The 111,226-nt window shown below is 73.4% G+C and carries 113 protein-coding genes, 13 pseudogenes and 1 riboswitch (2 of these 127 cut by a window edge); of the genes and pseudogenes, 91 read left to right on the top strand and 35 right to left on the bottom strand.

Annotation, left to right across the window (positions count from 1 at the left end; all coding sequences use genetic code 11):
- The 9 genes and pseudogenes from QUE40_RS01425 to QUE40_RS01460 all read left to right on the top strand — a co-directional run.
- Nucleotides 1-638: the 3' portion of a zinc-dependent metalloprotease gene (locus QUE40_RS01425; RefSeq protein WP_433997033.1), read on the top strand. It extends 217 nt beyond the left edge of the window; 638 of the gene's 855 nt are visible here — the last part of the coding sequence; its start codon lies beyond the left edge, outside the window; the stop codon is at nt 636-638.
- A gap of 110 nt (nt 639-748) precedes the next feature.
- Nucleotides 749-1,090: pseudogene (locus QUE40_RS18715) on the top strand (PP-loop family protein); the annotation flags it as partial.
- 41 nt (nt 1,091-1,131) lie between these two features.
- Nucleotides 1,132-1,746, top strand: coding sequence for a TilS substrate-binding domain-containing protein (locus QUE40_RS18720; protein ID WP_350227036.1), 615 nt, complete (start codon nt 1,132-1,134; stop codon nt 1,744-1,746).
- A gap of 2 nt (nt 1,747-1,748) precedes the next feature.
- Entirely contained in the window at nt 1,749-2,300 is a 552-nt protein-coding gene (gene hpt, locus QUE40_RS01435; protein ID WP_142004099.1) for a hypoxanthine phosphoribosyltransferase, read from the top strand.
- A 225-nt stretch (nt 2,301-2,525) separates the two neighbouring features.
- A pseudogene (gene ftsH, locus QUE40_RS01440) lies at nt 2,526-4,552 on the top strand (ATP-dependent zinc metalloprotease FtsH).
- Nucleotides 4,530-5,108, top strand: coding sequence for a GTP cyclohydrolase I FolE (gene folE / locus QUE40_RS01445; RefSeq protein ID WP_289232105.1), 579 nt, complete (start codon nt 4,530-4,532; stop codon nt 5,106-5,108). The pseudogene ftsH and the gene folE overlap by 23 nt, the downstream one beginning before the upstream one ends.
- A gap of 45 nt (nt 5,109-5,153) precedes the next feature.
- On the top strand, nt 5,154-5,963 hold the full coding sequence (gene folP / locus QUE40_RS01450) for a dihydropteroate synthase (protein WP_392426405.1): 810 nt from the start codon (nt 5,154-5,156) through the stop codon (nt 5,961-5,963).
- The gene (gene folK / locus QUE40_RS01455) at nt 5,960-6,847 is read left to right on the top strand and encodes a 2-amino-4-hydroxy-6-hydroxymethyldihydropteridine diphosphokinase (RefSeq protein ID WP_289232106.1); all 888 of its coding nucleotides are present in this window, start codon (nt 5,960-5,962) and stop codon (nt 6,845-6,847) included. Before folP ends, folK begins: the two co-directional genes overlap by 4 nt.
- The gene (locus tag QUE40_RS01460; protein ID WP_289232107.1) at nt 6,844-7,338 is read left to right on the top strand and encodes a DUF3180 domain-containing protein; all 495 of its coding nucleotides are present in this window, start codon (nt 6,844-6,846) and stop codon (nt 7,336-7,338) included. The genes folK and QUE40_RS01460 overlap by 4 nt, the downstream gene beginning before the upstream one ends.
- Before the next feature lie 295 nt (nt 7,339-7,633).
- Here the strand turns inward: QUE40_RS01460 and QUE40_RS01465 are convergent, their stop codons facing one another.
- From QUE40_RS01465 to QUE40_RS01475, 3 genes are all read right to left on the bottom strand, one after another.
- Nucleotides 7,634-8,596, bottom strand: coding sequence for a DUF6801 domain-containing protein (locus QUE40_RS01465; protein ID WP_289232108.1), 963 nt, complete (start codon nt 8,594-8,596; stop codon nt 7,634-7,636).
- Between the two features lie 237 nt (nt 8,597-8,833).
- Complete coding sequence (locus tag QUE40_RS01470) at nt 8,834-10,000, bottom strand: NADH-quinone oxidoreductase subunit D (protein WP_142004105.1); 1,167 nt, start codon at nt 9,998-10,000, stop codon at nt 8,834-8,836.
- A gap of 19 nt (nt 10,001-10,019) precedes the next feature.
- On the bottom strand, nt 10,020-11,030 hold the full coding sequence (locus QUE40_RS01475; protein WP_142004106.1) for an EamA family transporter: 1,011 nt from the start codon (nt 11,028-11,030) through the stop codon (nt 10,020-10,022).
- 41 nt (nt 11,031-11,071) lie between these two features.
- On the opposite strand from QUE40_RS01475, the gene QUE40_RS01480 reads away from it, so the two are divergent.
- From QUE40_RS01480 to QUE40_RS01505, 6 genes are read left to right on the top strand one after another with little or no spacing between them, the layout of a single operon-like run.
- Nucleotides 11,072-11,623, top strand: a complete 552-nt coding sequence (locus QUE40_RS01480; protein ID WP_142004107.1) for a CGNR zinc finger domain-containing protein — start codon at nt 11,072-11,074, stop codon at nt 11,621-11,623.
- Between the two features lie 46 nt (nt 11,624-11,669).
- The gene (locus QUE40_RS01485) at nt 11,670-12,527 is read left to right on the top strand and encodes a DUF8017 domain-containing protein (protein WP_289232109.1); all 858 of its coding nucleotides are present in this window, start codon (nt 11,670-11,672) and stop codon (nt 12,525-12,527) included.
- A gap of 60 nt (nt 12,528-12,587) precedes the next feature.
- Nucleotides 12,588-13,640 (top strand): DUF8017 domain-containing protein, encoded by a 1,053-nt coding sequence (locus tag QUE40_RS01490; RefSeq protein ID WP_289232110.1) that lies wholly within the window; start codon nt 12,588-12,590, stop codon nt 13,638-13,640.
- On the top strand, nt 13,637-14,623 hold the full coding sequence (locus QUE40_RS01495; RefSeq protein WP_289232111.1) for a DUF8017 domain-containing protein: 987 nt from the start codon (nt 13,637-13,639) through the stop codon (nt 14,621-14,623). The genes QUE40_RS01490 and QUE40_RS01495 overlap by 4 nt, the downstream gene beginning before the upstream one ends.
- Before the next feature lie 8 nt (nt 14,624-14,631).
- Nucleotides 14,632-15,609, top strand: coding sequence for a DUF8017 domain-containing protein (locus QUE40_RS01500; RefSeq protein WP_289232112.1), 978 nt, complete (start codon nt 14,632-14,634; stop codon nt 15,607-15,609).
- Nucleotide 15,610: 1 nt separating this feature from the next.
- Nucleotides 15,611-16,795, top strand: coding sequence for a cytochrome P450 (locus QUE40_RS01505; RefSeq protein ID WP_289232113.1), 1,185 nt, complete (start codon nt 15,611-15,613; stop codon nt 16,793-16,795).
- 70 nt (nt 16,796-16,865) lie between these two features.
- Here QUE40_RS01505 and QUE40_RS01510 read toward each other — a convergent pair whose 3' ends face one another.
- The gene (locus QUE40_RS01510; RefSeq protein ID WP_289232114.1) at nt 16,866-17,852 is read right to left on the bottom strand and encodes an SAM-dependent methyltransferase; all 987 of its coding nucleotides are present in this window, start codon (nt 17,850-17,852) and stop codon (nt 16,866-16,868) included.
- Nucleotides 17,849-18,196, bottom strand: a complete 348-nt coding sequence (locus QUE40_RS01515; protein ID WP_142004114.1) for an ArsR/SmtB family transcription factor — start codon at nt 18,194-18,196, stop codon at nt 17,849-17,851. Before QUE40_RS01515 ends, QUE40_RS01510 begins: the two co-directional genes overlap by 4 nt.
- 56 nt (nt 18,197-18,252) lie before the next feature.
- Here QUE40_RS01515 and QUE40_RS01520 point away from each other — a divergent pair, with 56 nt between their 5' ends.
- The 7 genes from QUE40_RS01520 to QUE40_RS01550 all read left to right on the top strand — a co-directional run bounded on the left by QUE40_RS01520 (nt 18,253) and on the right by QUE40_RS01550 (nt 23,329).
- Nucleotides 18,253-19,086 (top strand): MFS transporter, encoded by an 834-nt coding sequence (locus QUE40_RS01520; RefSeq protein WP_289232115.1) that lies wholly within the window; start codon nt 18,253-18,255, stop codon nt 19,084-19,086.
- The gene (locus QUE40_RS01525) at nt 19,080-19,481 is read left to right on the top strand and encodes a hypothetical protein (protein ID WP_289232116.1); all 402 of its coding nucleotides are present in this window, start codon (nt 19,080-19,082) and stop codon (nt 19,479-19,481) included. Before QUE40_RS01520 ends, QUE40_RS01525 begins: the two co-directional genes overlap by 7 nt.
- Before the next feature lies 1 nt (nt 19,482).
- Nucleotides 19,483-20,379, top strand: coding sequence for a Rossmann-like and DUF2520 domain-containing protein (locus tag QUE40_RS01530; RefSeq protein WP_289232117.1), 897 nt, complete (start codon nt 19,483-19,485; stop codon nt 20,377-20,379).
- Nucleotides 20,380-20,449: 70 nt separating this feature from the next.
- A complete protein-coding gene (locus QUE40_RS01535; protein ID WP_289232118.1) occupies nt 20,450-21,994 on the top strand; it encodes an AlkA N-terminal domain-containing protein in 1,545 nt (514 codons plus the stop codon).
- Nucleotides 21,991-22,521: a methylated-DNA--[protein]-cysteine S-methyltransferase gene (locus tag QUE40_RS01540; protein WP_289232119.1), complete on the top strand. Its 531-nt coding sequence runs from the start codon at nt 21,991-21,993 to the stop codon at nt 22,519-22,521. Before QUE40_RS01535 ends, QUE40_RS01540 begins: the two co-directional genes overlap by 4 nt.
- 152 nt (nt 22,522-22,673) lie before the next feature.
- Nucleotides 22,674-22,874 carry a hypothetical protein gene (locus tag QUE40_RS01545; RefSeq protein WP_142004117.1) on the top strand — a complete coding sequence of 67 codons (201 nt, stop codon included), beginning with the start codon at nt 22,674-22,676 and terminating at the stop codon, nt 22,872-22,874.
- A 122-nt stretch (nt 22,875-22,996) separates the two neighbouring features.
- Entirely contained in the window at nt 22,997-23,329 is a 333-nt protein-coding gene (locus tag QUE40_RS01550) for a histone-like nucleoid-structuring protein Lsr2 (RefSeq protein WP_142004118.1), read from the top strand.
- Between the two features lie 39 nt (nt 23,330-23,368).
- Here QUE40_RS01550 and ligD read toward each other — a convergent pair whose 3' ends face one another.
- The 3 genes and pseudogenes from ligD to QUE40_RS18730 all read right to left on the bottom strand — a co-directional run.
- Nucleotides 23,369-24,292 carry a non-homologous end-joining DNA ligase gene (gene ligD, locus QUE40_RS01555; RefSeq protein WP_289232120.1) on the bottom strand — a complete coding sequence of 308 codons (924 nt, stop codon included), beginning with the start codon at nt 24,290-24,292 and terminating at the stop codon, nt 23,369-23,371.
- Complete coding sequence (locus tag QUE40_RS18725; RefSeq protein ID WP_350227120.1) at nt 24,285-24,821, bottom strand: ATP dependent DNA ligase; 537 nt, start codon at nt 24,819-24,821, stop codon at nt 24,285-24,287. The genes ligD and QUE40_RS18725 overlap by 8 nt, the downstream gene beginning before the upstream one ends.
- Nucleotides 24,743-25,249: pseudogene (locus QUE40_RS18730) on the bottom strand (ATP-dependent DNA ligase); the annotation flags it as partial. The pseudogene QUE40_RS18730 and the gene QUE40_RS18725, both read right to left, overlap by 79 nt.
- An 18-nt stretch (nt 25,250-25,267) precedes the next feature.
- Between QUE40_RS18730 and ku the strand changes: the two are divergent.
- Nucleotides 25,268-26,278 carry a non-homologous end joining protein Ku gene (ku, locus tag QUE40_RS01565; RefSeq protein ID WP_289232121.1) on the top strand — a complete coding sequence of 337 codons (1,011 nt, stop codon included), beginning with the start codon at nt 25,268-25,270 and terminating at the stop codon, nt 26,276-26,278.
- Between the two features lie 657 nt (nt 26,279-26,935).
- On the opposite strand, the gene QUE40_RS01570 is transcribed toward ku, so the two are convergent.
- Genes QUE40_RS01570 through QUE40_RS01580 form a run of 3 tightly spaced genes read right to left on the bottom strand, consistent with a single transcriptional unit; the run spans nt 26,936 to nt 29,287 of the window.
- Entirely contained in the window at nt 26,936-27,235 is a 300-nt protein-coding gene (locus QUE40_RS01570) for an SDR family oxidoreductase (protein WP_289232122.1), read from the bottom strand.
- A complete protein-coding gene (locus QUE40_RS01575; RefSeq protein WP_350227121.1) occupies nt 27,232-27,837 on the bottom strand; it encodes an SDR family oxidoreductase in 606 nt (201 codons plus the stop codon). Before QUE40_RS01575 ends, QUE40_RS01570 begins: the two co-directional genes overlap by 4 nt.
- Nucleotides 27,791-29,287 carry a flavin-containing monooxygenase gene (locus QUE40_RS01580; RefSeq protein WP_289232123.1) on the bottom strand — a complete coding sequence of 499 codons (1,497 nt, stop codon included), beginning with the start codon at nt 29,285-29,287 and terminating at the stop codon, nt 27,791-27,793. The genes QUE40_RS01575 and QUE40_RS01580 overlap by 47 nt, the downstream gene beginning before the upstream one ends.
- A 68-nt stretch (nt 29,288-29,355) precedes the next feature.
- Here QUE40_RS01580 and QUE40_RS01585 point away from each other — a divergent pair, with 68 nt between their 5' ends.
- On the top strand, nt 29,356-30,009 hold the full coding sequence (locus QUE40_RS01585) for a TetR/AcrR family transcriptional regulator (protein ID WP_289232124.1): 654 nt from the start codon (nt 29,356-29,358) through the stop codon (nt 30,007-30,009).
- 45 nt (nt 30,010-30,054) lie between these two features.
- Here QUE40_RS01585 and QUE40_RS01590 read toward each other — a convergent pair whose 3' ends face one another.
- Nucleotides 30,055-31,188: a hypothetical protein gene (locus QUE40_RS01590; RefSeq protein WP_289232125.1), complete on the bottom strand. Its 1,134-nt coding sequence runs from the start codon at nt 31,186-31,188 to the stop codon at nt 30,055-30,057.
- Between the two features lie 282 nt (nt 31,189-31,470).
- Between QUE40_RS01590 and QUE40_RS01595 the strand changes: the two are divergent.
- The 14 genes and pseudogenes from QUE40_RS01595 (at nt 31,471) to QUE40_RS18740 (ending at nt 44,439) form a co-directional block, all read left to right on the top strand.
- Nucleotides 31,471-34,009 (top strand): annotated as a pseudogene (locus QUE40_RS01595) (ATP-dependent Clp protease ATP-binding subunit).
- A 95-nt stretch (nt 34,010-34,104) separates the two neighbouring features.
- Entirely contained in the window at nt 34,105-35,271 is a 1,167-nt protein-coding gene (locus QUE40_RS01600) for an LCP family protein (protein WP_170206734.1), read from the top strand.
- Nucleotides 35,258-35,788 carry an amino-acid N-acetyltransferase gene (locus tag QUE40_RS01605; RefSeq protein ID WP_142004127.1) on the top strand — a complete coding sequence of 177 codons (531 nt, stop codon included), beginning with the start codon at nt 35,258-35,260 and terminating at the stop codon, nt 35,786-35,788. The genes QUE40_RS01600 and QUE40_RS01605 overlap by 14 nt, the downstream gene beginning before the upstream one ends.
- 73 nt (nt 35,789-35,861) lie before the next feature.
- Entirely contained in the window at nt 35,862-36,374 is a 513-nt protein-coding gene (locus QUE40_RS01610) for a hypothetical protein (RefSeq protein ID WP_289232126.1), read from the top strand.
- Nucleotides 36,367-37,764 carry a sensor histidine kinase gene (locus QUE40_RS01615; protein WP_289232127.1) on the top strand — a complete coding sequence of 466 codons (1,398 nt, stop codon included), beginning with the start codon at nt 36,367-36,369 and terminating at the stop codon, nt 37,762-37,764. The genes QUE40_RS01610 and QUE40_RS01615 overlap by 8 nt, the downstream gene beginning before the upstream one ends.
- The gene (locus tag QUE40_RS01620) at nt 37,761-37,907 is read left to right on the top strand and encodes a hypothetical protein (protein WP_289232128.1); all 147 of its coding nucleotides are present in this window, start codon (nt 37,761-37,763) and stop codon (nt 37,905-37,907) included. Before QUE40_RS01615 ends, QUE40_RS01620 begins: the two co-directional genes overlap by 4 nt.
- Before the next feature lie 106 nt (nt 37,908-38,013).
- Nucleotides 38,014-38,574 carry a response regulator transcription factor gene (locus tag QUE40_RS01625; protein ID WP_350227122.1) on the top strand — a complete coding sequence of 187 codons (561 nt, stop codon included), beginning with the start codon at nt 38,014-38,016 and terminating at the stop codon, nt 38,572-38,574.
- Complete coding sequence (locus QUE40_RS01630; protein WP_289232129.1) at nt 38,571-39,167, top strand: SLC13 family permease; 597 nt, start codon at nt 38,571-38,573, stop codon at nt 39,165-39,167. The genes QUE40_RS01625 and QUE40_RS01630 overlap by 4 nt, the downstream gene beginning before the upstream one ends.
- Entirely contained in the window at nt 39,155-39,778 is a 624-nt protein-coding gene (locus QUE40_RS01635; protein WP_289232130.1) for an SLC13 family permease, read from the top strand. The genes QUE40_RS01630 and QUE40_RS01635 overlap by 13 nt, the downstream gene beginning before the upstream one ends.
- Nucleotides 39,748-40,074, top strand: coding sequence for a hypothetical protein (locus QUE40_RS01640; RefSeq protein ID WP_289232131.1), 327 nt, complete (start codon nt 39,748-39,750; stop codon nt 40,072-40,074). The genes QUE40_RS01635 and QUE40_RS01640 overlap by 31 nt, the downstream gene beginning before the upstream one ends.
- Before the next feature lie 34 nt (nt 40,075-40,108).
- Nucleotides 40,109-41,317 carry a glycerate kinase gene (locus QUE40_RS01645; protein WP_289232132.1) on the top strand — a complete coding sequence of 403 codons (1,209 nt, stop codon included), beginning with the start codon at nt 40,109-40,111 and terminating at the stop codon, nt 41,315-41,317.
- Between the two features lie 241 nt (nt 41,318-41,558).
- The gene (locus tag QUE40_RS01650; RefSeq protein WP_289232133.1) at nt 41,559-42,683 is read left to right on the top strand and encodes a sensor histidine kinase; all 1,125 of its coding nucleotides are present in this window, start codon (nt 41,559-41,561) and stop codon (nt 42,681-42,683) included.
- The gene (locus tag QUE40_RS18735) at nt 42,680-44,374 is read left to right on the top strand and encodes a helix-turn-helix transcriptional regulator (protein WP_350227038.1); all 1,695 of its coding nucleotides are present in this window, start codon (nt 42,680-42,682) and stop codon (nt 44,372-44,374) included. The genes QUE40_RS01650 and QUE40_RS18735 overlap by 4 nt, the downstream gene beginning before the upstream one ends.
- On the top strand, nt 44,347-44,439 hold the full coding sequence (locus QUE40_RS18740) for a helix-turn-helix domain-containing protein (protein WP_350227039.1): 93 nt from the start codon (nt 44,347-44,349) through the stop codon (nt 44,437-44,439). Before QUE40_RS18735 ends, QUE40_RS18740 begins: the two co-directional genes overlap by 28 nt.
- A gap of 40 nt (nt 44,440-44,479) precedes the next feature.
- Here QUE40_RS18740 and QUE40_RS01660 read toward each other — a convergent pair whose 3' ends face one another.
- From QUE40_RS01660 to QUE40_RS01675, 4 genes and pseudogenes are all read right to left on the bottom strand, one after another.
- Complete coding sequence (locus QUE40_RS01660; protein ID WP_289232134.1) at nt 44,480-44,653, bottom strand: hypothetical protein; 174 nt, start codon at nt 44,651-44,653, stop codon at nt 44,480-44,482.
- Nucleotides 44,654-44,761: 108 nt separating this feature from the next.
- Nucleotides 44,762-45,744, bottom strand: a pseudogene (locus tag QUE40_RS01665) (ABC transporter ATP-binding protein).
- A 131-nt stretch (nt 45,745-45,875) separates the two neighbouring features.
- On the bottom strand, nt 45,876-46,715 hold the full coding sequence (locus QUE40_RS01670; protein ID WP_289232135.1) for an ABC transporter permease: 840 nt from the start codon (nt 46,713-46,715) through the stop codon (nt 45,876-45,878).
- Complete coding sequence (locus QUE40_RS01675) at nt 46,708-47,514, bottom strand: ABC transporter permease (protein ID WP_142004136.1); 807 nt, start codon at nt 47,512-47,514, stop codon at nt 46,708-46,710. Before QUE40_RS01675 ends, QUE40_RS01670 begins: the two co-directional genes overlap by 8 nt.
- 57 nt (nt 47,515-47,571) lie before the next feature.
- On the opposite strand from QUE40_RS01675, the gene QUE40_RS01680 reads away from it, so the two are divergent.
- Entirely contained in the window at nt 47,572-48,096 is a 525-nt protein-coding gene (locus tag QUE40_RS01680) for a gluconokinase (protein WP_142004137.1), read from the top strand.
- On the opposite strand, the pseudogene QUE40_RS01685 reads toward QUE40_RS01680, so the two are convergent.
- The 3 genes and pseudogenes from QUE40_RS01685 to QUE40_RS01695 form a co-directional block, all read right to left on the bottom strand.
- A pseudogene (locus QUE40_RS01685) lies at nt 48,065-48,960 on the bottom strand (HhH-GPD family protein). The gene QUE40_RS01680 and the pseudogene QUE40_RS01685 sit on opposite strands and share 32 nt — an antisense overlap.
- Nucleotides 48,957-50,033 (bottom strand): DNA integrity scanning diadenylate cyclase DisA, encoded by a 1,077-nt coding sequence (gene disA / locus QUE40_RS01690; RefSeq protein ID WP_289232136.1) that lies wholly within the window; start codon nt 50,031-50,033, stop codon nt 48,957-48,959. The pseudogene QUE40_RS01685 and the gene disA overlap by 4 nt, the downstream one beginning before the upstream one ends.
- A 42-nt stretch (nt 50,034-50,075) precedes the next feature.
- Entirely contained in the window at nt 50,076-50,750 is a 675-nt protein-coding gene (locus tag QUE40_RS01695) for a peptidoglycan recognition protein family protein (protein WP_289232137.1), read from the bottom strand.
- 166 nt (nt 50,751-50,916) lie between these two features.
- On the opposite strand from QUE40_RS01695, the gene QUE40_RS01700 reads away from it, so the two are divergent.
- Together QUE40_RS01700 and QUE40_RS01705 are read left to right on the top strand one after the other, a co-directional pair.
- A complete protein-coding gene (locus tag QUE40_RS01700; protein ID WP_289232138.1) occupies nt 50,917-52,371 on the top strand; it encodes a helix-turn-helix domain-containing protein in 1,455 nt (484 codons plus the stop codon).
- Nucleotides 52,368-53,375 (top strand): tetratricopeptide repeat protein, encoded by a 1,008-nt coding sequence (locus QUE40_RS01705; protein WP_289232139.1) that lies wholly within the window; start codon nt 52,368-52,370, stop codon nt 53,373-53,375. Before QUE40_RS01700 ends, QUE40_RS01705 begins: the two co-directional genes overlap by 4 nt.
- Here QUE40_RS01705 and panC read toward each other — a convergent pair.
- The 4 genes and pseudogenes from panC to radA all read right to left on the bottom strand — a co-directional run bounded on the left by panC (nt 53,294) and on the right by radA (nt 57,659).
- A pseudogene (gene panC, locus QUE40_RS01710) lies at nt 53,294-54,141 on the bottom strand (pantoate--beta-alanine ligase). The gene QUE40_RS01705 and the pseudogene panC overlap by 82 nt on opposite strands.
- Before the next feature lie 51 nt (nt 54,142-54,192).
- Nucleotides 54,193-55,257: a peptidoglycan recognition protein family protein gene (locus QUE40_RS01715; protein ID WP_289232140.1), complete on the bottom strand. Its 1,065-nt coding sequence runs from the start codon at nt 55,255-55,257 to the stop codon at nt 54,193-54,195.
- 148 nt (nt 55,258-55,405) lie between these two features.
- A complete protein-coding gene (locus tag QUE40_RS01720) occupies nt 55,406-56,146 on the bottom strand; it encodes a D-Ala-D-Ala carboxypeptidase family metallohydrolase (RefSeq protein WP_142004144.1) in 741 nt (246 codons plus the stop codon).
- A 133-nt stretch (nt 56,147-56,279) separates the two neighbouring features.
- Nucleotides 56,280-57,659 (bottom strand): DNA repair protein RadA, encoded by a 1,380-nt coding sequence (radA, locus tag QUE40_RS01725; protein WP_142004145.1) that lies wholly within the window; start codon nt 57,657-57,659, stop codon nt 56,280-56,282.
- Between the two features lie 101 nt (nt 57,660-57,760).
- Here radA and QUE40_RS01730 point away from each other — a divergent pair, with 101 nt between their 5' ends.
- Nucleotides 57,761-58,381, top strand: coding sequence for a flavin reductase family protein (locus QUE40_RS01730; RefSeq protein ID WP_289232141.1), 621 nt, complete (start codon nt 57,761-57,763; stop codon nt 58,379-58,381).
- A gap of 458 nt (nt 58,382-58,839) precedes the next feature.
- Here the strand turns inward: QUE40_RS01730 and QUE40_RS01735 are convergent, their stop codons facing one another.
- Nucleotides 58,840-59,643 carry a DUF3109 family protein gene (locus QUE40_RS01735; RefSeq protein ID WP_142004147.1) on the bottom strand — a complete coding sequence of 268 codons (804 nt, stop codon included), beginning with the start codon at nt 59,641-59,643 and terminating at the stop codon, nt 58,840-58,842.
- A 38-nt stretch (nt 59,644-59,681) separates the two neighbouring features.
- On the opposite strand from QUE40_RS01735, the pseudogene QUE40_RS01740 reads away from it, so the two are divergent.
- The 16 genes and pseudogenes from QUE40_RS01740 to QUE40_RS01810 all read left to right on the top strand — a co-directional run bounded on the left by QUE40_RS01740 (nt 59,682) and on the right by QUE40_RS01810 (nt 71,724).
- Nucleotides 59,682-60,607 (top strand): annotated as a pseudogene (locus QUE40_RS01740) (Ppx/GppA family phosphatase).
- 211 nt (nt 60,608-60,818) lie between these two features.
- On the top strand, nt 60,819-61,673 hold the full coding sequence (locus tag QUE40_RS01745) for a sugar phosphate isomerase/epimerase family protein (protein ID WP_289232984.1): 855 nt from the start codon (nt 60,819-60,821) through the stop codon (nt 61,671-61,673).
- A gap of 12 nt (nt 61,674-61,685) precedes the next feature.
- Nucleotides 61,686-61,961 carry a hypothetical protein gene (locus QUE40_RS01750; protein ID WP_289232142.1) on the top strand — a complete coding sequence of 92 codons (276 nt, stop codon included), beginning with the start codon at nt 61,686-61,688 and terminating at the stop codon, nt 61,959-61,961.
- A 3-nt stretch (nt 61,962-61,964) separates the two neighbouring features.
- Nucleotides 61,965-62,090, top strand: a complete 126-nt coding sequence (locus tag QUE40_RS01755; protein WP_289232143.1) for a hypothetical protein — start codon at nt 61,965-61,967, stop codon at nt 62,088-62,090.
- A complete protein-coding gene (locus QUE40_RS01760; protein ID WP_289232144.1) occupies nt 62,091-62,264 on the top strand; it encodes a hypothetical protein in 174 nt (57 codons plus the stop codon).
- Nucleotides 62,265-62,548: 284 nt separating this feature from the next.
- Nucleotides 62,549-64,168, top strand: a complete 1,620-nt coding sequence (locus tag QUE40_RS01765; RefSeq protein ID WP_392425299.1) for a circularly permuted type 2 ATP-grasp protein — start codon at nt 62,549-62,551, stop codon at nt 64,166-64,168.
- Nucleotides 64,162-65,103, top strand: coding sequence for an alpha-E domain-containing protein (locus QUE40_RS01770; protein ID WP_142004150.1), 942 nt, complete (start codon nt 64,162-64,164; stop codon nt 65,101-65,103). The genes QUE40_RS01765 and QUE40_RS01770 overlap by 7 nt, the downstream gene beginning before the upstream one ends.
- Entirely contained in the window at nt 65,100-65,945 is an 846-nt protein-coding gene (locus QUE40_RS01775) for a transglutaminase family protein (protein ID WP_142004151.1), read from the top strand. The genes QUE40_RS01770 and QUE40_RS01775 overlap by 4 nt, the downstream gene beginning before the upstream one ends.
- 107 nt (nt 65,946-66,052) lie before the next feature.
- Nucleotides 66,053-66,334 (top strand): hypothetical protein, encoded by a 282-nt coding sequence (locus tag QUE40_RS18745; protein WP_350227040.1) that lies wholly within the window; start codon nt 66,053-66,055, stop codon nt 66,332-66,334.
- The gene (locus tag QUE40_RS01780; protein WP_350227123.1) at nt 66,235-67,002 is read left to right on the top strand and encodes a proline dehydrogenase family protein; all 768 of its coding nucleotides are present in this window, start codon (nt 66,235-66,237) and stop codon (nt 67,000-67,002) included. Before QUE40_RS18745 ends, QUE40_RS01780 begins: the two co-directional genes overlap by 100 nt.
- Nucleotides 67,003-67,044: 42 nt before the next feature.
- Complete coding sequence (gene proC / locus QUE40_RS01785; RefSeq protein ID WP_142004153.1) at nt 67,045-67,887, top strand: pyrroline-5-carboxylate reductase; 843 nt, start codon at nt 67,045-67,047, stop codon at nt 67,885-67,887.
- 86 nt (nt 67,888-67,973) lie between these two features.
- Nucleotides 67,974-68,549: a GNAT family N-acetyltransferase gene (locus QUE40_RS01790; RefSeq protein WP_142004154.1), complete on the top strand. Its 576-nt coding sequence runs from the start codon at nt 67,974-67,976 to the stop codon at nt 68,547-68,549.
- A 170-nt stretch (nt 68,550-68,719) separates the two neighbouring features.
- Nucleotides 68,720-70,168, top strand: a complete 1,449-nt coding sequence (locus QUE40_RS01795) for an acetoin utilization protein AcuC (RefSeq protein WP_350227041.1) — start codon at nt 68,720-68,722, stop codon at nt 70,166-70,168.
- A complete protein-coding gene (locus tag QUE40_RS01800; RefSeq protein WP_142004155.1) occupies nt 70,165-70,365 on the top strand; it encodes a helix-turn-helix domain-containing protein in 201 nt (66 codons plus the stop codon). The genes QUE40_RS01795 and QUE40_RS01800 overlap by 4 nt, the downstream gene beginning before the upstream one ends.
- Before the next feature lie 120 nt (nt 70,366-70,485).
- A complete protein-coding gene (locus tag QUE40_RS01805; protein WP_003792170.1) occupies nt 70,486-70,584 on the top strand; it encodes a 30S ribosomal protein bS22 in 99 nt (32 codons plus the stop codon).
- Between the two features lie 138 nt (nt 70,585-70,722).
- Nucleotides 70,723-71,724: an NAD-dependent epimerase/dehydratase family protein gene (locus QUE40_RS01810; protein ID WP_289232145.1), complete on the top strand. Its 1,002-nt coding sequence runs from the start codon at nt 70,723-70,725 to the stop codon at nt 71,722-71,724.
- Here QUE40_RS01810 and QUE40_RS01815 read toward each other — a convergent pair.
- Nucleotides 71,612-72,265 (bottom strand): hypothetical protein, encoded by a 654-nt coding sequence (locus QUE40_RS01815; RefSeq protein WP_289232146.1) that lies wholly within the window; start codon nt 72,263-72,265, stop codon nt 71,612-71,614. The genes QUE40_RS01810 and QUE40_RS01815 overlap by 113 nt on opposite strands.
- Nucleotides 72,266-72,280: 15 nt before the next feature.
- On the opposite strand from QUE40_RS01815, the gene QUE40_RS01820 reads away from it, so the two are divergent.
- From QUE40_RS01820 to QUE40_RS01905, 19 genes and pseudogenes are all read left to right on the top strand, one after another.
- Nucleotides 72,281-73,171, top strand: a complete 891-nt coding sequence (locus QUE40_RS01820) for a lysophospholipid acyltransferase family protein (protein ID WP_289232147.1) — start codon at nt 72,281-72,283, stop codon at nt 73,169-73,171.
- Complete coding sequence (locus QUE40_RS01825) at nt 73,171-73,455, top strand: glutaredoxin family protein (protein ID WP_142004158.1); 285 nt, start codon at nt 73,171-73,173, stop codon at nt 73,453-73,455. Before QUE40_RS01820 ends, QUE40_RS01825 begins: the two co-directional genes overlap by 1 nt.
- Nucleotides 73,456-73,628: 173 nt before the next feature.
- Entirely contained in the window at nt 73,629-74,339 is a 711-nt protein-coding gene (locus tag QUE40_RS01830) for a redox-sensing transcriptional repressor Rex (RefSeq protein ID WP_289232148.1), read from the top strand.
- Nucleotides 74,336-75,073: pseudogene (gene hemA, locus QUE40_RS01835) on the top strand (glutamyl-tRNA reductase); the annotation flags it as partial. The gene QUE40_RS01830 and the pseudogene hemA, both read left to right, overlap by 4 nt.
- 329 nt (nt 75,074-75,402) lie before the next feature.
- A complete protein-coding gene (locus tag QUE40_RS01840; RefSeq protein WP_289232149.1) occupies nt 75,403-75,732 on the top strand; it encodes a hypothetical protein in 330 nt (109 codons plus the stop codon).
- A pseudogene (hemC, locus tag QUE40_RS01845) lies at nt 75,729-76,726 on the top strand (hydroxymethylbilane synthase). Before QUE40_RS01840 ends, hemC begins: the two are co-directional and overlap by 4 nt.
- On the top strand, nt 76,723-78,354 hold the full coding sequence (locus tag QUE40_RS01850; RefSeq protein WP_289232150.1) for a bifunctional uroporphyrinogen-III C-methyltransferase/uroporphyrinogen-III synthase: 1,632 nt from the start codon (nt 76,723-76,725) through the stop codon (nt 78,352-78,354). The pseudogene hemC and the gene QUE40_RS01850 overlap by 4 nt, the downstream one beginning before the upstream one ends.
- The gene (gene hemB, locus QUE40_RS01855; RefSeq protein ID WP_289232151.1) at nt 78,354-79,343 is read left to right on the top strand and encodes a porphobilinogen synthase; all 990 of its coding nucleotides are present in this window, start codon (nt 78,354-78,356) and stop codon (nt 79,341-79,343) included. Before QUE40_RS01850 ends, hemB begins: the two co-directional genes overlap by 1 nt.
- 98 nt (nt 79,344-79,441) lie before the next feature.
- A complete protein-coding gene (locus QUE40_RS01860; protein ID WP_142004164.1) occupies nt 79,442-80,389 on the top strand; it encodes a M15 family metallopeptidase in 948 nt (315 codons plus the stop codon).
- A 66-nt stretch (nt 80,390-80,455) separates the two neighbouring features.
- On the top strand, nt 80,456-80,944 hold the full coding sequence (locus tag QUE40_RS01865) for a MarR family winged helix-turn-helix transcriptional regulator (protein ID WP_289232152.1): 489 nt from the start codon (nt 80,456-80,458) through the stop codon (nt 80,942-80,944).
- Between the two features lie 65 nt (nt 80,945-81,009).
- Nucleotides 81,010-82,364 (top strand): annotated as a pseudogene (gene hemL, locus QUE40_RS01870) (glutamate-1-semialdehyde 2,1-aminomutase).
- A gap of 3 nt (nt 82,365-82,367) precedes the next feature.
- Nucleotides 82,368-83,045 carry a histidine phosphatase family protein gene (locus tag QUE40_RS01875; RefSeq protein WP_289232153.1) on the top strand — a complete coding sequence of 226 codons (678 nt, stop codon included), beginning with the start codon at nt 82,368-82,370 and terminating at the stop codon, nt 83,043-83,045.
- Nucleotides 83,042-83,638, top strand: coding sequence for a TlpA family protein disulfide reductase (locus QUE40_RS01880; protein WP_142007339.1), 597 nt, complete (start codon nt 83,042-83,044; stop codon nt 83,636-83,638). The genes QUE40_RS01875 and QUE40_RS01880 overlap by 4 nt, the downstream gene beginning before the upstream one ends.
- Complete coding sequence (locus QUE40_RS01885; protein ID WP_350227042.1) at nt 83,635-84,195, top strand: cytochrome c biogenesis CcdA family protein; 561 nt, start codon at nt 83,635-83,637, stop codon at nt 84,193-84,195. Before QUE40_RS01880 ends, QUE40_RS01885 begins: the two co-directional genes overlap by 4 nt.
- Complete coding sequence (locus QUE40_RS18750) at nt 84,174-84,380, top strand: sulfite exporter TauE/SafE family protein (protein WP_350227043.1); 207 nt, start codon at nt 84,174-84,176, stop codon at nt 84,378-84,380. Before QUE40_RS01885 ends, QUE40_RS18750 begins: the two co-directional genes overlap by 22 nt.
- 1 nt (nt 84,381) lies before the next feature.
- Nucleotides 84,382-86,013: a cytochrome c biogenesis protein ResB gene (gene resB / locus QUE40_RS01890; RefSeq protein ID WP_244937439.1), complete on the top strand. Its 1,632-nt coding sequence runs from the start codon at nt 84,382-84,384 to the stop codon at nt 86,011-86,013.
- A gap of 8 nt (nt 86,014-86,021) precedes the next feature.
- A complete protein-coding gene (gene ccsB, locus QUE40_RS01895; RefSeq protein ID WP_142004169.1) occupies nt 86,022-87,101 on the top strand; it encodes a c-type cytochrome biogenesis protein CcsB in 1,080 nt (359 codons plus the stop codon).
- Nucleotides 87,102-87,105: 4 nt separating this feature from the next.
- On the top strand, nt 87,106-87,345 hold the full coding sequence (locus QUE40_RS01900) for a DUF4229 domain-containing protein (RefSeq protein WP_142004170.1): 240 nt from the start codon (nt 87,106-87,108) through the stop codon (nt 87,343-87,345).
- A gap of 244 nt (nt 87,346-87,589) precedes the next feature.
- On the top strand, nt 87,590-88,534 hold the full coding sequence (locus tag QUE40_RS01905) for a hypothetical protein (RefSeq protein WP_289232154.1): 945 nt from the start codon (nt 87,590-87,592) through the stop codon (nt 88,532-88,534).
- A 179-nt stretch (nt 88,535-88,713) separates the two neighbouring features.
- On the opposite strand, the pseudogene QUE40_RS01910 reads toward QUE40_RS01905, so the two are convergent.
- From QUE40_RS01910 to QUE40_RS01930, 4 genes and pseudogenes are all read right to left on the bottom strand, one after another.
- Nucleotides 88,714-89,594: pseudogene (locus QUE40_RS01910) on the bottom strand (1,4-dihydroxy-2-naphthoate polyprenyltransferase).
- 72 nt (nt 89,595-89,666) lie between these two features.
- Nucleotides 89,667-89,966, bottom strand: coding sequence for a PLD nuclease N-terminal domain-containing protein (locus QUE40_RS01915; RefSeq protein ID WP_289232155.1), 300 nt, complete (start codon nt 89,964-89,966; stop codon nt 89,667-89,669).
- Nucleotides 89,948-90,688, bottom strand: a complete 741-nt coding sequence (locus tag QUE40_RS18755; protein WP_350227044.1) for an AMP-binding enzyme — start codon at nt 90,686-90,688, stop codon at nt 89,948-89,950. Before QUE40_RS18755 ends, QUE40_RS01915 begins: the two co-directional genes overlap by 19 nt.
- Before the next feature lie 40 nt (nt 90,689-90,728).
- Nucleotides 90,729-91,133 carry an AMP-binding protein gene (locus tag QUE40_RS01930; RefSeq protein ID WP_289232156.1) on the bottom strand — a complete coding sequence of 135 codons (405 nt, stop codon included), beginning with the start codon at nt 91,131-91,133 and terminating at the stop codon, nt 90,729-90,731.
- On the opposite strand from QUE40_RS01930, the gene QUE40_RS18760 reads away from it, so the two are divergent.
- Entirely contained in the window at nt 91,132-91,449 is a 318-nt protein-coding gene (locus QUE40_RS18760) for an SDR family oxidoreductase (RefSeq protein ID WP_350227045.1), read from the top strand. The genes QUE40_RS01930 and QUE40_RS18760 overlap by 2 nt on opposite strands.
- Nucleotides 91,431-91,877 carry an SDR family NAD(P)-dependent oxidoreductase gene (locus QUE40_RS18765; RefSeq protein WP_350227046.1) on the top strand — a complete coding sequence of 149 codons (447 nt, stop codon included), beginning with the start codon at nt 91,431-91,433 and terminating at the stop codon, nt 91,875-91,877. The genes QUE40_RS18760 and QUE40_RS18765 overlap by 19 nt, the downstream gene beginning before the upstream one ends.
- A gap of 91 nt (nt 91,878-91,968) precedes the next feature.
- Here QUE40_RS18765 and QUE40_RS01940 read toward each other — a convergent pair whose 3' ends face one another.
- Nucleotides 91,969-92,907, bottom strand: coding sequence for a 1,4-dihydroxy-2-naphthoyl-CoA synthase (locus QUE40_RS01940; protein WP_289232986.1), 939 nt, complete (start codon nt 92,905-92,907; stop codon nt 91,969-91,971).
- A gap of 91 nt (nt 92,908-92,998) precedes the next feature.
- A riboswitch (SAM riboswitch) is annotated at nt 92,999-93,117 on the top strand.
- Nucleotides 93,118-93,196: 79 nt separating this feature from the next.
- Between QUE40_RS01940 and metB the strand changes: the two genes are divergently transcribed.
- From metB to QUE40_RS01955, 3 genes and pseudogenes are all read left to right on the top strand, one after another.
- Nucleotides 93,197-94,375, top strand: coding sequence for a cystathionine gamma-synthase (gene metB / locus QUE40_RS01945; protein ID WP_142004175.1), 1,179 nt, complete (start codon nt 93,197-93,199; stop codon nt 94,373-94,375).
- 31 nt (nt 94,376-94,406) lie between these two features.
- Nucleotides 94,407-94,901 (top strand): NUDIX hydrolase, encoded by a 495-nt coding sequence (locus tag QUE40_RS01950; protein WP_289232157.1) that lies wholly within the window; start codon nt 94,407-94,409, stop codon nt 94,899-94,901.
- Nucleotides 94,898-95,898 (top strand): annotated as a pseudogene (locus QUE40_RS01955) (o-succinylbenzoate synthase). The gene QUE40_RS01950 and the pseudogene QUE40_RS01955 overlap by 4 nt, the downstream one beginning before the upstream one ends.
- 109 nt (nt 95,899-96,007) lie before the next feature.
- On the opposite strand, the gene QUE40_RS01960 reads toward QUE40_RS01955, so the two are convergent.
- Entirely contained in the window at nt 96,008-98,038 is a 2,031-nt protein-coding gene (locus tag QUE40_RS01960) for a heavy metal translocating P-type ATPase (RefSeq protein WP_289232158.1), read from the bottom strand.
- 76 nt (nt 98,039-98,114) lie between these two features.
- Between QUE40_RS01960 and QUE40_RS01965 the strand changes: the two genes are divergently transcribed.
- On the top strand, nt 98,115-98,438 hold the full coding sequence (locus QUE40_RS01965; protein ID WP_236022202.1) for an ArsR/SmtB family transcription factor: 324 nt from the start codon (nt 98,115-98,117) through the stop codon (nt 98,436-98,438).
- 57 nt (nt 98,439-98,495) lie between these two features.
- On the opposite strand, the gene QUE40_RS01970 is transcribed toward QUE40_RS01965, so the two are convergent.
- Nucleotides 98,496-99,284, bottom strand: a complete 789-nt coding sequence (locus QUE40_RS01970) for an inositol monophosphatase family protein (protein ID WP_289232159.1) — start codon at nt 99,282-99,284, stop codon at nt 98,496-98,498.
- A gap of 228 nt (nt 99,285-99,512) precedes the next feature.
- Here QUE40_RS01970 and QUE40_RS01975 point away from each other — a divergent pair, with 228 nt between their 5' ends.
- From QUE40_RS01975 to QUE40_RS01985, 3 genes are all read left to right on the top strand, one after another.
- The gene (locus QUE40_RS01975) at nt 99,513-102,245 is read left to right on the top strand and encodes a hypothetical protein (protein ID WP_289232160.1); all 2,733 of its coding nucleotides are present in this window, start codon (nt 99,513-99,515) and stop codon (nt 102,243-102,245) included.
- Nucleotides 102,242-103,099 (top strand): ABC transporter ATP-binding protein, encoded by an 858-nt coding sequence (locus QUE40_RS01980; RefSeq protein WP_289232161.1) that lies wholly within the window; start codon nt 102,242-102,244, stop codon nt 103,097-103,099. Before QUE40_RS01975 ends, QUE40_RS01980 begins: the two co-directional genes overlap by 4 nt.
- A 244-nt stretch (nt 103,100-103,343) precedes the next feature.
- Nucleotides 103,344-103,697, top strand: a complete 354-nt coding sequence (locus QUE40_RS01985; RefSeq protein WP_433997065.1) for an ATP-binding cassette domain-containing protein — start codon at nt 103,344-103,346, stop codon at nt 103,695-103,697.
- A 186-nt stretch (nt 103,698-103,883) separates the two neighbouring features.
- Here the strand turns inward: QUE40_RS01985 and QUE40_RS01990 are convergent, their stop codons facing one another.
- Both QUE40_RS01990 and QUE40_RS01995 read right to left on the bottom strand, forming a co-directional pair.
- Nucleotides 103,884-104,651 carry a ribosomal RNA small subunit methyltransferase A gene (locus QUE40_RS01990; RefSeq protein WP_142004184.1) on the bottom strand — a complete coding sequence of 256 codons (768 nt, stop codon included), beginning with the start codon at nt 104,649-104,651 and terminating at the stop codon, nt 103,884-103,886.
- Between the two features lie 169 nt (nt 104,652-104,820).
- Nucleotides 104,821-105,273, bottom strand: coding sequence for a MarR family winged helix-turn-helix transcriptional regulator (locus tag QUE40_RS01995; RefSeq protein ID WP_289232162.1), 453 nt, complete (start codon nt 105,271-105,273; stop codon nt 104,821-104,823).
- Between the two features lie 190 nt (nt 105,274-105,463).
- Between QUE40_RS01995 and QUE40_RS02000 the strand changes: the two genes are divergently transcribed.
- The 4 genes from QUE40_RS02000 (at nt 105,464) to QUE40_RS02015 (ending at nt 109,630) form a co-directional block, all read left to right on the top strand.
- The gene (locus tag QUE40_RS02000) at nt 105,464-107,368 is read left to right on the top strand and encodes an ABC transporter ATP-binding protein (protein WP_289232987.1); all 1,905 of its coding nucleotides are present in this window, start codon (nt 105,464-105,466) and stop codon (nt 107,366-107,368) included.
- Nucleotides 107,369-107,414: 46 nt separating this feature from the next.
- Nucleotides 107,415-108,209: a hypothetical protein gene (locus tag QUE40_RS02005; protein WP_289232163.1), complete on the top strand. Its 795-nt coding sequence runs from the start codon at nt 107,415-107,417 to the stop codon at nt 108,207-108,209.
- Nucleotides 108,210-108,335: 126 nt separating this feature from the next.
- A complete protein-coding gene (locus tag QUE40_RS02010) occupies nt 108,336-108,719 on the top strand; it encodes a cold-shock protein (protein WP_289232164.1) in 384 nt (127 codons plus the stop codon).
- A 2-nt stretch (nt 108,720-108,721) separates the two neighbouring features.
- A complete protein-coding gene (locus tag QUE40_RS02015) occupies nt 108,722-109,630 on the top strand; it encodes a DUF3027 domain-containing protein (RefSeq protein ID WP_289232165.1) in 909 nt (302 codons plus the stop codon).
- Between the two features lie 34 nt (nt 109,631-109,664).
- Here the strand turns inward: QUE40_RS02015 and QUE40_RS02020 are convergent, their stop codons facing one another.
- Complete coding sequence (locus tag QUE40_RS02020; protein ID WP_236022203.1) at nt 109,665-109,916, bottom strand: DUF2530 domain-containing protein; 252 nt, start codon at nt 109,914-109,916, stop codon at nt 109,665-109,667.
- Nucleotides 109,917-109,979: 63 nt separating this feature from the next.
- Between QUE40_RS02020 and QUE40_RS02025 the strand changes: the two genes are divergently transcribed.
- On the top strand, nt 109,980-111,226 hold the 5' portion of the coding sequence (locus QUE40_RS02025; RefSeq protein ID WP_142004189.1) for an NCS2 family permease. Its footprint extends 229 nt past the window's final position; the window shows 1,247 of its 1,476 coding nt (coding positions 1-1,247); the start codon lies at nt 109,980-109,982; its stop codon lies off the right edge, out of view.

Genomic DNA, 111,226 nt, shown 5'->3' on the forward strand with positions numbered 1-111,226 from the left:
CGAGCCTGCTGCTGGTGGCGCCCAACGTCGTGCAGGTCGAGCGCGAGCTCGGCGTCGACCCCAGCGACTTCCGGCTGTGGGTCTGCCTGCACGAGGAGACCCACCGGGTGCAGTTCACCGCCGTGCCGTGGCTGCGCGAGCACGTGATCACCAGCGCCCGCACGCTGATGGTCGACCTGGTGCCCGACCCCGACAAGCTGCCCGAGCGGCTGCAGCAGATCACCGGCCGGCTGCCCAGCGCGTTCAAGGAGGGCGGCCAGGGTCTCGCCGACCTCGTCACCACCCCGCAGCAGCGCGAGGAGCTGGCCCGCGTCACGGCGATCATGTCGCTGCTCGAGGGGCACGCCGACGTGGTCATGGACGCCGTCGGCCCGCAGATCGTCCCCACGGTCGGCGAGATCCGCGCCAAGTTCGACGAGCGGCGCAAGGGCGCCAGCGGCCCCGACCGGCTGCTGCGGCGGCTGCTCGGGCTCGAGGCCAAGATGCGGCAGTACCGCGACGGCGCGGTCTTCGTGCGCAGCGTCGTCGACCGGGTCGGCCTCGACGGCTTCAACCAGGTGTGGACCTCGCCCGAGACGCTGCCGCGGCCCACCGAGATCGCCGAGCCCGAGGCGTGGGTCGCCCGGGTGCACGGCTGACCGACGCCGTGCCGGGTCCGCCGCCCGCGGTCGCCCGCACCCGCCTGGCCGTACGCCGTGGGCTGAGCTCCCTTGCAGGAGAGGCTGATCCGCTCGGCCGGGGGCTGACGGTGCTGGTCGCGGTCAGCGGTGGCCCCGACTCGCTGGCGCTCGCCGCGGCCACCGCCTTCGAGGCGCCCCGGGCGGGCGTGCGGGCCGGCGCCGTCGTGGTCGACCACGGCCTGCAGCCCGCCTCCGACGCCGTGGCCCGGGCCGCCGCCGACCAGTGCCGGGCGCTTCGCCTCGACCCGGTGGAGGTCGTGCGCGTCGCCGTCGCGGACGGCTCCGGCGACGGGCCCGAGATGGCGGCGCGCACCGCCCGCCACGCCGCGCTCGAGGAGGCGCGGGTGCGGCTCGGGGCCGACCGGGTGCTGCTCGGTCACACCCGCGACGACCAGGCCGAGCAGGTGCTGCTCGGCCTGCTGCGCGGCTCGGGGCCCGCTCGCTCGCGGGCATGCCGGAGGCGTCGCCGACGCTGCTGCGCCCGTTCCTCGGCGTCACCCGCGAGGAGACCGAGTCTGCTTGTGCCGCAGCGGGACTCGCGCCCTGGCGCGACCCGCACAACGACGACCCGCGGTTCGCCCGGGTGCGCGCCCGCGCCGTGCTCGCCCAGCTGTCGGAGGCCCTCGGGCCGCAGCTCGGCGCCAACCTGGCCCGCACCGCGCGGCTGCTGCGCGACGACGACGACGCGCTCACCGCCTGGGCCGACCACGAGCTCGCCGCGGCCCGCCCCGCAGCGACCGGCCACGTCCCCGACGGAGACGCCGCGCTCGAGATCGACGGCCTGGTGCGCCTGCCGAGGGCCGTGCGCACCCGGGCGCTGCGGCGCTGGCTGCTCGAGGCCGGGGCCGACGGGGCGGCCCTCGGGTCGCGGCACCTCGCCGAGGTCGACCGGCTCGTCGCCGACTGGCGCGGCCAGGGCCCCGTGGACGTACCGGCCCTGTCGGTGCGGCGCATCGGGCCCACGCTCGCCGCCCACCCCCACGGTCGGGTTGAATGGGCTCGCCCCAAGCCCCGCCCCGCCGACGCCGCCGACGACGTCGCCGGTGCAGACGCAGATCAGGAGTGAGCGTGGACGCCTCGCACATGGGTGACGACCTGGAGAAGGTGCTGTTCACCGAGGACCAGATCCGGGAGCGGCTCGCCGAGCTCGGCGAGGAGATCTGGCGCGACTACGAGGGCAAGGACCTGCTGCTCGTGGGCGTGCTCAAGGGCGCGATCCTCGTGATGGCCGACCTCATGCGCACCCTCCCCGGCAGCGTGCCGATGGACTGGATGGCGGTGTCGTCCTACGGCTCGGGCACCAAGAGCTCGGGCGTCGTGCGGATCCTGAAGGACCTCGACACCGACATCAGCGGCAAGCACGTGCTGATCGTCGAGGACATCATCGACTCCGGCCTGACCCTGTCGTGGATCCGCTCCAACCTGGAGTCGCGCGAGCCGGCGTCGGTCGAGATCTGCACGCTGCTGCGCAAGCCCGACGCCGCGAAGGTCGAGATCGACTGCAAGTACGTCGGGTTCGAGATCCCCAACGAGTTCGTCGTCGGCTACGGCCTCGACTTCGACGAGCAGTACCGCAACCTGCGCGAGATCGGCACCCTCGCCCCGCACGTCTACAGCTGACGCCGGGCCGCAGCGCCGAACGCCGCGGCGCCGAACGCCGCAGCGGGAACACTGCCCGCGGGCCGCGCGTTCAACTGCGCAGACGCGGGCATACCGCGTCCGGACGGGCCGTGCGCGGCGTGTACCGTCGGCCAAGTCTGTGTCTCGGCTGCTGCCCACCCTGCGAGCAGGGCGCCGCCGCCGGCCAACCTGAGCAGGAGGATCGGGGCCCCGCCCCGCAGTTTCATGAACGCGAAGCGCATCGCCCGTGCACCTGGGTTCTGGATCGTCCTCGTCGTGGCGATCGCCTTCCTGTGGTTCGCCCTGGGTGGCTCCGGTGGCTTCCAGCGGGTCGACACCTCGCAGGCGATCACCCTCATCAACGAGAACAAGGTCGAGTCGGCCAAGGTCACGCCCGACCGGGTCGACCTCACCCTGAAGTCCGCGCAGGACGTCGGCGACGTGCAGGACGCCGACAAGGTGCAGGCCTACTACGTCCCGGCCCGCGGCGAGCAGATCGTCACCGCGCTCAACCAGCGCCCGCCGAGCCAGGGCTTCACCGACGACCCCGAGCAGCAGAACATCTTCGTCAGCATGCTGCTGACGATGCTGCCGCTGCTGCTCATCCTCGGTCTGTTCTGGTTCTTCATGTCCCAGATGCAGGGCGGCGGCGGCCGGGTGATGCAGTTCGGCAAGTCCAAGGCCAAGCTCGCCAGCAAGGACATGCCCAAGGTCACCTTCGCCGACGTGGCCGGCTCCGACGAGGCCGTCGAGGAGCTGCACGAGATCAAGGAGTTCCTCTCCGAGCCGCGCAAGTTCCTCGAGGTCGGCGCCAAGATCCCCAAGGGCGTGCTGCTGTACGGCCCGCCCGGCACCGGCAAGACGCTGCTCGCCCGCGCGGTCGCCGGCGAGGCGGGCGTGCCGTTCTACACGATCTCCGGCTCCGACTTCGTCGAGATGTTCGTCGGTGTGGGCGCCTCGCGCGTGCGCGACCTGTTCGAGCAGGCCAAGGCCAACGCGCCGGCCATCATCTTCGTCGACGAGATCGACGCCGTCGGTCGCCACCGCGGCGCCGGCCTCGGCGGCGGTCACGACGAGCGCGAGCAGACCCTCAACCAGCTGCTGGTCGAGATGGACGGCTTCGACGTCAAGACCAACGTCATCCTCATCGCCGCCACCAACCGGCCCGACATCCTCGACCCGGCGCTGCTGCGCCGGGCCGCTTCGACCGGCAGATCGCGGTCGAGGCGCCCGACATGGTCGGCCGGCACCACATCCTGCAGGTGCACGCCAAGGGCAAGCCGACGGCTCCCGACGTCGACCTGCTCGCCGTCGCCCGACGTACGCCGGGCTTCTCGGGTGCCGACCTCGCCAACGTGCTCAACGAGGCCGCCCTGCTCACCGCGCGCAGCAACGGCCGGGTCATCGACAACGGGGCGCTCGACGAGGCCATCGACCGCGTCATGGCCGGCCCGCAGAAGCGCACCCGGGTGATGAGCGCCAAGGAGCGCAAGATCACCGCCTACCACGAGGGCGGGCACGCCCTGGTGGCCGCGGCGCTGAACTACACCGACCCGGTCAGCAAGGTGACGATCCTGCCGCGCGGCCGCGCGCTGGGTTACACCATGGTGCTGCCCGTCGACGACAAGTACTCCACGACGCGCAACGAGCTGCTCGACCAGCTGTCGTACGCCCTCGGCGGCCGGGTCGCCGAGGAGATCGTCTTCCACGACCCCAGCACCGGTGCGGCCAACGACATCGAGAAGGCCACCGGTCTGGCGCGCAAGATGGTCACCCAGTTCGGCATGAGCGAGCGGGTCGGCGCGATCAAGCTCGGCCAGGGCAACTCCGAGGTCTTCCTCGGCCGCGACATGGGCCACGAGCGCGACTACTCCGAGGGCATGGCCGCCGTCGTCGACGAGGAGGTCCGCCGGCTGGTGGACGCCGCGCACGACGAGGCGTGGCACGCCCTCAACGACAACCGCGACATCCTCGACAACCTGGTCCTGGAGCTGCTCCAGCGCGAGACGCTCGGCCAGTCCGACCTCGAGGTCGTCTTCCGCGACGTGCGCAAGCGCCCGCAGCGCCCGGTGTGGCTGTCCAGCGACCTGCGCACGGTGAGCGACCGCGGCCCGGTGCTCACCCCTGCCGAGCGCGAGGCCCTGGCCCGCGGCGAGCAGCTGCCCGAGGACAAGCAGCAGGTCGAGGAGCACCCGCCGGAGGCGGTCATCGAGGTCCCCGAGGGCGGCTATGTCGACCCGCGCGAAGATTGACCACCGCCGGGCCGCCGCGGCGGTCCGGGAGCTGTTGATCGCCGTGGGTGAAGACCCCGAGCGCGAGGGTCTGCGCGACACGCCTGACCGGGTGGCGCGGGCGTACGCCGAGATGTTCGCCGGGCTCCAGCAGGACCCGGCCGAGGTGCTGCAGCGCACCTTCGAGATCGACCACGACGAGCTGGTCATGGTCAAGGACATCGAGGTCTACTCCACCTGCGAGCACCACCTGCTGCCCTTCCACGGCGTCGCGCACGTGAGCTACGTCCCCGCCAAGGACGGCCGGGTCACCGGGCTGTCCAAGCTGGCCCGGCTCGTCGACGTCTACGCCAAGCGGCCGCAGGTGCAGGAGCGGCTCACCAGCCAGATCGCCGACGCGATCATGCGCCACCTCAAGGCCCAGGGCGCGCTGGTCGTGCTCGACTGCGAGCACCTGTGCATGTCGATGCGCGGGGTGCGCAAGCCCGGCGCCCGCACGCAGACCTCCGCGGTGCGCGGGCTGCTGCGGGACTCGGCCACCCGGGCCGAGGCGATGAGCCTGGTCACGGGGCGCTGACCCGTGATCGGCCTGCCGACCCGACCGACCGGCCGACCGCTCCTGATGGGCGTCGTCAACGTCACGCCCGACTCCTTCTCCGACGGCGGCCGCTGGTTCGACGCCGACGCGGCGATCGCCCACGGCCGCGAGCTGCTGGCGCAGGGCGCCGACCTGCTCGACGTGGGCGGTGAGTCGACCCGCCCGGGCGCCCAGCGCCCCGACGAGCAGGAGGAGCTGCGCCGCGTCCTCCCGGTCGTCACCGAGCTGGCCGCCGAGGGCGCCTGGGTGAGCGTCGACACCATGCGCTCCGCGGTCGCCGCCCGCGCGGTCGACCACGGCGCCCGGATCGTGAACGACGTCAGCGGCGGGCTCGCCGACCCCGCGATGGCACGGGTCGTGGCCGGGCTGTCGGTGCCGTTCGTCGCGATGCACTGGCGCGGCCACAGCCACGACATGCAGACCCGTGCGGTCTACGCCGACGTCGTCGCCGAGGTGCGCGACGAGCTGCTCGCGCGGGTCGAGGCGCTGGTCGCCGCGGGCGTCGCCCCCGAGCACGTCGTCCTCGACCCGGGTCTGGGGTTCGCCAAGACCCCCGAGCACAACTGGCAGCTGCTCGCCTCGCTGCGGGATCTCGTACGTCTAGGGCACCCGGTCCTCGTCGGCACCTCGCGTAAGCGCTTCCTCGGCGACATCGGCGCCGCGCCCGGGGCACCGTTGCCGCCCGAGCAGCGCGACGCCGCCACCGCCGCCACCAGCGTGCTGCTCGCCCAGGACGACGTCTGGGCGGTGCGCGTGCACGACATCCCCTCGACCCGGGCCGCGGTCGAGGTGGTCGCCGCGGTGCGGGCCGCCCGGGCAGGAGCCACGTCGTGAGTGCCGACCGGATCAGCCTGACCGGCCTGCGGGTCGTGGCCTGCCACGGCGTGCTCGAGCACGAGAAGACCGAGCCGCAGCCGTTCGTCGCCGACGTGCTGCTCGAGATCGACCTGCGCGCCGCGGGCGACAGCGACGACCTCGCCCGCACGGTCAGCTATGCCGACGTCGCGCAGGAGACCGAGGCGATCCTCGCCGGGCCGCCGGTCGACCTGGTCGAGACCCTCGCCGAGCGGGTCGCCGCCGCGGCGCTGCGGCACGACCCGGTCGAGGCCGTCGAGGTCACGATCCACAAGCCCGAGGCGCCCGCCGGCGTGACCTTCGAGCCCGGCGGCGGCCCCGCGGTCACCGTGCGCCGCGAGCAGGACCGCGAGGTCGTCATCGCCCTCGGCGCCAACCTCGGCCGCCGCGAGCACACCCTGCTCGCGGCCCTCGGGGCGCTGCAGGCGCTGCCCGGGCTCGACGTGGTCGCGGTGTCCGAGCCGTTCAGCACCGCGCCGGTGGGCGGCCCCGAGCAGCCCGACTTCCTCAACGCCGTCGCCGTCGGTCGCACCCGCCTGGCCCCGTGGACGCTGCTGCGCGAGCTGCACCGCATCGAGGCGCGGCACGGCCGGGTGCGCGAGACCCGGTGGGGCGCCCGCACGCTCGACCTCGACCTGATCCAGGTGGGGGTGCCGGGGCAGGCCTCGGAGGTGCGCTCCGACCGCGCCGACCTGACCCTGCCCCACCCGCGCGCGCACGAGCGCGCGTTCGTGCTGGCGCCGTGGGCCCAGGCCGACCCCGACGCCCTCCTGCGCGTCGACGGCCAGGTGCTGCCCGTCGCCCAGGTGCTCGACGGACTGGGCGAGCAGGACGTACGTCCGGGGCCGGGGTGGCCGCGATGACGCCGGACGAGGGGCTGCGGCCCCGGGTCGTGCTGTGGAGCGGCGCCGGGATGCTGGTCGTGTGCTACGCGCTCCTGCGGTTCGTCAGCAGCCGGGGCGGCAACCTGCCGCAGAACAGCTGGCTGACCATCGCGGTGATCGCGCTCGTCGCGATGCCGATCCTGGTGCTGGCCTGGCAGATCAAGAGCTACGTCGCCGGCCGCACGCCCGAGCCGCCGAGCCCGCAGGTGGCGCGCGGGGTGCTCGTCGCCGCCCGGGCCAGCGCGGTCGCCGGTGGCGTGGCGTTCGGGTGGTACGCCGCGCAGGTGCTGGTGCGCCTGCCCAACGCCGACGTCGCCTCGCAGCGCGAGGAGATGTGGCTCGCGCTCGTGCTGGCGGTGGTCAGCGTGCTGCTGTCGGTCGCCGGGTTCGTCGCGCAGGCGTGGTGCCGGATCCCGCCCGAGGACGACGACGAGGACCGCCGCTCCCGCGGCGGCGCGGCCACGGCCTGACCCGGGCGATCCGTCCGGCACGCGGCTCGGCGCGGGTGGGCTCTGCATTTCGTACGTGAACGCACGATCTGGGGCGGGCAGGCCCGGAACGGCGCGGGTGGGCTCTGCATTTCGTACGTCAACGCACGATCTGCGGCGAGCGCCGCCCGGGTGCCGGGCCGGCCGGGGCGGTTCGTGACGGGGTCGCGGCCTCCCGGCGCCGAGCCGTCACCTCTCGTCGACCGGCCAGGCGGACGTACGACGGCGGGGCCGCCCCCTGAGGGCGACCCCGCCGAAGCTTGCGGGTGGTGCTGGATCAGTCGCGCAGGCGACGACGACCCGTGGCGACCGCGAGGGCGGCACCGCTGATGGTCAGCAGCGCGACACCGGCGGCGGTGGCGTTGTCGCCCTCACCCACGACACCGGTCTCGACGGGCGGGCCCGTCGGCTGACCCGGGTCGCTCGGCTCCTGGGTGCCGGTCGGGGTCGCGGTGTCGGTCGGCTCCGGCGAGTCGGTGGGCTCCGGCTCGGTCGGGGTCGCGGTGGGCGAGTCGGTCGGCTCCGGGTCGGTCGGCGACGCGGTCGGGGAGTCCGTCGGCTCCGGGTCCGTCGGGGTCGGCGACGGGTCGGTCGGCGACGCGGTCGGCGAGTCGGTGGGGCTCGGCGACGGCTCGGGGCCGGTGTCACCCACGGTGATCGTCGCCAGGGTGGTGTCCTGGCCCTCGGCGACGGTGCAGGTCAGCGGGATCTCGAACGGGTCACCGTTGGCGTTCTTCGCGGTGAGGTCGGCGGTGAAGTCACCCACCGTGACCGTGACCGTGCCGGGGGTCTCCGGCGCCGTCTCGGCCTGACCGGTGCCAGAGGCCACCGTGGTGATCGGGCCGGAGTCGGGCACCTGGGTCACCGGGATGGTGAGGTTCGCGGTGCGCTCGGTGTCGTCCACCGAGTAGGTCGCGGCGCTGGTGCCCTCGACCGTCTCCTGGTTGAGACCGCGCAGCGTGTCGGCAGCCTCGGGCGAGGTGACGACGGTGGCGGTGATGTTCGGCGCGGGGATCTCGGCGCCCGGCTCGACCGACTCAGGGATGTCGGCCTCGATCGTGACGTTCCAGACGCCCTGGTCGACCTGGGTGCCGAACACGTTGGCGGTGCAGTTGTAGTCCAGGGTGACCTCGGCGGCGTCGGCCGACGGCGCGGTGGCCAGGGCGAAACCGGCGAAGGCGAGTGCGGTGATGCCGGAGAGGGCCCCGACCCGGCGGCCCGTAGTCGTGCGGTGCGACATGCTTCTCCTCTGGATGGCGGTAGGAGCCTCCCGCTACCTACCGAACAGTAAGTAAGTCCCACCATGCCAGGCCGATCAGCCTCGTGGGAGAGGTTGATCACAAATTTTTCAGGATCACCTGTTAGCGGGCAGGCGAACGGGGGCTCGTCCGGGGCGGCTGAGGGCAGTCCCGGACGCCTCTCGACGGGGCGGTCCGACCGCCCGCCGACGCGGCCGCGCGGACTCCTTGTCGAAGTCCTACTTGTCGATGTCGCCGACGACGAAGAAGGTCGAGCCCAGGATCGCCACCATGTCGGCGAGGAGCGCTCCGGGCAGCAGCTCGCGCAGCACCGCCACGTTGTTGAACGACGCCGAGCGCAGCTTCAGCCGCCACGGGGTCTTCTCACCGCGTGAGACGAGGTAGTAGCCGTTCAGCCCGAGGGGGTTCTCGGTGGCGGTGTAGTCATCGCCCTCGGGCACCTTGAGCACCTTGGGCAGCTTGACGTTGACCGGCCCGCGCGGCAGGTCGCGCAGCACCTCGACGCACCGGTCGGCGAGGTCGAGACTGACCTGGGTCTGCTCCAGCAGCACCTCGAGCCGGGCCAGGCAGTCGCCGGCCTCCCGGGTGACCACGCGCCCCGGACCGCCGGGGCCGAACAGCTCGCCGTAGGCCAGGTAGGGCGCGTCGCGCCGCAGGTCGATGTCGAGACCGGACGCACGGGCGATCGGCCCGGACACGCCGTACGCGCTCGCCAGGTCTCGCGGGAGCACGCCGACCCCGCGCGTGCGGGCGCGCAGGATCTCGTTGCCGACCAGCATGCTCTCCAGGTCGGGCAGGCGCCGCCGCACGAGCGCGACGGTCTCGGCGACGCGGTCGAGCCAGCCGGCGGGGAGGTCTTCGCGCAGCCCGCCGACGCGGTTGAACATGTAGTGCATGCGGCCGCCGGAGATCTCCTCCATCACGGCCTGCAGGTCCTCGCGCTCGCGGAAGGCGTAGAAGATCGGCGTGATCGCGCCGAGCTCGAGCGGGTAGGACCCGAGGAACATCAGGTGGTTGAGCACCCGGTTGAGCTCGGCCAGCAGGGTGCGCGTCCAGGTGGCCCGCTCGGGCACGTCCATGCCGAGCATCCGCTCGACGGTCAGCGCGACCCCGATCTCGCTGCTGAACGCCGACAGCCAGTCGTGCCGGTTGGCGAGCACCAGGATCTGTCGGTAGTCGCGCACCTCGAACAGCTTCTCGGCGCCGCGGTGCATGTAGCCCACGATCGGCTCGGCCTCGACGATGCGCTCCCCGTCGAGCACGATGCGCAGCCGCAGCACGCCGTGCGTCGCGGGGTGCTGCGGCCCGATGTTGAGCACCATGTCGGCGGTCGCGAGACCGCCCGCGCCCACGCCGACGGTGAGCTCCTGCGGGTTGGGGGCCATGCCGGCCAGTATGCCGACCTCAGGTCGCGGGGCTCGTAGGCCGCACGGCGTCGATCGCAGATTGGGCCTCCGGCCCGGGTGGTACGTCGGCGGCGGCCGGCTCGGTCGCGCCGAGTCGGACCAGGATCACCCCGAGCAGGATGAGCACCCCGCCGGCCAGCTGCATCGGCCCGGGCAGCTCGCCGAGGAAGAGCCAGGCGAACAGCACCGCGAAGAGCACCTCGGACAGGGCGACGAAGGAGGCGATGCGCGAGCCGAGGTATCGCGCGGACACGACGCCGGTGGCGTAGGCGAAGGCCGCGGCCAGCACGCCCATGCCGAGGATCGGGACGAGCACGCTGACCTCGCTCCCGGCGAGCGGGACCTGCGTGGCCGACCAGCGGAACGGCAGCACCTGCAGCGCCGACACGAGCACCACCGGCACCAGGCCGGCGATCATCCCGAACCCGGTGAGCGCCAGGGGCGGCAGCGCGTCGTCGTGGTCGCGCGCGGCGAGCAGGAAGTAGGCCGCCGAGCACACCGCGGCCGCGAGGCCGAACGCGACGCCGACCGGGTCGAGCCGCACGCCGCCGAAGACGTCGAGCACGAGCGCCAGCCCGCCCATGGCCGCGACGGTGCCGCCCACGGTGAGCGGGTGCGGCGCGCGCCGGGTGGTGATCCACGACAGCAGCACCAGCAGCACGGGGGAGAGGTATTCGAGCAGCAGCGCGACGCCGACGGAGAGCCGCTCGACCGCGAGGAAGTAGAACAGCTGGCAGCCGGTCACCCCGGTCATGCCGTAGAGCACGACGGTGCGCAGGTTGCGGCGCAGCAGGTGCCACCGGCCGCGCATCGCGAGGGCGGCGGGGACGCCGAGCACCAGGGCTGCGACCCCGATGCGGGCGGTGATGGCGGCCGCGGGCGTCCAGCCGGCCTGGAACAGCGCCTTGCCGAAGACCCCGGACGTCGCGAAGGCTGCGGCCGAGACCAGCGCGAGGGGCAGGCCGAGCGGCGCGATGCGGCGCGGTCGGCGTAAGGAGTTATCCTGCATGATGCCCCTGACGCTAGGGGCGCCGTGTGCAAGGAGTCAAGTTGATCTTCACCCATGACACCGAGGTGGCGCTCGCCAACGCCGTGGCGCTCGTCAACAGCGACCCGGCGCGCTCCGGCGGGGTCGAGCACCTGCCCGACGTGGCGGCGCTCGACGCCCACTTCACCGAGTGGGGCTGGACGGGCCGGCACGACGGCACCGAGGCCGAGCTGGCCGAGGTGCGGGCGATGCGTCCCCGGTTCGCCGAGCTGTGGGAGCTAGCGGAGGACGACGTCGCCGAGCGGGTCAACGCCCTGCTCGCCGAGGCGCAGGCGCTGCCGCAGCTGGTGCGCCACGACGGGTGGGACTGGCACCTGCACGCGACCACGCCGGCCGCGCCGCTCGCCACCCGGATGGCCGTCGAGCTCGGCATGGCCCTGGTCGACGTGGTCCGGGCCGGCGAGCTGTCGCGGCTGCAGGTCTGCGCGGCCGACGACTGCAGCGCCGTGCTGGTCGACCTGTCCAAGAACCGCTCCCGTCGGTACTGCGACGGCGGCTGCGGCAACCGCGTCAACGTGCAGGCCTACCGCGCCAGGCAGGCCCGCCACGACTGAGCCGTGAGCGCGGGCCGGGGCGGCGCCACGAAGTACGGTGTCGTCCGTGAACCCACCCCCACCCCCGGCGCGGCGGCGGCGGCGCACCGCGCTGATCGCGGGCGGGGCGGCAGGTGGGGTGCTGCTCGTGGCCGCGCTGGCGTACGGCCTGACCCGGGGTGACGACGTCCCGTCCGTGGCAGGGAGCGCCCGGGCGCCCGAGGCGAGCGCCCCGGCGACGCCGGGCGCCACGGCCACGCCCGGTGCCCCCGACGCGGCGAGCCCCACTGGGGGGACCGGTCAGCCGACGGGCGGGGCGGTCGCGCCGCCGGGGTCGAGCAGCTCGAGCGCGTCGCAGCCGCCGGTCGGTGCCGACGGCCGGCGCACGGTGACGGCCGAAGACCGGCTGACCCGTTGGTCCTACGCCGTGCCGGGCTCGGCTGAGTGGGTCGTCGGGAACGACCTGATGTCGTACGTCGACGAGGCCGGGCGGGTGCTGGTGCGCGCGTCGAGCCCGAGCTACTTCCGCAGCGGCTACTGCCGCGGGGGAGCCGGTGTGGCGCGCAGCTGGGTCGGCTGGTCGAGCGAGCGCCGCGACGACACCTCGGCGACGGTGACGAACCGGTGGGTGGCCGCCGTGGCGCAGGGGTCGCAGGGGCGCGGCGACGACCCGCACACGCCGGTGCGCACCCAGGAGCTGCCGCGTGTCGACGGCATGACGGTGCGGCAGTCGAGCAGCGTGGTCACGCTGCGCACCCCCGATCCGCAGGGGTGCCTGCCGCCGCAGGTCGAGGTCACCGCGACGCAGTACTCCGGAGCCCTCGGATCACGCACACTGGTGATGGTGCGCGACGTCGCCGTGCGCGACATGCTCCCGGCGCAGGTGAAGGAACAGATCTTCGCGTCGGTCCGTCAGACTCGCTGACGACCGGCCGGTGCCGGGGTCGGGGGCGGCGCCGCAGGGAAGCGACGGGAAGGGCGCTCAGTGAGCAACTCAGGCAGTGGCTGGGACGGCTACGGCAACGACTGGCGCGACCAGGAGTTCGGGCACGGGCAGGAGCAGTACTACCGCGGTCTGCAGGTGCCGGGGGAGGGGCCCGGGCGCCCCGAGCAGCAGCCGGCGTCGCCCGGTGGGCCCGGCGACGGACGTACGCCCTCGCCGATCTTCCCGCAGCCGCCGCCACGGCGTTCCGGTCCCGGCCGAGGGCTGGTGGTGGGAGGCATCGCCGCCGCGCTGCTGCTCGTGGGCGGCGGCATCGGCACGGTGCTGGCGTTGCGGGGCGGTGATCCCGACGTGACGGCCGGGCCGGCTGGCAGCGCCAGCCAGCAAGCCGCGCCGACCACGTCGCCAGCGAGCGCAGCCGCCACGCCGTCGGCCGAGGCGTCGCCCCCGCCGCCCCCGGGCAGGGCGACGGCGCTCACGGCCGGGTCGCAGGTCAACGACGGCTCCGAGGCGCAGTACTTCGCCGCGTACGACGTGCCCGGGAAGAGTCAGACCTTCACCGACACCGAGGGCAAGACGGTGCCGACCTTCGACGTGCGCACGGTCGGGACCTATGCGGGGTTCGCCGACGACGAGACCGGCAAGCCGACGGTCATCGGCCGGGGGCCGACCTACTACCGAGACGGCTACTGCGCCAAGGACAAGACCGACTCGCAGGCCATGTTCGTGTGGCACAACGCCAGGTCGAGCGACCCGGCTGAGGCGGCGCCGCTCGTGCTCGAGAAGTGGGTCGAGGCGATCGCCGAGAAGAAGGACGGCGGGACCGAGCAGGTGTCGGCGCAGACGACCCGGCAGGTGATGGTGAACGGCGGCAGGACGAAGGCGGCACAGTCTCGCCAGACCGTCACCAACACCGACACGGTGGACAAGTGCGGGGTCAAGAAGACCGAGGTGGTGGTCACGGCCTTCGACACCGGGAAGGGCACCGCGACCCTGGTGCTCGTCCGTGACGAGGGTCCGGCCAACGCCATGACCGCTCAGCAGGGTGACGCGATCATCGCCACGCTGCGCCCGAGTCCGGGAGCGACAGGGTGAGCAACAACGACGGACAGTGGCGCGGATATGACGAAAGTGCTTGGCGCGACCAGGAGTTCGGGCACGGGCAGGAGCAGTACTACCGCGGTCTGCAGGTGCCGGGGGAGGGGCCCGGGCGCCCCGAGCAGCAGCCGGCGTCGCCCGGCGGGCCCGGCGACGGACGTACGCCCTCGCCGACGGAGCCGAGGCCGCCGTCGGGCTCGGGGTCGGGCGGGAAGCGCGGGAAGACCGTGGCGCTGCTGGCCGCGGGGGCCGTGGCGCTCGCCGGTGCGGGCGTCGGCGGGTTCGTGCTGCTGAACCGCTCTGGTGACGGATCGCCGGCGGTGGCCGGGTCGTCGAGCCCGGCGGCCGGTCCGTCGTCCGCGCCGTCGGCGGCGACGGCGCCCACTGCCGCCGCGTCCACAGGGACGCCCACCCCGACCGCGCGCAACGCCGGGTTCCGGCTCGTCGTCGACCCGCAGCGGGGCGCGTCCTACGAGGTGCCGCAGACGCACAAGGTCGGCGGGAGCGGCATGGTCGTCCGGTGGACGCACCCGGTCACCGGTGACTCCTCGGTCACGCTGCGCAACCCGGCGTCCGGCGGCAACGGGTTCTGCCCGGAGCAGAACGCCATCACCAGCAGCACCGGCTTCTACGACACCTCCGCGGACCCGGGATCGGCCGGGCCGGCGACGTACGACGAGATGGCCAGGGCCATCGCGATCCGCCCCGACGGCAAGTCCTACGGCTCCTACCCCGCGGCGACGTCGACCACGATCACCCTGTCCGACGGCACCAAGGCGGTGCGGTCGAGGGGGACGGTGCCCTCGTCCAAGCCGGAGGATCCGTGCCGCAAGTACCCCACCGAGGTGGCCGTCACCTCGTTCACCAACCCGAATAGCTCACGGACCGTCACCCTGGTCACCACCCGGCTGATCGGTTCGCCGCGCGCCGTGTCGGACACTGTCTTCACGACGATGATCGACTCGATCAGACCGGTGTAGGCGGGGACATGAGCAACAACGACGGGCAGTGGCGCGGATACGACGAAAGTGCTTGGCGCGACCAGGAGTTCGGGCACGGGCAGGAGCAGTACTACCGCGGTCTGCAGGTGCCGGGGGAGGGCCCCGGGCGCGCCGAGCAGCAGCCGGCGTCGCCCGGCGGGCCCGGCGACGGACGTACGCCCTCGCCGACCGAGCCGAGGCCGCCGTCGGGCTCGGGCGGACTCAGCGCCAAGACCGTCGCGCTGCTGACGGCTGGGGTGGTCGCGCTGGTCGGTGCCGGGGTCGGGGGCTATCTGCTCCTGGGTCGAGGTGACGGCTCGCCCGCGGTGGCCGGGTCGTCGAGCCCGGCGGCCGGTCCGTCGTCCGCGCCGTCGTCGGCGACGGCGCCCACCGCCGCCGCGTCCAGCGGGACGCCCACCCCGACCGCCACCACAGCCGGGTTCAAGCTCGTCTCCGACACCGAGCGGGGCGGGGCGTACGAGGTGCCGAACGGGTACATGCGTCTCGGCACGAGCGGCGCCGTCGGATGGACGAACCCGGCGACGGAGGACACGATGGCCCAGATCAGCAATGCCTCCTGGGGCGGCGCTGGCTTCTGCAGCAAGCCGACGACGGTGACCACGAACATCGGGTTCTACGGCACGACCACCGACCCGGGCATGGCGGCGCCGTCTGCCTTCGACCGGTTCGCCAAGGCCGCCGCGGTCAGGCCCGACGGCAAGTCGTCTGGTGACTACGCGTCGCCGACCTCGACCACCGTGACGCTCGCCGACGGCTCCAAGGCGGTTCGCACACGGGGCACGGTCCCCTCTCAGCTGAAGGACGACCCCTGCCGCAAGTTCGACACCGAGCTCGTGGTCACCTCGTTCACCCACCCGTCCACCGGTGCGTCGGTGACCCTCGTCGCGAGCCGCCTGCTGGGCACGCCACGGACGGCGTCGGACGCCGACTTCACCAAGATCCTCGACTCGATCCGGCCGGCCTGAGGTGCTGGACGACCCGGCGCTGCGCGTCGACCCCTATCCGGTGCTGGCCGGGCTGCGCGAGCGCGGCGCGCTCGTCGACACCGGTGGCGGGGTGCGGGTCGCGACCACGCGCGCGGCCTGCGACGAGCTGCTGCGCAACCGGGCTCTCGGCCGGATCTTCACCCCGCGCGAGCCGCAGCAGACGTGGGAGACGTTCAACTGGCTGCACGCCGACTCGGTGCTGGACAGCGAGCCGCCGAAGCACACGCGGCTGCGCCGGCTGGTCGCCGGGGCGTTCGGTCGCGGCCACGTCGCACGGCTGGCCCCGACGATCGAGCGGATCTGCCGCGAACAGCTCGCCGATGCGCGGCCGGCTCTGCGCGACGGCGGCTGGGACGTGGTCGAGCACTACGCCGAGCCGATCCCCGTGCGCGTCATCGCCGCGCTGCTCGACTGGCCGGAGCCGGACCAGCACCTGCTGCGCCCGTGGTCACAGGCCATCGTCCAGATGTACGAGCTCGCGCCGTCCGACGAGCAGTGCGCAGCGGCCGTGCGAGCGGCAGGCGAATTCGCTTCGTACGTCGACGATCTCGCCGATGCCCGCGCGAAGCAGCCGGGCGACGACCTGCTCAGCGACCTCGTGCGGGTGCGCGACGGCAGCGACCGGCTCAGCCGCACCGAGCTGATCGCCACCGTCGTGCTGCTGCTCAACGCCGGCCACGAGGCCTCGGTCAACGGCTTCGGCAACGGGCTGCTCTCCCTGCTCGCGGCGCCGGGCGCGCAACGCGCGGTGCGCCAGCACCTCGCCGACGGCGGCTCGCTCGACACGGTCGTCGAGGAGATGCTGCGGCACGACCCGCCGCTGCAGTACTTCGAGCGCACCGCGACCCGCGACACCACCGTGGCCGGCCGACCCGTGGCAGAGGGCGAGAAGGTCGCGGCCCTGCTCGGCGCCGCCGCCCGTGACCCGGAGGCGTTCGACTCGCCCGACGAGTTCCGTTGGGACAGAAGCGGACCCGCGCACCTCGGCTTCGGCGCGGGCATCCACTTCTGCCTCGGTGCACCGTTGGCGAGACTCGAGCTGGCGACGTCGCTGCGCGAGCTGCTGCGGCATACGGCGGGTCTGTCGGTCGTGGACGTGGAGCGACGCCCCACGTTCGTGCTGCGCGGGTGCTCCCGGATCGTCGTGGCCGACTCCTCCGCATGAAACCGGGTTAGGTGCATATGACCCCAATGCATCAGGGTCATATGCACGTAACCCGGTTTCATGCGGGGACTCACACCTCGCGCAGCACCCACCAGAAGTCGCCGAGGCCCGGGCGGGCCGTGGCGGCGGCGAAGGCGCTGCGCGCGGCGAGGGCTCGCAGATAGGCCTGCGGGTCGCTCCGCGCCAGGTCGTACGCCGGTGTCGCCGTGCCGAGACCGAGCTCGCCGAACAGGTCGGCCTGGCGCAACCGCCGGTCGTGCGCGAGCGAGTCGACCGCGACGTGCGCGGTGAGGTCGCAGCTGCCGTCGGGGACGGCCGCGACCTCGTGCCCGTCGCGGAACGCCGTGAGCGACCCGAACGGTGGGCGCGACGATCGCTCGTGGCCGTAGTCGACCGCGACGACGAGCCCGCGGGAAACATTGCGGCACAACGACTCCCACGCACCGTCCCGTGCGCGGCCGACCTCGGCGCGGGCGCCTGCTTCACCCGGTGAGGGCCAGTGGGCGGTCAGCCAGGCCAGGTCGGCCTCTGCGGGTGCGTCGCCGAGCCGTTCGGTGCCGTCGCCGGCGACCTCCACCAGGCGCCACGAGCCGCGCTCGTCGAGCTCGACCACGGGCGCGGGCACCACGTCGAGCCACTCGTGCGCGACGACCAGCGCGGGCTCGCGCAGCGGGAGACCGGGCAGGTCCGGCCCGCCGGGGGAGCGGACCCAGGCGACGGATTCGCCCAGGGCGCAAGGGCGTTCGACCACGTCGACCCCGGTGAGCGCGAGGCCCGGGTCGAGGTCGTGCAGCCGGCCGAGCAGCTCGCCCCGGCCGGCGCCCACGTCGACCACGTGCCGCAGCCCGTGCCGCGCGGCCAGCGAAGCGACGGCCCGCGCCAGCAGCTCACCCACCCCGGGGATGCCCTGCGCGGAGGTCGCGAAGTGGCCCGCCGGACCCTCGGGTCGACGGTAGAAGCCGGCGCGGCCGTACAGCGCCTCCTGCCACGCGATCTCCCACGGCCGCCAGGTCGAGGGCGTGCTGGGTGGCGCCGGTGCCGTGCCGCCGCTCGTCATGCCCAGCCGGCGACGACGTCGCGCCCCTGGGGGACGGCGAGGTCCAGCAGACCGGGGAACCTGGCGTCGAGGTCGTCCGTGCGCAACCGGTTCAGCCGCCGAGTCCCCTCGTCGCGCTGCTGGATCACCCCGGCCTCGCGCAGCGCCTTGAAGTGGCCGCTCTGCGTCGACTTGCTCACCGGCAGCGCGAACGTGCTGCAGGCCAGCTCGCCGTCGGACCCGGCGTCGGCCAGCCGGGCGACGATCGCGAGCCGCACCGGGTCGCTGAGCGCCGCCATCACGCGCGTGAACTCCAGCTCCTCGCGCGGCGGGTGCACCAGCTTGGTCGCGGTCCTGCTTGCCATCCCGCCATCGTACTGTCATGTTCCGAGTACCCGAACATCTGTTATGTTCGGGAAACATGAACATGAATGCTGCCAGTGCGCAGAGCCGGCCGACGAGCCGGGGGACCCGGTGGGTGTTCTGGGGGACGGCGTACGCCCTGCTCGTCCTGCTGACCGGGACCAACCTGCCCACCCCGCTGTACCGGGGCTACGAGACGCGGTTCGGCTTCTCGCCCTTCGTGGTCACCCTGATCTTCGCCGCCTACATCGCCGTGCTCATCCCGTCCCTGCTGCTCGCCGGGCCGCTGTCCGACGCGGTCGGACGACGGCGCGTCCTGCTCCCCGCCCTCGGGCTCGCCGCGCTGGGATCGGCTGCGTTCGCGCTGGCGAGCGACGTCGCGTGGCTGTTCGCCGGTCGCCTGCTGCAGGGCGTGGCCGTCGGCGCCGCGTCCGGTGCGCTCACCGCCGCGCTGAGCGAGCTCGAGCCCGGGGGCAACCGCCGGAGGGCGGCGCTGGTCTCCACCGTGGTGTCCGTCGGGGGCCTGGGGCTTGGCCCGGTCCTCGGTGCCGCCGTCGCCGAGTATGCGCCGGCGCCGGGTGTGCTCCCGTTCCTGCTGGAGATCGTGCTGCTGGTCCCGGCGGCGGTCTTCGTCGCGCGGATGCCGGAGACGTCGCGCGGCGCGGCGCCCGCGCTGTCGAGGTGGCGCCCCCGCCGGCCGAGCGTCCCCGCCGCGGTGCGCGGGGTCTTCCTGACGAGCGGCAGCGCCAGCTTCGCCGCGTTCGCCGTGGTCGGCCTCTTCCTCACGATGGTCCCGGCCTACGTCACGAGCGTGACCGACAGCGGCAACCTGCTGCTCGGGGTGCGGCCGCCGCGCTGCTGTTCGCGGCCTCGGCCACGGTCCAGGTGCTGACGTACGGCATGCGGCCGCTGCGGCTGCAGATCTGCGGGCTGCCCGTCCTCGCCCTGGGCCTGGGGCTGCTCGTGCTCGCCGGCAGCCGCGGCTCGCTCGGGGTGCTCCTGGTGGCGACCGCGCTGGCCGGGATCGGTCACGGGCTGGTGTTCCTGGGCAGCCTCACCGCGGTCAACTCGCTCGCGCCACCCGCGCAGCACGCCGAGGTGATCTCGAGCTTCTACGTCGTGCTGTACGCCGGTGTCGGCGTGCCCGTGCTGGGTCTCGGGATCCTGGCGACCCGCACCGGCCTGCTCGAGGCCGTCGGCTGGTTCGCCGCGTCGGTGGCTGCGCTGTGCCTGGTCGTGCTCACCGGGCTGTGCCTGGCGCACGCCCGCGACGGCTACCGTGCGTGACGTGACCGATCAGGAGATGCGCCCGTCGCTGCGGGTCGGTGTGGTCGGAGCGGGCCGCGTGGGGTCGGTGCTGGGTGCCGCGCTGCGCGAGGCCGGTCACTCGGTGGTCGCCACCTCCGCGGTCAGCGACGCCTCGCTCGACCGCGCTGCCGAGATGCTGCCCGGCGTGCCCGTGGTCGAGGTGGACGAGGTCGTACGCCGGTCGGACCTGGTGCTCGTCACGGTTCCTGACGACCAGATCGCTTCTGTCGCCGAGGGATTCGCGGCCATGGGGCTGCTCGACCAGCCGCGCATGGTGGCGCACGCCGCGGGCTCGCTCGGGCTGGCGCCGCTGGCGCCGGTGCTGGAGCGCGGCGGCCTCGGCTTCGCGCTGCACCCGGCGATGACGTTCAGCGGCGAGCCCAAGGACGTCGAGCGGCTCGTCGGAACCATCTTCGCGGTGACCGCCACCGACGAGTCGCTGGCGGTCGCGCAGTCGATCGTGATGGACCTCGGCGGCGAACCGGTCGTGCTCCCGGAGGGCGACCGGGTGACCTATCACGCGGCCCTCGCGCACGCCTCGAACCACGCGGTCACCCTGGTCGCCCAGGCGCAGCAGGTGCTGCGCGGGCTCGGCATCGACGACCCCGGTCGGGTGCTGCGGCCGATCATGGAGGCCACGGTCGACAACGCGCTGCAGCGGGGCGACCGGGCGCTGACCGGTCCGGTCGCGCGCGGTGACGTGGGCACCGTCGCGGCCCATCTCGCGGCGCTGCGCGACGAGACCGTCGACGTGCCGGCCGCCTACCGGGCGATGGCCCGGGCGACCGCCGAGCGCGCGATCGCCCGCCGCACGGTGCCGGCCGAGCTCGTCGGTGAGCTGCTCGACCTGCTTGGCGAGGACGTACGCCCGGAGTGAGTCGCGACCGCCGACCGCCATGTCGCATTTCGGCTAGTCAGGGGCGGCCGGGCGGGTGAGACTGGTCGGCATGCACTCCGATCGCGAGGCCTGCGCCGCCGCCGTCCGCTCCCGCGACGCGCGGTTCGACGGCTGGTTCTTCACCGGGGTGCGCACGACCGGGATCTACTGCCGGCCGAGCTGCCCGGCGATGACGCCGAAGGCCGGCAACATGGTCTTCTACCCCAGCGCCGCGGCCGCCCAGGCCGAGGGCTTCCGCGCGTGCAAGCGCTGCCGCCCCGACACCACGCCGGGATCGCCGGAGTGGAACGTGCGCGCCGACGTCGTGGCCCGGGCGATGCGCCTCATCGCCGACGGCGTCGTCGACCGCGACGGGGTGGCGGGGCTCGCGACGCGCCTGGGTTACAGCGTGCGGCAGGTCGAGCGGCAGGTGCGCGCCGAGCTGGGCGCGGGACCGCTCGCGCTCGCCCGGGCCCAGCGCGCGCAGTCGGCGCGGCTGCTCATCGAGACCACCGATCTGCCGCTCGCCGACGTCGCCTTCGCCGCCGGGTTCGGCAGCATCCGCGCGTTCAACCAGACCGTGCAGGAGGTCTACGCCGTCGCGCCGCGCGACCTGCGCCGCACCCGCGCGGTCGGCCGCGGTCAGGGTCCGGGGGCCGGGGAGGTCGGGCCCGAGCAGGCCGGGCCCACTCACCCTCAGGCCTGGCAGCTGGTCCCGCTGCGGCTGGCCGTCCGCCGCCCGTTCCTGCCCGACAACGTCTTCGGTCACCTCGCCGCGACCGCGGTGCCGGGCATCGAGGAGTGGCGCGACGGGGCGTACGTCCGCTCGCTGCGCCTCCCGCACGGCCCGGCGGTCGTGGCGCTCGCGCCCGAGCCCGACCACGTGGCCGCCCGGCTGTGGCTGTCCGACCTGCGCGACCTCGGTGTGGCCGTCAGCCGCTGCCGCTGGACGCTCGACCTCGACGCCGACCCGCAGGCCGTGGACGAGGCGCTGGGGGCCGACCGGCGGCTGGCGCCGCTCGTGCGGCGTGCCCCCGGCCGCCGGGTGCCTCGCTCGGGCGACGCCGAGGAGGCCGCGCTGCGGATCGTGCTCGGCCAGCAGGTGTCCGCGGCCGCCGCGCGCACCCTGGCGGCGCGGCTCGTCGTCTCGCACGGCACCGCCCTGCCCGAGCCGGTCGGCGGGGTGACGCACGTGTTCCCGGCGCCGCCCGAGCTCGCCGACCTCGACCCGGCCGCGCTGGCCATGCCCGCCGCGCGACGGCGTACGTTCTCCGGCCTGGTCCGGGCGCTCGCCGACGGCGACGTCGACGTGCAGCCCACCGCCGACCCGGTGGCCGCGCGGGAGGGCCTCGCGGCCCTGCCCGGCGTCGGCCCGTGGACCGTGGAGTCGATCGCCATGCGCTGCCTGGGCGACCCCGACGCCTTCCCGGCCACCGACCTCGGGGTGCGCCGCGGCGCGGAGTCGGTGGGGCTGCCCGGCGCGCCGGGCGCCCTGGTCGCCGCGAGCGCTGCCTGGCGGCCGTGGCGGGCCTATGCGGTGCAGCACCTGTGGGCCACCTCCGACCATCCGATCAACCGGCTTCCCGAGCCCGGGACGACCAAGGAGTCCGCGTGAGCGACAACAACGACAGCACCACCGCCACCGTGCGCCATCTGCGCATGCCGCAGACCCCGGTCGGACCGATCGTGCTGGTAGCCGACGGGGATTCTCTGGCCGGCGTCTACATGCACGAGCACCGGCACGCGCCCGAGGTGACGCAATTCGGGCCGGAGATCGCCGACGACCCGTTCCTGGTCGGTGTCGCGAGGCAGCTGAGCGAGTATTTCGCCGGTGAGCGGGAAATGTTCGACGTGCCGGTGTCGCCGCGCGGCACCGACTTCCAGCGCCTCGTCTGGAACGGTTTGCGCGAGATTCCCTACGGCCAGACGTGGACGTACGCCCAGCTCGCCCGCCACATCGGCCAGCCGACGGCCAGTCGCGCGGTGGGGCTGGCCAACGGTCGCAACCCGGTGTCGATCGTCGTCCCGTGCCACCGGGTGGTGGGGTCCGACGGGAGTCTGACCGGTTATGGCGGCGGGCTCGACAACAAGCGGGCGCTGCTGGATCTGGAGCGGTCGCACATGGATTCGGCGCTCTTCTGAGAATCGTCGGAGGAGCCCCGGTCACGACCGTTCGAGGTGGCCGGAGGCGCGGAGCCGACGCTCAGGCAACCCGGTTATCCTGGCCACGGAGCGCAGCACCGTGCGGTGCCGCTCGGTGCACCACCTCGCGAGACCGACCAGGAGCCAGATCGATGCTGTCGCAGCTGTGGACGTTCATCGCAGCATTGCTGCCGAGCGCGGGTCTGCTCTATCTGTTCGTCATGGTGATCAAGCACATCGTCGAGGGCGACCGACGCGAACGCGTCGCGCAGCGCCAATGGGAGGCAGAGCAGGACGCCGCGGCGAATGCCGAGCCCGCTTCTGTTTCTTCGCAGGACAAGCCCGGCGAGTAGCCTTTTCTGCCCATCTGCCCTACGGTGACCTCGGTTTACCGTATTTCGGTGCGGTCCGATTCGGCCGAATCCACACTCATCTTTGCGGGTGGACGGCCGCTCGAACGAAAGGCATTCTTCCCATGGCACAGAAGGTCATCGTCCAGCTGCTCGACGACATCGACCAGACTCCCGCCGACGAGACCGTGCGTTTTGCGCTCGACGGTGTGAACTACGAGATCGACCTGACCACCGCCAACGCCGCGAAGCTGCGCGACTCGCTGGCCCAGTGGACCGGGCACGCGCGCCGCACCGGCGGTCGCAAGTCCACCGGTCGTGGTGGCAGCTCCGGCGGCAGCGGCCGTCAGGACCTGAACGAGATGCGTGAGTGGGGCCGCAAGAACGGCTTCAAGGTCAGCGACCGCGGCCGCGTCTCGCGCGAGCTGCAGGAGGCCTACGACAAGGCCAACGGCTGAGCCGAGCAGCAGCCGCGGCCCGGCCGGGGTTCTTGCCGGTCAGGCCGCGCTGATCGGGGCGAACAGGTCGCCCTGGTGGGCCAGCCGCTCCAGCACGTCGTCGAGGTCGAGCTGGCGCAACGACTCCGGGTCGTCCGCGCCGGTCTCGACCTCGTCCCACGTCCGGGGCGCGGCGGCGGTCGGGCGGTCCTTCCCCCGCAGGCTGTAGGGCGCGATCGTCGTCTTCGCCGCGACGTTCTGCGACCAGTCGAGGAACACCTTCCCCGGGCGCAGCGACTTGGTCATCCGCCACACGACCAGCTTGGGCTCGGCCTTCTGCAGCCGCTCGGCGATGCCGCGGGCCAGCTCCCGTGCGTCGTCGCTGCTGCGTGACCCGTCGAGCGGGGCGTACAGCTGCATGCCCTTGCTGCCGGAGGTGACCGGGACGACGGTCTCGAGTCCTTCGCGCGCGAGCTCCTCGCGCACGAGCAGCGCGACCCGGGCGCACTCGTGCAGCCCGGCCGGGGCGCCGGGGTCGAGGTCGACGACCAGCCGGTCGGGGTGCTGCGGCTCGGACCTGCCGTCCTCCTCCTCGCCGACCCGCCACTGGGGCACGTGCAGCTCCAGCGAGGCGAGGTTGGCGAAGTAGGTCAGGTCGGCGACCCCGCGCAGCAGCGGGTAGGTGACCTTCTCGCCGCCGCCCCGCGAGCCGTGGCCGACGATCGTGGCCCGCTCGATCCAGCGAGGCGTGCCGCCGGGGATGTTCTTCTCGAAGAACGACATGTCACCGGTGCCGTGCGGCCAGCGCACCCGGGTCACCGGCCGGTCGGCCAGCACCGGCAGCAGCGCGGCGGCCACCCGCGCGTAGTAGTTGAGCACCTCGCCCTTGGTCGTCTCGGTCTGGGGGTAGAGCACCTTGTCGAGGTTGCTCACCCGGAGCCGCTGGCCGTCAACCTCGACGAGCAGCTGGTCCTGGTCAGGCATCGGTGTCCTTCGGGGTCAGGTCGGCTGGAGTCAGGTCGGCTGCGGTCAGGTCGGGGCGCAGCCCCTTCCAGGTCGGCTGCCGAAGCCGGCCGACCTCGGAGATCCCGTGGAACTCCAGGTCGACCACCAGGCTCGGACGCACCCACGTCGCCCCGGCCCGCTCGGCGCGCGGCACGTCGTCGACGAACGGGTCGCCCTCGTCGGGCAGCTCGCGCAGCCGGGGAGCAGCGCGGCACCGGTGCGTCCCGCGAGCCCGCTGCCGATGCGGCCCCGATACTGCAGGCCGCTCGTCGTCGGTGCCCCGATCAGCAACGCCCCCAAGCGATCTCGGCTGTCGGTCTCGAACTTCCACCCGCCCACGACGAACGAGTCGGTGGTGCGGTGCACGGTCTTGCGCCAGTCGTCGCTGCGCCGGCCGGGGACGTACGGCGAGGCCCAGCGCTTGGAGACCACGCCCTCCATGCCTTGCTCGGCGGTCGCGCGGGAGAGGCCCTCGCCGTCGTCGAACACGGGTGGCACCTGCACCCACGGGCTGCCCAGCCCGGCGCCCTCGAGCAGCTGACGCCGATCGCGCAGCGGGAGCCCGGTGACGTCGGTGCTGGCCGCGCGGAGCACGTCGAACGCCATCAGGGTGATCGGCGCGGTGGCCGAGAGTCGTTCTGCCACACGGGCATTGGTCACGTTGAACCGCTCGGCGAGCGCCGCGAACGACGGGATGCCACCGCGCATGACCACGACCTCGCCGTCGAGGAGCAGGTCGTCGTACGCCGTCAGCCCCGACGCGTCGGTCGTGAGCTCGGGGAAGGCGATCGTCACGTCGCGCTCGGTGCGCGACCAGACCCGCACGCGGCCGCCGCGGACGTCGACGAGCACGCGCATGCCGTCCCACTTGACCTCGTGGCACCACTGCTCGCCGACGGGAACCCCCACGGCGGGGGTGGCGAGCATCGGGCGCATGGGGTCATTCTTGGGGGCATGCGAGCCATCTGGAAGGGCGCCGTCTCGTTCGGCCTGGTCAACGTGCCGGTGAAGCTCTACTCCGCCACCGAGAACCACGACGTGCAGTTCCGCCAGGTGCACCGGGAGGACGGCGGCCGGATCAGATATCGCCGGGTCTGCTCGATCGACGGCGAAGAGGTCGCCTACGACGACATCGCCAAGGGGTATGAGACCGAGGACGGCGAGATGGTCGTGCTCACCGACGACGACCTCGCCGAGCTCCCCACGAGCAGCAGCCGTGAGATCGCGGTCGACAAGTTCGTGCCCACCGAGCAGATCGACCCGATGCTGTTCGACAAGTCCTACTACCTCGAGCCCGACAAGGCCGCGGTGAAGCCCTACGTGCTGCTGCGCGAGGCCCTCAGCCAGGCGGATCGCGTTGCGCTCGTGACGGTTTCGCTGCGCACCCGGATGACCGTCGCGGTGCTGCGCGTGCACGACGACGTCATCACGCTGCAGACGCTGCTGTGGCCCGACGAGCTGCGCCAGGCCGACTTCGGGGTGCTCTCCGAGGCGGCCGACGAGGAGGTCAAGCCGGCCGAGCAGGCGATGGCCCAGATGCTCGTCGAGTCGCTCGCGGGCGACTACGACCCCGAGGAGTACGAGGACGACTACGCCGCCGCCGTCCAGGAGCTGGTCCAGACCAAGCTCGAGGGCGGCGAGGTCAAGGCCGCCCCCGAGCCGGAGGAGGCCGGCGCAGAGGTGGTCGACCTGCTCGCCGCGCTGCAGCAGAGCGTCGCCCGCGCCAAGAAGGGCCGCGGCGAGGACGTGCCCGACGAGGTCGCTGAGGTGGGGGATGCGGGCGAGCCCGGGGAGGCCGCCGAGGAGGCGCCGGCGAAGAAGGCTGCGGCGAAGAAGTCCCCCGCCAAGAAGACGGCGACCTCGAAGGCCCCGGCCAAGAAGACGGCGGCGAAGAAGAGCACCGCCAAGAAGTCCACCGCGAAGAAGAGCCCGGCGAAGAAGTCGGCGAGCAAGAAGGCCAGCTGAGCGAGGGCGTACGGCCATTCCCAAGCTGGCCGAGTAGCTCCGTCGCAAGGTGGTCGAGTAGCCGGCCGACCACGGTGGTCGAGCAAGGCGGCTGACCACGGTGGTCGAGTAGGCCGGAGCGCTAGCGGAGGCCGTATCGAGACCCGTCGGCTTGGTCTTGAGTCACCGAAAGGCGCCGGGAAGCGGGAGCGGGTGCGTGGTCGGCCTGGTCTGGCGGCTCGCGGTGGTGACGTTGCTGACAGAGCCTGACGTTGTTGACACGGACTGACGTTGTTGACAGGACTGCGTGCTGTAGCAGCCGTTTGTGTCAACAACTGCCTGTCGTGTCGAGATCGTGGGGTCGGGTCAGGACCGACCCCGCCCAGACTGGTCACGAACTAACAGACTGGCCAGTTGCAACCGACCACTTTGGTAGTTCGTGACCACTCTGGTGCTGTACGCCATCGGCGACTCGCGAGTCCGACGTCACCACAGGCGTACTCACGCCTCCCGGCGCTTTTCGGTCACCACCGAGCGCGGTGACCGGGTCTCGATACGGCCTCCGCTGCGCTCCGGCCTACTCGACCACCTTGGTCTCGATACGGACTCGCCTAGCGGCTCGCCCTACTCGACCAGCTTTGGCTGCTCGACCAGCTTTGGCTGCTCGACCAGCTTTGGCTACTCGACCGGCTTGGGCTGGGCGAGGGAGTCGTACCGCTTGGCGACGAGGTCCTGGTAGCGCGAGCCGAGGACCTTGGCCACCGTGTGCAGCAGGTGGGCGTCCCCGCCGACGAGCACCCGGGCCTTGCCCGCGAGCATGCCGTCGAAGATCACCTCGGCGGCCTTCTCCGGCGTGGTCCGGGCGAGCTTCTTGTCGAACAGCCGGGCGGTGCGCGCACCGTCCTCGCCCTCGGCGTAGCGCGCGTTGCGGGCGATCGCGGTCTTGATGCCGCCCGGGTGCACGACCGTGAGCGTCACGGGGCGCCCTCGATGAGCAGTTCCTCGCGCAGCGACTCGGAGAAGCCGCGGACGGCGTACTTCGCTGCGTTGTAAGCGGATTGGCCGGGCATGCTGAGCAGTCCGAACAGGCTGGAGATGTTGACCAGGTGACCGTCGCCGGAGGCCTTGAGGTGCGGCAGGAACTCCTTGCTGCCGTGCACGACGCCCCAGAAGTTGATGCCCATGATCCAGTCGAAGTCGTCGTAGGTCAGCTTCTGGAACTGGCCGGTGAGGGAGACGCCGGCGTTGTTGACCACCACGTCGACGACGCCGTAGTGCTCGGCCACGGCGGTGGCGTAACCGGCCATCGCGGCCCGGTCGGCCACGTCGACCTTGTCGGTGAGCACCGCTGCGGCGCCGGACAGCTCGGCCTGGCGGGCGGTCTCGGCGAGCCCCTCGCCGTCGACGTCGCTCAGCGCGAGCCGGGCGCCGTCACGGGCCGCGCGCAGGGCGAGCGCCCGGCCGATGCCGGAGCCGGCGCCGGTGATGACGACGACCTTGTCGCGCAGGGGAGGGTGGCGCCGTCGGTGCTGCTCATGCTGGAACCTGCTCTCGCTCGGTCGAACTCGTGGACTTCGCAGGGACGAACCGGACGCCGTCGGTCAGCGGGCCGTGGCGCAGCTTGACCAGGTCGACCGGGTAGTTCTGCCGCAGCTTCCAGGGCCAGTCGGCGCCCTGCCGCGGCATCAGGTGGGCGCTGCGCCGGACGTATCCCGACTGCAGGTCGATCAGCGGGTCGGACGGCAGCTCGTCGGCGCCGGCGGGCAGCTCGGGCACGAACGCGGCATAGCCGTTGCGGCGCAGGTGCCCGAGCAGGCGGGCGACGTAGTCGGCCACCAGGTCGGCCTTCAGCGTCCACGACGCGTTGGTGTAACCGATGGTGAGCACGAAGTTGGGCACGTCGTTCAGCGCCATGCCCTTGTAGACGTAGTGCTTCGCGAGGTCGAGCTCGCGACCGTCGACCTTGAGCACCGCGCCGCCGAGCAGCTGCAGGTTCAGCCCGGTGGCGGTGACGACGACGTCGGCGTCGAGGTGGTCGCCCGACTCCAGCACGATGCCCGTCTCGTCGAAGCGCGAGATGCGGTCGGTGACCACGTCGGCCCGCCCGGACCGGATGGCCTTGAACAGGTCGCCGCTCGGGACGGCGCACAGCCGCTGGTCCCACGGGTCGTACGTCGGTGAGAAGTGGGTGCGGTGGTCGAAGTCGCTGTCGGTGAAGAACCGGGCGACGCCCTTGCCCAGCAGCTCGCGCATGCGCTGCGGCCGGCGCCGGCTGAACTGGTAGATGCCGACGCCCATCGCGACGTTCTTCCAGCGCAGCACCGGATAGCTCAGCCACGACGGGGCGCCCTCCAGCGCCTTGCCGATCGGGTCGATGCGGGGCACGGCCGCGACGTACGTCGGTGAGCGCTGCAGCATCGTCACCAGCCCGGCGTCCTTGGCCAGCTCGGGCACGAGGGTGACGGCGGTGGCGCCGCTGCCGACGACCACGACCTTCTTGCCGCTGACGTCGAGCCCCTCGGGCCAGTGCTGCGGGTGCACGACCTGGCCCTGGAAGTCCTCGATGCCGGCGAGCTCGGGCGTGTAGCCCGCGTCGTAGTCGTAGTAGCCGGTGCACATGTAGAGGAAGCCGCAGGTGATGGTCTGCTCCCCGTCGGCCGTCTCGAGGCGCAGGGTCCAGTGCTGGTCCTCGTTCGACCAGTCGGCGTCGACGACCCGCTGCTCGAAGCGGATGAGCCGGTCGATGGCGTACTCCCGCGCGGTGTCGGCGATGTAGCTCTTGATCGAGCCGCCGTCGGCCAGCGAGCGGGTGTCGGTCCACGGGCGGAAGCGGTAGCCCAGCGTGTACATGTCCGAGTCGGAGCGCACACCGGGGTAGCGGAACAGGTCCCAGGTGCCGCCGAGGTCCGTGCGGCGCTCGAGGATCGCCAGGGACAGCTCGGGGTGCTTGCTGCGCAGCCTGGCCGCAGCCCCGATGCCCGAGAGGCCGGCGCCCACGACGACGACGTCGAGGTGCTCGTTGCTGGTCATGCCGTCGACGGTATCGACACCCTGTCGACTAAATCAACAGTGTGTCGAGAACTGATAGTTTCTGCCGCATGGCCACCTCGTCCGCCGCTGCCCGCACCCGGTCCGCCCGGGGCCGTCGCGGCGCCCGCGCGAGCGGCGACGACCGTGAGGCCGCGATCCTCGCGACGGCCGAGAAACTTTTGGAGACAGTCGCTTTCGCCGACATCTCGATCGACGACCTGGCCAGCGGCGCGGGCATCTCGCGGCCGACGTTCTACTTCTACTTCGCCTCCAAGGACGACGTGCTGCTGGCGCTGCTGGACCGGCTGGTGCAGCGCAGCGAGACCGCGATCGCCGGCCTCACGCCGTCGGCCGACGCGGTGCGCGAGGGCTGGCGCGATGCGCTCGGGGTCTACCTCGACACCTTCGCGGCGCAGCGCGGCGTGGCCCTGGCCTGCGCCGACGCGCGGTTCCGCAACGAGCGGGTGCGCCAGGTGTGGGACCGCGCCACCGCCCTGTGGGTCGACAACACCGCGGCCGGCATCGAGTCAGAGCGGGCGCGGGGCGCGGCACCCGCCGGTCGCCCGGCCCGCGAGCTCGCGATCGCCCTCAACGCGATGAACGAGCGGGTGATCTACGGCGTGCTGGCCGGCACCGAGCCGGCCCTGACGCGCGAGCAGGCGCTCGACGTCCTGGTCGACATCTGGCTCGCCGCGATCTATCTCTCGCCGCCGCAGCTGTAACTCAACCGGCGCCCGAGTCACGAGCGCACCAAGGGCATTCGCCGCTCAGGCGAGCGGGTTGGCCGCCTCGAGCAGGCCGTACGTCATCAGCTGGGTCGCGACGTCGCGCACCAGGGAATCGGCGTCGCCGGGGTCGCCGAACACCCGCACGCACTCCTTGACCAGGGTGGCCAGCTGCTGCGGCTCCTCGGTGCCGAGCCACAGCACGGCGCCCGGCCCGCGCAGGTGCACCGGCACCGCCCCCATCAGCACGACGAGCTCGTCGTCGTCCTCCAGCGCCTCGGTGAAGGGCCCGCGCACGAGCATCCCGTCGGCCGGAACCTGCGGCGCCGGACGGTGCGGGTCGTGCTGCTGGTAGGGATCGGGCGGCGGGCCGGCCGGTCGGTGGACGACGGGGGCGACCGGCAGCGGTGTGCTGTCGGCGAGGGCCTGCTCGAGCAGCGGGATCGCCTCGGTGACCTCGCGGTAGCGCAGCCTGCGCACCCCGCCGGTCGCCACCGCCAGCGAGGCCAGGGCGCTGAGCGGGTGCTCCAGGGTGGGCAGGGCGGAGGTCTGCGGGACCAGCGACAGCAGCCCCTCGACGAGCGGCACGTCCTCGAGCACCGGCGGGCCCACGTGGGTGGGGTCGCGGTCGAGCAGCACCAGCAGCCGGGCGGTCGCGTCGTCGTCGGCCACCGTGAGGCCCAGCTCGTCGGGCCCGTGCTGCTGCTTGGCGTGCGCGCTGCCGGAGTGGACGACGAACGACAACGGCTTGGGATAGGCCAGCGCGCGGTGCCGGTCGTCGAGCGCGACCGTCTCGTCGGTGAGGTAGGACATGCCGTCGCCGCACAGGTTCAGCGCCGCGGTCGTCTTGCCGGTGCCCGACTCGGCCACCAGGATCGCGAGGCTCTGCGTGGCCGCGTCGACCACGCCGGCCGCGTGCAGCATCACCCGCCGTCCCATCTGCTGCCGGATGCCGGCGTACGTCACCTGCGAGGCCAGCGCGTACTCCACCCGGTGACGTGCCTCCTCACCCTCCCCGACGTACGCCGGTGCCAGGTCGATCGTCTCCGCCGCCTCCCCGAGGGGCTGGGTGACCAGGCAGTGCGACCACTGCGCGCGCACCGTCGCCAGCAGCTCGTCGGGACAGATGACGTCGACCTCGGCCTCGAGGGCGCGAAGTCGCAGCGTCTGGGGCATGCGGCAGCTCCTGGTGCTGGGACGGGAGGAGGGGGTGCACGCTCATCGTAGGGCGGAGTCCCCCTCCACCCGGGTGGTCCAGAACGCCGGATCTGCGGGTGTTGTTCGCCCTCGGCGAAACTCCTGGACCGAGCCCGCCGCGACGGAACAGTCTCGGCACCCGTGGCGTTGTGCGCGTCGAGACCGCCGTCCCGCGGGTGGGGAGCCTCCTGTCGTTCTCATCCCGACGCAATAGCATCGGGGTGACCGGCCCCGCGGGACTCGGCACACGAGGAGAAGAACATGTTCGAACGGTTCACAGACCGCGCCCGGCGAGTGGTGGTGCTCGCCCAGGAAGAGGCGCGCATGCTCAACCACAACTACATCGGCACCGAGCACATCCTGCTCGGGCTGATCCACGAGGGTGAGGGCGTGGCCGCGAAGGCGCTCGAGAGCCTCGGCATCTCGCTGGAGTCCGTGCGCGAGCAGGTCCAGGAGATCATCGGCCAGGGTCAGCAGACCCAGCCCGGGCAGCACATCCCGTTCACGCCGCGCGCCAAGAAGGTGCTCGAGCTGTCGCTGCGCGAGGGCCTGCAGCTGGGCCACAGCTACATCGGCACCGAGCACATCCTGCTCGGCCTGATCCGCGAGGGTGAGGGCGTGGCCGCCCAGGTGCTGGTGAAGCTGGGCGCCGACCTGTCCAGCGTGCGGCAGCAGGTCATCCAGCTGCTCGCCGGATACCAGGGCAAGGAGCCGGCCGGTGCCGGCGTCGGCGGCCAGAGCACCCAGCAGGAGGGCACCCCGGCGGGGTCGCTCGTGCTCGACCAGTTCGGCCGCAACCTGACCCAGGCCGCCCGCGAGGGCAAGCTCGACCCGGTCATCATGCGCGAGAAGGAGATCGAGCGCGTGATGCAGGTGCTGAGCCGGCGCACCAAGAACAACCCGGTGCTCATCGGTGAGCCCGGCGTCGGCAAGACGGCCGTCGTCGAGGGCCTCGCGGCCGACATCGTGCGCGGCGACGTGCCCGAGACGCTCAAGGACAAGCAGCTGTACACCCTCGACCTCGGGTCGCTGGTGGCCGGCAGCCGTTACCGCGGTGACTTCGAGGAGCGCCTCAAGAAGGTGCTCAAGGAGATCCGCACCCGCGGCGACATCATCCTGTTCATCGACGAGATCCACACCCTGGTCGGCGCCGGTGCCGCCGAGGGCGCCATCGACGCCGCCTCGATCCTCAAGCCGATGCTGGCGCGGGGCGAGCTGCAGACGATCGGTGCGACGACCCTCGACGAGTACCGCAAGCACATCGAGAAGGACGCCGCCCTCGAGCGGCGCTTCCAGCCGATCCAGGTGGCCGAGCCGACGATCCCGCACGCCATCGAGATCCTCAAGGGGCTGCGCGACCGCTACGAGGCGCACCACCGGGTCACGATCACCGACGCGGCGCTGGTCGGCGCGGTCAACATGTCCGACCGCTACATCAACGACCGGCACCTGCCCGACAAGGCGATCGACCTCATCGACGAGGCGGGCGCGCGACTGCGCATCCGCCGGATGACGGCTCCGCCGGACCTGCGCGAGTTCGACGAGAAGATCGCGCACGTGCGGCGCGAGAAGGAGTCGGCGATCGACGGGCAGGACTTCGAGAAGGCCGCGTCGCTGCGCGACGACGAGAAGAAGCTGATCGACGAGAAGGCCTCCCGCGAGAAGGAGTGGAAGGCCGGCGACATCGACGTCGTGGCCGAGGTCGACGAGGAGCTCGTCGCCGAGGTCCTGGCCGCCTCCACCGGCATCCCCGTGTTCAAGCTGACCGAGGAGGAGTCCTCGCGACTGCTGCGCATGGAGGAGGAGCTGCACAAGCGCATCGTCGGCAACGACGACGCGATCAAGGCGCTCAGCCAGGCCATCCGCCGCACCCGCGCCGGTCTGAAGGACCCGCGCCGCCCCGGTGGCTCGTTCATCTTCGCCGGCCCCACCGGTGTCGGAAAGACCGAGCTGGCCAAGGCGCTCGCGGAGTTCATGTTCGGTGACGAGGACAGCCTCATCACCCTCGACATGAGCGAGTTCGCCGAGAAGCACACCGTGTCGCGGCTGTTCGGCTCACCCCGGGTACGTCGGCTACGACGAGGGCGGTCAGCTCACCGAGAAGGTGCGCCGCAAGCCGTTCTCGGTGGTGCTGTTCGACGAGGTCGAGAAGGCGCACGCCGACATCTTCAACTCGCTGCTGCAGATCCTGGAGGACGGTCGCCTGACCGACAGCCAGGGCCGGGTGGTCGACTTCAAGAACACCATCATCATCATGACCACCAACCTGGGCACGCGCGACATCGCCAAGGGCGTCTCGCTCGGCTTCACCGGTGGTGCCGACACCGGCACCGACTACGACCGGATGAAGGCCAAGGTCAACGACGAGCTGAAGCAGCACTTCCGGCCGGAGTTCCTCAACCGGGTCGACGACACCATCGTCTTCCCGCAGCTCACGCCGCAGGAGATCGTCCAGATCGTCGACCTGATGATCGCTCGCCTCGACGAGCGGCTGAAGGACAAGGACATGGCGATCGAGCTGACGCAGGCGTCCAAGGACCTGCTCGCCAAGCGTGGTTACGACCCCGCCCTGGGTGCCCGGCCGCTGCGCCGCACCATCCAGCGCGAGATCGAGGACGCGCTGTCCGAGAAGATCCTCTACGGCGAGATCGGCGCGGGCGAGATCGTGCTGGTCGACGTCGAGGGCGAGGGCAAGGAGGCGAAGTTCTCCTTCAAGGGCGAGCCGCGCGCCGAGGCCCCCGACTCGCTGGCCGCCGAGGCCGAGTCGGCCGGCGCCGGTGGCGACGGCAGCACCGACTGACCTACGACGTACGCCGTGCGGCCCCGTCCCCTCTCGAGGGGCGGGGCCGCTCGCACATCCGACGGCCCTCGGCCCGGCGCGGATACGGTGGGCGCGTGCAGCCACCGAACCGCCGTGACCGAACCCTCCGCGCCGCGATCGCCGCAGCCGTGTGCGGTGGGTTGCTGCTGGCGGGGTGCACGTCCGACGCCGGATCCGCAGACGACGCAACCGGATCCGGCAGCTCCAGCAGCGCCGGCGGCGACCGGGGCGGCAGCGACGGCGCGGGCGCCACGAGCAGCTCCGCCGCGCCGGCGGCCACGACCCCACCGACGTACGCCGGTCAGGCCGGCGCCTTCGACGCCGGGGTCGCGAAGCGGCTGGGTCGGTCCACCGTGCCCGACGCCGAGGTCGCCGGACCGACCGGGACGACCGGCACCTGGAAGGGCACCCGGATCGGTGTCGTGGCCAGCGGCGACGACGCGACCCTGGTCGTGCGCGACGGCAGCGCGTGGCGGATCGTCGGCGGCTGGTGGCCCTCGAAGGACCTGCCGGGGCCCTACCTCGGTGGCAGGCAGCACGTGCTGGTGCTCGGGTCGGACGCGCGCCAGGGCCAGTCGATCGAGCGGAGCCGCGCCGACACCATCCAGCTGGTCGGGCTCGACGGCCGCGGGGGCGGCGGCATCCTCGGGATCCCGCGCGACTCGTATCTGCCGCTGTCGACGGGCGGGTCGGGCAAGGTCAACGGCGCGATGCCCAGGGGCGGCCCGGCCGCGATGCGCCAGACGCTCGCCGACGCGACCGACCTGCCGATCAAGGGCTGGATGCTGACCGACTTCGTCGGCTTCCAGCGTGCGGTGCAGGCGCTCGGCGGCATCCCGATCACGCTGCCGCGACCGGTCGGTGACCTCGAGGCCGGGGAGCAGACGCTCGACGGCAAGCAGGCGCTGTTCCTCGCGCGCGAGCGAAAGTCGTTGCCGCGCGGCGACTTCGACCGTTCGAGCAACCAGGGGCTGCTGCTCATGGCGGGCCTCACCCAGCTGCGCACCAAGGGGGTCACCGAGCTGCCGAAGATCCTCAGCACGATCGACCCGCACGTGAAGACCAGCCTCACCCCCGAGCAGGTGCTGACGTTCGTGGGCTCGGCCTACGCCGTCAACCCCAGCCGGGTCGGGCGCGAGGTGGCGTCGGGCTCGCCGGCCACCATCGGTGGCGCGTCGGTGGTGCGGCTGTCGCCGGAGGCGAAGCAGACGTTCGAGAGGTTCGCCGATGGCAACCTCTGACGGGCCGGTCGCCGGCCCGGCCTCGCCGGCGGTCCGGCGCGCCCGGGCCGGCGACATCCGCCCCATCCGCGAGCTGGTCGCGCCCTATGTCGCCGAGCGGGCGATCGTGCCGAAGCCGGCCGTGGCCTACTACGAGTCGGTGCAGGAGTTCCGGGTCGTCGAGATCGACGGGCGGCTCGTCGGGTGCGGCGCGGTGCACGTCATGTGGGACGACGTCGCCGAGATCCGCACCGTCGCGGTCGACCCGACCGTCAAGGGTCGCGGCGTCGGCACGCTGCTGCTGCGCACCCTCGTCGACGACGCCCGCGAGCTCGGGGTGTCGCGGCTGTTCTGCCTGACCTTCGAGGTCGGATTCTTCGCCGCGCACGGCTTCCGCGAGATCGAGGGCCAGGTCGTCGCGCCGGACGTCTACGCCGAGCTGCTGCAGTCGTACGACGAGGGCGTGGCGGAGTTCCTCGACCTCGACCGGATCAAGCCCAACACCCTCGGCAACACCCGAATGCTGTTGCAGCTGTAGCTCCCGCGGCAGATGAAGATTCCCTCATCGCCGCTTCATCGTCGCCTCATCCCGCTCCTGCACACTCGTGCCCGTGATGCTGCGACGACTCGCCCTGCTCGGCGCCTGCCTGATGGTGCCGGTGCTGCTGGCGCTGGCCAGCCAGGCCCTCGCGAGCCGCCCCGGACCGCCCGAGCCGCCGCCCGCCGCGCCCGTGCGCCTGCCTGCCCCGAGCACGCCCGCGCCCAGCCCGACCCCGAGCACGCCCGCGCCCAGCCCGACCCCGAGCCCGTCCTCGACCCCGCCGTCGAGCTCGTCCGGCGCGCCGGCACCGTCCACGTCCGCACCGTCCGCGACGTCCTCGCCCGCCGGGCGACCGGGCAGCACGTCGACCCCGACCGGCGCCTCGCCACGCCCGGGGCCGCGCCCGAGCGAGACGTCCCGCCCGCCGCGCCAGACCCCCGCGCCCGCACGGCCCACGGTGCGCGACCCCGGCGGATCGGTCAGCACGCACACGGTTGCGCCGCGGCCGCCGGCGGGCGACGACGACCGCGACGACGCGCCCGACGACGATGACGACGACGACGACGGCGGGGACGATGACTGAGCCGGCGCAGGCGGCCCGGCAGGGCAGCCGGGTCACCGCCCGGTGGCGCATCGTCGCGTGGCTCATGCTGGCGCTGGTCATCGCCATGACCGCGCTGATCGTCACCGTGCGCAGCGCGATGATCGCCGAGGTCGGCCGCAACCTCAACGCCGATGTCGTGCAGGAGAACCAGGAGTTCCGCACGTTCGCCGGCGAGGGCCGAAACCCCGAGACGGCAAGGCCGTTCACCGACGTGTCGTCGATGTTCGAGGTGATGCTGCGCCGGCAGCGCGCTGCCGAGGGCGAGATGCTCGTGGGATATGTCCCGGCGCGCCAGCAGGCGCTGACCGTGGAGGGCGTACGCACGCCGAGCCTCGCCGAGGCCGGTCTCGAGCCCGGCTCGAGCGAGTTCGGCCGGCTGCTCACCGGCCCGCGCAGCGGGATCGTCGAGACCCGCGGGGGCGACGCGCGGTTCGTGCGCGACGAGGTCACGCTCGGTGGGGAGCGCGGCGTCTTCCTGGTGCTGGCCTTCGAGCGGCACCACCTGCAGGAGGTCGACAGCACGGTGCGCCTGATGGTCGGCGTGGCCGCGGGGGCGCTGCTGCTGGCGGCCGCGATCGCCTGGCTCGCCGCGGGGCAGATCCTGCGCCCGGTGCGGTCGGTGCGCCGGGCCGCGGCCGAGATCACCGAGCGCGACCTCACCCGCCGCATCCCCGTGCAGGGCAACGACGACATCGCCGAGCTGGCCGTGACGTTCAACGGGATGCTGGACCGGCTCGAGGCGGCGTTCGCCGCCGAGCAGCGGTTCGTCGACGACGCCGCGCACGAGCTGCGCACGCCCATCACGATCATCCGCGGGCACCTGGAGACGATGAGCGACGACCCGGCCGAGCGCGCGGCCACGACCACCCTCGTGCTCAACGAGCTGAGCCGGATGAGCCGGATCGTGAGCGACCTGCTCGCGCTCGCCAAGGCCGAGCGGCCCGACTTCATCCACCTCGCCGAGCCGGTCGACATGGCCGAGCTCACCCTCGACATCGACGCGAAGATGCAGGCCCTCGGGCCGCGCCGGTGGACCCTCGCCGAGGTCGCCGACGGCCCCGCGGTCGTCGACGCGCAGCGGGTCACCCAGGCCGTGCTGCAGCTCGCCCAGAACGCGGTCGAGCACACCGGCGACGGCGACCTGATCGAGCTGGCCTCGCGCTTCGTGCGCGACCCCGAGCTCGGGGACGCGGTCGCCATCACGGTGCGCGACGACGGGCCGGGGGTGGCCGCCGAGGACGCCGAGCTGATCTTCGACCGGTTCGCCCGCGGCGCGGGCCAGTCCGCCTCCGGTGCGCGCTCGCGCGCCGGCGCCGGGCTCGGCCTCGCGATCGTGCGCGCCATCGCCGAGGGCACCGCGGCTCGGTGACCCTGGAGAGCCGCCCCGGCGCCGGGTCGACGTTCGGGCTGCTGCTGCCGGTCGGCGAGGTGCCCGCGACGCGCGACGCGGACGAGCTGGAGCTGTTCGAGGAGATCGACGACGACCGCGAGCCCGCGGAGGCGCACCGATGACCCACATCCTGATCGCCGAGGACGAGCAGCGCATCGTCACCTTCCTGGAGAAGGGCTGCGCGCCGCCGGATACCTGACCACCGCCGTCGACAGCGGACGTACGGCCCTGCTGCTGGCCCGCTCCGGCTCGTTCGACCTGGTGCTGCTCGACCTCGGGCTGCCCGAGCTCGACGGCGGCGAGGTGCTGCAGCGGCTGCGCGACGAGGGCAGCCGGGTGCCGGTGATCGTGCTGACCGCCCGCGACACCGTGCAGGACACCGTCGCGAGCCTCGAGGGCGGCGCCGACGACTACATGGCCAAGCCGTTCCAGTTCGCCGAGCTGCTCGCGCGGATCCGGCTACGGCTGCAGCCGGTCGAGTCCGAGCCGGGCAACCGCCTCGTGGTCGAGGCCGCCGGCATGAGCCTGGACCTGCGCTCGCGGCGGGTGCTGGTCGACGGGGTCGCGACCGACCTCACCGCGCGCGAGTTCGCGCTGCTCGAGGTCTTCCTGCGCCACCCCGACCAGGTGCTCTCGCGCGAGCAGCTGCTCGGCCAGGTCTGGGAGGCCCACGTCGACCCCGCCTCCAACGTCGTCGACGTGTTCGTGCGGGCGCTGCGGCGCAAGATCGGGCCGGAGCGCATCGAGACCGTGCGCGGCGCGGGGTATCGGCTGCGGGCGCAGCCGTGAGCGCGCCCGTCCTGCACCGCACCCGACCCGAGCCGGCGCCCGCCGCGCCGGAACCGGGCCCCGGGCGCCCCTCGTGGCTGCGGCCGCGCCTGGTCGTCGGCGGGGTGGCGCTGGCGCTGCTCGTGCTGCGGCTGCTGACCCTGCCGGTCGGCAGCGGCCCCGGCGACCTCACCACCGACGGCCGCGCGACGCTGGTGATCTTCGCCGTCGCGGTCGTGGCGTGGGCGTTCACCCCCGTCGACGACACGTATGTCGCGCTCGGCGCGGGCACCGCGCTGGTGCTGCTCGGGGTCATGCCGACCGAGCGGTTCTTCGCCACGCTCGGCGACGACGTCGTCTGGCTGCTGGTCGCCGCGTGCGTCATCGCGGTGGCGGTGACCGCGTCCGGCCTCGCGCAGCGCGCGTCGGCCTGGCTCGTCAGCGGGGCGGGGAGCCCGCGGCAGCTGGTTCACCTGGTCACCGCCGCGCTGGTGATCACCGCGTTCGCCGTGCCGAGCACCTCGGGCCGGGCGGCCCTCGCGCTCCCGGTCTTCCTGGCACTGCGCGGCGTGCTGCGCGAGAGCCACCCCGGCTCGTGCGGGTGCTCGCGCTGACCTTCCCGACCGTCATCCTGCTCTCGGCCGTCGGGTCGCTCATCGGCGCCGGCGCGCACCTGGTGACCTCGATGATCGTCGAGTCGGCGGTCGGCACCGGCTTCGACTTCTCCCGCTGGCTGTTGCTCGGCCTGCCGCTGGCGCTGGTCAGCTCACACCTCGCCGCCGAGCTGGTGCTGCTGCTGTTCAGCCGCCGCGAGGACCGTCGCGTGCCGCTGCGGGTGCGCGTCGCCGACCTGGAGGAGCGGCCCGGCCAGCTCACCGGGGCGCTGTCGGTCGCCGAGGGGCGGGCGGCGCTGCTGCTGGCCGTCACCGTCGTGCTCTGGTGCACCGAGGACCTGCACGGCGTGCACCCGGCGATCATCGCGCTCGGCGCCGCGCTGGTCGCGACCTCCCCGCGGTACGGCGTCGTCCGCCTCAAGGACGCCCTGCCCCAGGTGCCGTGGTCGCTGCTGCTGTTCATGGCCGCGACCCTCGCGCTCGGCAACGCGCTGCTCGACTCCGGCGCCGCCCGTTACCTCGCCGACGGACTCTTCGGGGTGCTCGGCGTGCGCACCCCGGCCCGTTCGTCGTCGTGGTGGTGCTCGTCTCGACCGCCGCGCACCTGCTGATCCAGTCGCGCTCGGCGCGCTCCGCGGTGATCGTGCCGATCGTCGTCGCGCTCGCGCCCGGCGTCGGCGCCGACGTGGCCGCGGTGGCCTTCGCCTCGACCGCGGCCGCCGGCTTCTGCCACACCCTGCCCGCGTCGGCGAAGCCGGTCGCGATGTTCGCCCGCATCGAGGACGTCGAGACCTACTCCGCCGCCGACCTGCGCCGGCTGTCGCTGTGGCTCGCGCCGCTGCACGTGGCCCTGGTGCTGGTCTTCGCCTTCTTCGTCTGGCCGCACCTCGGCCTCCCGCTCACCTGACCCACCCGCACCCCGTCACACCGGAGGAACCGTCATGACCGTCCGAGTCCCGCACCGCGTCGTCATCGCCCCGAGCGGATTCAAGGAGTCCCTCGACGCCGAGCAGGTGGCCGACGCCATCGCCGCCGGAGTACGCCGGGCGCTCCCGGGCGCCGTCGTGTTCACCGCCCCCGTGGTCGACGGCGGTGAGGGGTCGGCCCGCACGCTGGCCTCCGCCACCGGCGGGCGCGTGGTCGACCGCCGCGTGACCGGCCCCGTCGGGGAGCCCGTCGAGTCGCACTTCGCGATGCTCGGACGCACCCCCGTCGCCACGGCCCTGGTCGAGATGGCAGCAGCCGCCGGGCTGCGCCACGTCCCGGTGGACCGGCGCGACCCGACCCGCACGACGACGTACGGCGTGGGTGAGCTGATCCTGGCCGCGCTCGACGAGGGCGCGCGCCGGATCGTCGTCGGCTGCGGCGACTCCGGCACCAGCGACGGCGGGGCGGGTGCGCTGGTCGCCCTCGGCGCCCGCGTCCTCGACCGCGACGGCCGGCCGATCGACACCCCCGGCGGAGCGGCGCTGGCCGACGCCGCGTCGCTCGACCTCAGCGGGCTCGACCCGCGCCTGGCCGAGGTCGAGATGGTCGTCGGCTGCAACCTCACGAACGTGCTGTGCGGCCCGCGCGGCGTGGCCCGGGTCTTCGGCCCGCAGAAGGGCGCCACCGAGCAGCAGGTCGAGCAGCTGTCCGCCGCGCTCGACACCTGGGCGGGCGTGCTCGAGGCGGCGGCGAGCGAGCGGGGCGTCGGCGGGCTGGACGTGCGGCACGGCGCGGGCACCGGCGCCTCCGGCGGGCTCGGTGCGGCGCTCGCCGTCGGCTGCGGCGCCGAGCTGCGCTCGCGGTTCGAGGTGTTCCTGCACGACGACCTCGGCGCACCCGAGATCGACGCCGCCATCGCCCAGGCCGACCTGGTGATCACTGCCGAGGGGGCGGTGGACTACCAGACCCCGCGCGGCAAGGTGCCCGCCGAGGTCGCCCGCCGCGCCAAGCTGCACGGCAAGCCCGTGATGGCGCTCGCCGGCTCGATCGGCACCGGCGCGGCCGACGTGCACGACATCGGCATCGACGCCGTCGTCGGCATCATTCCGATTCCGATGGAGCTGGCCCAGGCGGTGGAGCAGGCGAGCGACCTGGTCGCCCAGGCCACCGAGCGCGCGCTGCGCCTGGTGGTGCTGGGGGCGGTGATCTCCTCGGCCGCGTGAGGCCGGGGCGAGGCGTGCATTTTGGGGTCGATATCGACCCGATGTGGCACGGATCCGGGGGTCGGGCGTGCACTTTCGGGTCGATATCGACCCTGTACGCCCGGGCCGGCCTCCGGACCTGACCACCGGCGTACGCCCGGGCCGGCCGCCGGAGTCGGCGGAGTCCGGCTGCGGCGGCCGCGCAGGCACCTACGATGACGGCACCGAGCCGGGCCCGTCGCCGGGCCGAACGGAGTCCGCGATGCGCACAGTCCTGCGAGCACAGGCGGCCGAGGCCCGTCTGGTGCTCGGCCTGTGCTGGGCGCTGCTGCTGCTCGGCGTCGGCAGCGCGTGGTCGCAGCTGGGCTCGGCCGAGGGCGAGCCGTTCGCGGGCCGGCTCGCGACCGCCCTGCTCGCGAGCGCCGGTGCGGTGCTGTTCGCCCGGCTGCAGCTGTCGGTCAGCCGTGGTGGTGCGGCGCTCGGGCGCCGTTGGCTGGCCCCGCTCGTCATGGCGACGAGCCTCGCGCCGCTGCTGTGGGGCTCGGCCAGCCCGATGCTGGTCGTCGCCTGGGCCGCGGCCCTGCTGCAGCGCGACCTGCGGCGATCGCTCGTGTCCTCTGGCCTGCTGCTGGCCGTCCTCGTCTGGGTGTTCCCGCGCTCGCGGCTGGCGGCGATGGGCACCTTCGCCGACCTGTTCTTCGAGCTGCTGCTCTACACCGTCGTCCTGGTGACCGCGACCCGGCTGGCCGTGCTGCTCGACGAGCTGCGGCTGACCCGCGAGGTGCTCGCTCGCCGTCGGGTCGATGCCGAGCGCGAGCGGGTCGGGCGCGACCTGCACGACATCATGGGCCGCACGCTCGTCGCGGCTTCGCTGCGCAACCAGGCCGCGCTGCGCGCGCTCGGCGACCGCGACCCGGCCGGTTCCCGGGAGCTGGAGCGGCTGCACGACACCATCGGCCGCGGGCAGGCGCAGCTGCGCGAGCTCACCTCCGGGCCGGTCGTCACCCGGCTGGACGAGGAGCTGGAGACCTGCCGGATGCTGTGCGAGCGGGTCCAGATCGAGCTGGCCGTGGACGTACGTCGGGAGCCGCCGGTCGAGCAGGCCGCCCTGGTCGCGCAGGTCGTGCGCCAGAGCGTCACCGACCTGCTCGGGCACAGCCGGGCCACCAGGTGCCGCATCGTGCTCGACCGCGACGACTTCGTCACGGTGGTGACCGTGACCAACGACGGCTCGGTCCCGCGCGAGGAGCCGCCGGCTTCGCGCCCGGCCGGCCAGCTGGCCCGTGCCGTCGTCGCGGCCGGCGGCAGCATCGGCACCGAGCACGCGTCCGGAGGGCTCGCCACCCGCACCGTCCGCCTCCCGATCCGCTCCGGGGTCCCCGCGTGACGCGCCTGGGTCGCGCCCGCGCCCGGCTGGCCGACGGGGAGGGCGCCCGGCTGCTCACCTGGGTCTGGGTGCTGGCGTGGGGCGAGCACGCGATCGGCGAGGGCAGCGACGCCGTCGTGCAGCTGACGGTCGCGGCCGCTGTGCTGCTGGTCGTCGCGTGGGAGGTGACGCAGGACCGGTGGCGCAGCGGCGGCGCGTGGGCGGGCGCGCTGCTGGTGGCCGGGTCCGTGGCGCTGGGCGGCGGGGAGCACCTGCGCGAGAGCAGCTATCTGCTGGGCTGGGGAGTCGCCGTGCTCGTGCTCGCCCTGCCGGGTCGCCGCGCCGCAGCGAGCGTCACGGTGGGGGTGCTCGCCGCCGCGGCGGTGTGGGCGGGGCAGGACCCGGCGCAGCTCCCCGCGCTGCTCCTCGGCGCGGTGGCGCAGCTGCTCGTGGTCTGCCTGCTGCAGCAGCTGGTCCGCACCACCCGCCGGCTCCGCCGCTCCCAGGAGGAGCTGGCGCAGACCGAGGTCGACGGCGAGCGCGGGCGGCTGGCCGGAGAGCTCAACACCCTCATCGGACGTACGCTCGCGCAGACGGCGGCGCAGGCGTCGCGGGCGCGGACCCGGGTCGCCGCGGAAGACCCGGAGGTGCAGGGCCACCTCGCCGAGGTCGAGAGCCTCGTCGCCCGTGGGCGGGACCAGCTGGCCCGGCTCTCGTTCGAGCCGGTGGTGGACGACCTCGCGACCGAGGTGCGCTCGACCCAGACGCTGTGCACCCGCCTGGGGGTTGCGGTCAACCTCTCGGTGGACGACGTGGACGCCGCGGTGCAGCCGGCCTTAGCACTGCTCCTGCGCGAGGCGGTCACCAACATGCTCAAGCACGCGGCGCCGACGCGGTGCACGGTCGTCACGCGGCAGGAGGAGGGGTGGCGCTGCTCAGCATCACCAACGACGGGGTCCCGGCCGGCCCGGCCCCGGCCCGTGACAGGTCGGGGAGCGGCCAGGCGCGCTGGCGCAGCCAGCTGGACCCGCTCGGCGGCACCCTCGAGGCCGGGCCGCTTCCGGGCGGGCGCTATCGCGTGCTGGCCCGGGTCCCGCTGCCGGTGCTGGTGCCGGTGCCGGTGCCGGAGGATGGCCGGGACACCCGCCTGCGAAGGAGCGCCCATGCCTGAACCGTTGCGGTTGCTGATCGCCGAGGACGTCGACCTCGTGGGGGAGGCGTTCGAGGCGCTGCTGGCGGCCGAGGCGGGGATCGAGGTCGTGGCTCGGGTGACGCGCGGCGACCAGGTGCTGCGCGCGGCGCAGGCGCACCGGCCCGACGTCGCCCTGCTCGACATCGACATGCCGGGCAAGACCGGGATCCAGGCGTGCGCCGAGCTGACCGCGGCACTGCCGGAGTGCAAGGTCATGCTGCTGACCGCCCTGCCCGGTAGCGGTCACCTGCCGCGCGCGCTCGACGCCGGCGCCTCCGGCTATCTCGTGAAGTCGATGACGGCCCGGCAGCTGATCGACGGCATCCGGTCCGTGGCGGCCGGGGGCACCGTGATCGACCCTGCGCTGGCCGCCGACGCGCTGCGCGCCGGCCCCAACCCGCTCACCGACCGCGAGCGCGAGATCCTGCGCCTCGTCGACCAGGGGTGTCGACCAGCCACATCGCCGAGGAGCTGTTCCTGTCCACCGGCACGGTGCGCAACTACCTGTCCAACGCCATGACCAAGCTCGACGCGGTGAGCCGCATCGAGGCGGTGCGCACGGCCCGGCAGCGCGGCCTGCTGTGACCGGGGCCTGCGCGAGAGCGGCGGCGGAGGCGGTCTCCGACTAGTCGTTCTCGACGTCGCGCTCACCTGCGAGGGCGACGACCAGCCAGGCGAGCGCGACCACGATCCCGCCCGCGATGGCGACCGTCTGCCGGTTGCCCTCGACGAGCGCGACCGCCCCGCCGTAGACGGCCGAGACGGCGATGGCGATGAAGATCAGCATTCTGCGGTCCATGCCGCCGAGCGTGCCGCCGACGAGCTGCCCCCACCACCGTCGTACGGCAACGCGTGACCGGCGCAGTCGGATCCGGTGACGACCACCACGCGAGCGCGATGACACGTGTCACCCAGCCGGACCCCCGGTGTCTGTCGCCCGTCCGCGCCAGGGTGATCCGGAGTAGAGCCGGCGCACGACGTCCTCGATGTCGGGCTCCTCGATCGACAGGTCGCGCACGTCGGCGCGCGCCGACACCGCGGCGAGCACCCGGGCGGCGGTCGTCTGCTCGGCGTCGAAGGCGAGGCGCTGCTGCAGCCCCTGCGCCTCGCTGGCCAGGTGCTGCGTGCCGGGGATGCCGGTGAGGTCCTCGCCTGGCTCGGCGAGGTCGACCACCAGCACGCGCTGCGCACCCACCTTCGCCGACAGGCCGGGGAGCGTCCCGTCGTACGCCAGTCGCCCGTGGTCGACGACCAGCACCCGGTCGCAGAGCCGCTCGATATCGCCCATGTCGTGGGTCGTGAGCAGCAGCGTGGTGCCGTGCTCGCGCCGCTCCTCGACGAGGAACTCGCGCAGTCGTTGCTTGCTCAGCACGTCCAGCCCGATGGTCGGCTCGTCGAGGATCACCAGGCGGGGGAGTGCAGCAGCGCGGCGGCCACCTCGGCGCGCATGCGCTGCCCGAGCGACAGCTGGCGCACCGGGGTCGCGAGGAACTCGCCCATCTCGAGCCGGTCGACGAGCTCGTCGGTGCGGGCGCGCTCGCGCGCGGCGTCGAGGCCGTGGATGGCGGCGAGGATCCCGAACGACTCGCGCACCGGCAGGTCCCACCACAGCTGGGAGCGCTGCCCGAACACCACGCCCACCTCGCGCGCGAGCCGGCGGCGGTCCTCGACCGGGCGCAGGCCGCAGGTGCGCACCTCGCCCGACGTCGGCACGAGGATGCCGGTGAGCATCTTGATGGTCGTGGACTTGCCGGCCCCGTTGGCGCCGATGTAGCCCACCGCCGACCCCGCCCCGACCGTGAAGGTCATCGCGTCGACCGCGCGAATCTGCTTGCGGCGCAAGCCGTCCCGCACGCGGAAGTCGCGGGTGAGGTCGCGCGTCTCGATGATGGGGTCTCGGTCTCGGTCTCGGTCTCGATACGCGGCTCGTTCCTCGCCGCTACCCTTCGATACGCGCTCGTCCCTCGCGCTACTCAGGGCATCGCTCGACCGGCTTGATCCGCTCGACCGGCTTGGTCCGCTCATCCGCCGCCTCCTTGGTAGTGCCGGACCCCCACGCGCCAGAAGAGCAGCGCCATCGCCCAGGCCCACAGTGCCGCGACCGGGGTGAACCAGGCGAGCCAGGTCGGCAGCAGGTCCGGGCCGGGGAGGCCCAGCAGGTGCAGCGCCGGGAGGTAGGCCGTGAAGGCCATGGGGAAGAAGAAGCCGAACAGCACGGTGAGCGGCCGGCCCCAGACCGAGGCGGGCTGCGTCGCGGCGTAGCGACCGCCGTACACGAACGCGTTGGTCATCTCCGCGCCGTTGATCAGGAAGAACTGCGCCCCCGCCGCCCAGACGAACATCGCGGCGAAGATCGCGATGCCCGACACCAGCGAGATCCCGAGCAGCGCCACGGCCGACACCGACCAGGCGATGTCGTTGACGGCGAGGCCGATGACCAGGCAGACGAGACCGACGGCGGCGCGGGTGAGCCGGCGCAGGCTGATGTCGCTCGTGATCAGCTGCAGCAGCAGCGGTTGCGGCCGCAGGTAGAACACGTCGAGCGTGCCGGCGCGGACGTACGTCGGCAGGTTGTCGCAGTGGCCCACCACCATGTCGGCGAGCGAGAAGCACAGGTCGGCCAGCCCGAAGACCAGCAGGATCTGGGTGAAGCTGACGCCGCCGAGCGTCCCGACGCTGTGGAACAGCACCCACACCTCGGCCAGCTCGATGAACCCCACGAGCAACGAGCTCAGCAGGTCGATGCGGAAGTTCAGCCGGTACGCCCGCTGCGACCTCATCCGCGACGCCAGCACCGCGCGGTAGGCCCGCAGGTCGACCTTGCGCGCCGAACCCGTTGCGAGAGAGGAAGATTCAGCCACCCTGCACCTCCAGCTTGCGGCGCCCGGCGCGGGTGGTGAGGTGCCCGGCGGCCCAGGCGGCGGCGAGCCAGGCCAGCTGCGCGGCGAACAGCCCGAGCGACGCGAGGCCGGTCACGCGGCCGGAGAGGATGTCGATCGGATACATCATCATCGACGGGAACGGGGTGGCCTGCGCGACCACCTGCAGCCACGTCGGGAAGATCGCGATCGGCACGAACAGCCCGGCGAGGAAGCCCGAGACGACCATGTAGAGCACCTGGATGCCCCGTGTCTCGACGAGCCAGAAGCCGGTCGTCGCCACGAGGTAGACCACGGTCGCGCCGAGGGTGATGCCGACGAGCAGGCTGGCGGCGCCGAGGACGTACGCCCCGGGCGAGTCGGGCATGGCCATCCCGACCACGAGCGCCCCGATCAAGACGCTCGGGATCCCGCGCGGCACGAGCGACCAGAGCGAGCGGCCGACCTCCTGCACGATCGCGGCGGCCTGCACGTCGAGCGGGCGGATGAAGTCGATGGCGACGCTGCCGTCCTTGATGCGGGTCGCGAGGTCGCTGCGGCCGTGCAGGTTGATCGCGCCGAGCAGCCCCTGCGACAGCCAGATGTAGGTGCTCATCGTGGCGAGGTCGTAGCCGTTCAGCTCGCCGCCGGCCGCGCGCACGGTCGCGAACAGCATGGCGACCTTGAGGAACCCGAAGGTGACGTTGGCGACCAGCCCGCCGAGCGCGGCGAGGCGATAGGTGGCGCCCTCCCGGACGCCCGCGACGAGCAGCCGGAGGTAGGGGCGCGGTCGCGGGGGCACAAGCGCAGGAACTTACCGCCGCACCCGCCGGCGGACAAGGGGTCCTAGGCTGGGCCGATGGATTCCGCAGCGCCGCAGAGCATCATCGTCATGGGGGTCTCCGGCTCCGGCAAGACCACCGTGGCCCAGGGGGTCGCCAAGGCCACCGGCTTCCGCTTCGCCGAGGGCGACGACTTCCACAGCCAGGCCAACCGCGACAAGATGGCCAGCGGCCACCCGCTCACCGACGAGGACCGGTGGCCGTGGCTGCGCACGATCGGCGAGTGGATCAGCGAGCGCACCGCCGCGGGCGAGTCGACCGTGGTCACCTGCTCGGCGCTGAAGCGCACCTACCGCGACCTGCTCCGCGAGGGGCGGCCCGAGGTGAGCTTCTGCCACGTCGATGTCGACATCGAGGAGCTGCAGCAGCGGGTCGCGAACCGCAAGGGGCACTACATGCCGGCGTCGCTGCTGCAGAGCCAGCTCGACACCCTCGAGCCGCTCGACGACGACGAGCCGGGCGTGACGGTGCTGACCTCGGGCGACCCCGACCAGGTGCTGCAGCAGGTGCTCACCGCGCTCGACCTGCCCGCGGAAGGCTGAACTCCGCCTCGCCCACCGGCTCCACGAGCCCGTCGGCGACCAGCCCGTCGAGGCAGCGCTCGCGCTGCACCTCGTCGTCCCAGACCTCGCGCAGCCGGTCGTGCGGCACCGGGCCGTCCGACTCGCGCAGCACCTGCAGCAGGCGTCCGCGCACCTGACGGTCGGTCCCGGCCCACGCCTGACCTCGCCGCGCCGGCCCGACGTACGCCGGTCGCCCGTTCGCGACCCACGCGCAGCTGCTCTCGACGGGGCAGTCGGAGCAGCGCGGCGCTCGGGCGGTGCACACCAGCGCCCCCAGCTCCATGACCGCGACGTTCCAGACCTTTGCGTCTGAGTCCGAATGAGGAGAAGGGATTCCGCGACCTGGCGCTCCGCGGTGGTCAGGGTCGGGGCGGCGTGCTGCGCCCCGGTCACGAGCCGCGCCTCGACCCGCCGCACGTTGGTGTCGACCACCGCGACGCGGCGGCCGAACGCGAACGCCGCGACCGCGGCGGCGGTGTACTCGCCGACCCCCGGCAGCTCGCGCAGCTCAGCCACCGTGCCCGGCACCCGGCCGTCGTGCCGCTCGGCGATCGCCGTCGCCGCCGCGTGCAGCCGCAGCGCGCGCCGCGGGTATCCCAGCCGTCCCCACGCGCGCACCGCCTCGCCGGGCGCCTCCGCCGCGAGGTCGGCGGGCGTCGGCCACCGGGTGAGCCACTCCTGCCAGACCGGCAGCACCCGCACGACCGGGGTCTGCTGCAGCATGACCTCCGAGACGAGCACGCCCCACGGCGAGGCGTCGGGGCGGCGCCAGGGCAGGTCGCGCTGCTCGCGGGCGTACCACTCCAGCACGCGCCGGTGCAGCGCGTCGGCCTGCTCGGTCACACGTAGCGCTCGAGGATGCTCGTCTCGGCCAGCCGCGACAGCCCCTCGCGCACCGCGCGCGCCCGGCTCTCGCCGACGCCGTCGACCGACATGAGGTCGTCGAAGTTGGCCGCGAGCAGCTGCTGCAGCGAGTCGAAGTGGTCGACGAGCCGGTCGACGATCGCGCCGGGCAGCCGCGGCACCTTCGACAGCAGCCGGTATCCGCGCGGGCTGACCGAGGCGTCCATCGCGTCGCCCTGCGCGGGGAAGCCCATCGCGCGGGCGCCGGCGGCGGGGTCGAGCAGATCGGTGGCGGTGAGGGCGCTGATGCGCGCCATGGCCTCCTCGAGCGTGAGCGGCTCGCGCGCGGCGTGCAGGTAGTCGCGCAGCACCAGCTCGCGGTCGTTGCCGAGCCCGCCGACCAGCTCCTCCAGCTGCAGCGCCATGAGCCGGCCGTCGGTACCGAGCTCAAGGAGGTACTGCGTGATCTCGGTGTTGATCCGGCTGACCATCTCGAGCCGCTGGATGACGTTGGCGACGTCGCGCACGGTCACCAGGTCCTCGATCTCCAGCGCGGACAGGGTGCCGGTGACCTCGTTGAGCCGGGCCTTGTAGCGCTCCAGCGTCTGCAGCGCCTGACCCGCGCGCGACAGCACCGCGTTGGAGCCCTCGAGCACGTGCCGCAGCTGCCCGACGTAGAGCGCGACGATGCGCATCGACTGGCTCACCGAGATCACCGGGTATCCGGTCTGCTTGGCCACCCGCTCGGCCGTGCGGTGGCGGGTGCCGGACTCGCGCGTCTCGATGTGCGGGTCGGGCACCAGCTGGGTCGCCGCGCGCATGATGCGGGTCGCCTCGCGGTCGAGCACGATCGCGCCGTCCATCTTGGCCAGCTCGCGCAGCCGCGTCGCGGAGAACTCGATGTCGAGCGGGAACCCGCCGGTGCTGATCTCCTCGACCTCCCGGTCGTGCCCCAGCACGATCAGCGCGCCGGTGCGCCCGCGCAGGATGCGTTCGAGCGCGTCGCGCAGCTCGGTGCCGGGGGCGACAGCGGCGAGAGTCTCGCTGAGCACCCACTCGTCGGATCGCTCCACGGAGTGTCCTTGCCAGGGTCGGGGGAGGCGGTCGCGGTGAGTCTAACGACGGGTCGTCGCCGGGCTGGGAGTCCTGCCCAGCTCCCGGTCGACCGCGTCGCGCAGGTCGGGCAGCCGCGCGAACAGCGCGTCGCCGGGGCAGGCGGTCTGCTCGTAGTCGCGGTGCCCGTCGATGGCGTCGGCCGCGAGGTCGTACGACCGGCACAGCCAGGTGCACAGGCTCACCAGCGCGCCCCACTGGGCGCTCGTCGGCAGCGCCGCGGTGAAGGTGCCCTGGGTCTCGATGCCCAGGGCCGTGCGGTTCTGGCTGGCGCTGTGCGCGCCGAACGGGAACTCGCCGTCGCGGGCGCGCACCGCGTCGAGGGTGCCGTGCCGGCCCTCCAGCAGGAAGCCGCCGCGGCTGACCGTGAAGTGCTGGCCGGTGTCGCCCCAGCCGTTGGCCAGGTGCCAGCGCTGGATCTGCCGGGCGATGTCGTACGCACTCTGCCGGCTGGTGTCCGCCACGTTGGCCGACGCGGTGTGGTGGATCAGGACCGTGCGCGGCGGGCCGACGAGCCGCGCGCGGCGGCGCGGCTCCTGCGCACCCCACGCCTGGGTGCCGATCACTTCCGGGCCCGGCACCGGCTCGGCGCTGGAGCGGGAGCAGCCCAGCAGGCCCACGCCGAGCAGCCCGGCGGCGCCGCCGAGGACGGCGCGGCGGGCGGGGCGAGACGGCACGGGCGAGGCTCCTGGTGCAGAGGGAGGGCCCAGCACAGCAGAGCCGGCTGTGCGGCCGCTGTGCCGACCCGGGGAAATTCGGGCGGCCGCTCGGGCGGGTTGCCCCCGCACTTGCTCCTAGGTTTGGACTCGGACAGGGAACGGTCGACCGCATCCCGGGGGAGCGATGAGCGACGACTTCGGTGCGACGCTGCGTGGGCTACGGCTCGCGTGCGGCCTCACGCAGGAGCAGCTGGCCGAGCGCTGCGGCCTGAGCGTCGAGGGCATCAGCGTGCTGGAGCGCGGCCGGCGGAAACGCCCGCGCGCCAGCACGATCGACGCCCTCGTGCGCGGGCTCGGGCTCGACGAGGACGACGCGCGGCGGATGCGCCAGGTGTGCAGCAGGCGCCGGGTCGGCGAGACCTGGACCCGCCCCGACCAGGTGCGCCCCGGGTGGGCGCTGCGCCCCGCGCAGCTGCCCGCGCCGCCGCCGCTGCACGTCGGCCGCGACGACCTGGTGCGCGCGGTGACCGACCGGCTGCGCGAGCCGGCCGGCCTGGCCCCGCAGGTGGTCGGCATCACGGGCATGGCCGGCATCGGCAAGACGTCGCTCGCGCTGCGCGTCGGTCACGCGGTGGCGCCGGACTTCCCCGACGGGCAGATCTACCTCGACCTGCGCGGCCACCACCCGGCCGGTGCGCTCGACACCCGGGCGGCGCTGGCATACCTGCTGGTGTCGCTGGGCGTGCACAGCGACGACGTGCCGCGCGACGCCGACCAGGCGGCGGCCGCCTACCGCACGCTGACCAACGGCACCCGGCTGCTTGTCGTGCTCGACGACGCCGCCGACCACGAGGGCGCCGCCGACGTCGCCCAGCTGCTGCCGGGCACGGCCGGCAACGCCGTCGTCGTGGTCTCGCGCAGCGGGCTGTCGGCCCCGACCAGCGCCTTCCACCTCGGCCGGCTCGACGACGCCTCCGCGACCGAGCTGCTGCGCCACGTGCTGGGCCGGGAGCGCACCGACCCCGACGCGGACGCGCTGCGCCGGCTGGTCGAGGGGTGCGCCGGGCTGCCGCTCGCGCTGCGCATCGTCGGCGCCCGCCTGCAGGCGCGCCCTCGTGGAGCGTCGCCGACCTCGCCGAGCGGCTGGGCGAGCACGGGCCGCTGGTCGAGCTGCACTGCGGCGGCCTGGGCGTCGAGCAGACCCTCGGCGACTGCATGCAGCAGCTGCGCAGCAGCGCGAGCCGCACCGACCGGCTCGCGGCCGAGGCGCTGCACACCATCGGGCTGCTGCCGACGTACGCCGTCTCGGTCGAGGCGATCGGCGCGGCGCACGGGTGGAGCCGGGCGCGCAGCGCGGCCGCGGTCGACCGGCTGGTCGAGGCCAACCTGGCCGAGGAGTCCGCGAGCGGGCAGTACGCCGTCCACGACCTGGTGCACGCCGTCGCCCGCAGCTGGGCCGAGTCCACGACCACACCCGCCCGGCGGCACGCGCTGCGCCTGCGCGTGCTGCGGCACTACGTCGCGCTCGCCTGGCGCAGCCGTGAGCTGTCCCGCACGCCGCCGAGCGGGATCGACCACGGCGCGCTCACCCGCCCGCTCGACCCGGACCTGGGGCCCAGCGCGTGCCTGGAGCTGGTGAGCGCCGACGCCGACCAGGTGCTGGCGCTGGCCCGGGTGGTGGCGGGGCACGGCGACGAGAGCGGGCTCGCCGTCGCCCACCTGGCGCTGGGGCTGATGACCTTCTTCGTGGCCAAGGCCGACAACCTCGGCTGGCCCGAGACCCTCGAGCTGGCCCTGGAGCACCTGCCGGACGACGCCCCCGACGAGCGGGTCTGGCTGTGGCAGGACCTGGCCCTGGCGCGCTCGGGCCGCGGTGACCACGCGGCCGCCGCGGAGGCCGCGCAGACCTCGGCGCGGCTCGCCCGGGAGCACGCACGCCCGCTCGCCGAGGCGGGGGCCGAGATCGCCGGGTCCATCGCGCTGCGCCGGCTCGGCCGGCTGCCCGACGCCGTGCAGGCCTGCATGCGCGGGCTCGCGCTGTCGCTGCAGCAGGGTGACGAGCGGGGCGCGGCCGCCGCCTGGCGCGACCTCGGACTGCTGCAGGCGGCGGTCGGGAAACGGGCCGACGGCGTGCGGTCCGAGCGTCGCTCGCTCGACCTCTACCGCCGGCTCGGCGTGCCGCGCGGCATCGCCATGACGCTCATCAACCTCGGCGTCATGCTGCGCGACGACGGTGCGCTGACCGACGCCCGGTCGCTGCTGGAGGAGGCGGTCGAGGTGAGCCGGTCGGTGGGCGACCGGGCGCTGGAGACCGAGGCGCTCGACGAGCTGGGCTACTGGCACGTCGTGGCCGGCGACCCGCGCGGCGGGATCAGCGTGCTCAGCGACGGGCTGGCCCTGGTCGACGACCGCGGCGCGGGGCAGTGGGAGGTGAGCATCCGGCGGCGGCTCGCGATGGCGCTCGACGGGCTCGGCCGGCACGACGAGGCCGACGAGCACTGGCGTACGGCCCTGCGGCGGCACGAGCAGCGGGGCGAGCGGCGCCAGGCCGCCGAGCTGCGTCAGCTCTGGGCGAGCAGGGTGTCGATGAGACGCACCGGCCCCACGCGGGCGGCGACGAGCAGGCGCACGTCGCCGGCGTGATCGTCCGGCGCCGGCGCGAACGTCTCCGGGTCGACGGCGGTGAGGTAGTCCAGGTCGACGTCGTCGGCGGCGTCGAGCACCGCCCGGCCGGCCCGGAGCATGGCGGGCACGCCGTCGGCCCGGGCCGCGGCGGCCGCCCGCAGCGCCCGGGAGAGGGTCAGGGCGACCTCGTGCTGCCGGTCGTCGAGGAAGACGTTGCGGCTGGAGCGGGCGAGCCCGTCGGCCTCGCGCACCGTCTCGATCTCGTGCACGGCCACCGGCAGGTCGAGGTCGCGGATCATCCGGCGCACCAGGAAGACCTGTTGGGCGTCCTTCTCGCCGAAGCACACGATCGTCGGCTGGGTGATGTTCAGCAGCTTGGTGACGACGGTGAGCACGCCGTCGAAGTGGCCCGGCCGGCTGGCCCCTCGAGCTCGTCGCCGAGCGGCCCGGCGTGCACCGTCGTGCTGGAGCCGCCGTCGGGATACATCTGCTCCGCGTCGGGCGCGAGCAGCAGGTCGGCCCCCAGCTCCTCCAGCAGCGCCTGATCGGCCTCCAGGGTGCGCGGGTATCGCTCGAGGTCGCTGCGCTCGCCGAACTGCAGCGGGTTGACGAAGATCGAGACCACCACCACGTCGGCCACCTCGCGCGCGTGCCGCACCAGCGCGGCGTGCCCCTCGTGCAGCGCGCCCATCGTCGGCACCAGGGCGATCTCGCGGCCGGCGCGGCGGGCGCCCTCGAGCGCCGCCCGGCACTCGGCGACGGTCGTGACGGTGTGCAGCGGCATGGTTACCTCGGGGTCGGTTGGCCTCGGACGCCGAGGGTAACCGGGGCGCGCTCAGGCCAGCAGCCGCGACCAGGTGTCGAGGCCGACCACCCCGTCGACGGTCAGACCCTGGGCGTCCTGGAACCGCTCGACCGCGGCCTGGGTGACCGAGCCGAAGATCCCGTCGACGGTGACCGACGCGCCGCGGGCCGTGAGCGCGGTCTGCACGGCGCGCACGCCCTCGCCCCGGTCGCCGTTCCGGCGGGTCAGGGCGAGCGGCGCCTCCCAGGTGAGGCGACCGACGACCCCGTCGGGGTCCAGCGACCTGCTGCTCTGGAAGGCCTTGACCGCGGCGGTCGTCGGGTCGTCGAAGACCCCGCCGGTGGGTGCCTCGTGCCCGGCCTGCCGCAGCAGCCGCTGGGCGCACGTCACGCGGAATCCGGTCGCGCCCGGCCGCAGCACCGGCCACGGCCGCTGGGTCGTCCCGCCACCGCCGCCGAGCAGCGCCGCGACGTCGGTGCGCAGCCGGGGCAGCTCGGCGAAGAACGCGTCGCCGGGGCAGTCGGTCGAGTCGAACGTGCGGTGCCCCTGGATCGCGCTGGGCGCGAGGGCGTACGTCTGGCACAGGAACGCGCACAGCCGCACCAACGACTGCCACTGGGCGGCCGGCGGCAGCGTGGAGGTGTAGGTCCCCTGGTTCTCGATGCCGAGCGCGGTCCGGTTCTGGCTCAGGCTGTGCGCGCCGAGCGGGAACTGTCGCTGCCCGCCGTCCAGCCCTTCCAGCGTGCGGTGCCGGCCCTCGAGCACGAACCCGCCGCGGCTGACCGTGAAGTGCTGGCCGGTGTCGGCCCAGCCGCGGGCGAAGTGCCATTGCTGGATCTGCCGGGCGATGTCGTACGCCGCCTGCTGGCTCACGTCCGAGACGTTCGCCGAGGCCGTGTGGTGGACGACGATCGTGCGCGGCGGCCCGACCATCGTGATGGGCTCGCGGGCGGGCTCGGCACCCCACGTCGCGGTGCCGATGATGCTGGGCCGCTCGACCGCGGCGGCGCCGGGGGCGTTGTGGGTGGCGGCCCCGGTCAGGGCCGCGGCGCCGAGGGCGCTGCCGAGCAGGGTGCGGCGGGTGATGGCGGGCATGCGGGTCTCCTTGCTGCGGGGTGGTGCCGGGCGGCCCGGAGGGCGGGCCGCCCGGCACGCTGCGCCGACCGGAGGCAGGGGGATCGGTCAGCGGTTCGGAGGGGCAGGGGGTGGTCGTGCCGAGCGTGGGCGGGTGGCCCGAGCGGCCTCAGAAGCACTGCGACGCGGACCAGGCCTTGGTCGTGCGCCAGTCGCCGTGCACGTGGTTGCTGTGCCCGGGGTAGCCCGGCCCGAAGATGCCGCCGTAGCCGGCGGAGCGGGCCTGGCGGGCCAAGGCGCACATGCTGACGCCGCTCGGCGGGGTGAAGTCGAGCGCCTTGCCGGTGAGGTGCTGGCTGCTCGACGCGCCGCCGGAGGCGGAGTTGCAAGCGCTGTCGCGGAAGCCGGAGCTGACCGGGAGCGGCTTGTCGCCGAGCTGCCGGCGCAGCGCCTGGGCCTGCCACAGGGAGCGGCGCAGGTTCTCCTTCACCGACGCGCTGCCGGTGAAGCCCTTGCCGCAGTTGTTGCTGGCCTCGGCATAGGTGAAGTTGATCGGGGTGCAGTCGGACTTGGTCAGCGAGCGCAGCTTGGCGAAGGTCTGCGAGCCGGCGATGCCGTCGTCTGCGAGGCCGTACGCCTTCTGGAAGCGGGCCACCGCCGCCTTGGTCTGGTCGCCGTAGATGCCGTCGGCGCCCATGACCTGGCCGCTCGGCACCCAGCCGGCGACCCGGATCTGCAGCTCCTTGACGCCGGAGCCGGTGGACCCCGGGCGCAGCGTGCTCGACCAGCTCTCGCAGGCCTGCGCGGCCGACGCCTGCGAGGCGCCGGTGGCGACGCCGACGCCGGTGAGGCCGGCAGCGACGAGGGAACCGGCGGCGATCAGGTGAGGGAGGGAACGTGCGGTTCGCATGAGGAACTCCTCGGTTCGGGGAGCTCCTACGCTCGCGTAGCCCTGCGGCCGGTCACCAGGGACAACGCGAATGTCCGGGTTGTCCGGGTGGGCGCGGTGGCCTCGGGCCGCAGCGCGCGCTGGGCAGCGCGCCTCAGCCGGTGCGGCTCGGCTGCGCCACGTCGACCGCGCTCGCGAGGTCGTCGACCTCGATGACGCGCATGCCGGCGGGCAGCGTCTCGTTGCCGAGCGAGCCGCGGGGGATGATCGCGCGGGTGAAGCCGATGCGGGCGGCCTCGGCGAGCCGGCGGGGGACGCCGCCGACCGCGCGCACGTCACCGGCCAGCCCCACCTCGCCGACGGCGATGCAGCCCGCGGGCAGCGGACGGCCGGAGCTGGCGCTCACCACGGCCAGCGCCATCGCCAGGTCGCTGGCCGGCTCGGCGATGCGCACGCCGCCGACCGTCGAGAGGTAGCAGTCGTGGTCGCGCAGCCTGATGCCGACGCGGCTCTCGAGGACGGCCAGCACCATCGCGGCGCGCGAGGACTCCAGGCCGCTGGTGGTGCGCCGCGCCGAACCGCCGCCGCCGGGGGCGACCAGCGCCTGCACCTCGGCCACGAGCGGGCGCCGCCCCTCGAGGGTGACGGTGACGCCGGTGCCGCTGACCGGCTGGTCGCGGCGGGTGAGGAACAGCCCGCTCGGGTCGGGGAGGCCGACGATGCCGACCTCGGACAGGTCGAAGCAGCCGACCTCGTCGGTGGGGCCGAACCGGTTCTTGACCGCGCGCACCAGCCGCAGCCGGGAGTGCCGCTCGCCCTCGAACTGCACGACGACGTCGACGAGGTGCTCGAGCACCCGCGGGCCGGCGATCGAGCCGTCCTTGGTGACGTGGCCGACGAGCAGCACCGCGATGCCGCGGGCCTTGGCGTGCTGGATGATCGAGGCCGCGACCTCGCGCACTTGCGACACGTTGCCCGGCGCGCCGTCGACCTCGGCGCTGGTGATGGTCTGCACCGAGTCGATGACGACCAGGTCGGGCTCGACCTGACCGATCTGCCCGAGCACCGTCGCCAGGTCGGTCTCGGCCGCGAGGTAGAGCGTGCGGGCGATGGCCTCGATGCGCTCGGCGCGCATGCGCACCTGGGCCGCCGACTCCTCGCCGCTGACGTAGAGCACCGACCGCGACTCGCGCGCGGCCCGGGCCGCCACGTCGAGCAGCAGGGTCGACTTGCCGATGCCGGGCTCACCGGCCACGAGCACGACCGCACCCGGCACCAGCCCGCCGCCCAGCACCCGGTCGAACTCGCCCACCCCGGTCGAGCGGGCCTCGGCCCGGGTGGCGTCGACCTCGCCGATCGGCTGCGCCGGGCGCTCGACCACCGCCGCGGGGGCGGTGCGGGCCGGGGTGACCCCGGCCTCGACGACGGTGCCCCACGCCTGGCACTCGCCGCACCGGCCCACCCACTTCACGGCGGTCCAGCCGCACTCGGTGCACTTGTACGACGGTCGGGGACTGCGGGTCTTGGCGGCCATGACGGAAACGTTAGGAGGGAGCACCGACAACGCCCCGACGACCCGCCCGGGCGCACCGCCCCGGCCCTCCCGCCGGCGAGCGCGCGCGCGAGACTGGGCGCGTGCGTACCGAGATCTCCGTGGCCGACCTCGAGCCCCGCCGGGCCTACCGCCTGCTGACCTCCACCGTGCTGCCGCGCCCCATCGCCTGGGTGTCGAGCCGGTCGGCCGACGGCGTCGACAACCTCGCGCCGCACTCGTTCTTCACCGTCGCCTCGAGCCGGCCCCCGGTCGTGCAGTTCACCTCGACCGGCGTGAAGGACACGCTGCGCAACGTGCGCGCCACCGAGGAGTTCGTCGTCAACCTCGCGCCCGAGTGGCTGCAGCGCGAGATCAACGAGACCGGCACCGACTTCCCGCCCGGCGTCAGCGAGTTCGCCGCCGTCGGCATCGAGACCGAGCAGTCGCGCACCGTCGCCCCGCCCCGCGTCGCGGGCTCGCCCGTCGCGCTGGAGTGCCGGCTGCACCAGCTCGTCGAGGTCGGCGACAGCACCCTCGTGCTCGGCGAGGTGCTGCACGTCGCCGTCGCCGAGCAGGCCATGTCGCCCGAGGACGACCTGCCGCTGCCCGAGCGCCTGGCCCCCATGGCCCGGCTCGGCCGCAACCAGTGGGCCACCCTCGGTGAGATCCGCGAGGTCCCGCGCGAGACGTACGCCCAGCGCCAGCAGCGCCTCGCCGACTGACCCCCGGCCCCACCGCCTGCCGCATTTCGTGCACCAGTGAACGATCTGAGCGGCGTTCCCCCGGGATCCCGGGCCTGTCCTCCGCATTTCGTGCACCAGTGAACGATCTGGGGTGGGTCACCCCTGGAATCCCGGGCCTGGCCTCCGCATTTCGTGCACCGGTGAACGAAATGCGGCTGGCAGCGTCGGCCACCGGCGGAGGAGAGCCCGTACGCCCGTGCAGACCTGGCAGCGAACAGAGACGTAGGCGAGACCGAGACCCGCGGGCGGGCGGGGGAGGCCCGTAGGGCCGTGGACGGGCCTGGCGGGAGGCCGAGCCTGCGAGGCCGGATGGCTGGCCCGTAGGGCCTCCCCGCCCGCCCGGGCCAGATCCCTCACCATGCCTGCGCACCGTGGCCGTCAGTGATCGAGACCCCGACAGGGACCCCCAAGCGGACCCCCGCTCGCCCCTCAGCGCGTCAGCGCTTCCTGCGGTTCTGCTTCTCCGCCGCGAGCGTCGCCGGGTGCACCAGCAGCGGCAGCAGCTTGCGGCCGCCCGGGCGGCGCGCCGCCTTCGCCTGCTCCAGGTGCGCCTCGCAGTGCTCGACCAGCACCTCGTACCCGGCGTCGCCCATCAGGTGGCGCAGCTCGCCCTCGTTGGACCGGAAGACCGGCTGGGCGCCGACGTGGGCCTCGGGGTTGCCCGAGCAGTACCAGTCGAGGTCGTGCCCGCCCGGTCCCCAGCCGCGCCGGTCGTACTCACCGATCGACACCTCCAGGTAGGACGTGTCGTCGGGCAGCTCCACGGTGCGATAGGTGCGCCGGATCGGCAGCTGCCAGCACACGTCGGGCTTCATCGTGTGCGGCTCCTCGCCGACCAGCAGCGCGTGCTGGTGCAGGGCGCAGCCGCTGCCGGCGGGGAAGCCTGGCCGGTTGTGGAAGATGCAGGCGCCGTCGACCACGCGGGTCTTGGTCTCGCCGTCCTCCTTCTCGCGCCAGCCCTTCTTGCTGTGCCCCTCGTCGTAGTACTGCCACTCGTCGGGGCCGAGCTCGGCGACGACCCGCTTGACGTTGCGCAGGTCGTCCTTGTCGCTGAAGTGCGCGCCGAGGGTGCAGCAGCCGGTGTCGGGGGCGTCGGCGTAGATCCCGCGGCAGCCGGAGCCGAAGATGCAGGTCCAGCTGGAGGTGAGCCAGGTGAGGTCGCAGCGGAACCGCTCACCCGTCTCGGCGGGGTTCTCGAACTCCACCCAGGTGCGTGGGATGTCCAGCGGCGTCTCGGTCACCTGCCGGACGATACTTCCCGGTCGGTAGCCTGGCCGACATGCGCCTAGGGGTGATCGACGTCGGCTCGAACACCGTGCACCTCCTCGTGGTCGACGCGCACCGGGGCGCGCGGCCGTTCCCGGCGTTCTCGCACAAGATCGCGCTGCGGCTGTCCGAGCACACCAAGGACGACGGCCGCATCGCCGGCGAGGGCGTCAAGCGGCTCGTGTCGTTCGTGGGGAGTGCCTCACGATCGCCGAGGACGAGGGCATCGAAGACCTGCTCGCCTTCGCCACCAGCGCGATCCGCGAGGCGCCCAACGGCGAGGCGGTGCTGCAGCAGGTGCGCGACGAGACCGGCGCCGACCTGCAGGTGCTCAGCGGCGCCGACGAGGCCCGGCTGACCTTCCTCGCCGCGCGGCGCTGGTTCGGCTGGTCCAGCGGGCGGCTGCTCTGCGTCGACATCGGCGGCGGCAGCCTCGAGCTCGCCACCGGCATCGACGAGGAGCCGGACGCCGCGATCAGCCTCCCGCTCGGGGCCGGACGCATGTCGCGCGAGCTGCCCGGCAACCCGCCCAGCCGCGACGACGTGCGCTCGCTGCGCAAGCAGGTGCGCAGCGACATCGCCCGAATCGTGAGAGACCTCAACCGTTTCGGGCCACCCGACCACGTCGTCGGCACCAGCAAGACCATCCGCTCGCTGGCGCGGGTGCTCGGGGCGGCGCCCAGCGCCGAGGGCCCGTACGTCCCCCGCCGGCTCGTGCGGTCCGAGCTGGCCGACCTCGTGCCCCGGCTCGCGACGATGACCGTCGAGGAGCGCGCGGCGCTGCCCGGGGTGTCCGCGGGGCGTGCCCACCAGCTGCTCGCCGGGGCGGTGGTCGTGGAGTCGGCGATGCACCTGCTCGACGTCGAGCAGCTCGACCTGTGCCCGTGGGCGCTGCGCGAGGGCGTGATCCTGCGGCGGCTGGACTGGCTGGAGGCCTGAGGTGCCAGACACCCCGCAGCCCCGCAAGAAGGGCACCCGTGCACGCCCCGCCAAGGCCGTGAGCCAGGCCGCGAAGCGGGTGCGTCAGGCGGCCGATCCCGTGCGCAAGACCGGCGACGTGCGCAAGCCGAAGCCCGAGCCGCTGGCCCCGCCCGAGCCGGGTCGCGCCCCCGCCCGCACCGCGCCGCGGGTCGAGCCGGAGCGGCGCGCGCTGCAGGTCCCCGACGCCAAGGTCGGGCTGTCCACCGCCTCGGTCTATCCGCGCGGCGCCGCCTCGGCGTTCGAGCTGGCCGGGCGGCTGGGCTACGACGCGGTGGAGGTCATGGTCTGGACCGAGCCGGTCAGCCAGGAGGCGGGTGCGCTGCGCGGTCTCGCCGAGCTGCACGAGGTCGAGATCTGCTCGATCCACGCCCCGACCCTGCTGCTGACGCAACGCGTCTGGGGCACCGAGCCGTGGGACAAGGTCGACCGCTCCATCGAGCTCGCCGAGGAGGTGGGGGCCTCCACGGTGGTGCTCCACCCGCCGTTCCGCTGGCAGCGCGATTACGCCCTGGAGTTCGTCGAGGGGGTGGCCGAGCGCGAGGAGCGCACCGAGGTGCGGCTGGCCGTCGAGAACATGTTCCCCTGGCGGGCCCGTGCCCGCGAGATGCAGGCCTACCTGCCGCACTGGGACCCCGTCGACGTCGACTACGACCACGTCACCCTCGACCTGTCGCACACCGCCACCGCCGGGTCCGACGCGCTCGCGATGGCCAACGCCCTCGGCGACCGCCTGACCCACGTGCACCTCGCCGACGGGAGCGGGTCGTACAAGGACGAGCACCTGGTGCCCGGCCGCGGCACCCAACCGTGCGCCGAGCTGCTGGAATCGCTTGCGGCACAAGACTTCTCGGGATCGATCGTGGTCGAGGTCGGCACCCGCCGTCTCGACGACGAGCAGCGCGAGCTCGACCTGGCCGAGGCGCTCGCGTTCGCCCGGCTGCACTTCGCCGCCCCCGCTGACCGCGGGGCGACGAACGCGCCGGGGCTCGGTTCAGTCGGTCGGCGTGGCGCTCGGCGCCGCTGAGGGGGCGTCGAGGTGCTGCCCGTCCCCGTCGGAGAGACGGTCGGGCTCGACGACGGCGTCGTGGTGGTCGACGAGCTCGGCGTCGCCGGGCTGGTCGCCGAGGTGCTGGTCGATGCGGTCGAGGGGTTCGCCGCCGGCGCGCGCTGCACGGTCGCCGGGCGGGTGCCGCAGACGAGGGTGGGCGAGCCGACGACGATGTCGTCACCGGTGGCCGAGGCGGAGGGTCGCGGGACCGACACCCGCACGGTGATCGTGTACGTCGTCGCCGCCCCCGTGGTGAAGGTGTAGACGATGCCGTCCGGCTTGGCGCTGTCGGTGTTGTGGCTCACCGACTGGGTGCCGACGCCGCTGACGGTGATGGTGGCGGTCTGCGTGTTCTGCACGTTCCACGCGACCACCGGGAACGTCATCGTGTAGGTGGTGTTCGGCGACAGGACCAGCGTGATGCTGGTCGAGACGGTCGCCGTCCCGGTGCCGGGGGCGGGGTCGCGGAACGCCCCGAACTGGGTGTCGGCGTTCATGAACCCCAGCCCGCCGGTCCCTGTGCTGGTCAGCCACCCGGTAGCGGACGCGTTTGTCCAGCTCCTCTGAAGGCGACGCTCGGCACGCTCGCGCAGGGCGAGGCCGCCTGCGCGGGCGCGGCGCCGGCAACGGCGATCGTCGGCACCGTCCAGGCGGCGGCCTTCGCGACCGTTCGTCGACGGGGGCGGACCGTGGTCGGTGTTGCTGATTCGTGCGGCACCATCGCGTGACCTCCCAGCTCGCTTGCGGTGCAACGGGTTCGGTGACCCGCGGACGCGAACCGCCAGGGTAGGCAGACGCCCCGGTCCGGCGCTGCCTCCGAAGGTGTGACCTCGACCGATAGGTTGGCGCGCGTGAACGGCCTGTTCGACGGTTACGAACCCCGGCCTGCGACGTACGACGAGATGTTCGACGGCCCGCAGGTCCGCCCGGGGTATGCCGCCGTGCGCACCCAGGTCGAGCACCTGTCCGGCGAGGAGATGCAGCGCCGGGCGGGCTATCTCAGCAGCGGCTACCTCGACCAGGGTGTCACGTTCGACATCGGCGGCGAGGAGCGGCCGTTCCCGCTCGACATCGTGCCCCGGCTGATCGACGCCGAGTCGTGGCGGGTCGTGGAAGCCGGTGTGTCGCAACGGGTTCGGGCGCTCGAGGCGTTCCTCGCCGACGTCTACGGCGAGGGTCAGGTCTATCGCGACGGGGTGATCCCGCGCCGGGTCGTCACCAGCTCGCCGCACTTCCTGCGCGCCGTGATGGGGCTGCGCCCGCCCGCCGGCGTGCGCGTGCACGTGTCGGGCATCGACCTGGTGCGCGACGCACACGGCAACTTCCGGGTGCTCGAGGACAACGTGCGCATCCCGTCGGGCGTGTCGTACGTCATGACCAACCGGCGCGCGATGAGCGCGGCCCTTCCCGAGGTCTTCCACGGCCAGCGGGTGCGGCCGGTCGCGCAGTACCCCGGGCGGCTCCTCGCCGCCCTGCGCGCCACCGCACCGAGCGGCACGGCCGACCCCACGGTGGTCGTGCTGACGCCGGGCGTCTACAACTCCGCCTACTTCGAGCACGCCCTGCTGGCCCGGCTCATGGGCGTGCGCCTCGTCGAGGGCAACGACCTGCTCGCCCGCGACGGCAAGGTGTTCGTGCGCACGACGCACGGCTTGCACCCCGTCGACGTGATCTATCGCCGCGTCGACGACGACTTCCTCGACCCGGTGCACTTCCGGCGCGACTCGGTGCTCGGCGTCCCCGGGCTGCTCAACGCCGCCCGCGCCGGCAACGTCACGATCGCCAACGCCGTCGGCAACGGCGTCGCCGACGACAAGCTCGTCTACACCTACGTGCCCGACCTGATCCGCTACTACCTCGCCCAGGAGCCGATCCTGGCCAACATCGACACCTGGCGGATGGAGGACCCGCAGCACCGCGAGGAGGTGCTGGACCGCCTCGACGAGCTGGTGCTCAAGCCGGTCGACGGCTCGGGCGGCAAGGGCATCGTCATCGGCCCGCGGGCCAGCAAGGGCGAGATCGAGCAGCTGCGCGGCCGGCTCATGGCCGACCCACGGGGCTGGATCGCCCAGCCGGTGGTGCAGCTGTCGACCGTGCCGACGTACATCGACGGGCGGATGGCCCCGCGGCACGTCGACCTGCGCCCGTTCGCGGTGCACGACGGCAGCACGGTCGACGTGCTGCCCGGCGGCCTGACCCGGGTCGCCCTCCCCGAGGGCGAGCTGATCGTCAACTCCAGCCAGGGTGGTGGCTCCAAGGACACCTGGGTGATCTCCGGCCGTACGCCCGTCGAACCTCTCGCAGCCCGCGCCGCCGAGCACGGCCCGTTCCACCCGAACGTGAAACTCGTTGCGGCACAGGGCAGCCCGGACGCAACGCAGTCGCAGTCGCAGAGCCAGACCCAGTCGGGCGGCGACGGGTCGCAGAGCCAGTCGCAGTCGCAGAGCCAGAGCGGGGGAGCGTCGTGCTGAGCCGCATCGCCGAGGCGCTGTTCTGGATCGGGCGCTACGTCGAGCGGGCCGAGTGCACCGCCCGCGCCCTCGACGTGCACCTGCAGCTGCTCATCGAGGACCCCACGATCGACCAGGCCGAGACCTGCCGCTCGCTGCTGGCCGCGATGGGCGTGCCCACCGACGGGGAGCCCGACCGCGCGGCGGTGCTGCGGCTGCTGCTGACCGACTCCTCCTCGCCGGCCTCGGTGGCCTGGGCGATCGCCTCGGCCCGCGAGAGCGCCCGCCGCTCCCGCGAGGTCGTCTCCACCGAGATGTGGGAGGCGATCAACACGACCTACAACCGGGTCAACGGCAGCCAGCTGTCGCGCTGGCACGCCGCCGACGCCTTCCGCATGGTGCGCGAGCGCTCCAACCTCGTCGCGGCCCTGTGCGACAACACGATCAGCCACGACGCGGGCTGGCACTTCCTCACCCTCGGCCGGTCGATCGAGCGGGTCGACATGACCGCCCGGCTGATCCTGGTCCGGCCCTACACCGCAGGCCCCGAGCCGGTCGGCGCCGAGGCCGCGTGGCAGGTGTCGCTGCGGCTGCTCGGCGCCCACCACGCCTTCACCCGCACCTACCGCGCGATCGAGTCCCCGCGCGCCGCGGCGGAGTTCCTGCTGCTGGACCGGCTCTTCCCGCGCTCGGCGGTCTTCGGGCTCACCCAGGCGGCCGCCTGCCTCGAGGCCCTCGACCCGCGCCAGCCGCGGCTGGGCTTCGGCGGCGACGCCGCCCGCATCGTCGGTCGCGCGCGGGCCACCCTCGAGGTGCGCACCGTCACCGACCTGCTCGACGACCTTGCCGAGGAGATGCAGGGCCTGCAGCAGGTCTGCGCCGACGCGACCGAGGCGGTCAGCGCCCGCTACTTCGAGGGAGCGGTCGCGCCCGAGTGGCTGGGAGGCACCCAATGAGCATGACGCTGCGGCTGCACCACTACACGGGCTACACCTACAAGGGCGGGGCGAGCGCGTCGTACAACGAGGCGCGCATGCAGCCGCAGTCCAACCCCGACCAGACCGTCCAGTACACCAAGGTCGAGGTCTCGCCGCACCCGTGGTCGATGACCTGGACCGACTACTGGGGCACCCTGGTCACCTCGTTCGAGGTGCACGAGCCCCACCCCGAGCTGAAGGTCGAGGCCACCTCGACGGTCACCGTCGACCGGCGCGCCGCCGAGAGCGAGCACCTCGGGTGGGACCAGATGTACGCCGACGACGTGCGCGACCGCTGGCTGGAGGTGCTGTCGGTCGACGAGCGGGTCGAGCCCGGCACCGAGCTGCGCACCGAGCTGCAGCGGCTGCGCTACGACTCCGCCGCCCCCGAGGACTTCGTCGCGCTGGTCGCCCGGCACCTCAGCGACCAGATGGAGCTGGTGCGCGGCCGCACCACCGTGCACCCGCGCAGCCAGGAGGCCTGGGCCGCGCGCTCGGCGACCGCGCAGGACCTCGCGCACCTGGCCATCGGCGCGCTGCGCGCCTTCCGCATCCCGGCCCGCTACGTCGCCGGCTACATGCTCCCCGAGCCCGACCCGCAGGTCGGCGAGACCTACCCCGGCGACCCGCACGCCTGGATCCAGTGGTGGGACGGCGCGTGGGTGCCGCTGGACCCGACCCGCTGCAGCGTGCCCGACGACCACTACGTCGAGGTGGGCGTCGGGCGCGACCACAAGGACGTCGTTCCCCTCTCCGGCATCTTCACCGGCGCCCCCGGCTCGACGATGTTCACCCGCGTCGAGATGACCCGGCTGGCCTGAGCCTGGTTGCGGCCCCCGCTCCGGACGTACGCCCTCGCTGGCCTAGCCTGAGCCCGCTCGCCTCCGCCGTCGGGCGAGCGCCGACAACGGAGTCGAAGGAGCCAACGATGGATGCCGGTGCCCTGCTCAGGAACTCGCTGCTGGCGCTGAGCCGCAACACCACGGTGCGCGACGTGATCGAGCGGGCGCCGGTGAGCCGCGACGTGGTGCGCCGGTTCGTGCCGGGGAGAGCCCGCGCGACGCCGTCACGGCCTCGGCCGAGCTGGTCGGGTCGGGCCGCCTGGTCACGATCGACTTCCTCGGCGAGGACACCCTCGAGCAGAGCCAGGCCGACGCCACGCGCGAGGCCTACCTGGTGCTGCTGCGCGAGCTGGGCGCGGCCGGTCTGAGCGACGGCGGACGGGTCGAGGTCAGCCTGAAGCTCTCCGCGCTCGGCCAGGCGCTGCCGCGCGACGGCGAGCGCATCTGCCTCGACAACGCCCGGCGCATCTGCGCCGCCGCGCAGGAGGCCGGCACCACGGTGACCCTCGACATGGAGGACCACACCACCACCGACGCCACCCTCGCGACGCTCGGCGAGCTGCGCCAGGACTTCCCGTGGGTCGGGGCGGTGCTGCAGGCGTACCTGCGTCGCACGGAGGCCGACTGCCGCGACCTGGCCACGAGCGGCAGCCGGGTGCGGCTGTGCAAGGGGGCCTACCGCGAGCCCGAGAGCGTGGCGTTCCAGGAGACCGTCGAGGTCGACACGTCCTACGTGCGCTGCGCCCGGATCCTGCTGGAGGGGCAGGGCTACCCGATGCTCGCCACGCACGACCCGCAGATCATCGAGGTCGTCCAGTCCGTGGTCGAGGGTGCGGGGCGCGCGCCGGACAGCTACGAATGGCAGATGCTGTACGGCATCCGCCCGCTGGAGCAGCAGCGGATCGCCGACGCGGGGCAGCAGCTGCGCGTCTACCTGCCCTACGGGCAGGAGTGGTACGGCTATCTCATGCGCAGGATGGCCGAGCGTCCGGCGAACACGATGTTCTTCCTGCGCGCCCTGGCCACGAAGAAGTAGTCCCCGGGCCCCGGCCCCGACGCACCGCACGAGGAGATCGAGATGGACCAGACCGCCGAGCGATCCCACGAGTCCCGCCGCGAGCCGGTGGCGATCATCGGTGCCGGGGTCATGGGCGAGACGCTGGTCTCGGGCCTGCTGCGCTCGGGCCGCACCCCCGAGCAGCTGCTGGTCAGCGACCGCAGCGCCGAGCGGCTCGCCGCCCTGAGCAAGCAGTACGCCGTCCAGGTCCTGTCCGTGGCCGACGCCGTGCCGCAGGTGACCACCGTCGTGCTGGCGGTGAAGCCGCAGGACATGGGGGCGGTGCTGGAGACGATCCGGCCGCACCTGCAGCCCGGCACGCTGGTGGTCTCGATCGCTGCCGGCATCACCACCGCCTTCCTCGAGGAGCGGCTGCCCGAGGGCACCCCGGTGGCCCGGGTCATGCCCAACACTCCCGCGCTGGTCGACGAGGGGATGGCCGCGATCAGCGGCGGCACGCACTGCGAGGCCCACCACATGTGGGTGGCCCAGGACCTGATGCGCTCGTGCGGCAAGGTCGTGACGGTGCCCGAGGAGCACCAGGACGCGGTGACGGCGATCAGCGGCAGCGGACCGGCGTACATCTTCTACGTCGTCGAGGCGATGATCGAGGCGGGCGTGCTGCTCGGGCTGCCGCGCGGGACCTCCACCGAGCTCGTGGTCCAGACGCTCTACGGCGCGGCCACCATGCTGAAGGAGACCGGCGAGCACCCGACCGTGCTGCGCGAGCGGGTCTCCAGCCCCGGCGGCACCACGATGTCGGCGCTGCGCGAGCTGGACGACCACAAGGTGCGGGCGGCCTTCCTCACCGCGATGGAGGCGGCCGCGCGGCGCTCCGCCGAGCTCGCCTCGGGGCAGGCCTGAGCCGCGCCTTCTAGCACACGCGGTCGGTGCTGACCGGGTGCTGGCCTCCCCACCCGGGGGCAGGGGGCTCGTGGGACAGTTGTCGCATGACGGCGATCACGGTGCGCGTCCTCGGGGACGACGATTGGCAGATCTACCGCGACATCCGCCTGGCAGCGCTGGAGGAGTCTCCCGACGCCTTCGCAGCCTCCAGGGAGCAGGAGCAGAGCTTCGACGAAGACTTCTGGCGGCAGCGCATGGGGCGATCCCGTCGACTGGTCGCCGAGCGCGACAGCAAGCCGGTCGGTGTGGTGTCGGTCGGTGACGTGATCGACACCGAGGACGTCGACGAGGACGGCGACGACACCGAGGTCGTCGCCGAGATCTTCGGCCTGTGGGTCACCCCCGACCTGCGCGGCAAGGGCGTCGCCTGGCAGCTGGTCGAGGCCGGCGTGCAGCAGGCCCGGGCCGAGCAGCGCGACCACGTCGTCTACTGGGTCGGCACCGACAACGGCCGAGCCGTGGCGTTCGCCAGCAGCTACGGCTTCCGCCCCACCGACGCCCGGCGCCCGATGCGCGCCCAGGACGCCTCCGACGACGAGGACGACGACAACCTCGAGATGGCGATGGTCTACCCGCTGGGCGGGGACCCGGGTGCGGTGCCGACGTCGGAGCCAGTCTGAGCGGCGAGGAGCGCGCAGCGCAGGTTGGCGGCGAGGAACGAGCCGGCGGCCGGAGCGGAGTGCGACCGAGCGCGACAGCAGGCATGAGCGGCGAGGAGCGCGCAGCGCAGGTTGGCGGCGAGGAACGAGCCGGCGGCCGGAGCGGAGTGCGACCGAGCGCGACAGCAGGCATGAGCGGCGAGGAGTCCCGCAGCCGGTTCTACTGGGACCCGAGCCTGACCCGGTACGACTTCGGGGCGGGGCACCCGATGAACCCGCTGCGGCTCGACCTCACCACCCGGCTGGCCGACGAGCTCGGCGTGCTCGACGCGCCCGGTCTGCAGGTGGTGGCGCCGCGGCTGCCCGACGCCGACGGGGCGTTCCTGCGCACGGTCCACACCGACGACTACATCCAGGCCGTGCGCCGGGCCTCGCTCGACCCTGCCGAGGCCGACCCGGCGTACGGGCTGGGCACCGAGGACGACCCGGCCTTCCCGGGCATGCACGAGGTGTCGACGCTGATCGCGGCGGGAACCCTGCAGGCCTGCCAGGACGTGTGGCGCGGCGAGACCGACCACGCCGTCAACATCGCCGGCGGGTTGCACCACGCGATGCCCGACCGGGCGGCCGGGTTCTGCGTCTACAACGACGCCGCCATCGGCATCCAGTGGCTGCTCGACAACGGCGCCGAGCGGGTGGCCTACGTCGACATCGACGTGCACCACGGCGACGGCGTCGAGCAGGCGTTCTGGGACGACCCGCGGGTGCTGACCGTCTCGCTGCACGAGAGCGGCCGGGTGCTGTTCCCCGGCACCGGTTTCCCCGGCGACATCGGCGGGCCTGACGCCGAGGGGTCGGCCGTCAACGTCGCGCTGCCTCCGGGGACGGGCGACGCGGCGTGGCTGCGCGCGCTGCACTCGGTCGTCCCGCCGCTGCTGGAGGCCTTCCGCCCGCAGGTGCTGGTGACCCAGCAGGGCTGCGACTCCCACTACTCCGACCCGCTCGCGCACCTGGCGATCTCGATCGACGCCCAGCGGACGGCGTACGACACCCTCCACCGGCTCGCGCACCGCCTCACCGGCGGGCGCTGGGTCGCGCTCGGCGGCGGCGGGTACGAGATCGTCGACGTGGTGCCGCGCGCCTGGACCCACCTCGCGGCCATCGCGGCGCACGTGCCCGTCGACCTGGAGCAGCCGGTGCCGAGCGGCTGGCGCGAGCACGTGCGCACCCTCGTCGGTCGCCCCGGCCCCGCGTCGATGGGCGACGGGGTGAGCGAGCACGGGGTGGTCTGGTACCGCTCGTGGCACAGCGGCTACGACCCGGACAGCTCGCTGGACCAGGCGATCATGGCGACCCGCGAGGCCGTCTTCCCCTCCACGGCCTCGACGTGTACTTCGATTGACCGCGTTCGACATCTGTGTGAACCGCGAAATTCCGCCAGGCGACCGGCGTGTCGGGTGGACGGTGGAGCAATCCGCGCACTCAGGACTTTCCACGGCGACCCGTTCGGCCCTATCGTGTGCGCCACAGAGACCGCCAGGCATCCCCTGCGCCACGCAGGGAACACGAGCCACGCGGTGACCAGCAGCCCCACCGCACAGGGGTCACGCACAGTGGGAAGGTCGGGGCGAACCCCATGACAGAAGACCGCCAGGTCGGCGAGGTGTCGTTCATGACCGTCGCCGAGGTTGCCACGCTGATGCGTGTGTCGAAGATGACCGTCTATCGGCTGGTGCACGGCGGCGAGCTGCCTGCCATTCGCGTCGGGCGCTCCTTCCGGGTCCCCGAGGACGCCGTGCACGCCTACCTGCGCAACTCCTTCATCGACTCGGCCTGACCGCCCCCACCCGCCTCGATTCGGGCTGCGCGCCCTCGGGGGATACCCTGGGCGGAACGACCTCGGCTCGCGCCGCGGCTCACTGACATTCCTGATCGCCACACCGAAGGACGACCACGCATGGGTTCGGTCATCAAGAAGCGCCGCAAGCGCATGGCCAAGAAGAAGCACCGCAAGCTGCTGCGCAAGACGCGCCACCAGCGCCGCAACAAGAAGTAAGGCGCCGCAACGTCCAGAGCCCTGGGTCTGACCCGGGGCTCTTGTCGTACCGCCCGCTCGGGTGGTGAGCGACTGGCCAGCGACGCAGGACGTGCCGCACTAGCATCGGCACGAGCCGCACGGAGAGGGGAGCCGCGGATGGGCAAGGTGGTGCTGGTGACGGGCGTGTCCCGTCTCGTCGGAGGGCTCACCGCGCGTGCGCTGAGCGAGCACGCCGACGTCGACCGGGTCATCGGGGTCGACTCGGTGCCGCCGCCGCACAGCATCGGCTCGGCGCGGTTCGTGCGGGCCGACATCCGCAACCCGATCATCGGCAAGGTGATCCGGCAGGAGCAGGTCGACACCGTCGTGCACCTGGGCGTCATCACCACGCCGCGGCAGGCCGGCGGCCGCACCGCCCAGAAGGAGATCAACGTCATCGGCACCATGCAGCTGCTCGCTGCGTGCCAGAAGGCGGAGTCGCTGAACCGGCTGGTCGTGAAGTCCACCGGCGCGGTCTACGGCGCCTCGCCGCGCGACCCGGCGATGTTCACCGAGGACATGACGCCCCGCCGCGCCCCCACCGCCGGCTTCCCGCGCGACTCGGTCGAGGTCGAGAACTACGTGCGCGGCTTCGCCCGCCGCCGCCCCGACGTCGACATCACCCTGCTGCGGATGGCCAACATCGCCGGCCCCGGCATGCGCACGCCGCTGTCCGACTACTTCCGCATGCGCGCCATGCCCGTGCCGATGGGGTACGACGGGCGCATCCAGGTGCTCCACCTCGACGACGCGGTCCGCTCGCTCGTCACGTCCGCCACCAGCGAGGCGACCGGCATCATCAACATCGCCGGCGACGGCATCGTCACCGTGCGGCAGGCCGCCCGGCTGGCCGGGCGTCCGACGGTGCCGTTCGTGCCGGTCCTGGCCGGCGCCGTCACCAGCGGCGCCCGTGCCGCCCGGCTCGGGGCGTTCGACTCCAGCCAGTGGCAGTGGCTGTGCTACGGCCGGGCCCTGGACACCACGCGCATGCGTGAGCTGCTGGGCTTCACCCCCGACCACACGACCCGCGACACCATCCGCGAGGTGTTCGGCGCCGACCCGGTCTGGCCGCCGTCGCCCGGGGTGGCCATCTCGTCGCTGATCGGAGACCGCTCGTGAGCCAGCCGTCCACGCCCCGCCCGCGCAGCACCGCCGCGGCGAAGAAGACCGCCGCCACCACGTCGTCCGGCACGTCGTCGAGCTCGGCGCCGGCGGGCAAGAAGCCCGCGGCCAAGAAGCCGACCGCCAAGAAGGCCTCGACCCGCAAGGCGACGACGACCAAGCCGTCGACGACCGCCAAGAAGTCGACGGCCAGCAAGAAGCCGTCGAGCGCGAAGAAGGCACCGTCGACCACGAAGGCCTCGACCCGCACGGCGACGCCCGCCAAGAAGGCACCCGCGACCAGCCCGCCCGCCGCCTCCGAGGAGACGGCCGTGCCCACCCAGCCGGCCGAGCTGGGCGCGGCCAGCCGCGCGGTGCGCCAGCGCCCGCCGCGCAGCCGGGTGCGGGCCGAGGCCGAGGCGCGCCGCACCGATGCCGAGCGCCGGCTGCGCGCCGTGCCCGACATCGCCGAGGTCGCCGACTCGCCGGAGCCGGTCGCCGCCGAGCTCGGCCCGGGCGGCGCTGGTGGCGCCTCGTCTCCCTCGTTGCTGAGCGTCACCGGCGTCGAGCAGGGGTGTCGGCGCTGGTCGGCCTGCTGCGCGCGGCCGGTCGCACCGCCGGGCTCGAGGGTGAGGAGCTGGAGCGGCGGGTCGCCCGCACCCTGGCGTACCTGCGGCGCCGGGTCACCGGCGACTACGACCTCGACGCGTTCGGCTTCGACCAGGAGTTCACCGAGGAGGTCTGGCTGCCGCTGCTGCGGCCGATCTACCGGCACTGGTTCCGGGTCGAGGTGCGTGGCGTCGAGCACCTCCCGGCCGAGGGCGCGGCCCTGGTCGTGGCCAACCACTCCGGCACCGTCCCGGTCGACGGGCTGATGCTGCAGTTCGCGATCCACGACGAGATCGGGCGGCACACCCGCATGCTGGGCGCCGACCTGGTCTTCTCCTCGCCGTTCATCGGCGAGCTCGCCCGCAAGGCCGGCAGCACGCTGGCGGCCAACCCCGACGCCGAGCGGCTGCTGTCGACCGACCAGCTCACGACGGTCTTCCCCGAGGGGTTCAAGGGCGTCGGCAAGGGCTTCGCCGAGCGATACCGGCTGCAGCGCTTCGGCCGCGGCGGGTTCGTCACGGCCGCGGTGCGCACCGGCGCGCCGATCATCCCGTGCTCGATCGTCGGGGCGGAGGAGATCTACCCGATGATCGCCAACGTCAAGAGCCTCGCGCGGGTGCTGGGCTTCCCCTACTTCCCGATCACCCCGCTGTTCCCGCTGCTCGGCCCGCTCGGCCTGGTGCCGCTGCCGTCCAAGTGGCTCATCGAGTTCGGCCCGCCGATCGAGACCGCCTCGCTCGGTGCGTCCGCGGCCGACGACCCGATGCTGGTCTTCGACCTCACCGACCAGGTGCGCGAGACCATCCAGCAGACGCTCTACTCGCTGCTGCTGCAGCGCCGCTCGGTGTTCTTCTGATGCCGCTGTGGCGACGCCATGAGGAGCGGGGCGAGCAGCAGGCCGGCGGTCAGCACGAGGTGCTCCTGCTCAGCCGGCCCGGCTGCCACCTGTGCGACGACGCGCGCGCGGTGATCGAGCGGGTCTGCGACGACCTCGGCGTCCCCTGGCGCGAGCAGTCGATCGTCGACGACGCCGAGCTGACCCGGCGCTACGCCGAGATGATCCCGGTCACCCTCGTCGACGGCGCCCAGCACGACTACTTCCGGGTCGACGAGCGGCGGCTGCGCGCGGCGCTGCGCTGACCCCGGCACCCGGACGCGGGCGTACGCCTAGCACACGCGGGCTATAACACGGCAGGGGGTCTCGGCGCGACTTTGTGCGGCCGTTCACAAGCGCATATATTGCGGGGGTCCCCATACCTCCGGAATCACCGTTTGGTATAGGCCGCCGCCCACCGAGAGGAGTGCAGGCGCCCGTGTCTGCCGAGCCCGCCGCACACCGGGTCATCCCCGGCGCCACGGTGGCGCGACTCCCGGTCTACCTGCGCGCGCTGAGCGCCCTGGCGACCGCCGGCACCGACACCGTCTCCTCCGAGGAGCTCGCCGAGGCCGCGGGCGTGCGCTCGGCCAAGCTGCGCAAGGACCTGTCCTACCTCGGGTCGTACGGCGTGCGCGGCGTCGGCTACGACGTCGCCCGGCTGCGCGACGAGATCGAGGGCGAGCTCGGCCTGCGGCACGACTTCTCCCTGGCCATCGTCGGCATGGGCAACCTCGGCCACGCGCTCGCGGCCTACTCCGGCTTCGCGACCCGCGGGTTCGCGGTGCGCTGGCTCGTCGACGAGGCGCCCGACGTGGTCGGCACCCGCATCGCCGGCCTCACCGTCATCGATTTCGACGGCCTCGCGCGCGAGTGCAACGACAGCATGATCGGCGTCATCGCGACCCCGCCCGACGCGGCCCAGGACGTCGCCGACCGGCTCGTCGCTCTCGGGGTGCGCTCGATCCTCAACTTCGCGCCCGCGGTGCTGTCGATCCCCTCCGGGGTCGAGGTGCGCAAGGTCGATCTCGCCACCGAGCTGCAGATCCTGGCCTTCCACCAGCAGCACCCGCGGCTGGACCCCAAGGCGCTCGACCGCGACGCGCTGGATCCCAAGACCGACGACCTCGAGGAAGGGGCGGCGCCGTGAGCACCATCGTCATCGGCCTGTCGCACCGCTCCGCGCCGATCGCCACGCTCGAGCGGGCCGCGCTCGACCCGGCCGGGCGCGCCGACCTGCTCGAGCGGCTCTCGGGCAGCGAGCAGCTGCACGAGGTGCTGCTGCTCGACACCTGCAACCGGGTCGAGGTCTACGCCGAGGCGGCGACCTTCCACGGGGCCGTCACCGAGATCGGCGAGGCGCTCGCCGCCGCCACCGGGATGCCCCTGGCCGAGCTGCGCGACAACCTCTACGTCCACTTCTCCGACCGCGCCGTGGCCCACCTGTTCTCGGTCTCGGCGGGGCTGGACTCGATGGCCGTCGGCGAGGCGCAGATCCTCGGCCAGCTGCGCGAGTCGCTGCGCGAGGGCCGCGCGGCCGGTCATGTCGGCAGCGGCCTCGACGGCCTCGTGCAGCAGGCGCTGCGGGTCGGCAAGCGGGCCCACTCCGAGACCGACATCGACGGCGTCAGCCGCTCGCTCATCGAGCGCGGCATCGGTCTGGTCGAGCCGCACCTGGGCTCGCTGACCGAGCTGCGCGTCGCCGTCGTCGGCGCCGGGGCGATGAGCAGCCTTGCGGCACATACGATCTCGCGCGCCGGTTGCGGATCGCTCACCGTGGTCAACCGCACCTTCGACGCCGCCCAGCGGCTCGCCGGCGCGGTCGGCGCCACCGCCCGCGACTGGTCCGAGCTGTCCGACGTGCTGGCCGAGTCCGACCTCGTCGTCTCGTGCACCGGCGCCGTCGGTCACGTGATCGACGAGTCCCTTCTGCCGGCGGCCACCCCCACGCCGACCGCTGAAACGCGGTTTCAGCGCTCTGACCCTGCTGCAGCGGAGTCAGAGCGCTATAACCGCGTTTCGGGCGAGCGGGGGCCGGTGCGACGGCAGGCGTTCATCGACCTCGCCCTCCCGCGCGACGTCGCCCTCGAGGTGGGGGAGCGGCCGGGTGTCCTACTGGTCTCCTCGAAGACCTCGGCGACGGCTCGGGCGCCGAGCACGACCAGGTCGGCGCCGTGCGCTCGATCGTCGCCGGCGAGGTCAACGACTACCTCGTGGCGCGGCGGGCCGCCTCAGTCGCCCCGACCGTGGCCCTGCTGCGCGCCCACGCCGCCGACGTGGTGGCCCAGGAGCTCACCCGGCTGCGCGCGCGCACGCCCGGGCTCAGCGAGAGCGACGCCGCCCAGGTGCAGCTCACCGTGCACCGCGTCGTCGACAAGCTGCTGCACACCCCGACCGTGCGCATGAAGCAGCTGGCCGGCGAGGGCCACGACTACACCGCGGCCCTGCGCGAGCTGTTCGACCTCGACCCGCGCCACACCGAGGCCGTGCGCACCCCGCCGCCCGAGCTGCGCGACACCGACCCGAGAGGGGGCGAGCGATGACCGCCCGCACCCTGCGCCTCGGCACCCGGCGCAGCGCGCTGGCCACGACGCAGTCCGAGCACGTGGCCGAGCGGCTGCGCGCGCTCGGCCACGACATCGAGCTGGTCGAGATCGTCACCGAGGGCGACACCAACCGCGGTCCGCTGGCCCAGATCGGCGGCACCGGCGTGTTCGCGGCGGCGCTGCGCAACGCGCTGCTCGCCGGCGAGGTCGACCTCGCGGTGCACTCGCTCAAGGACCTGCCCGTCGCCCCGCAGCCCGGCCTCGTCGTCGCGGCCGTCCCGCCCCGCGAGGACCCGCGCGACGTGCTCGTCGCCCGCGACGGCCTGACCCTCGGCGAGATCCCCGCCGGTGGCGTGATCGGCACCGGGTCGCCGCGCCGTGCCGCCCAGCTGGAGGCCCTCGGCCTCGGGGTCGAGGTGCGCGCCATCCGGGGCAACGTCGGCACCCGCATCGGCCTGGTCGGCGACTCCTGCGACGGCGTCGTGCTGGCGCGCGCGGGCCTGGCCCGGCTGGGTCGGCTCGACGAGGCCACCGAGGTGCTCGACCCGCTGCAGATGCTGCCGGCCCCCGGCCAGGGGCGCTCGCGGTCGAGTGCCGCACCGACGACACCGACCTGGTCGAGCTGCTCCGTGGGCTCGACGACGCCGACACCCGAGCCGCGGTCACCGCCGAGCGCGCCCTGCTGGGCGAGCTCGAGGCCGGGTGCTCGGCGCCGGTGGGCGCGCTCGCCGAGATCGTCGAGGAGGAGGACGGCTCGCTGCTCATCTCGCTGCGCGGCTTCGTCGGCTCCACCGACGGCGCGCTCGAGCTGCGCCGGTCCGCCGTCGGCCCGATCGACGAGCCCGAGCGGCTCGGGGCCGAGCTGGCGCAGATCTTCCTCGACGACGGGGCGGCCGACGCGATCGCCCCACCCCGACAACCCGGTCCTGCCGTGGACGCAGGACACCCGCAACCCGCAGGACCCGACAGCACCCCGGAGGGTGAGCAGTGAGCAGCACGACCAAGAGCACGAAGACCAAGGCACCCGGCCACGTCGCATTCGTCGGTGCCGGTCCGGGCGACCCGGGCCTGCTGACGGTGCGGGCCGCGCAGCTGCTGCGCGAGGCCGACGTGATCGTCCTGGACCAGATCGCCGACGAGCGGTTCGCCACGGCGCACGCCCGTGAGGGCGTCGAGATCGTCGACGGCGGCCACGGCGAGGCCGGGCAGCGCCTGACCTCGGCGTCGCGGGCCAAGCTGGTCGTGCGCACGGCCAAGGCCGCCGGCGCCGGCGCCCAGGTGGTGCGGCTGATGGACGGCGACCCCGCGACGTTCAACGGGCTCGCCGAGGAGGCTGCCGCCTGCCAGAAGGCCGGCGTGGCCTTCGAGATCGTCCCGGGCGTCAGCGCGGTCAGCGCGGTCCCGGCGTACGCCGGTGTGCCGCTCACCGCGTCCACCTCCAAGGCGGTCCACGTCGTCACGGCCCGCGCGACGGGCGTCGACTGGTCGCGCTCGGTCGACGACGACATCACCGTGGTGGTGCTCGGCGGCGGCGAGGTGCTGACCGGTGCGCTGGAGAAGCTGCTGGCGGCGGGCCGCTCGGCCGAGACCCCGGTGGCGCTGACCTCCGACGGCACGACGATCCACCAGGCCACCCACACCACGACCCTCGGCGAGGTCTCGACCACGCTGCCGCGGGCCGAGATCGGCGAGCCGACACTGGCCGTGGTCGGCTCCACGGTGCCGCTGCGCGACGAGCTGTCCTGGTGGGAGACCAAGCCGCTGTTCGGCTGGAACGTCCTGGTGCCGCGCACCAAGGAGCAGTCCGGCTCGATGACCGACCGGCTCACCCGCTACGGCGCGACCAGCGACGTCGTCCCGACCATCAGCGTCGAGCCGCCCCGCACGCCGCAGCAGATGGAGCGGGCGGTCAAGGGCCTGGTCACCGGTCGTTACGAGTGGATCGGCTTCACCTCCGCCAACGCGGTGCGCGCGGTGCGCGAGAAGTTCGTCGAGTACGGCCTCGACGTGCGCGCCTTCGCCGGCCTGAAGATCGCCGCGGTCGGCGGGGTCACCGCCGACTCGCTGCGTGACTGGGGCCTGGAGCCGGACCTGATCCCCTCGGGCGAGCAGTCGGCCCAGGGGCTGCTGGAGGACTGGCCCGACTACGACGAGGTCCTCGACCCGATCAACCGGGTCTTCCTGCCGCGCGCCGACATCGCCACCGACACCCTGGTGGCCGGTCTGCAGGAGATGGGCTGGGAGGTCGACGACGTCACGGCCTACCGCACCGTGCGGGCCGCCCCGCCGGCGCCCGAGGTGCGCGAGGCGATCAAGACCGGCAAGTTCGACGCGGTCTGCTTCACCTCCTCCTCGACGGTGCGCAACCTCGTCGGCATCGCCGGCAAGCCCTACCCCAGCACCGTCGTGGCGTGCATCGGCCCGGCCACCGCCAAGACCGCCGAGGAGCACGGCCTGCGGGTCGACGTGCTCGCCAGCGAGGCCTCCGCCGAGGCGCTCGTCGACGCGCTCGCCGACTTCGGCCGGGGTCTCGCGCTCGCGGCCGAGGAGGCCGGCGAGGCGGTGCGCCGTCCGAGCGAGAAGAAGAAGGCCGGCGCCCGTCGCAAGGTCAAGGCCTGATGGCCCGGGCCGACCTGCCCGTACGTCCGCGCCGCCTGCGTCAGACGCCGGCGGTGCGGCGGCTGGTGCGCGAGACCCGGCTGCACCCGGCCGAGCTGGTGCTCCCGATGTTCGTCAAGGAGGGCGCCACCGAGCCGCAGCCGATCTCGGCGATGCCCGGCGTCGTCCAGCACTCGCTGGACTCGCTGGTCGAGGCCGCCCGCGAGGCGGTCGCGGCCGGTGTCGGCGGGCTGATGATCTTCGGGGTGCCCACCGAGCGTGACGAGATCGGTTCGGGCGCAACGGATCCCGACGGCATCCTCAACGTCGCGCTGCGCCGGCTGCGCGACGAGCTCGGCGACGAGACCGTGCTCATGGCCGACCTGTGCCTCGACGAGTTCACCTCGCACGGGCACTGCGGCGTGCTCGACCAGCAGGGCCGCGTCGACAACGACGCCACCCTCGAGCGCTACGCCGAGATGGCGGTCGTGCAGGCCGAGTCCGGCGCGCAGGTGGTCGGGCTGTCCGGGATGATGGACGGCCAGGTCGCGGCCTGCCGCGCCGCGCTCGACGCCGCCGGCCACACCGACACGATCGTCCTGGCCTACGCCGTGAAGTTCTCATCCGCGGCCTACGGCCCGTTCCGCGAGGCCGTCGAGTCGACCCTGCAGGGCGACCGCGCGACCTACCAGGAGGACTCCGGCAACGCCGTCGAGGCGCTGCGCGAGCTGCGGCTCGACCTCGCCGAGGGCGCCGACATCGTCATGGTCAAGCCGGCGCTGCCGTACCTCGACGTGCTCGCGGCCGTCGCGGCGGAGTCCGACGTGCCGGTCGCGGCGTACCAGATCTCCGGCGAGCTGGCGATGATCGAGGCCGCCGCGGCCAACGGGTGGATCGACCGCGACCGGATGGTGCTCGAGGCGCTCACCTCGATCCGCCGCGCGGGCGCCCAGATCATCCTCACCTACTACGCCGTCGAGGTCGCCGGCTGGCTGCGCGCGGCCGACTGAGGCCTGCCCGTGGACGACCGGCCGGTCAGCCTTTCGGGCGCGCTATCCTGAGGGTGGGGGCGACCGAAGAGCCGACCGATCGAAGGAGTGCCCGCAGCATGTCCCACCTGGGTCGCTCGACCTGCCGTCGTGCCGCTGCGCTGACGGCGGCGATGCTCGCGCTCCCCGTGTCCGCAGCCGTCGCGGGCGAGGCGCCATCCCCGCAGCGCGCGCCGCACGTCTTCGCCATGCCGGTCACCCCCGAGCGGGTCGTGGTCGCCATCGACGCCGGCAGCCGTGACGACCTGACCACCGCGGTCGTCCAGGACGACACCGGCCGGGTCGTCGGGCGCACCACGCTCACCGCGAGCGGCAAGGGCCTGGTCCCGCTGTCGGTCGCGACCAACACCCGCCAGCGGGTGCGCGTCACGATCGGCAACGCGGTCGAGCCGCCGGCGCCCGAGGTGAGCCGCGTCGTCGTGGCCACCACCGAGACGGCCTACCTGCGCACCAGCTCCTGGCGGGTGGTCAACAAGCGCACCCCGCTCGCGCCTGACGAGGCGCCCAGCAAGGTCGAGAAGGTGCAGGGCGTCCCGCTCGACGAGCGCGCCGCCGTCGCGCTGCGCCAGCTGCTCGAGCGGGCCAAGGGCGAGAAGGTCGAGCTCTACCCCTCGACCGGGCTGCGGTCGTACGGCTGGCAGCAGGGTCTGTACGACTCCTACGTCCGGCGCGACGGCCGCGCCGCCGCGGACACCTACTCCGCGCGCCCCGGCTTCTCCGAGCACCAGACCGGCCTGACCTTCGACGCCAAGTCGCGCTCGGGCGGCTGCGACCTGCAGGAGTGCTTCGGCACGACCCCCGCGGGCGCGTTCCTGCGCGAGCAGGCCGGGTCGGCCGGGTTCGTGGTGCGCTACACCGAGCAGAACACCAAGGTCACCGGTTACCAGCCCGAGCCGTGGCACCTGCGCTACGTCGGGCAGTGGCTGAGCGGCTACCTCGAGGACTCCGGCAAGGGCTCGCTCGAGGACGCGTTCGCGATGCCGCCCGCACCGTCGTACGACCGCTGAGGCCACAGCGCCGCACGATTGGACCACCAAGCCCCGCACGGTGACCCCGGAACCTATGATTCGGGGGTGACTGCAGGGACGCACTGGCTGAACGACGAGGAGCAGGCCTCCTGGCGTGCCTATCTGCGCGCGTCGCGTCAGCTGTGGGTGCAGCTGGACCGCGACCTGCAGCGCGAGTTCGACCTGTCGCTGGCCGAGTACGAGATCATGTCGATGGTCAGCGAGGCGCCCGGGCGACGGCTGCGGATGAGCGCGCTGGCGCAGATCGTGGTCCAGTCCCGCAGCCGGCTCACGCACACCGCCAAGCGGCTCGAGGAGCGCGGGCTCGTCGAGCGGGTGCCGGTCACCGACGACCGGCGCGGCGTCGAGCTGGTGCTGCTCGACAGCGGCATGGCCCTGGTCAACAAGGCCTCGCACCTGCACGTGCAGGGGGTGCGCGAGCACCTCATCGACCTGCTCGACCCCCAGCAGTTCGCCGCCCTCGGGGCGGCCTCGGCGCGCATCTCCGAGCACCTCAGCGACGTGCCGGTGAGCGCGCCCAACATGGCGCTGTGACGCCCGGTCCGGGGCACCCGGACCACCGTGCCGCCGCCGACGCGGCGGTTGCGACAATGCTGGGTATGTCCGGCTCGACACCCGCCACCACGCCCACCCCTGACCAGCCGACGGAGCGGTCCGCCGCGCTGCTGGAGCAGGCTCGGGCGGTGACCCCGGGCGGGGTGAACTCGCCGGTGCGTGCCTTCCGCGCCGTGGGCGGGACGCCGCGCTTCATCCGCAGCGCCACCGGCCCGTGGCTCACCGACGTCGACGGCAACCGTTACGTCGACCTGGTCTGCTCGTGGGGCCCGATGATCCTCGGGCACACCCACCCCGACGTGCTCGCGGCCGTCACCGACGCCGCCGGCCGCGGTTTCTCCTTCGGCACGCCCAGCGAGAACGAGGTGGCGCTCGCGGGCGAGATCGTCGCGCGCACCCCGGTCGAGCAGGTGCGCCTCGTCAGCAGCGGCACCGAAGCGACGATGAGCGCGCTGCGCCTGGCGCGCGGGGCCACCGGCCGCTCCAAGGTCGTGAAGTTCGCCGGGTGCTACCACGGCCACGTCGACGCGCTGCTGGCCAGCGCCGGCAGCGGGGTCGCGACGTTCGCGCTGCCCGACTCGGCCGGCGTGCCGGAGTCGTCGGCGAGCGAGACCATCGTGCTGCCCTACAACGACCTGGCCGCGCTCGAGGCGGCCTTCGCCGAGCACGGCGAGCAGATCGCGTGCGTCATCACCGAGGCCTGCCCGGGCAACATGGGCGTGGTGCCGCCGGTGCCCGGCTTCGAGGAAGGGCTGCGCCGCGTCACCCGCGAGCACGGCGCGCTGCTGATCAGCGACGAGGTCATGACCGGCTTCCGCTGCTCCCCGTCGGGCTGGTTCGGCGCCGAGGCCAGCGCGAGCATCGAGGCCGACCTGTTCACCTTCGGCAAGGTCATGGGCGGCGGGTTCCCCGCGGCCGCGTTCGGCGGGAGCGCCGAGCTGATGTCGCGCCTCGCGCCCGACGGCCCGGTCTACCAGGCCGGCACGCTCTCGGGGAACCCCGTCGCGACCGCCGCCGGGCTGGCCACGCTGCGCGGCTGCACCCCGAGGTCTACGCCCACCTCGACTCGGTGGCCCGCACCATCGCCGACGCCGCCTCGCGCGAGCTGACGACCGCCGGGGTGGCGCACACCGTGCAGTGGGCCGGCTCGATGTTCTCGGTCTTCTTCCGCGACCAGCCCGTGCGGACGTACGACGACGCGAAGTCCCAGGACACCGGTGCCTTCAGCCGGTTCTTCACCGCGCTGCTGCAGCAGGGCGTGCACCTGCCGCCGAGCGCGTTCGAGGCGTGGTTCGTCAGCGCCGCGCACGACGAGGCGGCCGTGGAGCAGGTGCTGGCGGCGCTGCCCGCGGCGGCTCGCGCGGCCGGGAATCTCTCAGGTTCGGATGGGACACTCTGACCCATGCCGGAGCGTGACGACCCCTCGCCGGCGATCGACCGTCCCCAGCGCACGACCGTCCACCTGGTGCGCCACGGTGAGGTCGAGAACCCGCAGAAGCTGCTCTACGGCCGGCTCCCCGGCTACCACCTGTCCGCGCTGGGGCGCGAGATGGCCGAGCTGGCCGCCGACTACCTCGCCCAGTTCGACGTCACCCACCTGGTGTCCTCGCCGCTCGAGCGGGCCCAGGAGACGATGGCGCCGCTCGCGCAGCGGCTCGGCCTCGACGTGGCGATCGACGAGCGGGTGATCGAGTCGGACAACCGGTTCGAGGGGCTGACCGTCGGTGCCGACCCGCGCCAGCTGGCGCACCCGCGCTACTGGCGGCTGCTGGTCAACCCGACGCGCCCGAGCTGGGGCGAGCCGTACGTCGAGCTGGTCGACCGGATGGCCGCGGCCATCCGCGACGCCCGCGCCGCCGCGCGCGGCCACGAGGCGGTGATCGTCTCCCACCAGCTGCCGATCTGGACGATCCGCCAGGCGGCCGAGGGGCGCCGACTGTGGCACGACCCGCGGCACCGCTCGTGCAGCCTGGGGTCGGTCACCTCGTTCGTGTTCTACGGCGACGACCTCGACGTGATCGAGTACGCCGAGCCGGCGGCGGAGCTGCTGCCGCGGGCGGCCAAGGTGGGCGGGGCATGACTGGCGTGCGGGCGAAGGTGGCGGCGGCGGTGATCGCCGTGGTGGCGCTCGCGGGGTGCGGCAACCAGAACGCCTCGATCTCCGAGCAGGCCCGCCAGGGCGACAACAAGGGCTTCATCGCCGGCGACGGCAGCATCGAGACGCTCACGGCCGACCAGCGCAACGTGCCGCTGGACCTGACCGGCACCACGATGGACGGCAAGAAGTGGGACGTCGCGAGCGAGCGCGGCACGGTGGTCGTGCTCAACGTGTGGGGCGCCTGGTGCGGCCCGTGCCAGCGCGAGATGCCGGCGCTGCAGCAGGTGTGGAGCGGCTACCAGAAGGCCGACGCGCCGGTGCAGTTCATGGGGCTGAACCAGCGCGACTCGGTGGCGGCCGCCGACTCGACCATGCGCAAGTTCGGCATCACCTACCCCAGCCTGCGTGACGACGGCGGCCGGACGCTGCTGGCCCTGCAGGGCAAGGCGGCCACGTTCCCGACGACGCTCATCCTCGACCGTCAGGGGCGGATCGCCGCCCGGGTGTCGGGGGAGACCACCGCGCCGACGCTGCGCGGCCTGGTCGACGACGTCGTCAAGGAATCCGCTTCGTGACGGGCGACGCCACCCAGATCATCGCCGCAGGCAGTTTGCCCCTGGCGCTGCTGCTCGCGCTTGCCGCGGGTGCGGTGTCGTTCGCGAGCCCGTGCGTGCTGCCGCTCGTGCCGGGCTTCCTGGGTTATGTCACGGGCCTGTCCGACGACGAGGTCCGGCGCCGCCGGATGGTGGCCGGGGCGGGGCTGTTCGTCATCGGCTTCTCGGTGATCTTCGTCAGCATCGCGCTCGCCGCGAGCGCCGCCGCCCAGTTCCTGCGCGGCAACCAGACGCTGCTCATGCGCGTCGGCGGCGTGGTCGTGATCGTCTTCGGCCTGATCTACCTCGGCGTCATCTTCCGCGGCGGCAGCCAGGTGCGCTGGCGGCCGACGGCCGGGCTCGCGGGCGCGCCGTTCCTCGGCGCCGCGTTCGGCCTCGGGATGGCGCCGTGCGCCTCGCCGGTGCTGGGCGCGATCGTCTCGCTGTCGGCCTCGCTCACCGACGACGCGTCGTCGATGCAGCGCGGGGTGCTGCTCGCGGCGGTCTACTCCTGGGCATGGGCCTGCCGTTCGTGCTGATCGCGGCCGGGTGGTCCAAGGCCGAGTCGATGTCGCGCTGGCTGCGCGACCGGCACCGTCCGATCCAGCTGGTCGGCGGTTCGCTCATGGTCCTGATGGGGCTGCTCATGGTGAGCGGCATCTGGGAGCAGGTGACCGCGTGGATGCAGCTGCAGCTCGTCAACAACTTCCAACCGGTGATCTGACGTGACCGACCAGAAGACTTCCGTGGCTCCCGCCGACGAGGCGGAGCGCAAGCAGCGACCCGGCCGGGAGCGTACGCCCGCGCCGCGGCTCGGTGTGATCGGCATGGCCCGCTGGTTCTGGCGTCAGCTGACCGCCATGCGCACCGCGCTGTTCCTCCTGCTGCTGCTCGCGATCGCGGCGCTGCCCGGCTCGATCTGGCCGCAGCGCGGCATCGACGCCGCGCGGGTGGCCGACTACCTGCAGCGCAACCCCGAGCTCGGCCCCTGGCTCGACCGGTTCGGCTTCTTCGACGTCTACTCCACGCCGTGGTTCGCCGCGATCTACCTGCTGCTGGTGATCTCGCTGCTCGGCTGCGTCATCCCCCGCATGCGCCAGCAGTGGCGCGCCTCGCGGGCCGTGCCGCCGGTGGCGCCGCGACGACTGAAGCGGCTGCCGTCGTACGTCGAGGAAGAGGTCGACGGGACCCCCGAGGACGTCTTCGAACGGGCCCGGGAAGTCATGCGCGGCAAGCGTTTCCGCACGCGCGAGGGCGACACCTGGATCTCCGGGGAGGTCGGGCTGCTGCGCGAGCTCGGCAACCTGATCTTCCACGTGTCGCTCGTCGTGATCATCGTGTCGATGGCGCTCGGCAACCTCACCGGGTGGCGCGGCGACGTGATCGTGCCCGAGGGCACGTCGTTCGCGAGCACCGCGAGCCGGTACGACACGCTCGACCCCGGCCCGTGGGTCGACGTCGACGGGTTCTCGCCGTGGACGCTGCAGCTGAACGACCTGTCCGTGAACTTCGAGGACCGGGTCGACCCGAGCAGCACGCAGTACGGCCAGCCGCGCGACTTCCGCGCCGACATCACGACGCAGGGCGAGGACGCTCCGGCCGAGCGCCAGGAGCTCGCGGTCAACCACCCGGTGCGGCAGGACAACACCTCGATCTACCTGCTCGGCAACGGCTACGCGCCGCGGGTCACCGTGCGCGACGCCGCCGGCAAGGTGATCTACCAGCAGGCGACCCCGTTCCTGCCGCAGGACAACACCTACACCTCGACCGGCGCCATCAAGGTCACCGGCGCCTCCCCGCAGCAGCTGGGCTTCTACGGCTTCTTCCTGCCGACCCTGGAGTTCGACGAGCAGCGCGGCCCGGTGTCGACCTTCCCCGGCCTGAAGCAGCCGGCGCTGGTGCTCGGGCTCTACTCCGGCAACCTGTTCCCGCAGGGCAAGCCGCAGTCGGTCTACACCCTCGACACCCAGTCGATGACGCAGGTGAAGCAGGAGAACGGCCAGCCGGCCCGGCTGCTGATCCGCCCCGGCGAGACCGTGCAGCTGCCGAACGGGCTGGGCAGCATCAGCCTCGACCGCGAGGTGCCGCGCTGGGCCGGTCTGTCGGTGCGGTCCGACCCGGGCAAGATGCCTGCGCTGGTCGGCGCGATCGTCGGGCTGTTCGGTCTGCTGATGTCGCTCGTCCTGCGCCGGCGCCGCCTGTTCGTGCGCGTCGCCGCCGCGCCCGACAGCACGCCTGACACCCCGCGTACCCTGGTCCAGGTCGGCGGCCTGGCCAAGCACGACGACCCCCGCCTCGACTCGGCGGTTCGGCAGCTGCTGCGCTCGATCGTCCAGAGAGTAGGACCCACGGCATGATCACCCAGATGCTCGCAGTCGAGACCAACCAGGCGTTGGCCGACAACTCGACGTACGCCCTCTACGGCTCGGCCGTCGTCCTCGCCCTGGCCATGCTGTCCTTCGCCGCCGACCTGGCGGCCACCGCGCGGCGCAAGCACGCCGCCGAGGACGCGGCCGAGGGTGGCAGGGCGAAGGCCGGCGCGGCCGGGGCTGACGCCGGCGCGACGAAGGCCGGGGCCACGAAGGCGGGCGCGACGAAGGCGGCTGCAGGGAGCTCGGAGTCCGGCAGCGCCACCGCCGTGCTCACCCGTGACGACCAGCCGCCCGCCGACGGTCCGCAGGCTCCGGTCAAGCGGCAGTGGGCCGGCATCGGCATGTCGCTGACCTGGCTGGCGATGCTGCTGCTCGCCGCGACCATCGCGCTGCGCGGCTTCGCGGTGAGTCGTCCGCCGCTGGGCAACATGTACGAGTTCGCCCTCGCCGCAGCCGGATTCACCCTCGTGGTCTACCTGCTGTGGAGCCTCAAGCGCGACCTGCGCTGGCTGGGCCTGTTCGTCGTGGCGCCGGTGCTGCTCATCGAGATGCTCGCCGCGATGGTGCTCTACACCGAGGCCACCCAGCTGCTGCCGTCGCTGCAGAGCTACTGGCTGTCGATCCACGTCACCATCGCCACGCTGTCGGTCGGCCTGTTCACCGTCGGTGCGGTCGTGACCGTGCTCTACCTCGTGCAGGCCCGTCGCGAGGCGGCGGCCGCCGCCGGCAAGGGCAGGCGGAGCATGCTCGACGCACTGCCGAGCGCGCGCGCTCTGGACCAGGCGGCGTACGGCGTGCACATGGTCGCCTACCCGCTGTGGATGTTCACCGTCATCGCCGGGGCGATCTGGGCGCAGGTGGCCTGGGGCCGCTACTGGGGCTGGGACCCCAAGGAGGTGTGGTCGTTCGTCATCTTCGTCGTCTACACCGCCTACATGCACGCCCGCCTCACCGCCGGCTGGAACGCCAAGCGCTCCTCCTACCTGGCGCTCGCCGGCTTCGCGTGCGTGATCATCAACTACACCGTCGTCAACATCTTCTTCGTGGGGATGCACTCCTACTCGGGGCTCTGATCCGTTGCTGCGCTACACCCTGCTTCGCCTGCTCGTCTTCTTCGGGATGATGTGCGCCCTCTATCTCGTGGGCATGCGGGGCATCCTGCTGCTGGTCATCTCCGCGCTCGCCTCGGCGATCCTGTCGGTCTTCCTGCTGGCCGGGCCGCGCGAGCAGTTCGCCCAGCAGATCGACGAGAAGGTGCAGGCGCGCCGCGCCCGCGCCGAGGAGCACCGGACGTACGAGGACGACGACGAGGAGTGAGCCCGGCGACGCCGGGAGAGTCGTGCGTGCTGTAGCGCCCGGGGCGCGTCTCCGCATTTCGTTCACTGGTGAACGGTCTGTACGCCGGAGGCCCGGGATCCCGCGGGCGCGGCTCCGCATTTCGTTCACTCGTGAACGGTCTGCGTACGCCCGGGGCCGGCCGAGGTGCCGTCCGCTGACCGGTCGCCCGGCGCCCCTGTGGATAACTTTCGGCCTGGTTCGCGAGATCCGGGCAGGCTCGGGGATGGACGCCCAGGCTCGCCGATTCGACCCGAAGGTTCCGTTCACGCCCCAGCAGGCCCGGGCGGCGGGGATCGGGCGCGACGTGCTGCTCGGGCCGGACTTCCACCGCCTGCTGCACGGTCTGTACGTCAGTGCCGACGTGCCGATCACGCTCGACCTGCGGGCGCGGGCGCTGCTCGACCTGCTCGACGACGACGCCCACCTCAGCCACCACACCGCCGCCGGGCTGTGGGGGCTGTGGGTGCCCGACTCCCCGGACCTGCACCTGTGCCGGGCGCGCGGCCGGCGCCACTCCCGCCCCGACGTCGTCACGCACACCTGCCGCCAGCACGGTGACGCCCGCGAGCCGGGCCACATCACGACCCGAGGCGGACTGCAGGTGTCGAACCCGCTCCGGTGCTTCCTCGAGCTCGCCCCCGAGCTGAGCCTGGTCGATCTGGTGGTGCTCGGCGACAGCCTGGTCGCGAGGCGCAGGGCCAGCCAGCAGCAGCTGCTGGAGCGGGTGCACGCGGAGAGCGGCCCGGGCATCGTGCGGGCGCGGCGGGCTGCGGCCCTGGTGCGGGCCGGCGTCGACTCGGCGATGGAGACCCGGCTGCGCCTGCTGCTGGTGCTGGCGGGGCTGCCCGAGCCGCAGGTCAACGTCGTGCTGCGCGACGAGTCCGGCGAGGTGCGACGCCGGCTGGACCTGGCGTATCCGGAGCTGTGCCTGGCGGTCGAGTACGACGGCCGCGGTCACCTCGCCTCGGACGAGGTGTGGGACGCAGACCTGCGCCGCCGCGACGAGCTGACCTCAGGAGGGTGGCGGTCGGTGGTGGTGGTGAGCCGGGGGATATATCGCGAGCCGCACGTCACGGTCGAGCGGGTCGAGCGGGCGCTGCGCGACGCCGGCTGGACCGGGACGCGCCGCCCCGCGCGAGACTGGACCCGGCACTTCCCGAGCCGCTGAGGACGTGCGGGCAAGGGGCGGCGGGGAGCCGCGCGCAGGCGACGTCTACGCATTTCGTTCACCGGTGGACGGTCTGTACGCCGGAGGCCCGGGATCTCGCGGGCGCGGCTCCGCATTTCGTTCACTCGTGAACGGTCTGCGTACGCCCGGGGTCGGCCGGGGCAACCCCTGGCGGCGCCTCAGAGCGCCTGGGCGAGCCAGAGGCCGAGGCCCAGCAGCACGCCGTACGCCAGCAGGTAGATCCCGGTCGAGGCCAGTGCCGGGACGAGGGCGCGGCCGGTGGCGCCGCCGCCGACCGCGCGGACCGCAGGGACCGCCGCGAGGAGCGCGACCAGGGCGATGAGCGCGAGGGGTAGTCCAGCGCGATCACGCCGACGGCCACCACGGACACCCCGATCAGCGAGGCGAAGAAGACGCGGGAGGCATGGTCGCCCATCCGCACGGCGAGGGTGCGCTTGCCCGCCTCGGTGTCGCTGGGGATGTCGCGCAGGTTGTTGACCACGAGCACCGCGCACGCGATGGCGCCGACGCCGATCGCGCCGGCCCAGGTGGTGAGCTCGAGCTGCTTGGCCTGCGTGTAGGTCGTGCCGAGCACCGCGACCAGCCCGAAGAAGATGAAGACGAAGACCTCGCCCAGGCCGAGGTAGCCGTAGGGGTTCTTGCCGCCGGTGTACTTCCACGCGGCGATCACGCACGCGACACCGACCAGCAGCAGCCACGGGGTGTTGGCCAGCGTCACCAGCGTGAGCCCGGCCAGCGCGGCGACGCCGAAGCACAGGAACGCCGCGAGCTTGACGTTGGCCGGGTCGGCGAGACCCTGCCCGACCAGGCGCACCGGACCGACGCGCGCGTCGTCGGTGCCGCGGATGCCGTCGGAGTAGTCGTTGGCGTAGTTGACGCCGATCTGCAGCGCGATCGCCACGATCGCGGCGAGCAGGCCGAGCCCGGGGTTCGCGCGCTCCATCGCGTAGGCGCTGCCGGTGCCGACCAGCACCGGGGCGATCGCGGCGGGCAGGGTGCGCGGGCGGGCGCCGTCGACCCACTGCTGCAGGGTGGCCATAGGTGTTGTGCTCCAAGGGGATTCGGGCGCTCGGGCGCGCCGGCGGACAGGGTCGGTCGGGTGGTTCGGCGGTCAGAGCCCGCGCAGGAAGTCGGGGTCGTCGTCGGGACCGCGCGGCCCGGGCGGGCGACCCCGCGGCGGGCCGAACGAGGTGCGTCGCGATCGTCCGACCACCAGCCAGACGATCGCTCCGACCACCGGCACCAGCGCGATCACGCCGATCCACGCGGGCTTCGGGAGGTGCCGCACGCGGTCGTCGGGCGTCTGGATGCAGTCGGCGAGGGCGTAGACGACGACGGCGAGCCCCAGCAGGGGATCAGCACCCGTCCCATGCGCACCTCTCGCGTCTCGGCCTACCCCTGATTCTGCCACCCGGGCATGGCCGCGATCGCCGCGCGGTCGGGCTTGCCCGGGCCGCGCGCGGGGATGGCGTCGAGCACGAGCAGGCGGGTGGGGAGGGCGTACGCCGGCAGCAGCTCGCGCAGGCCGGCCCGGACCTCCGCGAGGGTCGGCTCCGGGGAGGCGACCACCGCGAGGCTGACCGCCTGCCCCCAGCGCTCGTGCGGTGTCGCGACCGCGACGGCGTCGCGCACCCCGGGCAGCCCGAGGGCCGCCTCCTCGACCAGGCGGGGGCGACCTTCAGGCCGCCGGTGGTGATGAGGTCGTCGCGGCGCCCGACCACGTGCAGCACCCCGTCGCGCAGCTCGCCGACGTCGTCGGTCCAGAAGCGGCGGGCGCCGGTGGTCGGGTCGGTGTCGAAAACCGCTGCGGTGCGGTCGGACTCGCCCAGATAGCCGGACGCCACGGTCGGCCCGGAGAGCCCCACGCGCCCGTCGTCGCCGATCGTCACGGCGGTGTCCTCGAGCGGCACCCCGTCGTAGACGCAGCCGCCCGCGGTCTCGCTCATGCCGTACGTCGTGCGCACCGCGACGCCCGCCGCGCGCGCCCGCTCCAGCAGCGCCGGTGCGGTGGCCGCGCCGCCGACGAGCACGCCGTCGAACGTGCCGAGCGCCTCGGTCGCCTCGGGGTCGTCGAGCACGGTCGCGAGCTGCGTCGGCACGAGCGAGGTGTAGCGCCGCACCGGCGGCGCCCACGCGAGCGCGTCGACCAGGTCCGCGGTGCGGAAGCCGTCGATCATGTTGAGCAGCAACGGTGCTCGGCGCGCAGCGAGGAGCGCAGGATCACCTGGGTGCCGGCGATGTGCTGCGCGGGGAGGGGCAGCAGCCACATGCCCTCGCCGCCGAGCCGGTCGTGCGTGGCGGTGCCGCTCGCGCGCAGCGCGGCCCGGGTGAGCATCGCGCGCTTGGGCGCGCCGGTCGACCCGGACGTGGACACGACCAGGCCGAGGTCGTCGGGCAGGTCGGCGTCGTCGGGGACGGCCGGCTCGGGGTCGCCGTCGGCGTAGGGGAGCAGGGCGGGGCCGTCGCCCTCGAGCATGGCGGCCAGCGCCTCGACGTACGCCGGCAGCCGGTCGGGCGCGACGGCGTACGGGCGGATGGGGGCACCCGGCCAGGGTAGGCCCGTGTTGAATGGCGCCATGACGGCACGTCCCCTGGCAGTGGTGACCGGCGCGAGCAGCGGCATCGGACGGGCGAGCGCCCGCCGGCTGGCCGCCGAGGGTTTCGAGGTGATCTGCGCGGCGCGGCGCACCGAGCGCGTCGAGGAGCTGGCCGCCCAGATCGACGGCCGCGCGGTGACCTGCGACGTGACGAAGGCCGACGACGTGGCGGCGCTCGCGCGCGAGGTCGGCGACCGGCTCGACGTGCTCGTCGCCAACGCCGGGGAGCGCTCGGCACCGAGCCGGTGGTCGAGGCCGACCTCGACGAGTGGCGAACGATGTACGACACCAACGTGATCGGCGTCGCGCGCTGCGTGCAGGACCTCATGCCGGCGCTGGTCGCCGCCGAGGGCGAGGTCATCGTGATCGGGTCGGTCGCCGCGCACGTGTCGTACGAGGGTGGTGGCGGCTATGTCGCGGCCAAGCACGCGGTGCGCGCGATGGTCGGCTCGCTGCGGCTGGAGATGTTCGACCAGCCGGTGCGCGTGTGCGAGATCGACCCGGGGATGGTGGCCTCCGACGAGTTCGCGCTCGTGCGCTTCCACGGCGACGCCGAGAAGGCCGCCGCGGTCTACGCCGGTGTGGTCGACCCGCTGACCCAGGAGGACATCGCCGAGTGCGTGGCGTTCGTCGCCACCCGCCCCAAGCACGTCAACATCGACTCGATGGTGGTGCGCCCGCGCGCGCAGGCGGCGCAGCACAAGATCCACCGGGTGTCGCCCTGAGAAGGCAGTTCACGCCGGTCCGCGCGATCGGGGCACCGTCTGCGGGGCCTGGCGCGAGGCCCGGCCGCGAACTGCCTTCGCGCAGCGACGCTCAGAAGTACCAGGGGAACGGGGACCAGTCGGGGTCGCGCTTCTGCAGGAACTGGTCGCGCCCCTCGACCGCCTCGTCGGTCATGTACGCCAGCCGCGTCGCCTCGCCCGCGAACACCTGCTGACCCATCAGGCCGTCGTCGGTGAGGTTGAACGCGAACTTCAGCATCCGCTGCGCCTGCGGGCTCTTGCCCATGATCTCGCGGGCGACCTGCAGCGCCTCGGCCTCGAGCTCGGCGTGGTCGGCGACGATGTTGACCGCGCCCATCCGGTGCATGTCCTCGGCGGTGTACGTCCGCCCCAGGAAGAAGATCTCGCGGGCGAACTTCTGGCCCACCATCTTGGCGAGGTAGGCCGAGCCGTAGCCCGCGTCGAACGAGCCCACGTCGGCGTCGGTCTGCTTGAACCGGGCGTGCTCGCGGCTCGCGATCGTCAGGTCGCACACGACGTGCAGGCTGTGCCCGCCGCCGGCCGCCCACCCGGGCACGACCGCGACGACGACCTTGGGCATGGTGCGGATCAGCCGCTGCACCTCCAGGACGTGCAGCCGCCCGCCCTCGGCCTTGACCCGTCGCTCGTCGACGGACTCGGCGGTGTCGCCGTGGGCGTACTGATAACCGCTGCGCCCGCGGATGCGCTGGTCGCCGCCGGAGCAGAACGACCACTTGCCGGCCGCGCCGGTGCCCTCGGGGCCGGGCCCGTTGCCGGTGAGCAGCACGCAGCCGACGTCGGGGGTGCGCCGCGCGTGGTCGAGCACGCGATAGAGCTCGTCGACGGTGTGCGGCCGGAACGCGTTGAGCACCTCGGGCCGGTCGAACGCCACCCGCACGCACCCCACGTCGACGGCGCGGTGGTAGGTGATGTCGGTGAGGTCCTCGAACCCGGGCACGGGCGCCCAGTCGTCGGGCCGGAACGGGTTGGCGGTGGTCTGCTCGCTCACCTGCGTGATGTTAGGCGTACGTCCGTCGCGGCTCACCCAGCGGACGGTGCCGGACACGGCGGCCTCGGGTCGGTTAACGTGGCGCGCGCAACATCCATCAAGACCGGCTGAGGGACAGGCCCGTTGACGCCGGGGCAGCCTTCCGCGAGGCAACTCGCGGAAAAGGTGCCAAGTCCTGCGGCGGCCCCCGGGCCAGCCGGAAGATGGAGCGTCGCAGACGTCTGACCAGGCGCCGGTGACGCGCAGCCTCCGGTCCGCATGGCTGGCCACCTGTGACCAGGAGGACACCATGACTGACATCTCCCGCCTCACCCGCGGACTCACCACCGGCATCAACGCCGACCCCACCCACGGCGCCGTCGTGCCGCCGCTGCACCTCACGAGCACCTTCAGCTTCAGCGGGTTCGGCGAGTGCGGGCAGTACGACTACACCCGCTCGGGCAACCCCACCCGCGACCTCCTCGGCGAGGCGCTGGCGACGCTCGAGGGCGGCTTCGGCGGCACCATCACCTCGACCGGGATGTCCGCGATCGCGCTGTGCACGACCGCGCTGCTCGCGCCCGGCGACACGATCGTCGTGCCGCACGACTGTTACGGCGGCAGCTGGCGACTGTTCGACTCGCTGTCGACGAAGGGCCAGTTCCGTTGTCGCACGGTCGATCTCACCGATCCTGACGCGCTCGCCGAGGCGCTGCGCGAGCGCCCGAAGGTGGTGTGGGTCGAGACGCCGTCCAACCCGCTGCTGCGCCTCACCGACGTGCGCGCGGTGGCCGACGCCGCCCACGCGGCCGGCGCGCTCGTGGTCGCCGACAACACGTTCCTGTCGCCGCTGCTGCAGCGGCCGATCGAGCTGGGCGCCGACGTGGTCGTGCACTCGACGACGAAGTACATCAACGGGCACAGCGACGTCGTCGGGGGCGCGGTCGTGGCGGCCACGCCCGAGCTGCACGAGGAGCTGGCCTACTGGGGCAACGTGCTCGGCGTGACCGGCAGCCCGTTCGACTCCTACCTCGCGCTGCGCGGGCTGCGCACCCTGCACGTGCGGCTGCGCGCCCACCAGGACAACGCCCGCGCCCTCGTCGACGCCGCGCTCGACCACCCGGCCGTCGCGCGGGTGCACTACCCCGGGCTCGCCGACCACCCGGGCCACGACATCGCCGCGCGGCAGCAGGACGGCTTCGGCGCGATGCTGTCGGTCGAGCTGCGCGGCGGGGAGGAGGCGGTGCGCGCGTTCGTCGACGGGCTGCACTGCTTCACCCTGGCCGAGTCGCTCGGCGGCACCGAGAGCCTGGTCGCCCACCCCGCCACGATGACCCACGCGTCGATGAGTCCCGAGGCGCGCGCGGTCGCTGGCATCGGCGACGGGCTGCTGCGCTTCTCGGTGGGCATCGAGGCCCCGGAGGACCTGGTCGCCGACCTGCGCGCCGCGCTCGACCGTGCGGAGGCGCGCACCCCCGTGGCCGTCTGAGGTGGTCGGCCCGGGTTCCTAGACTCGGGTCATGCCGATCCCGGAGTACGTCGCCGACCTGCGCGAGCACGTCGGCACCCGACTGCTGTGGTTGCCGGGGACGTCGGCGTACGTCCTGCGCCAGGTCGAGGGGCGCCAGCAGGTGCTGCTGGTGCGCCGCTCGGACAACGGCCTGTGGACGCCGGTCACCGGGATCTGCGACCCGGGCGAGGAGCCCGACGTCACCGCCGAGCGCGAGGTGCTCGAGGAGACGTGCGTGCAGGTCGAGGTCGAGCGGCTGCTCGCCGTGTCGTCGCTGATCCCGATGGAGTACCCCAACGGCGACCGCTGCCAGTACCTCGACCACGCGTTCCGCTGCCGCTGGGTCGCGGGGGAGCCGCGGGTCGGTGACGAGGAGTCCAGCGACGTGCGCTGGTTCGACGTCACCGACCTGCCCCCGCTGCTCCCGCGTTTCGAGCGCCAGCTCGCGATGGCCCTGGCGGACGACGGTCCGGTGCTGTTCGGCAAGGCGCAGCGGGTCCGATGAGCGTCTTCGACGTCGAGCAGCTGGTCCTCGACATGCGGGTGGTGCAGCTGCCGCTGCGCACCCGCTTCCGAGGTGTCACCGAGCGCGAGATCGCCCTGTTCCCAGGGCCGTTCGGCTGGGGCGAGTTCGGCCCGTTCCTGGAGTACGCCCCTGCCGAGTCGTCCCGCTGGCTCGCCTCGGCCATCGAGGCGGCCCACGTCGGCTGGCCCGAGCCGGTGCGCGGGTCGGTGCAGGTCAACGCCACGGTGCCCGCGGTCGCGGCGGGGGAGGTGGCCGGGGTGCTCGCGCGCTACGACGGCACCCTGACGGCCAAGGTGAAGGTGGCCGAGCCCGGTCAGCGCCTGTCCGACGACCTCGACCGGGTGGCCGCGGTGCGCGAGGCGATGGGGCCCGACGCGCGCATCCGGGTCGACGCCAACGGCGGCTGGAGCGTGGAGCAGGCGACCGACGCGCTGGGGCGGCTCGCGGCCTACGGGCTGGAGTACGCCGAGCAGCCGTGCGCCACCGTCGAGGAGCTGCGCGACCTGCGAATCACCTTGGCCCGCAACGGCATCGACGTGCCCGTCGCCGCGGACGAGTCGATCCGCAAGGCCGAGGACCCGCTGCGCGTGGCCCGGCTCGAGGCCGCCGACGTGATCGTCGTCAAGGTCGCACCGCTCGGCGGCGTGCGGCGCGCGCTCGACGTGGTGGCCGAGACCGGGCTCCCGGCGGTCGTCTCGAGCGCGCTGGACAGCTCGGTCGGCATCCGCGCGGGCCTCGCTCTCGCCGCCGCCCTGCCCCGCCTCGACCACGCCTGCGGCCTCGCGACGCTGGGCCTGTTCGACGGCGACGTGGTCACCGAAAGCCTTGTGCCGCAAGGGGTTCGATCCCCCTGCGCTCGGTCGAGCCCGACCCGGAGCTGCTCGACCGCTGGTCCGCACCCGACCACAGGCGAGCGTGGTGGGCGGACCGGGTGCGGGCGGCGTACGCCCTGCTCCCGCATTTCGTGCACAGGTGAACGAAATGCGGAGCGGGCCCCGGGATTCCGCAGCGGCCCGCTGCATTTCGTGCGCTGGTGAACGAAATGCAGCGGACCTCGGACCCCGGACCCGGTCCGCCCGGGTCCGTCACTTCGCCGGCGCGGCCTCGTGCTCGATGCCCTCGTGCTCGCGCCCCACGCGGAAGCGCAGCAGGGTGAGGGCGCTCAGCACGACGATGATCGTCGAGCCCTCGTGCACGAACACCGCCGGCCCGATGCCCAGCCCCATCAGCGTCACCGGCACCAGGACCGCGACGATCGCGAGGCTGAAGATCAGGTTGCGCCGGATGACCTGGCTGGTCCGCCGGGCCAGCGCGACCGCGAACGGCACGCGCCCGAGGTCGTCGGACATCAGCGCCACGTCGGCGGTCTCGAGGGCGACGGCCGAGCCCGCCGCGCCCATCGCCACCCCGACCGTCGCGCTCGCCATGGCCGGCGCGTCGTTGACGCCGTCGCCGAGCATCGCGGTGCGCGTGCCCGACTGGGTCAGCGCGCCGACGGTGGCGACCTTGTCCTCGGGCATCAGCCCGCCGCGCACCTCGTCCATGCCGACGCTGCGGCCGACCACGTCGGCGACCCGCTGGTGGTCGCCGGAGATCATCACCATGCGCTCGACACCTGCGTCGCGCAGCGACTGCACCACCGGCGCGGACTCGCCGCGCTGGGTGTCCATCAGACCGAGCACGCCGAGCACCCGGTCGTCGGTCGCGACGACCATGATCGTGCGGCCGCCCTCCTGCAACCGCTGTACGTCCTCGCGCACCCGGGCGGGCAGCTCGTCCCCGACCAGGGCCGGGCTGCCGATCGCGACGCTGCGGCCGTCGAGCACCGCCCGCACGCCCTTGCCGGTCACCGACTGCACGTCCGTCGCCTCCGGGGTGGGGCCCTCCGGGCGCAGGTCGCGGACCACCGCGGCGGCGAGCGGGTGGTCGCTCAGCCGCTCGACGGCGTACGCCGTGGTGCGCAGCTCCTCCTCGGAGACGCCGGGGGCGGCGACGATGTCGGTCACCCGCGGGCGGCCCCAGGTGAGGGTGCCGGTCTTGTCGAAGCAGATGGCTTGCACGCGACCGAGGTTCTCCAGGGGGCCGCCGCCCTTGACGAGCACGCCGGCGCGGGCCGCGCGGGCGACGCCGGCCAGCACCGCGCTCGGGGTCGCGATGGCGAGGGCGCACGGGCTGGCCGCGACGAGCACGACCATCGCGCGGTAGAAGCTGTCGGCCGTCGGCTCGGTCAGCACGAAGGTGCCGAAGAGGAAGACGCCGATGACGAACAGCACCACGCCGGGGACGTAGAAGATCTGGAAGCGGTCGAGGAACTGCTGCGTCGGCGACTTGTGCGAGTCGGCCTCGCGCACCAGCTGCACGACGCGCGCCAGCGTGGAGTCCTCGGCGCGGCGGGTGACGACGACCTCGATCGCGCCGGGGCCGTTGATCGTGCCGGCGTAGACGGTGCTCGCGGCCTCGACCGTGGCGGGCATGCGCTGCGCCAGCTCGGGGTCATCGACCGGCCACTTGTCCACCGGCACGCTCTCGCCGGTGACCGACGCCTGGTCGACGGAGGTGGTGCCCGTGAGCACGAACCCGTCGGCGGCGATCCGCTCGTTGGGCCGGATGACGGCGACGTCGCCGAGCGCCAGCTCCTCGACCGGGACCTCGGTGACGGTCTCGCCGCGGCGCACCCGGGCGACGCGCGGGGTCAGCTCGGCGAGCGCCTCGATGGACGACTTCGCCTTGGCCATCGCGACCTCCTCGAGCGCGTGGCCGAGGCTGAAGAGGAACAGCAGCACGGCGCCCTCGGCGAAGCGGCCGATCGCGGCGGCGCCGACGGCCGCGACGAGCATCAGGAAGTCCACCTCGAAGCGGCCACGACGCACGGTCATGATCGCCTCGCGGAGGGTGAAGAAGCCACCGAAGAAGTAGGTGGCGAGGAAGGCGGCCAGGGCCGGCCCCGGCGCGTCGGCGACGTACTCCAGGAGCATGCCGACGACGTACGTCACGCCGGAGGCGATCGCGAACCACAGCTCGGCGCGCTCGCCGAGGAAGCCGTGGGAGTGGTCGTGGTCGTCGGTCTTTCCGGGTGGTGGCCCGGTCGTCTGCGAGGTGCTGTCGGTGGCGTTCATGAGGCAACAACACATCATGACATTGTGATTTGTCAATGTATCGGGTCGGGCGAGTGCCGGTCGTTATGCTCCGCGGGTGCCTGGAAAGCCTCGTGCGACCCGACCGCAGCCGCGGATCGCCGCTGCCGACGCCGCGGAGATCGCGCAGCTGATGCAGGCGCTCGCGTCACCGGTGCGGGTGCAGATCCTCGGCGAGCTGCAGCACGGGCCGTCGTCGGTGGGGGAGCTGGCCGAGCTGCTCGACCTCAGCCAGCCGGCGCTGTCGAACCAGCTGCGGCTGCTGCGCAACCTGCGGCTGGTCGCCACCGAGCGGCACGGGCGGCACGTGCACTACTCGCTGCACGACGAGCACGTCGCCGAGCTGCTGACCCAGAGCCTGCGCCACCAGCGGCACGACTGAGGCGTACGCCGGCCGCCCGGTCTCGTGGGCCGGCGCCGCCTGCGAGTCCGGGCGGGCTCAGCCGACGCGCGCCTGGTCCTGCAGCAGCGGACCCACCCGGTCGGCCACCCCCGTCGTCGCCGAGGCCACGAGCCCGCCGCTGGTCTGGTGCGGGCGGTAGGGCGTGCCGTCGAGGTGGCGCGCCGCACCGCCGACCTCCGAGACGAGCAGCGTGCCGGGCACGTGGTCCCACGGCATGGTGCCGGAGTAGATGACGTAGTCGGCGCCGCCGGTCGCGAGCTGGGGGTAGTCCACGCCGCAGCACACCCAGGTCAGCTCCAGCGGTGGCAGGCCGGGCAGCGCGGTGCCGACCAGCCGCCGTCGCGACGTGACGCCGCGCAGCGGTCCGTCGGCGTCGACGGTGCGGTCGGGGATCCGCCGGCCGTCGGCGTACGCCCCCGCGCCCCGCTCGGCGACGAACGCCCGCTCGTGCGCCGGCTGCCAGATCCAGCCGCGCACCGGCTGCCCGCCGCGCACCTCGCCGACCATGACGGCGTGGTCGGGGGAGCCGTGCACGAAGTTCTTGGTGCCGTCGACCGGGTCGACCGTGAACCAGTGGTCCACGTCGGCCAGCCCCTGCAGCAGCGTGGGGTCGGCGCTGGTGGCCTCCTCGCCGACGACCACGGCGTCGGGGTAGGCCTCGCGCAGCCGGCGGGTCAGGATGACCTCGGCCTCGTGGTCGGCGACCGTCACGAGGTCGCCCGGGTTCTTCTCCATCACCTCACCCTCGGCGAGGGCGCGGAACCGGGGCGTCACCACCTCGGCGGCGACCTCGCGCAGCATGGTCAGGACGGCGTCGGTGTCCACGGGCCACCATCATGCCGGGCCACGTCACCGGGCATGAAACCCGGTTACGGTCGTTTGACCCTGATGGATTCGGGTCATGTGCGCGTAACCGGGTTTCATGCGGGGTGGTCCGCCCGCACGGACGTACGCCGGTCACGCCTTGGCCACGATCCGTCGCCGTCCGCCCGTGGTCCCCACGGGCGGGAGTACGTTCACCTGCCGTGCCGGGTGGGCGGCGGAGGGGGCTTCATGGGGACACCGGTGGCCGTGACGGCCGGGTCCGACGACCAGGTCGAGACCAGGTCCGGGCGGCGCAGGTCAGCCCGACGCACCACGCGCCGGTTCCCGTTCGCGCGCCGGGCTGCCCGGGCGCACCGGCGTCAGCAGGGTGTGTTGCTGGGGGTGGTGGCGGGGCTGGTGGCGTTCGCGGCGCTGCTGCCGCTGATGACCGGGTCGATCGCGCGGACCATGGTCGACAACCGGGTGCGTGACCTGGGGGCGCTGGGCCGCACGGTGGAGGCGCGGGCCGGGAGCGGGACCGCGACCACTCCGGTCTCGGAGATCGCGCCGGTGCTCGGCCCGGAGTGGGACGGCATCGCCGGTCCGCCGGTCGGGCAGTACCGCGTGCAGGCCGCCGGCACCATCCCCGGGTCGATGCAGACGCTCACCCTGCTCGGCCGCGAAGGCTTCTGCGACCACCTCCGGGTCACGGCGGGGCGCTGCGCGACGTCGCGGTTCGAGGTGATGATCTCGGGGGCCTCGGCCCGTGCCAGCCGACTGACCGTCGGCGACTCGACCGTCGTCATCCAGATGAGCGGCGCCACCGAGCCCGTGCGGCGCACGCTGCGGGTCGTCGGCGTCTTCGAACCCAGCGCGGGTGACGACTTCTGGCGCGGCATCGACGTGGGCGCGGTCCGCATCGCCCGCGACGTGGCCGGGGAGCCGGTGCAGCTGCACACCTGGCTCACCCCGGCGGCGACGTTCTCCGGCGCCGTCCCCCAGGTGCGCGGCCGGTCCGAGGGACTCCCGCCACCGCTGGACCGGGACTCCCCGGCGTCGGTGGGTTGGTCCGAGATCGAGACCTCGGTCGCCCGCCAGCTGACCCCCGCCGCGTTCACCTACGACAAGCTCGACCAGGCGCGCGCCGCGGTCGCGCGCAGCCAGGCGCTGGCGGCGCAGTCGTCCACCCCGGTCGACATCACCGAGCAGGTCACCACGATCGACCAGGCCGTGCGTGGTGACGTCGAGCAGGTGCAGGTGATCGCGCCGTTGCTGCTGGCTCAGCTGGTGCTGCTGCAGGTGGTGCTGGTGTGGGTGGTGCTGCGCGCTCTGTTGACCCAGCGGCGCACGGAGGTCGCGCTCGTACGTCTGCGCAGCCCGGGTGCGCGCGGCGCCCGGCGCCTGGTGCTGGGCGAGCTGTTGCCGCCCGTGCTGATCGGGCTGCCCGTCGGGCTGCTGCTCGCCTATGCCCTGCAGACCGTCTCGCGGCTGACCTGGCTGCCCGGCCCGGCCGTCTGGAGCTGGACCGCGCTGCTCGTCGCCGTGGCCGCGACGGCGGTGTGCGTGCTGCTCCTGCTCCTGCTCGTGCGTGGGCTGGTGCGCACGCCGATCAGTGCGTTGCTGCGCACGGTGCCGCCGCGTCAGCGCCGGTGGAGCCTGTCGGCGGTCGAGACGGTGCTGCTGACGCTCGCGGCGGGGATGCTGGTGGCGGTGGCGACCGGAAACCTCACGGGCGCACCGGTATTGGTCACTCCGTTGGTCATCGCGCTGGCGGTGGGCCTGCTGGTCGGCGGGTTGCTGGTGCCGCTGGGCAACCGGGTGGCGGGGCGGTTGCTCGACCGGGGCCGGCTGCCGTCGCTGCTGGCGCTGACCGGGCTGGCGCGGCGTCCTTCGACGCGGCAGCTGATCCTCGCGCTGACGGCGGCGGGGGCGTTGCTGGCGTTCGGGGCCAGCACCCTCGTGCTCGGCCAGGCCAACCGTGCCGCGGCGACCAGCGCCCAGACCGGCGCGCCGGTGCGGTTGCTCGCGATCGACGCGAGCGCCACCGTCGACCCGCAGAACCTCGTGCGCGTCGTGGACCAGGTCGACCGCCAGCGACAGCACCTCGCGCCGGTCTTCCGGGTGCGCTCAGGCAGCAGCGACGGCCCGGTCGCACTGCTCGGCGAACCCGGCCCGATGACTCGAATCGCGAGCAAGGTCAACGGGATCGACCCGTGGGCCCGCCTCGGAGACGCATCCTCCGGCAACGCATCGGCCGGCGGCGCCGGGCTGCCGGCCGTGGTCGCCTCGTGGTCTGCCCCGGCCACGGAGGGCGGGTTCACCGCGCCGAGTCTGCGCCAGGCCGACACGGAGTACGTCGTCGCCGCCCAGGTGCCCCTGGTCCCCGGCGGCGAGGCCAACACCTTCGTCACGCCGCTCGCGCCGCAGCTGCGCACGGCCGACCGGCGCGACCTCACGGCCGAGATCTGGAGCGACGGGACCGACCCGGCGCTGGAGCAGCGCGCCACCGCGGCCCTGCGCCGGGCCGGATACAGCGGGGTGACCGTGGAGCGGGCGAGCACGACCCAGCGGAGACTCGATGAGTCCGCGTCGGCGTACGGCCTGCAGCTGGGTCTGGTCGTCGCGGCGGGCTCGGTGGCGGTGGCCGTCCTGGTGCTGGTGGCGGTGCTGTCGTCGCAGGCAGCGGGTCGCCGCCGCGACCGTGCCGCGCTGGAGCGGGCGGGCGTCTCGCGTGCGGTGCTCGGTCGCGCGGGGCGTCTCGAGACGGCGCTGACCGTCGCGCCGTTGCTGCTCGGTGGCGCGGTCGGGTGGCTGGGTGCGCGGCTGGCGGCGCCGAGCATCCCGTGGTTCACCCAGCCCCCGCCGTTCCCCGTCGCCCAGGAGACGCCACCGGTGCTCCCGGCGGTGCTCGCCGTCGGCGCGGGGCTCGTGGTGGTCGCGGTCGTCGCCCTCGTCGCGGGGCGCGGGAAGGAGTCGGCATGAGCACCCGTGGGCTCTCGGTGCAGGTCTCGCGCCTGGTGCACATCTATCGCTCGGACGGGCACGACGTCGCGGCGCTGTCGGGCGTCGATCTCGTCGTCGCGGCCGGCAGCACGTTGGCCCTGCTCGGTCCCTCGGGTGCGGGCAAGTCGACCCTGCTGTCGCTCATCGCCGGCATGGACCGTCCGACGGCCGGGACAATCACCGTCGGCGAGCAGCGCACCGACCAGCTCACCGACCTGCAGCTCGACGCGCTGCGCGGTGACCAGGTGTCGCTCGTGCTGCAGGGTGGTGCGCGAAACCTGGTGCCATACCTCACGATTCGCGAGAATCTCGACCTCGCTCGTTGGGGCGTGCAGCACGACGCCCCCGACCCGCAGGACCTCGCCGATCTCATGGGCCTCGGTCAGGAGACGCTGGCCCGGCACCCCGAGCAGCTGCGACCCTCGGAGGCCCAGCTCGCGGCCCTGTGCGTCGGCGCGGCGAGCGGCCCGGGGCTGCTGCTGGCCGACGAACCCACCGCATCGGTGGGCACGGACGGTGCCGAGCGGGTGATCGCCGCGCTGCACGAGCTGAACCGGACGCTCGGCACGACAGTGCTCACGGTCACGCACGACCCGGTGCTCGCCGGGGCGATGGAGCGCACCGTCACCATCCGCGACGGCCGGGTGGGGTCGCAGGCGCACGACGGCGTCGAGCTCGCGGTCGTCGCGCCAGACGGGTCGCTGCCGCTGCCCGACGACATCCTCGACGAGCTCCCGGCCGGGAGCCTGCTGCGCATCCAGCGCGACCCCGACACCGAGCGCCCGCGCATCATCGTCGAGCCCTACGAGGCCGCCCAGGAGGAGGTCCGATGATCCGCCTCGACCAGGTCGACGTCGACGCCGACGGCACCCCCGTGCTGCCGGGGCCGGCGTCGTTCACGGTGCAGCCGGGCCGGCTGCTCGGCGTCTCCGGTACGTCCGGGGTCGGCAAGACCCTGCTGCTGCGCCTGCTCGCGGGGAGGCGCAGCCGGACCGCGGAGCCGTCGAGGGCGTACCCGCTGCCGGGGAGGTCGTCTGGATCCCGCAGGACAACCAGCTGGCCACCACCCTCACCGCGCTGGAGAACGTCGCCGTCCCCCTCGTGGCGGCCGGCGCGGACGGGCGCGCGGCGCGGCAGGCCGCGGAGCGCGCGCTCGAGGAGGTGGGGCTCGGGGAGGCGATGGGCCAGCTCGTCGAGGAGCTGTCCGGCGGGCAGCAGCAGCGGGTCGCGATCGCCCGCGCCGTCGCCCACCCCGCGACCTGCCTGCTCGCCGACGAGCCGACCTCCGCGCTCGACGCCGGCAACCGCCGCCGCATGCTGCAGCTGCTGCACGAGCAGTCCCGCGCCGGCCGCGCCGTCGTCGTCACGACCAACGACCCGGAGTCCCTGGAGGGCGTCGCCGACGAGATCGTCGACCTCGACGCCGGCTGAGCCCCCGCCCCCAGCGCATGAAACCCGGTTTCATCCGTCTCCCAACGCATGAAACCCGGTTTCGGTCGTTTGACCCTGATGGATTGGGGTCATATGCGCGTAACCCGGTTTCATGCCCGCTCTGGGGCATGTAACCCGGTTTCATGCGGGGTGGGGAGCGCGAGGGGGCAGGGGGCATCAGTCGCGTCAGGTGCGGCGGCTGCGGTAGGCCGCTACCCACGTCGCGGCGTCGAGGTCACGGGGAAGGGCGCCCGGGCGCCGTTGCGCCGCAAGCCGATTCGCCGCCTCACGGGACACTCCCGCGCCGGTGAGGATCTGCGCGAGGTGACGTCCACGTCCGCCGAACACCCGACGTACGAACTCGTGGTAGTCGCGTTGTTCGCTCGCCGGGAGCAGTGGCTCGGGGCGGCGGCGCAGGTGCAGCAGTCCGGCGTCGACGGAGGGCACAGGGCGGAAGGCCGTCGCGGGGATCCGCTGCACCAGGCCGGTGTCGACCCAGGGCCACCACTGTGCGGTGAGCTGGGTGGCGCCACCGACGCCGGCGCGCTTGCGGGCGACCTCCCACTGGGTGATGAGCAGCGCGTGCTGCCAGTGCGTCTCGCGCAGCAGGTGCCGCAGGGCGGGCGTCGTGACGTGGAAGGGGAGGTTGGCGACCAGCGTGCGGGTGCCGGCCGGCGGCGCGTGCCGCAGGATGTCGCCCGCGCCGATGCACACGTGCGGTCCGAGGGCGGCCCGCTCCAGCGCGGCCACGCGCCGGGGGTCGAGCTCGACGACGTGCAGGGGAGCGCCGATGCGGGCCAGTGGGCGGGTGAGCGCGCCGCGGCCGGCGGCCCACTCGACGTACGGCCCGCCGCACTCTCGGGCGAGGGCGACGACGGCGGTGATGGTGCGCCGGTCGACGAGATCGTTCTGGCCGAGCTCGTGCGGGCCGGGTCGATGGTGCTGTCGAGACATGCTGCTGCTCCTTGAGGAGATGGGGGAGCCGGGCAGCACGACGCGCCGCCCGGCGGTGAGCCGGGGACGGCGCGGAAGGATCGAGTCGAGAACCGCGCCGTCAGAGACGGCGGGTCCGGGTGAACGTGATCGACATGGCAGCGAGGCTAACCCGCCTGGTCGTGGGCTCCTAGGGCTTTTCGGTGGCCTCGGCGCGGGTGCTGAGGCGGCCCAGGATCTCGCCGAGGCGGCGCCGGTCGGTCTCGCTGAGCGTCGCGAGCAGCGGCTGGTCGGCCTGCGCGGCGCGCACCTCGCGCGCGACCTTGGCGCCCTTGTCGGTCACCCGCAGCACCATGGCGCGCCGGTCGGTCGGACTCGGCTCCCGACGTACGAGATCGCCGGACTCCAGCGCGTCGGTCACCTCGGTGGCCGACCGGGGCGCGATGCGCAGCACGTCGGCGAGGTCCTTGAGCCGCATCGGTGCGCCCTCGTCGCACGCCCGGCTGATGGTGAGGAACGCGCGGGCCTGGTGCGGCGTGAGGTCGTAGGGCTCCAGCGCAGCCATGGAGTGGTGGCGCAGCGCGTGCATCACCCGGCGCAGCCGCGACATGAGCTCCTGGTCGGAGGGGAGCGGTGCGGGCATGGGGGAATAGTACCGCCGATGCTGAGGTTCTGTGATGATGAGGTAACCTCAGCAAAAGGATCTCAGGTGGTCTCGATACGGCCTCCGCTAGCGCTCCGGCCTACTCGACCGGCTTGACGGCCCGACCGGCTCGAGGGCCCGGCCACCGTGAACGCAACACCGTGAACCCCAGAAGAAGGGAGTGGTGCCTGTGACGGCGCCCACGACTCACCCCAGCCCACCGACCACCCCGACCGCCGGCCCGCACGGAGGCGGCCACGGAGGCGGCCGCGGCCTCGGTCCCGCCCGCCGCGACCCCCGCGACCGCACCCAGCTGCAGGAGCACCCGGTCAGCCTGCGCCGGATCGCCGGACTGTTCCGGCCGTACCGCGCCCGGCTCGGGCTCGTGCTGCTGCTCATCGTCGCCAGCTCGCTCGTCGGGCTGGCCAACCCGTTCCTCACCAAGCACCTGGTCGACGTGGCCATCCCGCAGCAGGACGTGCCGCTGCTGCTGTGGCTCGTCGGCGCGATGCTCGGCGTCACCGCGCTGACCGCGGCGCTGGGCGTCGTCCAGACCTGGCAGTCGACCGTGATCGGCCAGCAGGTCATGCACCGGCTGCGCACCGAGGTGTTCACCCACCTGCAGCGCATGCCGCTCGGCTTCTTCACCCGCACCCGCGGCGGCGAGGTGCAGTCGCGCCTCACCAACGACGTCAACGGGATGCAGGGGGTCGTCACCGGCACCGCGACCCAGGCGGCCGCCAACCTCACCACCGTCGTCGGCACCGCCGTCGCGATGGTGGCGCTGTCCTGGCGGCTGTCGCTGCTGACCCTGATCGTGCTGCCGCCGGCGATCTACCTGACTCGGCGCGTGGCCCAGATGCGCCGCGACGTCACGAGCCGCGCGCAGCGCACCCTCGCCGACATGCAGACCCAGATCGAGGAGTCGCTGTCGGTCGGTGGCGTGCAGCTGAGCAAGACGCTCGGCGCGGGGGAGCAGCTGTCCGACCGGTTCACCGCGTCGTCGCGCCAGCTCACCACCCTCGAGCTGGCCGCCCAGCTCGCCGGCCGCTGGCGGATGGCCTCGATGCAGATCATCTTCGCCGTCGTGCCGGCCCTGATCTACCTCGCCGCCGGGCTGCCCGCGACCAGCGACGGGATGACCATCGGCACCCTCGTCGCGTTCGTCGCCCTGCAGTCGGGGCTGTTCCGTCCGCTGATGGCGCTGCTCAACGTCGGCGTGCAGCTGACCGCCTCGATGGCGCTGTTCAGCCGGGTGTTCGAGTACCTCGACCTCCCGCTCACGCTGCGCGACCCCGAGCACCCGGTGCCGCTGGAGCGGGCGCAGGTGCGCGGCCACGTGCGGTTCGAGCAGGTCGGTTTCCGCTACGCCGGGGCCGACCGCGACGCGCTGCACGACGTGACGATCGACGTCCCGGCCGGCGCGCGCGTGGCCCTCGTCGGCGCCACCGGCTCGGGCAAGTCCACCCTCGGGTCGCTGGTCAGCCGCCTCGCCGACCCGACCTCGGGCCGGGTCACCCTCGACGGCACCGACCTGCGCGAGCTGTCCCTCGCCAGCATCAGCGAGGCGGTCGGCGTGGTCAGCCAGGACACCTACCTGCTGCACGCGAGCGTGCGCGACAACCTGCGCTACGCCCGGCCCGACGCCACCGACGCCGAGATCGAGCAGGCCGCCCGCGCCGCGCAGGTGCACGACGTCATCGCGGGCCTGCCGGAGGCGTACGACACCGTCGTCGGCGCGCGCGGCTTCCGGTTCTCCGGTGGTGAGCGGCAGCGCCTGGCGCTGGCCCGCACGATCCTGCGCGACCCCGCGGTGCTCGTGCTCGACGAGGCGACCAGCGCCCTCGACACCCGCACCGAGCAGGCGGTGCAGGCCGCGCTCGACGAGCTGGCCCGCGGGCGTACGACCATCACGATCGCCCACCGGCTGTCCACCGTGCGCGACGCCGACCTCATCGTCGTGCTCGACCACGGCGAGGTCGTCGAGCAGGGCACCCACGACGGGCTGGTCGCCCGCGGCGGGCGCTACGCCGAGCTGGTGGCCGCGCAGTCCGCGGATCGCGGCGGAACCGACCGGGCCCTGGCCTTAGTCTGAGGCCGGACCTGCACGCACCGGTGCGCCGATCGATCGAGGGGAAGACATGAAGCGCGAAGGCGTCAAGCGGATGATCGGCGGCGGGGTGCTGTTCTTCCTGGTCGCGCCGGCGATCTTCGTCGCCGTCCTGCTGATCGGCGTCGGCAAGTCCGTCGCCGACATCGCCGGGTCCGACCCGGTCCAGCCCGGCGGCACCGCCCAGCTCGAGGCGGGGCAGAAGGTCTCGCTGCTCGTCTTCGCGGGCACCGCCACCGGCGACGGCGCCACCCAGGGCAGCGGCGTCCCCGCGCCGGACGAGACCTGCACCGTCACCGACCCGACCGGCCAGCCCGCCAACCTCACGCGCGACTCCGGCACCGAGGTTAGCGACGGCGGCCAGTCCTACCGCGAGGGCTACACGCTGACCGCCGGGCCGGCCGGGGCGTACACGATCACCTGCGGCAGCTCCGAGGTGCTGGTCGTGGACGAGAACGCCATGAGCGAGCTCGGTCGCAACGTCGGCGGCACGCTGGTCGCCGCGCTCGTCATCCCGTTCGTCGTCGGCGTCATCGGCCTCGCGCTGTTCATCTGGGGCCTGGTGAAGTTCAACCGGTCCAAGAAGGCGATGCCCGCCGGCGGCTACGGCCAGGGTCAGTACGCCTACGGCCAGCAGCAGTACGGCCAGCCGGGCTACGGCGGCGGCCAGCAGCCGTACGCCGGGCAGGACTACCCGCAGCAGGGCCAGCAGTCCTACGACGGCGGCCAGCAGGCGTACGGCAGTGACCAGCAGTACGGCCAGCAGGGACAGGGCGGCCGGGACGGGCAGAACCCGCCGCAGAACCCGTACGGCCCGACCAGCTGACTCGGCGGAACGGATTCGGCGAGGCCGCATCGAGCGGATAACCTGTGAACGCTGTCGCCGCCGCGCGCCCGAGCGCGCCCTCCGGTCGCCGCGACAGCCCGCAACCATTGAACGAGTAGGTGGACAGTGCCATCCGGCAAGGTGAAGTTCTTCGACGCCGACAAGGGATTCGGCTTCGTCTCCGGTGACGACGGCCAGGACGTGTTCCTGCCGTCGAGCGCCCTGCCCTCCGGCGTGACCCAGCTCAAGAGCGGCACGCGGGTGGAGTACAGCGTCGCCGAGGGCCGCCGCGGCGCCCAGGCGCTCAGCCTGCAGGTGCTCGACCAGGGCCCCTCGCTGCAGGCCCGCGCGCGCAAGTCGCCCGAGGAGATGGCGATCATCGTCGAGGACCTGATCAAGCTCCTCGACGGGCTCGGCGGCTCGCTGCGCAAGGGGCGCTACCCCGCGAGCGCCCACACCCAGAAGGTCGCTGCCGTGCTGCGCGCGGTGGCCGACGACGTCGAGGGCTGACCATGGCTCCCGCGACCCGAGTACGCCCGGAGGACCTGGTGTCCGTCGGCGCGCCCGCCGAGGCGGTCGAGGCGGCCGCGCAGGGGTCGGTCGACACCGAGGCCACTGCTGAGGCGACGTCCACCGAGGCCGCCGCGCCCGCGCGGGCCGGCCGCACGCGTACCCCGCGCGCCCCGAAGACCGACAAGGTGCTGGTCGACGACGCGGCCCAGGAGCTCGCGCTGGAGGCGGCGCGCGGCATCGCCCAGCCCGGCATGGTGGGCGACCACGTGCGGGTCGAGATGACCGCCGAGCGGCTCGCGACGCACTACTTCGCGTGCCTGGCCCCGGGTTACCCCGGCTGGCTGTGGAGCGTGTCGGTCGCGCGGGCGCCGCGGCAGAAGTTCGCGACGGTCTGCGAGACCAACCTGCTGCCCGGCGAGGGCGCGCTGCTGTCGCCGGAGTGGGTGCCCTACGCCGAGCGGCTCGCCCCGGGCGACATCGGGCCGGGTGACGTGACCCCGTTCGTCGCCGACGACCCGCTGCTCGAGGCCGGCTTCGAGGCCACCGGCGACGAGGACGTCGACCAGGTGGCGGTGTTCGAGCTGGGCCTCGGCCGCCCGCGCGTGCTGTCCGGCGAGGGGCGCGAGGTCGCCGCGACCCGGTGGTACGACGGGGAGAACGGCCCGGGCTCGGAGACCGCGAAGCAGGCGCCGGCGCCGTGCGCGACGTGCGGGTTCTTCGTGCCGATGTCGGGCGTGCTGCGTCAGGTGTTCGGCGTGTGCGCGAACGAGTGGTCGCCTTCCGACGGCACGGTCGTGTCGCTCGACCACGGCTGCGGGGCGCACTCCGAGGTCGACGCGCCCCAGCCCGAGCCGGAGAAGGTCGACCCGCCGGTCGTCGACGACCTGGCTGTCGTCAGCCTGGACTGATCCGGCGCCTGGACCGATCAGGCGCCTCGACCGATCAGGCGTCGGCGGCGTTGCCGCGGCCGCGCCGCAGGTAGGCCCAGCCGAGCGCGCCCAGGCCGAGACCGGCGACGGGCACCCACAGCCACCAGTCGCGCTCGCCCGTGCGCAGCGCCGGGACAGCCAGCACCGCGACCAGGGCGAGCGCCCAGCAGGCGATCCCGATCTCGACGATGCGCAGCGTGTCGACCTGCAGCGGAGCCGGCGGCTCGGCGCGCGGATCGGGCTCGGCCGGGGTGGGTTCGGTCACGCCACCAGGATAGGTGGCGGGATCGGTCTGCGCCGGGGCCGGGTGTTCCCTACTCTCACCCTCATGAGCAGTCCCGCACCTGCTGTCGCGCCGTCCGCCCTCGACCGCTTCTTCCACATCAGCGAGCGTGGCTCGTCGGTGGCCCAGGAGATCAGGGGCGGGTTCGTCACGTTCTTCGCGATGGCGTACATCGTCGTGCTGAACCCGCTGATCATCGGCACGGTGAAGGACGGCACCGGCGAGTTCCTCGGCGGCGGCCAGGCCCCGAACCTCGCGATGGTCGCGGCCTGCACCGGCCTGGTCGCAGGCGTCATGACGATCCTGATGGGGGTCGTCGCGAACTACCCGATGGCGCTCGCGACGGGGCTCGGGCTCAACGCGTTCGTGGCGTTCGGCATCGCGGCCACACCCGGCGTGACGTGGGCCGACGCCATGGGGCTCATCGTGCTGGAGGGCCTGATCATCCTGGTGCTGGTGCTCACCGGCATCCGCCGGGCGGTGCTCTACGCGATCCCGTCGGGGCTGAAGACCGCGATCACGATCGGCATCGGTCTGTTCCTGACGTTCATCGCGCTGTTCGACGCCGGCATCATCCGCAAGGCCCCGGCGACGCCGGTCGAGCTCGGCATCGGGGGCGAGCTGAGCGGGTGGCCGGCGCTGGTCTTCGTGCTCGGGCTGTTCACCATCGCGGTCCTGCTGGTGCGCAAGGTGACCGGCGCGATCCTGTACGGCATCGTCGGCGCGACCGTCCTGGCGCTGGTCGTCGAGGGGGTCGGCCGGATCGGCTCGCAGACCGACGCCACCGGCAAGGTGGTCAACCCCGCCGGGTGGAGCCTGAACGTGCCGAAGCTGCCCGAGCAGGTGGTCGCCACCCCGCAGTTCGACCTGCTCGGCAACTTCTCGCTGCTCGGGTCGTTCTCCTCGCTCGGCGTGATCGCCGCGATCCTCACGATCTTCACGCTGCTGCTCGCCGACTTCTTCGACACGATGGGCACGATGGTGGCCGTCGGGTCCGAGGGCGGGCTGCTCGACGAGGAGGGCAACCCGCTGAACAGCCAGCGCATCCTGATCGTCGACTCGGTCGCCGCCGCGGCAGGCGGCGCCGCGGGCGTCAGCAGCAACACGTCGTACATCGAGTCGGCGGCGGGTGTCGGCGACGGCGCCCGCACCGGGCTGGCGTCGGTGACGACGGGCGTGCTGTTCCTGCTGTCGATGTTCTTCGCGCCGCTGGTCAGCATCGTGCCGCACGAGGCCGCGACCCCCGCGCTGGTCATCGTCGGCTTCCTGATGATGCAGAACGTCACCGACAT

This window comes from Barrientosiimonas endolithica, from assembly GCF_030296655.1.
GTDB classification, from domain to species: Bacteria; Actinomycetota; Actinomycetes; order Actinomycetales; family Dermatophilaceae; genus Barrientosiimonas; species Barrientosiimonas humi.

Excerpts from the sequence above, each read along its gene's own strand:
- QUE40_RS01585 (WP_289232124.1), top strand. The coding sequence starts at position 29,356 with ATGGCCACCTCGTCCGCCGCTGCCCGCACCCGGTCCGCCCGGGGCCGT.
- QUE40_RS01860 (WP_142004164.1), top strand. The coding sequence starts at position 79,442 with ATGTCCCACCTGGGTCGCTCGACCTGCCGTCGTGCCGCTGCGCTGACG.
- QUE40_RS01605 (WP_142004127.1), top strand. The coding sequence starts at position 35,258 with ATGGCAACCTCTGACGGGCCGGTCGCCGGCCCGGCCTCGCCGGCGGTC.
- QUE40_RS01975 (WP_289232160.1), top strand. The coding sequence starts at position 99,513 with ATGGGGACACCGGTGGCCGTGACGGCCGGGTCCGACGACCAGGTCGAG.
- QUE40_RS01535 (WP_289232118.1), top strand. The coding sequence starts at position 20,450 with ATGCACTCCGATCGCGAGGCCTGCGCCGCCGCCGTCCGCTCCCGCGAC.
- QUE40_RS01500 (WP_289232112.1), top strand. The coding sequence starts at position 14,632 with ATGAGCAACAACGACGGGCAGTGGCGCGGATACGACGAAAGTGCTTGG.
- QUE40_RS02005 (WP_289232163.1), top strand. The coding sequence starts at position 107,415 with ATGAAGCGCGAAGGCGTCAAGCGGATGATCGGCGGCGGGGTGCTGTTC.
- QUE40_RS01790 (WP_142004154.1), top strand. The coding sequence starts at position 67,974 with ATGACGGCGATCACGGTGCGCGTCCTCGGGGACGACGATTGGCAGATC.
- QUE40_RS01980 (WP_289232161.1), top strand. The coding sequence starts at position 102,242 with ATGAGCACCCGTGGGCTCTCGGTGCAGGTCTCGCGCCTGGTGCACATC.
- QUE40_RS18760 (WP_350227045.1), top strand. The coding sequence starts at position 91,132 with ATGACGGCACGTCCCCTGGCAGTGGTGACCGGCGCGAGCAGCGGCATC.
- QUE40_RS01995 (WP_289232162.1), bottom strand. The coding sequence starts at position 105,273 with ATGCCCGCACCGCTCCCCTCCGACCAGGAGCTCATGTCGCGGCTGCGC.
- QUE40_RS01465 (WP_289232108.1), bottom strand. The coding sequence starts at position 8,596 with ATGTCGCACCGCACGACTACGGGCCGCCGGGTCGGGGCCCTCTCCGGC.
- QUE40_RS18720 (WP_350227036.1), top strand. The coding sequence starts at position 1,132 with ATGCCGGAGGCGTCGCCGACGCTGCTGCGCCCGTTCCTCGGCGTCACC.
- proC (WP_142004153.1), top strand. The coding sequence starts at position 67,045 with ATGGACCAGACCGCCGAGCGATCCCACGAGTCCCGCCGCGAGCCGGTG.
- QUE40_RS01825 (WP_142004158.1), top strand. The coding sequence starts at position 73,171 with ATGCCGCTGTGGCGACGCCATGAGGAGCGGGGCGAGCAGCAGGCCGGC.
- QUE40_RS01800 (WP_142004155.1), top strand. The coding sequence starts at position 70,165 with ATGACAGAAGACCGCCAGGTCGGCGAGGTGTCGTTCATGACCGTCGCC.
- QUE40_RS01990 (WP_142004184.1), bottom strand. The coding sequence starts at position 104,651 with ATGTCTCGACAGCACCATCGACCCGGCCCGCACGAGCTCGGCCAGAAC.
- hemB (WP_289232151.1), top strand. The coding sequence starts at position 78,354 with ATGGCCCGGGCCGACCTGCCCGTACGTCCGCGCCGCCTGCGTCAGACG.
- QUE40_RS01680 (WP_142004137.1), top strand. The coding sequence starts at position 47,572 with ATGGATTCCGCAGCGCCGCAGAGCATCATCGTCATGGGGGTCTCCGGC.
- QUE40_RS01810 (WP_289232145.1), top strand. The coding sequence starts at position 70,723 with ATGGGCAAGGTGGTGCTGGTGACGGGCGTGTCCCGTCTCGTCGGAGGG.
- QUE40_RS01645 (WP_289232132.1), top strand. The coding sequence starts at position 40,109 with ATGACCGTCCGAGTCCCGCACCGCGTCGTCATCGCCCCGAGCGGATTC.
- QUE40_RS01520 (WP_289232115.1), top strand. The coding sequence starts at position 18,253 with ATGAACATGAATGCTGCCAGTGCGCAGAGCCGGCCGACGAGCCGGGGG.
- QUE40_RS01700 (WP_289232138.1), top strand. The coding sequence starts at position 50,917 with ATGAGCGACGACTTCGGTGCGACGCTGCGTGGGCTACGGCTCGCGTGC.
- QUE40_RS01755 (WP_289232143.1), top strand. The coding sequence starts at position 61,965 with ATGCCGTCCGGCTTGGCGCTGTCGGTGTTGTGGCTCACCGACTGGGTG.
- QUE40_RS01515 (WP_142004114.1), bottom strand. The coding sequence starts at position 18,196 with ATGGCAAGCAGGACCGCGACCAAGCTGGTGCACCCGCCGCGCGAGGAG.
- radA (WP_142004145.1), bottom strand. The coding sequence starts at position 57,659 with ATGGCCGCCAAGACCCGCAGTCCCCGACCGTCGTACAAGTGCACCGAG.
- QUE40_RS01880 (WP_142007339.1), top strand. The coding sequence starts at position 83,042 with ATGACTGGCGTGCGGGCGAAGGTGGCGGCGGCGGTGATCGCCGTGGTG.
- folP (WP_392426405.1), top strand. The coding sequence starts at position 5,154 with ATGGGCGTCGTCAACGTCACGCCCGACTCCTTCTCCGACGGCGGCCGC.
- QUE40_RS01580 (WP_289232123.1), bottom strand. The coding sequence starts at position 29,287 with ATGACCAGCAACGAGCACCTCGACGTCGTCGTCGTGGGCGCCGGCCTC.
- folE (WP_289232105.1), top strand. The coding sequence starts at position 4,530 with ATGTCGACCCGCGCGAAGATTGACCACCGCCGGGCCGCCGCGGCGGTC.
- ku (WP_289232121.1), top strand. The coding sequence starts at position 25,268 with ATGCGAGCCATCTGGAAGGGCGCCGTCTCGTTCGGCCTGGTCAACGTG.
- QUE40_RS01460 (WP_289232107.1), top strand. The coding sequence starts at position 6,844 with ATGACGCCGGACGAGGGGCTGCGGCCCCGGGTCGTGCTGTGGAGCGGC.
- QUE40_RS01615 (WP_289232127.1), top strand. The coding sequence starts at position 36,367 with ATGACTGAGCCGGCGCAGGCGGCCCGGCAGGGCAGCCGGGTCACCGCC.
- QUE40_RS01470 (WP_142004105.1), bottom strand. The coding sequence starts at position 10,000 with ATGGCCCCCAACCCGCAGGAGCTCACCGTCGGCGTGGGCGCGGGCGGT.
- QUE40_RS01775 (WP_142004151.1), top strand. The coding sequence starts at position 65,100 with ATGAGCATGACGCTGCGGCTGCACCACTACACGGGCTACACCTACAAG.
- ligD (WP_289232120.1), bottom strand. The coding sequence starts at position 24,292 with ATGCCTGACCAGGACCAGCTGCTCGTCGAGGTTGACGGCCAGCGGCTC.
- QUE40_RS01550 (WP_142004118.1), top strand. The coding sequence starts at position 22,997 with ATGGCACAGAAGGTCATCGTCCAGCTGCTCGACGACATCGACCAGACT.
- ccsB (WP_142004169.1), top strand. The coding sequence starts at position 86,022 with ATGCTCGCAGTCGAGACCAACCAGGCGTTGGCCGACAACTCGACGTAC.
- QUE40_RS18745 (WP_350227040.1), top strand. The coding sequence starts at position 66,053 with ATGGATGCCGGTGCCCTGCTCAGGAACTCGCTGCTGGCGCTGAGCCGC.
- QUE40_RS01960 (WP_289232158.1), bottom strand. The coding sequence starts at position 98,038 with ATGAACGCCACCGACAGCACCTCGCAGACGACCGGGCCACCACCCGGA.
- QUE40_RS01475 (WP_142004106.1), bottom strand. The coding sequence starts at position 11,030 with ATGCAGGATAACTCCTTACGCCGACCGCGCCGCATCGCGCCGCTCGGC.
- metB (WP_142004175.1), top strand. The coding sequence starts at position 93,197 with ATGACTGACATCTCCCGCCTCACCCGCGGACTCACCACCGGCATCAAC.
- QUE40_RS01545 (WP_142004117.1), top strand. The coding sequence starts at position 22,674 with ATGCTGTCGCAGCTGTGGACGTTCATCGCAGCATTGCTGCCGAGCGCG.
- QUE40_RS02015 (WP_289232165.1), top strand. The coding sequence starts at position 108,722 with ATGGCTCCCGCGACCCGAGTACGCCCGGAGGACCTGGTGTCCGTCGGC.
- QUE40_RS01805 (WP_003792170.1), top strand. The coding sequence starts at position 70,486 with ATGGGTTCGGTCATCAAGAAGCGCCGCAAGCGCATGGCCAAGAAGAAG.
- QUE40_RS01720 (WP_142004144.1), bottom strand. The coding sequence starts at position 56,146 with ATGCGAACCGCACGTTCCCTCCCTCACCTGATCGCCGCCGGTTCCCTC.
- QUE40_RS18765 (WP_350227046.1), top strand. The coding sequence starts at position 91,431 with ATGTACGACACCAACGTGATCGGCGTCGCGCGCTGCGTGCAGGACCTC.
- QUE40_RS01905 (WP_289232154.1), top strand. The coding sequence starts at position 87,590 with ATGGACGCCCAGGCTCGCCGATTCGACCCGAAGGTTCCGTTCACGCCC.
- QUE40_RS01795 (WP_350227041.1), top strand. The coding sequence starts at position 68,720 with ATGAGCGGCGAGGAGTCCCGCAGCCGGTTCTACTGGGACCCGAGCCTG.
- QUE40_RS01950 (WP_289232157.1), top strand. The coding sequence starts at position 94,407 with ATGCCGATCCCGGAGTACGTCGCCGACCTGCGCGAGCACGTCGGCACC.
- QUE40_RS01930 (WP_289232156.1), bottom strand. The coding sequence starts at position 91,133 with ATGGCGCCATTCAACACGGGCCTACCCTGGCCGGGTGCCCCCATCCGC.
- QUE40_RS01875 (WP_289232153.1), top strand. The coding sequence starts at position 82,368 with ATGCCGGAGCGTGACGACCCCTCGCCGGCGATCGACCGTCCCCAGCGC.
- QUE40_RS01510 (WP_289232114.1), bottom strand. The coding sequence starts at position 17,852 with ATGACGAGCGGCGGCACGGCACCGGCGCCACCCAGCACGCCCTCGACC.
- QUE40_RS18750 (WP_350227043.1), top strand. The coding sequence starts at position 84,174 with ATGGGCCTGCCGTTCGTGCTGATCGCGGCCGGGTGGTCCAAGGCCGAG.
- QUE40_RS01590 (WP_289232125.1), bottom strand. The coding sequence starts at position 31,188 with ATGCCCCAGACGCTGCGACTTCGCGCCCTCGAGGCCGAGGTCGACGTC.
- QUE40_RS01660 (WP_289232134.1), bottom strand. The coding sequence starts at position 44,653 with ATGGACCGCAGAATGCTGATCTTCATCGCCATCGCCGTCTCGGCCGTC.
- QUE40_RS01650 (WP_289232133.1), top strand. The coding sequence starts at position 41,559 with ATGCGCACAGTCCTGCGAGCACAGGCGGCCGAGGCCCGTCTGGTGCTC.
- QUE40_RS01715 (WP_289232140.1), bottom strand. The coding sequence starts at position 55,257 with ATGCCCGCCATCACCCGCCGCACCCTGCTCGGCAGCGCCCTCGGCGCC.